The organism is Pandoraea bronchicola (genome assembly GCF_902459805.1).
In the GTDB taxonomy this organism is placed as follows: domain Bacteria; phylum Pseudomonadota; class Gammaproteobacteria; order Burkholderiales; family Burkholderiaceae; genus Pandoraea; species Pandoraea bronchicola.
Genome location: NZ_CABPST010000001.1, coordinates 739971 through 854584, shown reverse-complemented (window position 1 = coordinate 854584; position 114614 = coordinate 739971). Strand labels below are relative to the sequence as shown.

The window sequence follows — 114614 nt, the reverse complement described above, 5'->3', positions numbered from 1 at the left end:
AACACGGCGGCGATTGCGGCGGTCGGCTATGTGGCGCGTCCGCTGGGGAGTTGGCTCATCGGCCTGTATGCCGACCGGCGCGGCCGCAAGGCAGCGCTGACGGGATCGGTGCTCGCGATGAGTGTCGGTTCGATGATGATTGCGCTCACGCCTGGCTACGCGACCATCGGCATCTTCGCGCCCATGGTGTTGATCGCAGCGCGTTTGCTGCAAGGTCTCTCGATGGGCGGCGAGTACGGGACGAGCGCGACCTATCTGAGCGAAGTGGCACCGGAGCATCGCAAAGGCTTTTATCTCGGCTTTCTGCAAGTGAGCGTGGTCGCGGGGCAACTCGTTGCGCTCGGCCTGATGCTGCTCATGCAGCGCGTATTGCTCACCTCGGAGCAGATCGAGCACTGGGGATGGCGCATTCCGTTCGTGCTGGGCGGCGTGCTTGCGCTCTTCGCGCTGTACATGCGTCGCAACGTGACGGAGAGCGAGGCGTTTGTCGATAGCGTGAAGAAGCGCGAGACGTCGATTGCCCTCGAAGTCCTGGGGCACTGGCGTCAGATTCTGCTGGCTATCGGCATCACGATTGGCGGCACGGTCGCGTTCTATACCTTCACTGTCTACATGCAGAAGTTTCTGGTGAACTCGGTCGGCTTGTCGAAAGAGTCGTCGACCTTCATCTCCACGCTCGCCCTGTTGCTCTATATGCCATTGCAACCGCTATTCGGGTTGCTGTCGGACGTGATCGGCCGTCGCAAGGTGCTGATGATCTTCGGCGTGAGCACGACGCTGTTCTCCGTGCCGCTCTTCACGGCACTCAGCCACACGAAAGATCCGGTGGTGGCGTTCGCGCTGTCGTTCGCCGGACTGGTGATGCTCTCGGGCTTCACGTCGGTACACATGTTGGCGAAGACGGAGCTGTTCCCGCCGCGCATCCGTGCGTTGGCGGTCGGCTGCCCGTACGCGCTGACGACGGCGATCCTCGGCGGCACGACGGAGTTCGTGGCCTTGCGATTCAAGGCGAGCGGCCACGAATCGTATTTCTATTGGTACGTGACGATCTGCGCCGCGATCTCGCTCATCGTGTATCTGAAGATGCCGGAAACGCGCGGCCGCCGTTTCGACTGATTCGATTGATTCGATTGATTCGATTGATGCGCCGAAAGTTGCGTTGACTTTGCGCGGACGAGACGATACGATCAAGTCCTATTTCGAACGCCCTCCCGGTCCGCCGGGGGGGCGTTTCTTTTTGGTTTCCGGACACCGTGATCCGGTTTTCATTCACCAGAAAGGAACGACTCGAAATGACGACGCTTTCCTGCGCCACGCTGGGCTTCACGCCATTCGGCAACGGACCCGAACCCGTTCTCGTATTGCACGACTGGCTGGGCGGCCACGCGAACTACGACGCCCTCCTGCCGTATCTCGACGGTGCGGCATTCACCTATGTATTCGCCGATTTGCGCGGGTATGGACGCTCGCAGCATCTGCGTGGCGTCTACACCATCGACGAAATCGCGGCCGACTGTTTGGGCGTGGCCAACGCCTTGGGCTGGTCACGTTTTCATGTGATCGGTCATTCGATGACTGGCATGGCGACGCAACGCCTTGCGGCCAATGCAACGTCGCGCATCAAGAGCGCTGTGGCAGTGTGTCCGATATCGGCCGCGGGGAATCGTCTGCCTCCGGAGGCAGCAGCGTTCTTCGCACTGACGTGCGAGGACGACGATGCGTTTCGCCAGCTCGTGAAGTTCGTGACGGGCGGTGCGTCGGACGATTGGGTCGATGCGAAGCTGCGTCGAAACCGCGAGGATGTGGCGGTGGAGTGCCGTCGTCGCTACCTCGACATGATGACGACGGCGGATTTCGTTGACGACGTGCGCGGGCTGGCTACGCCGTGGTTAGTGGTCGTGGGAGACAACGACCCGGGCCTCGACGCCGAGGTAATGAAGCGGACCTTCCTCGCGTGGCATCCGAACGCACAGTTAGCCGAGATAACGGACTGCGGGCACTACCCGATGCAGACCCATGCCCCAGCTTTCGCGACGCTTATCGAAGCTTTCCTGAGCGCTCACGCGGTGTGAAAGGTCGCGCGACGACGGGCATGCGCGCATCGCTCCTGTCATCGTCGCGCACCTGAGTGCGCTATCGACTACATTTCGTCGACGGCCGTGCTGACCGAGGGTTGTCCGCCGTCTTGCTCCAGCGAGAAACGATTGCGCGTATCGACATAGAAGCTCGCGCCGAACCGCCCCACAGGAAAGTAGTTCTGCAACCTGACGCGCCAGTGCTGTGTGTCGATCAATTCATCGCGGGCATGCAGGCGCTCGACGCGTCCGATGAAGATGTGGCGGCTTGGTGTCTCCAGGGTTTCCCAAAGGTGGCATTCGAACGCCACCGGCGCTTCGGCGATGCGCGGCGGCGCGACGAGACGGCTCGGCACCGGTGTGAGTCCCGCGTGCGTCAGCTCGCTCTCGCTCGCGGGCAGCCGGTCGCCGCACGCGTGCATTCGCGCCGTCATCGCCTCGTCGGTGAGATGCACCACGTATTCGCGATTGCGCAGAATGTTGGCGGCGGTGTCTTTGAGCGAGTCGTCGTCGCGACGGTTGATCGAGAGCATCACGATCGGCGGTTCTTCACCGAGCATGTTGAACATCGAGAACGGTGCCGCGTTGATGGCGCCGCCCTCGTTGATCGTGGTCACGAGCGCAATCGGACGCGGCACGATCAGGCTCGCCATCAGTTTGTAGCGTTGATACGCCGTAATTTCCCGGAAGTCGATTTCCATGCGATGTCCTAGGTGGGCTGGCGGCGTTGGCGTTTGGCGGGAATCGCTGACGTCACGGCCGCTTCCGGCGACGCCACTTCCGGCAGGCCGAGCAGCGACGCGAGACTTTTCTGGCCGCGCATGCGGGTCGTCTCGATACGGCGCTCGAGTTCTTCAAGGTGTGACTGCATGCGCGCGATGGCCCCGGCCGCATCGCGCTGGGCGATGCACGCCACGATGGCCGCATGTTCGTCGTGTTCGCACGGGGCATAACCGGGCGGTTCATACAGCCCGACGATGAGCGAGCAACGCGAGATCAGTTCGCTGAGATAGCGCAGCAGCACCGCGTTGCCGGCCAGCGCAGCGACACGCAAGTGGAAGTCGCTCGCGAGGCGTGCCCACGACGGCTGGTCGAAGCGATGCATTGCTGCATGCTCGGCGTCGAGTTGGCGGCGGAGCATCACGAGATCGTCATCGGTGACGTTGGTGACGGCCAGTTCGACCAGGGCACGTTCCAACGCGCGCCGGGCCTCGAAGATCTCGCGCGTTTCCTCGGGCGTCGGTTCGGCGATGACGGCCCCCTTGTTGGGACGCAACGTGACGATGCCGTCATGCGCCAGACGCTCCAGCACGCGGCGCACGACCGCACGCCCCACATCGAAGAGCTGGCAAAGCTCCGGCTCCGGGAGTTTGGTGCCCGGCGTCAGACGATGCGCGAGCACGCCATCGACGATGGTGCGATAGATATGCGTCTCAATGCGGGTCTCTGCGCTTTGCTCGCTCAGGTCATGCGCGACAGGCGCGTGCAGCGAGAGCAAGCGGGATTCGGTGTCGTGCTCAGACGGGGTCGAGGCGGGCCGGGCGGATGGGCGAGCACCGCGTCGCGAAGGCGTGAGAGGCTTGTCGGCAGGCATAGTTGGCGACGGTAACAGGGTCGGAAGTGAGCAGTCGGGGCACGCCGGACAATGCAGATTGAGCGTCATATTGGACCTTACCCCATGATGGTGTCGGGCTGTGTCACGCTCACGGCCGCGACATGCGCCGCGATTTCCCCCGGCGTTGCGAGCCAGATTTCGCCCCGTCGTGCTGCGTCGGCGACAGGCGTGAGCGCGCGGCGCAGATGGCGAAGCCGATACGGTTGACCGACAAGATACGGGTGCAATGCAATCCCCATCACCAGCGGCTGCGCGCGCGTCGGATGTTCCGCCTGCGCGTACATCTCGTCGAACTGATCCGCAATCATGTCGGCGAACGCCGTGCCATCGAGCTGACGTCCCACGATCATTGGAATGTCGTTCACCTCCTGCGGATACGGCACCGACCATAACGTGCCGTGTGCCGTGCGCATGCGCACCGGCCGGTCGTCATGACACCAGTTCAGCGTGTAGCGATATCCCGTGCCTGCGAGCAGATCCGGTGTGTGATGTGTCTCCGATATCCAGGGCGACAGCCATCCCGTCGGCGCGTATCCCGCTTCCGCTGTCAGGCGCTCCCGGCAATGGGTGAGGAGATCGCGCTCATGCTCGAACTCGAAATCGCTCTGACGATGCGAATTCGTGTGGCCATGTCCGATCAGTTCGTCGCCGCGTGCCACAAAGGCGTGTACCAGCGCGGGGCAATGATCGAGCAGCGACGTATTGAGCACCACACCCGCGGGCATCGACAGATCGTCGAAGAGGTCGAGACAGCGCCACGCCCCCACACGATTGCCGTATTCGCGCCAACTGAAGTTGAGCACGTCCGGCTGCGGTGAGACCGGGCCGAGGTTGGCGCCCAGTCCTTCGCCGAATGCGAAGTGCTCCAGATTGAAGCCAAGGTAGACGGCCAGACGCGCCCCATTGGGCCAGCGATAGGTGTCGCGCGCCGTGATCGGCAGATAGTCGAATCGGTCATGGGTACGAGGCGCGCCGAAGCGGGCGTCGATGCTCGCGTAGTCGTCGCGTTTCGGGAGAGTCAGGGCAGAAGTCATCGGGTGTCGTCTTTGCCGTGCGTGGTCGCAAGGAGTGCTCAATGTCAGGGGCCATTCGTTCGTCGTTCGTTCGGGCGTCGTGAGCCGACTTGAAACATTTGCGCACCGCGGCTGTGCGGGCGCGTTCCGAGTTGGCGCAAAACGCATCGTCAACGAACGTCACAACCAATCGTTCGCAATTTCGATGCCAGATCGTGAACACACCACGATGCATATCGCGCTGGGTAACTCACGCGAAATGTGGACGATGTGGCACGCCTCTTGCGTACGGCGGGGACATGCTCGGGCAATGCCCGGCAACGGGACCGCGTTCGGTCCGCTCACGATTCGCTTCTGATGTTTCCTCACGGAGATTGCTCATGTCTGCATCTGTATGTTCCAACGCTGCCAGCGCCACGACGGCGGTATCGGCCTCACCCCGCAGGCGTTGGCTCAAGACCAGTGCGCTTGCGCTCGCGGCGGCGGGTATGACGTTCGTCAGTGTGTCGGGCTATGCGGCAGACACGATCAAGATCGGTCTCGTCACGGCGCTCTCGGGGCAGTCGGCCCGTGCCGGCGAGGCCCTGACGCGAGGCATGACGATTGCCATCGACGAGATCAATGCGAGCGGCGGCGTGCTCGGCGGGCGCAAGCTCGAGTTGGTGCGTCGCGACGACGAGGGCAACCCGGCCAAGGGTGTGCTTGCTGCACGTGAGCTGATTTACAAGGACAAAGTCGCGGTGCTGTTCGGCGGGCTCGACACGCCGGTGTCGATGGCCATCGTGCCCATCGCCAATCAGGAGAAGGTGCCGTTCATGGGGCCGTGGGCGGCGGGCACGCCGATTACTCGCAACGGCGCGCATCCGAACTATGTGTTTCGCGTATCGGCCGTTGACGAGATCGTCGACGGCGCCATGGTCGAGCATGCGCAGCAGACCTTCGGTGCAAAGAAGCTCGGTCTGATTCTCGTGAACAACCCGTGGGGCGAATCGAACGAGAAAGGCATTGTCGCCGCGCTGGCCGCGAAAGGCATGAAGCCTGCGGGTGTGGAGAAGTTCGAGGCCAATGACGTGGATATCACGCCGCAGCTCGGCCGCCTGAAGGCCGCAGGGGCTGACACGTTGCTGATGGTCGGCAACGTCGGACCGTCGGCGCAGGTGGTGAAGTCGCTCGATCGCATGGGCTGGAAGGTGCCCATTGTGTCGCACTGGGGCCCGGCGGGCGGACGTTTCACCGAGCTGGCCGGCGCCAACGCCAAGGCGGTGCATTTCGTGCAGACGTATAGCTTCTTCGGTGCGACGTCGCCGGTGAGCGCGCGTGTCGTTGCCGCACTCAAGGCGAAGTACGCCGACATCAAGGGAGTGGACGACATCACCCCGGCCGTTGGCGTAGCGAATGCCTACGACGCCATGCGCCTGACGGCACTCGCCATCGATAAGGCGGGTTCGACGAACGGCGATGCGATTCGCGGCGGCTACTACAAGATCGACCGCTACGAAGGGCTCATCAAGACGTATGTGAAGCCGTTCAGCGAACAGCAGCACGATGCCCTGTCCGCACAAGACTACGTGTGGGCGCAGTTCATCGACAACCGCATCGTTCCCGTGCCGGCAACGGGCGCGAAGGTCGCGGCGAAGTAAGTCACACGTCACTGGAATCGAGGGCCTGCCTTGCACCGGCGGCCCGAAGGACATCTCATGCAATGGATCTCGGCGCTCGTCGCCGGCCTGGGGCTCGGCAGTATGTACGGCCTCATGGCGCTCGGCTTTCATCTGACCTTTGCGGTAAGCGCGACGGTCAACTTCGCGCAGGGCAGCTCGATGATGCTGGGCGCAGTGCTCGCGTACACGTTCGCACAGACGCTCGGCTGGCCGATGCCGCTGGCGATCGTCGCTGCGCTCGCGCTGTGTGCCGTCTACGGCCTGGCGGTGGAGCGGCTCGCGGTGCAACCTTTCGTGCGGCGCGGGTCCAGTGCGTGGCTGATGGCGACCGTCGCGCTGGGTATCGTGCTCGATAACGTGGTCATGCTGACCTTCGGCACCGAGCCGCGCAGTCTGCCGTCGCCGCTGGCGCAAAGCGCTTTGCAGATTGGCGACGCGGGACTGGGCGTCTATCCGTTGCAACTGGTGATCCCGGTGGTCGGCCTCGCGCTCGCGGGTGTACTGCACTATGTGCTGCGACGCTCGCGCTGGGGCGTAGCCATGCTCGCCGTGGTGCAGAACCGCGACGCCGCGCGACTCATGGGCATCCCGATTCAACGCACCATCGCGGCCGCGTTTGCTGTCTCGACGCTGCTCGCGGGGGTGGCCGGCGTGCTGATCGCACCGTTGTTCAATGTGCAGGCCGACATGGGGACCGTGTTCGGCCTCAAAGCGTTTGCCGTGGCGATTCTCGGTGGGCTCTCCAGTGCGTGGGGGGTGATGATCGCCGGTCTGCTGTTCGGCGTGAGCGAAGCGATGATTACCGCGACGCTGGGGTCGAGCTACACGCAAATCATTACGTTCGGTCTGGTCATCGTGTTGCTGGCGATGCGTCCGGAAGGCATGTTCGGTCGCGCGGAGGTGCGTAAGGTATGAGCGATTCTCCTTTGCGGCTGGCGTCGCATGCTGCACAACCCGGGACGTCGGGCGTAACGCCTCAGCAAGCGCACGACGGCATTGCGCTCACGGCGATTCTCGCGGCGGCGCTGCTCGCGATGGCGGGTGCCGCATGCGTGGTGAACGGCTATTTCGTTGTGGTGATTGCCGGTGTTGCCTTGCTCGCGATCTGTGGTGTGGGCCTGAATCTTCTGCTTGGGCTGACAGGGCAGGTGTCGTTTGGCCACGTGGGCTTCTACGCCATTGGCGCGTATGCCGTGGCGATTCTGACGACACAGGCGGGTTGGCCGTTCTGGCCCGCCTGGCTCGCGGGCGGGGTGATGGCCGCGCTCACCGGCGGGCTGCTGGCGCTGCCCGCCTTACGTGTGCGCGGACCGGGTCTGGCGATGGTGACGATCGCCTTCGGTTTCATCGTCGAGCACGGCGCCGTGGAGTGGCGTGCATTGACCGGCGGACAGAATGGCCTGATGGGCGTGATGCCCCCGGGCATCTTCGGCGTTGCGGGAAGCGAGCGCGTGGTCGCTGTGGCGGCGCTCGCCGTGCTGGGCGTGGCGCTGCTGATCTATGCCCGCATCTCTCGCGGCGCGTGGGGGGCGGCCATGCGTGCAGTGCGCGATAGTGAGACGGCGGCGGCGTCGATCGGTGTCAATCCATTGATCGTCAAAGCGGTAGCGTTCGCATTCTCTGCGGCGCTTGCCGGATTGGCAGGCGGCTTGTTCGCACCGCTGCAAAGCATGGTGACGCCTGGCATGTTCTCGTTCCTTCAGTCGCTGCTGTTCGTGCTGGTCGTGATGATCGGCGGCGCGGGAACGATCGCCGGACCGCTTGTCGGCGCCGTCGTCGTCGGGTTGCTGCCTGAGCTGCTGGCGAGTCTCGAGAACCTGCGTCTGCTGTGTTTCGGCGTACTGCTGCTGGTGGTGTTGTGGGGGGCGCCCAACGGCGTGATCGGCGTGTTGGGAACGTGGTGGAAGTCGCGCCGCCGAGCTTCACCGGAGGACGTTCGTGCCGACGCGACGGCGCCGCTCACGCTACCGGTGCTCGCGCAAGGGCAGCGCAAGGGACTCGCGGCGCATGGCCTTGCCATGACGTTCGGCGGCGTGAAGGCGGTGGCCGATCTGTCGTTCGAATTGCCGGCCGCGCGGGTGACGAGTCTGATCGGCCCGAATGGCGCCGGGAAATCGACCGTGCTCAATATGCTCTCGGGCTTCTATCGTCCCCAAGCGGGCACGCGCACGCTCGGCGGCGACGCGCTCGCCGCGCGGGGCGCATGTGACAGCGCCCGGCATGGGGTCGCCCGCACCTATCAGACGTCGCAACTGTTTGGCGGGATGAGCGTGCTGGATAACGTAACGCTTGCACTGAGCGCGGGCCGCCTCGGGGGCTTGCTCGGTGTGGCTCGCATGCGCAGCAACGTGCACCGCGAAGCGGCAACGGCCTTGCTGCGCGCGTGCGGGTATCACGGCGATGTGGAACTGATGGCCGCCGATCTGGCGCACGTCGACCGCCGCCTGGTGGAGATCGCGCGGGCATTGGCGACACGGCCTGCGGTGCTGCTGCTCGACGAACCGGCTGCGGGACTGTCGACACAGGACAAGGCGCAGCTGGGCAAACTGCTGCGCGAGATCGCCGGCAGCGGCGTGGCGGTCGGACTCGTCGAGCACGATATGTCGCTGGTGATGGGCGTGTCCGATGGGATCGTTGTGATCGACGCGGGACGCTTTCTCGCGCAGGGATCCCCCACGGCCATTCGGCATGACGAGCGAGTGCGTCAGGCTTACCTCGGTGCGTCGACGGTGGACGCGAGCAAGCCGCCCGAGCGTGATGTCGCAGCGACGCCGGAAGTGCTGGGTGTCGGCAAGCTCACTACGGGATACGGCGCAGCACCGGTGCTGCATGACGTATCGATTCAAGTGCGCGAGGGCGAACTGGTCGCGCTGCTCGGCGCCAACGGGGCGGGCAAGTCGACGCTCATGCGCGCGCTTGCGGGCTTGCACCGCCCGGTCAGTGGCGGCATGACGTTCGACGGACGCGATCTGTCCCGGCTGGATGCCGCAAAGATTGCCGCGTTGGGCGTGGTGCTGGTGCCTGAGGGGCGGCAGGTATTCGCGGAACTGTCGGTACTGGACAATCTGCGGCTCGGGGCATTTCCGTGCGGACGTCTGCCGAGAGCGACGCTCGACGCGCGCATCGCCCAGATGTTCGCGCGCTACCCGCGTTTGCAGGAGCGGCAGCATCAGCGCGCCGGCCTGCTCTCCGGCGGCGAGCAGCAGATGCTCGCCATTGCACGTGCGCTGATGTCGGCCCCGCGCGTACTGTTGCTCGACGAACCGTCGCTGGGGCTGGCGCCGAAGGTCATTGCAGAGTTGTTTGCGTCGCTCGATGCTTTGCGGCGTGAATCGCTGTCGATGCTGCTCGTCGATCAGATGGCGGCGATGGCGCTGTCTATCGCGGATCGCGCCTACGTGCTGGAAGAAGGGCGCGTGAGCGTGAGTGGCGCCGCGAGCGAGCTGGCACGCGACGCGCGTCTGGCGGCGGCGTATCTCGGTGGGCAGCCTGGGGCAGGAGCGGCCGCATGACGGCGCGAGACGTGATCGATGCCGCACCGCCCGCACTCGCCCGCGGACGCGCCGGATTGGTCACCAGTCCGCATGCGCTGGCGAGTGCAGCGGGGCGTGACGTCCTGCAACAAGGCGGCAATGCCATCGAAGCGGCCATTACCATTGCGGCCATGCTGTGTGTGACGATGCCGCACTTCACAGGCCTTGGCGGCGACGGCTTCTGGTTGATGGCGGACGGTGCCGGTGTCGATGCGCCACCGCTCGCAATTTCCGGCATCGGGCAGGCAGTGAAGCACCTTCCTCGTGCGTTACTCGACGGCGGAGCAATTGCTGCGCGGGGGCCCGCCTCTGCGCTGACCACGGCAGCGACGGTCGCTGCATGGGAAGCGGCGTATCGCGTTAGCCGCGAAGCATGGGGCGGCACTTTGTCGTGGGCCTCCTTGCTCGCACCGGCCATCGCCGCCGCAGAGGCGGGTTTCCCGGTAAGCCGCTCGCAAGACTTCTGGTATGCCTATCGCGCGAACGAGATGGGCGATGCGGCGATGTGGCGCGGCTTCGCGTCGACGTTCCTGCCGAATGGGCGAGCGCCGGTGTCGGGTGAGCGGTTTCGGCAACCGGCGTTAGCTGACACCTTGCGGCGCCTGGCCAAGGGCGGCGCGCGTGAATTCTACGAAGGCGAGTTGGCCGCGCGTATGGCGCACGGCCTGCAAGCCGCCGGGTCGCCACTCACGCGAGACGATCTTGCCGCCACGCGGGTGCATGTGTCGCCCGCGCTGACAATGCCGTACGGCGATGGCGTGCTGGCGACGCTGCCGCCCCCGACGCAAGGCGTCACGACGCTGCAAATCATGGGGATACTCGCGCGGCTGGGACTGCGAGATTGCGCGCATGGCAGCGCGACGTATTACCACCGGCTTGTCGAAGCGGTGAAACAGGCATTCATCGATCGCGACCGCTATGTGGCGGACCCTGAATACGCCGATGTCCCGGTGGGCAGGCTGTTGTCAGCGGCGCATTTGCGCGCGGCCGCGTCGCGCATCGACGATCGCGTTGCGCTCGATTGGCCACACCGCTTTCGCGAGGGAGACACGGTGTACTTCGCTGCGACGGATGCTGCCGGTCGCGCCGTGAGCGTGTTGCAGACGATTTACTTCGACTGGGGAAGCGGCGTGATGGCGGGCGACACGGGCGTGCTTTGGCACAATCGTGGCGCGGCATTCCGTCCGGCGGGCAGCGCGCATCCCAATGCGTTGATGCCGGGCAAGCGACCGTTCCATACGCTCAATCCCGGCATGTATCTGGAGGGTGGACGCCCCCGGTTGCTTTACGGAACACAGGGGGCAGACGGTCAGCCGCAGACGCTATGCGCGTTGCTCACGCGACTGATCGACTATGGCATGGACCCCTACGAGGCGCTTTCGCAACCGCGCTTTCTGCTGGGCCGCACATTTTCCGACAGCCGGGACACTCTGAAGCTGGAGTGCGACGCGGGAGACGACGTGTTCGATGCATTGGCGCAGCGCGGCCATGCGTTGGCGGCGCTGCCGAGACACAGTCCGCTGGCGGGGCAGGCGGGTGTAATTTCGATGGGTGCGGACGGGCTGGCGACGGGGGCGCACGATCCGCGCAGCGATGGTGCTGCGTTAGCTGCCTAGCGGCTTGTCAGAGCGGGCCGTCGCTGCTGTCGAGGTCCGAGTCGGGTGACGGGGTTGCTTCGCCCCGGGTCGTCGCCCGTTTGTGCTTGACCTGATACGCGGTGATGACGAGGGTGGCGACCATATCGAGCGCGGGGCGCGTCTCTCCGCTGCGGTCGGTCCACACCTTCGGCGTGAGCGAGCCGGAGATCGACACGCTATCGCCGTCCTCGAGCGCCAGCAGTGCACTGCTGGCCGTCTCGCTGAACGCGATCACGTTGACGAAGATCGGCTCGCCGTCGCCGTCTCCGCCCGTTGCGCGAACTTTGGCCGTGACGAAGGGGTGTCCGTTTTGTCCAGTGCGCTGCGTTGCCTTGCCGTACATTTTGCCGCCGATCAGGCCGTCAATCATTGTCATTCTCCAAGGCGATTTCGCTAGGCGTCTCGCGCAATGCTGCGTCTATGATCGCTCCGGCGTCGCCGGTGCGAGTCTGATGCCGTCATGTTGCCCGATGTTATCGCGGGCGTCATGGCGGATTGCCGGAAAGCCGCGGAAAACAAAAAACCCGCGAAGCCGTGCGCTGTCGCGGGTTTCTGCATGTCGCCGGAACACTCCGGGATGAAACTTGGTGCCCAGGGCGGGACTCGAACCCGCACGCCTCTCGGCGCTACCCCCTCAAGATAGTGCGTCTACCAATTCCGCCACCTGGGCAAGGGAGCGCGATTGTAACGGGAAAATCGGATTTTGTGAATGTTTCCCGCACGCCGCGCACGCCCTGCCCCGCCTTCAGGCGGCCAGCCGCTGCGACGATCCCACCACCGACAGCGACGGCGCATGCGGCGCGCCAAAGCCGCGCGAATCGACGTGATGCCCTTCGCGCAGACGGAAGCGCGCCACCGTTTCAGCGAGCATGCGGGCCTGCTCGCTCAACATCGCCGACGCCGCGGCGGACTCTTCCACCAGCGCCGCATTCTGCTGTGTTGCCTGGTCCATCTCGGAGACCGAGCGGTCGATCTGGCTGATGCCCGCGCTCTGCTCGGTCATCGCCCCGTGGATCTCGCTCACCAGACGCTGCACGCGCGTGATCCCGTCGACGATTTCGGTCATTGTCGTGCCCGCAGCCTGCACACGTTCCGTGCCGCTCTTCACGTTTTGCACCGACGTTTCGATGAGCGCCTTGATCTCCTGCGCCGCGGCGGCGCTGCGCTGGGCCAGCGTACGCACTTCGCCTGCCACCACCGCAAAGCCGCGTCCCTGTTCGCCTGCACGCGCGGCTTCCACCGCTGCGTTGAGCGCCAGAATGTTGGTCTGGAACGCGATACCGTCGATTACGCCGATGATTTCCGTAATGCGTTCGGACGACTGCGTGATGGCCGCCATCGTGCCGACGGCATCGGTGACGACCTGACCGCCACGCGCGGCGGCGGCGCTCGCGTCGTTGGCCAGACGCGTCGCATGCTCGGCGGTGTCGGCCGTTTGCTTGACGCTGGACGTCAGCTCCGTGAGCGCAGACGACGTTTCCTGCAACGACCCTGCCGACGCCTCGGTGCGCTGCGACAGATCGCGGTTGCCCATCTCGATCTCGCTCGTGGCCGATGTCATCGACGACACCCCCGAACGCACATCCAGCATTACCGTACTGATCTTGTCGACGAACGCGTTGAACGACTTCGAGATCTGCGCCACTTCGTCGTGGCCGATGACATCCAGGCGCTGCGTCATGTCGCCGTCGCCCGAGCCGATGGTGTCCATCGCATCACGCACCGTCGACAGACGCTTGAACGCGCGCGACGTGAAGATCGACGCAATGACCAGCGAGATCAGCGTCAGCACGATCAGCGTGACGACCATTGCACCCAGAACATAAGCCAGCCCGGCCGTGGCTTCCGCGCGGTCGAGGGCGACCACCAGATACCAGTCCGTGCCGGGAATGCGCTTGGCCTTGAGTAGCTTGGGCGCGCCAGCGAGGTCCATGGCGACCGGTGCGGCGTCGTCTGCGGCCATGCCCGGCAGCGACTCGGCGGTGAGCGTGGCGGCCACGTCCGTCGACGGCTTGAGCGAGAACTTGTTGTCCGGGTGAGCAATCACCTGCCCGTCGCTCGCCACGACCAGCGCGAGGCTAGAGGGCGTGGGGTGTACCGCCTTGATGATGTCCTGCACGCCGGTGAGCGCCACGGCACCGCTGATCGCGCCGGTGGTCTGGCCGTCACGCACGAGCGGCGCGGTGAAGGCCACGTAGGGAATGCCCGTCGACGAATCGCCATACGGCTTGGTGACGGTCAGCTTGCCCGCCGCGACCGCGCTCTTGTACCACGGACGGGCGGTCGGATCGTAGTCCGCCGGTGTGGGGGCGGTGGAGAAAAACGTCTTGTCGGACCAGCCGATGCTCGTGATCGGGAAGTCGTTGGTCTTGCCCATGAGCTTGACCAACCCGGCCGGATCGCCCTTCTCGACGACCTGCGACGTTGCCACGACCGCCTGCGCCTTGTCGGCCGACCAACGCTCGATGGCGCTTGCATTGCCGTTGGCCACGGCCGAAAGCGTTTGGGCAATGCTCGACATCATGCTGTCACGCACGATCACGTAAGTCGTGATGCCAGAAAGAATCAGGGCCCCCACCACCGTCAGGCAGGCAATGAGCAGAATCCGGGTTCGCAACGAAGTGACTTTCATGGGCTTTCATCGTTAGGCCCGCAAGCGAGCCGTTGATTGGGGGGGAGCACCGCTCAGGCCACACTGCCGGTGCCATCGCATCGATACAATGCAGCGCTACTCTTTGCGCTTACGGCGCTTCGAGGCAGTAACTTTAATGAGCGCAGATCAATGCGGGTGTGCCGCACTTCAACGGCCGTGCTCACGGCCTTCGTCCCTTCGTCCCTTACTGCCCCTTTCCGGTCTCAGCCACACCGACGGGGTTCCATCCTATTGGCGTGACGCCCATCGCCACACCGGCACCATTGCGAGACTGACCCCGGCGGCGAGTCCCAACGCGGCGTACAGCCCTGCATTCCCTGGCGACACGGTCACGACGAGCGAGCCGAAGATGGCCACGCCAAGTGCCGCACCTGCCTGTCGCGCGGTGTTCAACACCGCCGCCGCCACGCCCGCCTGCGCCGGTGTGACCGTTTGCAGTGCCGGCGCTGTTGCGATCGGTGAAACGACGCCCGACGCTGCACCGATGGCCAACATCGGCAATACGGCGAACGCATATGGCACGTTGGCCGTGACGAACACGAGTCCGAACGCCCCGGCGGCGTAGGCGGTGAACGCCGAAAGCATCGGCAGCACCGAGCCGAAACGAGCGGCCATGCGTCCCGCCATCAGGCTACCGACGGCGACCATGACCGTCATAGGCAGTAACGCCATGCCCGTTTGTAACGCGCTGTATCCACGCGCCTGCTGAAAGTGAAGGCTTACGACGAACAACAGGCCGTAGAACACGAAAGCAGAGGCCATCGACGCCGCTGTCGAGCCGGCGAATACGCCGCTTCGGAAGAGTGGCAATGGCAGCATCGGACGGGCATGACGGGATTCGATACGTAGCAACGCAAGCCATGCGAGCGCCGACAAGACCGCCCCGCCAACGATCCACGGCGATGTCCAGCCGAGCGAATGACCCTCGATGAGCACACCGATCAGCGTGGCCAGGGCGACCATGCCAGCTATCAGGCCGGGAAGATCGACAGGGTTTGGGGAAGATTGCGCGGGCGCCGAGACGGCGATTTTCCATGCCATCGCCGTGCCTGCGAGACAGATCGGCACGTTCACGAAGAAGATGCTGCGCCAGCCGAACCCCTGGATAAGCACACCGCCAATGAGCGGCCCGGCCGCCAGTGCGACACCTCCCAGTCCAACCCACCGGCCGATGGCACGCGCCCGCTCGACAGGATTGGGCGTGGCCTGATGAATGAGTTTGAGCGAGCACGGCACGAGCAGTGCCGCGCCGATGCCTTGCACAGCGCGCGCTGCGATGAGTATCGGCGGCGAGAGCGCCAGAGCGCAGCCAAGCGAGGCCGTCATGAAAATCACGAGACCCGCAAGATAGCCCCGCTTTGCCCCCCATCGATCACCGAGGGTGCCGCCGGTGAGCAACAGACTCGCGAACATCAACGTGTACGCGCTGATGACCCATTGCAGACCGGTCATCTGCACATCGAAAGCGCGGGCCAGCGGCTCAAGTGCGACGTTGACGATCGACGTATCCAGCAGAACCACGACGTAGCTGATGCATGTCGCGTTCAGTATTCGTTTCGCGTTGGACGCATCGTGTTGTACGGCGTGGGTGCGCTCAAGAGATGGCGCTGCGCAGTCGGTATGCATCGATTTTCGGCCAGTGATGACAATGGCCGGAGTCTAGGCGCGAGTGAGGCGAGAATGTTTCGACGCGTGATGAACTATCGTAGGGCGTCGTGTAGCTTCGCCGGGTCATGAAGGCTTGCTCGGGGTGACGTGCCGGGCATCGTCGCTATCGTTGCCGCTCCCCCATGACGCGCGCGCAAAGCCAAACGGTGTTAGATGGCGCGGTGCTGCGTGAGGTCGGGGAAGCCGAGTGTCGTGGCGCGGCAGCCGTCTGCCAGTTCGTCGTCGTGTGTCGAAAAGAACACGCAGCGATCTCTGCCGAGGGTGGTGAACAGATCGATGAGTACCGCGCGCGACCCTGCATCGAGACCGCCGCTGGGCTCGTCGGCGAGGATGACGCTCGGCGTGCCGAACAGCGTCGCCGTCAGATAGAACTTGCGACGCGTGCCGAGCGACATCTGGTCGAAACGCTTCTCGCTGTGCGGCGTCAGACCAAAGCGCTCGGCCAGATCGAGTACGCGGGCGTCGACGGTCGAATGCGTTTCGATGGCGCGTTGCTCGAGAAAGCCGCGTCCGGTTTGCGACGGATCGGCGAGGCAGTCGAACGGCACCACGGCGAGCGAAGCCTTCGCCGCTGCTGGTGTCTCATGCATGGCGTGAGCATCGATCCAGACCTTGCCGCCCTCGGGGTCGGCCGTGCCCGCGAGTATGCCGAGCAGTGTGGTCTTACCGCCGCCGCCCTCGTCGCGCAAGGCGAAGCAACCACGCGCCGCGTGGAAACTCAGGTTCTCGAAGAGCGTGAAAGTGCCGAAGCGTCTGGTGAGGTTCTCGAAGCGGAGCATATCGGGGCGTGAGGGCTACTTCAGATAGGCCTTGATAACGTGAAGCACGGGCGCGAGCTCGGCTTCGCGATGCGCCTGTTCGGGTTCATTGACAAGGTGATCGACGAGGTGGCCTTCGATGACGGCGCCCATCAGGCCATTGACCGCGCCGCGAATGGCCGCGATTTGCTGGAGGATCTCGACGCAGTCGCCCTCCTCGTTCAGTTGGCGTTCCAAGGCCTGCGCCTGCCCTTGAATGCGACGCACGCGTGCCAACAACTTGCTCTTGTCTCGAATCGTGTGCACGGTCTGCCGCACTCCTGTCTGTGACGTCTCAACGGAACAAAAATGTTAACACGAATATACTGGGGGGTAGTATATTCCGGCTTCGACTTCCGACCTATCGGGTATTACCTCATGACCGAGTTCTCGACGCTTCTTCAGCAAGGCAACGCCTGGCTTTTTATCCCCAGCGCCATCTTGCTTGGCGCGTTGCATGGGCTGGAACCGGGGCATTCCAAGACGATGATGGCGGCGTTTATCGTTGCCATACGCGGCACGGTGGGACAGGCGGTGCTGCTCGGTCTGTCGGCGACGCTTTCTCACACTGCGGTCGTGTGGCTTGTCGCAATGGCCGGACTGTACTTCGGGCGCAACTGGGACGCCGAAGCCACAGAGCCCTACTTTCAACTGGCCTCGGGCGTGCTGATTCTGGCCGTCGCAGGATGGATGCTCTGGCGAACCTGGCGTGACAATACGCGTTCGCACGACCACGACCACGACCACGACCACGACCACGACCACGACCACGACCACGGCCACGACCACGCTCACGCTCACGCTCACGCTCACAGCCACGACCACAGCCACAGCCACGGTCACAACCACAGCCCTGCGCCACACGCCCACGCTCGTCTTGAATTAGCCGCCGACGGCTATCAGGACGCCCACGAGCGCGCGCACGCCCGTGGCATTCAGAAGCGATTTACAGGGCGTGATGTCACGACCGGCCAGATCGTCATGTTCGGCCTGACGGGCGGACTGGTGCCGTGCCCGGCGTCGATCACGGTCTTGCTGCTTTGTCTGCAACTGAAGCGTTTCGCTCTGGGCGCGGGGCTCGTGTTGTGTTTCAGCATTGGGCTCGCGATGACAATGGTGGCGTCCGGCACATTGGCGGCGCTCAGCGTGCGGCATGTGTCGCGCCGCTGGAGCGGCTTCGGCGACTTCGCACGCAAAGCGCCCTACATCTCCGGCGGCTTGATCGTTCTGGTCGGGTTATACGTCGGGTATCAAGGCGCGGCTCATCTTTTCTTCAAGACGTAATCCGAGAGGCGAAAACGATGTGCGGTGATGTGTCCGATTGCGGCGCGGGCTCACGCTCGTCGACTTCATGACGGAACACTATCGCCAGCCGTGAGCGATTGTCCGGCAGGGTTGCCGGTGCTGTGCAAGAATCGGCGCATCCGGCATTGATCCCGTGAGGTGTGCGTCATGACCGATTCCAAAGATGTTGCTCCCGACAGCACGGCAGCGCGCGTTGCGTTGTGGCGTGCGCTGCATTTAGAAGCCGACGCCTCGCCGCCTGTGCTGACCGACGACGTTGGGCTGAAGCTGCTTGAACCGCCGGACGACTGGCGTGAGCGCGGCGACATGAACCCGGTGTTCACACGACCGTTTCGCGCCTCCATCGTTGCCCGCGCGCGCTTCATCGAAGATCTCGTCATTGAGCAGATGCGGCACGGCGTTACCCAGTATGTGATTCTCGGCGCAGGGCTCGACAGCTTCGCGCAACGCCACCCCGAACTCGCCACATCGCTCACGATTTTCGAAGTCGACCGCCCCGGACCACAACGATGGAAGCACGACCGGCTCATTGCATTGGGTTACGGCGTGCAGGACTGGCTGCACTTCGTGCCGGTGGATTTCGAGGCCGGGCAATCGTGGCGCGACGCACTCATGCAGCATGGCTTCGACGCGGGCAAACCGGCGGTGTTCGTTTCCACAGGCGTGAGCATGTACCTGACGCGAGAGGCGAATGCTTCGACGTTGCGCGAGGTGTCGTCGTTCGCACCCGGCTCCACCCTGGCAATGACGTTCCTGTTGCCGCTGGAGATGGCCGATCCCGAAGTGCGCCCCGGTCTCGAGATGGCAGAAAAAGGGGCGCGCGCGAGCGGCACGCCGTTCATCAGCTTCTTCACACCTCACGACATGATGGCGTTCGCTCGGGAGAACGGCTTCCGGCAGGCAAAGCACGTATCGGCGGATGCACTGACCGAGCGCTATTTCGCGAACCGCGACGACGGCTTGCGGCCCCCGGCCAATGCCGAAGAACTGCTCATTGCGACGACGTAAGCCGTCACGCCGCCCCCCTCATCCTGGCGTGCGAAACGGGCGAGATCGCGATATGCTGTGCCGCTGAGTCCCGACAAAAAAACCACGGAGTAGCGGCATGACGTTGACCGAACTTCTCATCCCTACCTTGTCGCATCTGTTGCGCGGCTTGTCTGCGTGGCTCGACAAGGCGGCGGCATATGAAAAATCGAAGGGCAAGGACCCCGATGCGCTGATGACATTGCGTCTCGCGCCAGATATGTATCCGCTCGCCGCACAGGTGCGCTTCGTGAGCTATCAGGCGATGGAGCCCGCCTACCGGCTGCGCAGCGAGCCGATTCCGGAAGCCGTGCTCGCTGTGCAGCGCGATGGCTGGAATGCCGAACAGCGTCCTGGCACGTTTGCCGAGGCGAAGGCGTGTCTTGCCGACGCCATCGCGTTTCTCGACACGCTCCCCGGCAATGCGCTCGACGCAGGGGAGTACATCGACATCTCGCTCGAATTGCCCAACGGTGTGGTGTTCGACATGACCGGCGAGCAATACGCGCGCGACTGGTCGCTCGCGCAGTTCTACTTCCATACCAACACCGCATACGGCATTTTGCGTCAGCATGGCGTACCACTCGGCAAGGCCGACTACGTCGCGCATATGCTCGCGTACCTGCGCCCGGGAACTGCGCCGAAAGGCTGACCTCGACGTTACGCAACCGGCCGCCGATCACTCAGCCATCAGAAAGGGCGGGCCGAAACGCGTGGCGATGTGCTCCGTCGATTCGAACAGTTCGCGCAACACCTGACTGGTACACGTTGGTTGCACATAGAGATAGAACGCAACGTCGGGCAGACGCGGCAGGCCGTCCGCTTCCGAGAGCACGCGCATGTTGGCATCGAGTAACTCGGTGGTGCGGGCCGTGACGCCGAGGCCCGCGCTGATCGCCGCCTTGATGCCGGTGAGGGTCGGTGAGATGAAGCTGGTGCGCCACGCAATGCCTGCCGCGTTCAGACGTTCGATGGACAACCGCCGGAACAGGCTCAGTTCGTCGGCCATGACCAGCGGTACCGGGGCCGCCGCGTTGAAGATGAAGTCGTCCGCGCAGATCCACACCATCGGCGACGTACGCAGCTTGATCCCCGGAAAGCCTTCGTCGTAACGCGTCGAAATTGCCAGGTCCAGTTCCTTGTCGCGCAGCGCATCCATCAGGTGCGGGCTGCGTCCGACGTTGATCTCCAACTGCAACTCTGCCGAGAGCTTCGACAGACGCCGCAACATGCTCGGCAGAATCGAATCGGCCACATCGTGCGGTGAGCCGATGCGCAGTTTCTCCACTGGGCCGCGCGTGTGCATGACCTGCACCGCCTGATCGTTGAGCGCGAGGATCTTGTTCGCATAGGCGACAAGCCGCACGCCATCTGCCGTCATCGTCTTCTGCCGCCCCTGCTTTTCGAATAACGCACACCCCATTTCCTGCTCGAGCCGCTGCATCTGCTGCGTGATGGCGGACTGCGTGCGTCCGACGCGCGTGGCGGCTGCCGCAAAGGTTTCGTGCTGCGCAATCGCCACGAAGGTACGCAACAGATCGATGTCGAGATTTCGCATGGTCGTTCGGGCCGATACTTCAGAGACGTTAATGTTTCTGAGATAAAAATTAAATTGTTCTCAGGAATTTTGGTCGATAACCTGCCTGACACTCAAGCAATATTTATGTGACCGGGGCATAAAGGGTGGATCGCCGGCGATGACCGGTCCCCCGCTAATCGATTCGCCCTTCAGGTCGAACTCAAGGAGACTCAGGATCATGTGGCAACGACACATTGGCGCTGCGCTGTTCGCGACCCTCGCCATGACGGGCGTCGCGCACGCCGACCAACTGGCTGACATCAAGGCGCGCGGCACGCTCGTTTGCGGCACGCAAAACGCCAGCGAGCCGTATGCGTTCCCCGACGCCGCCACGCGCAAGATCGTCGGCTTCGATGTCGACGTGTGCAGCGCGATTGCCAAGGGGCTTGGCGTGAAGCTCGAACATCGCGCCCTGTCGACCGATGCCCGCATTCCCGAACTCAAGACGCGCCGCGTCGATGTGCTGGCCGCTGCCGTCGCATGGATGCCCGCCCGCGCTGCACAGGTCGACTTCAGCGATCAGTACTTCGTCGCGCCGATCCGGGTGCTGGTGCGTGCCGACTCGCCGTTGCAAACGCTCGATCAGCTCGCAGGCAAGAAGATTGCCGCGTCGGAGGGCTCCAGTTCGGCCGCCGTCTCGGTCACGCGTCTGCCCGATTCGAACCTGCTGACCTTCCATGACATTTCGTCCGCGTTTCTCGCGCTGCAACAAGGCAAGGTCGAAGGTCTGGTGGCGGGCCAACTGATTCTCGCGCGCTTCGCCAATGAGGCGGCAACCAAGGGTGGCCAGCAGTATCGACTGCTCACCAAGCCGGTCTTCGAAGAGCGCTGGGGCGTGGTGATGAACAAGAACGAGCCCGCGCTGCTTGCCGCCGTGAACAAGATTCTGGTCGACTACGACAAGTCGAATGGTCTGCAGGAGAGCTTCGACAAGTGGCTCGGCAACAAGTCGGTCTACAAGTTCACGCGCGACTACAAGGTCGAGCCGATCAAGGTGCAATAAGCCAGACGACGCGCAATGTTCGATCTCTCGTTTTTGCTCGAAGATGGCTACCTGAAACTGTTTCGCGACGGTGTGCTGACCACGCTTCGGCTGTTTGTGGTCTCGGGCCTGCTTTCCATCGTGGTGGGCATTACGCTCACCACGTTGCGCGCCCTGCCGGTCAAGCTCTTCAAGGGCTTCGTGATCGTTGTGGTGGAGTACCACCGCAACGTGCCCGTGCTGGTGCAGATCCTGGTGTGGTATTTCGGCGTGCCGCAACTGCTGCCAGAAGGCCTGCGCGATTGGATCAACGCCGGCAACACCGAGTTCTTCTTCGCGACGCTCGCGCTGTCGCTTAACGCCGGTGCGTTCATTTCGGAAGACTTGCGCTCGGGGCTGCGTGCGATTCCGCACACGCAGCAGGAAGCGGCGTGGTCCATCGGTCTGACGTATTTGCAGTCGTTTCGTTACGTCATCTTGCCGCAGGGCATTCGTGTGGCATTGCCCGCGCTGCTCAATCAGGCGTTGTTGCTCTTCAAGAACAGCTCGCTGGCGATGGCGATCGGCGTTCACGAATTGCTCTATCGCACGCGTCAGATCGATAACCTGACCTTCCGCACCTTCGATGTGTTTCTGGTGGCGACGATCCTCTATCTGATCGGCACGCTGGCTTTGATGGCGCTCTCCGAGCACTTCGCCAAACGCCGTACGGCGCCCTCGGGAGTCTGAGACGATGTACGAGATTCTGCATGACTATCTCGCGCTGTTCCTCGTCGGGAGCTGGCCCAACGGCCCGCTCGGCGGCGTGGCGATCACGCTCATCCTCTCGGCACTCGGGCTGGTGATTTCGTTCCCCATCTCGGTCGTGATCGGCATGGCGCAGGTCTCGCCGTGGCGCTGGATGCGGCGCGTGGCGGGGGTCTGGACCCGGCTGGTGCGCGGCATTCCGCTGCTGATGATCATCTTCTGGGCGTACTTCGCCGTGCCGCTGCTCGTGGGCGCCGAGGTGTCGGCATTCACCACGGCCGTGTGCGCGATCATCGTCTACGAGAGCGCCTTCCTGTCACAGATCGTACGCGCCGGTCTTGAGGGATTGCCGCGCGGGCAGATGGAGGCGGCGCGCTCGAACGGGCTGTCGTGGCTGCAAAGCATGCGTTACGTGCAACTGCCGCAGGCGCTCGCGAACATGCTGCCGTCGATCGTCAATCAGTTCGTGTCGATCATCAAGGCGACATCGCTGGCGTATGTGATCGGGGTGCCCGAGCTGACTTACTCGGCCGCGCAGGTCAATACGATCGTGCTGACCAAACCGCTGCAGACGTTCCTCGTGCTCGCAGCTTTCTATTTCGTGTTGTGTTTCGCCATTTCGCGCTTCGCTGGCTGGCTCGAGCGTCGCATCGCTCGTCAGCGCGCGGGGTTGGCATGAGCGCAGGATTCAAGAAGGAGAACGCGACCATGAGCATGCTCGCATTCGAGAATGTCGATAAATACTACGGTGAGCATCATGTCCTCAAGGGGATCGACGCCACCATCGGACGCGGCGAAGTCGTTGTCGTGTGCGGTCCGTCGGGCTCGGGAAAGTCGACGCTGATTCGCACGGTCACGCGACTCGAAGCCATTCAGAAGGGCCGCATCCTCTTCGAAGGCAAGGACGTCACTGCCCGCGACGTGAAGCTTAACCAGTTGCGCGCGCGCATCGGCTTCGTGTTCCAGAGCTTCAATCTTTTTCAGAACCTGTCGGTGCGTCAGAACCTGATTCTCGGGCCGACGAAAGTGCTGGGCATGTCGCGCGACGAAGCCGTTGCGCAGGCCGAGACGCTATTGACCAAGGTCGGTCTCGCCCACAAGATCGACGCCATGCCCGCGAACCTCTCGGGGGGGCAACAGCAGCGAGTGGCAATTGCGCGCGCGCTCGCCATGAAGCCGCCGCTCATGCTGTTCGACGAGCCGACGAGCGCACTCGATCCCGAGATGGTGCAGGAGGTTCTGCAAGTGATGCGCTCGCTCGCGGACGACGGCCTGACCATGATGATCGTCACGCACGAGATGGGATTCGCGCGCGATGTGTCGAGTCGCGTCTGGTTCATGGATCAGGGCGAATTACTCGAAGACTCACCGCCCGCAGCGTTCTTCAGTCAGCCGAAGCACGCGCGCGCGCAGCGTTTCCTGCAAGACGTGCTGCGTCCGTCGCCGATGATCAGCGTGCCACGCGACGCCGTGCCTGTCTGACCAGGACGGCATTACGACGACTCACACAAACACACGACAGCGCCCCGCCCGGGCACCTCGCAAAACAAAGTACCACGGAGAAGACTCTCATCATGTCCACGTCCACCGTTTCCGAACAACGTCAGACCGCCGTCAGCGAAGCGATCAACGCCATGAAGGCCGCATTGGCGGCCGAGGGCGAGACGCGCCCCGCGCTGGCCGCAGTACTCGACCAGGTCAAATCGCTCGCTGCGCGCACTGCGCTGTGGAGCGAGGCCGACTTCCCGCCGCCGACCGATGGCGAACTGCAAGCACGTTATCTGATTCAGGAAGACGCAGACAAGACCTACGCGCTGTATCTGAACGTCATGCGTCCGGGCAAGAAGATCACACCGCACAACCACACCACGTGGGCCTGCATCGCGGCTGTCGAGGGCGTGGAATACAACTACGTCTACCGTCGCACGGACGACGGCAAGACGCCCGGCGTCGGCACGCTTGAAGTGAGCGACACCGTCGTGGTCGATCCGGGCCACGGTATCGCGCTGGCGTCGGAAGACATTCACGCCGTCGAGATCAAGGGCGAAGCGCCGATTCGACATCTGCACATGTACGGCCGTGCGCTGGAGACGCTCACCGAGCGCATTACCTTCGATCTTGCCAAGGGCACGTATCAAGTGATGGATATCGGCGTAAAAACCCGCCGCTGATCTCGCAGTGACCGCTGGGAAATACCGGCGGCGAAACCCCTGACGGCGCGAAGGTGCTTCGCGCCACCCGCATCACATCGCCCCCAGCGGGCGGTGCGGGCCTGCTCATCCCTACGCTTTGGCAATGGCCGGGCGAAACCTGACAACGACGCAACGCTATGACCTCGTTCACTCCCCAATTTGTGCCGTCCGCCCGTCTCAAGGAATGGCTGCACGATGGCGCAGAGATCGCCGTGTTCGACGTGCGCGAGCACGGCCAGTACGGCGAGGCGCACCTCTTCTACGGCGTGACGCTGCCTTACAGCCGGCTTGAGATCGACATCGTGCGGCTGGCGCCGCGCCGTGATGCCCGCGTGGTGCTCTACGACACCGACGCGAGTGTTGCCGTGCAGGCAGCACAGCGTCTGGACGCACTCGGCTACACCGATGTGTACGTGCTCGAAGGCGGAACCGATGCCTGGCAACAGGCGGGCTTCGCCTTGTTTGCCGGGGTCAACGTGCCGTCGAAGACGTTCGGCGAACTGGTGGAGATGGCGTATCACACGCCGCGTGTCACGGCGCGCGAACTCGCAGCGATGCGCGAGCGCGGCGACGATCTGGTGATTCTCGACGGCCGCCCCGTGAGCGAGTACCTGAAGATGACGATTCCGTCGTCGATCTGCTGCCCGAATGGCGAACTGGGCTATCGCATTCTTGAGTTGGTGCCGAACCCCACGACGCCTATTGTCGTGAACTGCGCCGGACGCACGCGCAGCATCATCGGCGCGCAGACCCTCATCAACCTCGGCATTCCCAATCCGGTGATGGCGCTGGAGAACGGCACACAGGGCTGGTATCTGGAAGACCTGCCGCTGGAGCATGGCAGCACGCGACGCTATCCCGATGCGGTGACGCCATCGAGCCTCGCGCAGATGCGCGAAGCGAGTGGTGCGCTCGCCGAGCGTTTCGCGGTGCCGGAAGTCGATGCCGCCACGTTTTCGCAATGGGCATCGGACACGTCGCGCTCGTTGTTCCTTTGCGACGTGCGCACGCCGGAGGAATTCGCCGCCGGGTCGCTGCCGGGGGCGCAGCACACGCCGGGCGGTCAGTTGATTCAGGCGACGGACCAATACGTGGGCGTGCGGCATGCGCGAGTGGTGCTGTTCGATAACGACGGTGTGCGTGCGCCTATCGTCGCTAGCTGGTTGCGTCAGTTGGGACATGACGCCTACGTGTTGCGCGACGGACTTGCCAGTGGTGTTTCGCTGCCGGCACCTGCACCGGCCGTCGCCACGTCGCTGCCCGAGATCGACGCGACTGCCCTTGCTACCGCGCTGGCCGATGGCAGCGTCGCCGTTGTCGATGTGCGCCCGAGCATGAGCTACCGCCGCGAGCATGTCGCAGGCGCGCAGTGGGCGATTCGTCCTCATCTGCCGAAGCTGCCTGCGTCGCGTAACATCGTGCTCGTCGCAGATGAGCGCGGCGTCGCGGAACTGTTCGCGGCCGACTGGCGTCGTGCGAACGCAGGTGACGCGCGTACGTTCTCGATACTCGCTGGCGGCTTCAAGGCCTGGGCCGCTGCCGGTCACCCGGTCGAGAGCACACCCGATTTGCCACCCGACGCCGAATGCATCGATTACCTGTTCTTCGTGCATGACCGTCACGATGGCAACAAGGCGGCGGCGCGTCAGTATCTTGCCTGGGAAACGGGTCTGCTCGCGCAGCTCGACGAACAGGAGCGCGGTGCTTTCCGTATTGGTGAGTCCGCCGCCGCGAAGTAAGCTCTGACGCTGGCGTGCGCGGTCTCTTTCGCGCACGCCGCGGTACCTCTTCCAAATCGTTCGAATCGTAGCCACGCCCCCATCATGTCCCGACAATCGCCTCCCCAACGTCTCGCCACCCGCTTAGTCAAGGGCGGCACGCATACCGCTGTCGTCGGCGGCCGCGCGGTGAACCCGCCCGTGGTGCGCGCTTCCACCGTACTGTTCGACACGATGGAGGACATGAACGACGCTCGCCGCCGTCGTGGCACCGAGCGCATGTTCACCTACGGCGCACGCGGTAATCCGACCGGCTTCGCGTTGGAAGACGTCGTCGCAGCGCTGGAGGGCGGCTATCGTACGCGTCTCTTTCCGACGGGGCTCGCGGCGATCTCAATGGTGTTTCTCGCTTACGTGCGTCCCGGCGACCATGTGTTGATCTCGGACTGCGTGTATCAGCCGTTGCGTCACTTCGTAGAAACGTTTCTGAAACCGTGGGGCGTGCATGTCACCTACTTCCGTGCGGATGGCAGCAATGCCGGAGAGCACATGACAGCGCGCACCAAACTGATCTACGTGGAAGCGCCGGGCTCGCTCGTCTATGAGATGTGCGACATTCCGGCGCTCGCCGAGCTCGCGCATCGTCACGGCGCGTTGCTCGTGGCCGACAACACGTGGGGCTCGGGCGTGCAGTGCCGACCACTCATGCTGGGTGCCGACGTTTCGGTCATGGCCGCGACGAAATACCTGAGCGGCCACTCGGACGTCATGATGGGCACCGTGACCACGACGCAGGAAGTCTGGCAGACGCTCTCCACCATGGCTGATGCACAAGGCGTGGCAGTGAGCCCCGACGACGCGTACCTCGTGCTGCGCGGCACGCGCACGCTGGTGGCTCGCTTGCAGATGCATGAACGTCATGCGCTGGAAATCGCGCATTGGCTCGAAAGTCTTCCCGATGTTGCGCGCGTGTTTTGCCCAGCATTGCCGACGCATCCGGGCCACGCGTTGTGGCAACGCGATTGCATCGGTACGAACGGCCTGATCTCGTTCGAGTTTGCCAATGCCACGACGGCGCAAGCGGATGCGTTCGTCGACGCGCTCGAGTTGTTCGGCATCGGCGCGTCGTGGGGCGGCTTCGAGAGTCTGGCGACGGTGACGAACGTTGCCGGCACGCGAACGTGTGAGGATTGGACGTCGGCCGGGCCGATCGTGCGCCTGCATATCGGCCTGGAAGATCCGCAGGATCTGATCGAGGATATGGCGGCCGCGCTCGAGCAGGTTTTCGGGAAGTAATGCAGCGGGGTGTCCGGGCGTCGGGGTGTCAACGCATCAAGGCGCGGGGAGATTCGCGTCGATGAAACGGGTGATGGTCTCGACTACGCCCGGCGCGAGGGGCAACGAGGCATTGCCGTAGGTCTGGATGTTGGCTGCACGGTCGTCAGTGGTTACCGTCTTCAAGACGTGATTGGTGTCGGGCAGCAGTGCGAGTGTGGCGGAGGGTCGCGCGTGCTTGAGCCGTTGGGCATCGGACGCGGTGACCTGTAAATCGCGCTCGCCCTGCACGATCAGGACCGGCACCGGTACCTGTGCTATCAGCTTCGCGGGGTCTTGCGCGAACAAACTCATGAGAAAACCCTGCACCGCAGGGTCGAACAATGGTGAGAGCGGTGGCGGCAGCGTAGAAACGTCCACCCTCTGACCTTGCGTGAGCGAACGAATGGCGGTGTCGCCTGCGTCGGCAATGGCGGCGTTGGCTGGATTGGCATGAAGCTGTTCACTCAGCACGTCGCCGAGCGGACGTCCCCCTGTCGACACCAGAATCAGACCGCACAGCGATTCAGGATGACGCGCCGCCGTGGCGAGCGCGATCAACCCGCCTTCACTGTGTCCCAATAGCCAGACGCAACGCGTACCGGTCTTCGTGCGAATCGTGTCGATCCACGCTAGCGTGTCTTGCACGTAGTCGTCGACGGTAACGGCATTCGGATCGGCCACTGCCCCGGCGCTGCCGAACATCCCACGCTTGTCGATGCGCACGCTGCCGATGCCGTGTTGCGCGAGTCCGTCTGCGAGGCGCTGATAAGGCGCTGCGCGCACGCCGAGCGGATTATTGCCGTCACGGTTCGTGGGGCCGGAGCCAGGAATGATGAGGACGGTGGCGTGGCTGTCTGCCGGCGCTTCGAAGGTGCCCGCGAGCGGGCCTTGCAAGCCCTTCGGACCCGGTGCCTGAATCTGCGTCGACACGACGGCGGCCGCCACGGATGATGTCGCAACGACGGTGGCAAGGCTCAAGGCGAGCGGCAGGACGGATTTCCTCATTGGTGCGATGGCTGGGCGTCGGAATACGCCAGACGATATCACTCTCCTGAGGTGACGGCGCCGCCGTCAAGCGTCGTCAGGATGTGAAGCGCCGCGCGAATGCGCTCGTCCATCGGGTAGTTCTTGTTCGCCAGCAACACGATGCCCATTTGTTTTGACGGCACGAAGGCGACGTAGGCACCGAAACCGCTCGTCGATCCGGTCTTGTTGATCCAGACGACGGATGTTGGCGTCATGGGCGGTGAAAGTTCACGCGCGGGCGTCGGGTGATACGCCATGTGGTTCGAGTTGCCGTCGAGCAGCGCGTCGACGCCTACCGGATACGGATACTGTTCCCAGACCAGATCCTGCGTCATTGGCTTGTCGAAGAAGTAGCCGGTGTGCGTGGCGTGGATGGCCTGTTGCAGCGAGTTGTCGGGTATCGGATTGCCGAGGTTGGCTCGCACGAACCGCAGCAGGTCGCTCGCGGTGGTTTTTACGCCGTAGGCTTCCTGTTCGAACACACCCGGCGTGACGCGAATCGCCTTGCCATCTTTCCCATAGCCCCATGCGTAATTCGCCTTTTGATCGTCCGGCACGCGAATGAAGGTGTGCTTCATGTCGAGCGGCTTGAAGACATGTTCGGTGACGAGCGTCGAGAAGTCGCCGTGCATGGCGCGTGCGGTGATCCAGCCGAGCGCGCCGATGCTCACATTCGAATAAGTTCGCACGGTGCCGGTCGGTTGAGCCGGTTTCCACGTCTTGAAGTACTGGAGGATCTGTTCGGTGTTGTGGATGCCGTCGGGCACTTGAAGTGGCATGCCGCCGGTCGTGTGCGTGCCGAGATTCAGCAGCCTCACGTCGCCGAACGGCGTGCCTGCGAGTTCGGGCACGAAGCGGCTGGTTTTGTCGGTGAGCGACAGGGCGCCGGTGGTTTGCGCGTAGGCGGCGAGCGTTGCGGTGAACGTCTTGCTGACGGAGCCGATTTCAAAGAGCGTGTCAGGCGTGACGGGTTTCTTGGCGGCTTTGTCTGCCACGCCGTAGTCGAAGACGTAGGTGTGCCCGTCGAAGACGATGCCGACGGCCATGCCCGGAACGTTCTGGCGGGCCATGAGCGGGGTAATGGTTTTGTCGACGAGCGACTTGATTTGCGCCTGCAGGGGAGCGGCAGGCGCTGCGGCGTCGGGCTCGGCTGCGTAACTGCGCGCGCTGAATGCCATCCAACCAATGGCAGCCGTCGCCGCGAGCGCGGCACAAAGGGTGAGATAGGGTTTGATCATCGACGGTCGTCTCCGTAGTCTCCGTATGGGGGCTCAACGGGCGCACCAGGCACAGCGAGCGATTCGGTGTCACTGTGAAGGCGGCGAGCTATGTCCCGAAGCGTAATCGCAAATGGGTGCCTCCTTGCGACGGCGCAATGTAACCGACGTAACCGATGTAATGGATGCAACGCGGCGTGCATTGGGGGGTGTTACCAAAGCGCGGCGCCGCGTACTTCCGTCAATAGATTGCGACTGATGATTTCATGATCCGCCATTGGGCGGCGGGGACGCCAATCAACTGGTTGATGAATCGTGATCGCTTTCCGGAGATCTGGACGCGTCGTCCGATGCGGGCTATTTCATGCTCTGACGGTGGAATGCACAGCAAAATTCGGTCAGTCGGATCATCGACTTTCGCGAGGATGATTTGATTGCAACTCTTAGTCTTGCCTCGCTCGAAAGACTTCTCGGCGACCTTATAGGTTGCCAAGTACGAGACTCCAACCGTGTGAGCCCAGGTTCTTGCCCATGCATGTGCCCGCACAGTGGCCCGTCCATTCGCGGGCGAACGCGAATGGGGCCAGCGGTAGCGACGATGCGCCTTGAGCCCTGAGCGCCTCTGGCAGTGCTGCGGGGACGTCGAATATGAATGTGTCGATCCGAAAGCAGGGAGTCTCTCTCGGTAACTCGGACCAGTCCGAAGCCTGTTCGCGCGTTGATCGTTGCCTCACGCGCTTGTGCCTCTCGCTGTTGTTGAAGCTGCTGATCCTGCTCGGCACTTGCACGGGCGGCGGCGCTCTCGGCGGGGGTGGTTGCTGACGTTTGCTACGCCTGCGCCCCTGCTGCGAGAAGCGCGCAGGCCAGCAACACGGCCTTCGTTTTGATTATCGGCATCACAGGCTTGCATCGATTTCATGCTGCATCAGATGCGTGGCACATGACTCTCAGGGACGGCTCATCGACGAGCGATCATCGAAATCGAGCGAATTCAGCATCGACACAGAGACGCACGTGCATACCATGCATGTCGTGCGTGAAGGGACGTACGCTTTTTGGCGCCTATGCCGATAGCACAGGCGCGTGTGCGCCGGTATTCGCGTGGGGACCGACCGTCTTACAGCGCAGCTTCGAGTTCGCGACTCTCCGATTCGCGAACCACGCGAATGGCCTCGGCCGAGATCATCGCGTCGGCATTGAGCGGCGGCACGTCACCGAACAGCGGCCGGTAAACGAAGTCGCCCACGTCGATGGTCTCGCCGGTCAACGCGCAAACGCCCGGATGATGCGCGCGGCGGATGCGCCAGATCTGCGCGCCGTAGTTGCCGCCCGTGGCGTCGTTCCACGACACGGTGATCGTCAGCTCGCTGGAAATCTCAAGCACGCGGACGATGGGCGCGCGTCGCGTGTACGGAATCACCGGCTGGCACACGACGGGCTCGGCATCGAGCATCGCCACCGTATGCTGCCAGACACCCTGAGTGCGCAGGGCGCTGCGTGACGTGCGCGAGGCACGGGGGCTCGGGGCAGTGCCCGGGGCGCGGCTGTTGCCGCTTCGGTTGGGGCAATTCGTTCGGTCGCTTCGCATAGTCAGGCCAGCCGGATGCGCGGCCCGCGAAGGCCGCCGAGTTTTTCCGCGCCCAGCAGCACAGTGGCGCGGGCAAACCCGTGCAGTGCATGCTGATGACGTCGGTACAACATGGCGTGGCTCCACTGCGCAAACTGTCCGCGCACGATGCCACCTTTGAAAAAGCCGAATCGCCCAAGCGTGCCGAACGCGTTGTAGCCAGACAGCGACACCAACGCGCCAGGGTCGCGATAGGCGAACGGCGGGATTGCGCGGCCCTCGAGCCACGCGCCAAGATGACGGCCCAGATGCGCCGCCTGCTGTGTTGCCACCTGCGCCGTCGGAGGCAGCGCACTTTCCCCCTGCGCCGGCGTGAGCGATGCGCAGTCGCCGAGCGCGAAAATCCGCTCGTCCTGCGCGGTTTGCATCGTGTTGCGCACCACGATCTGGTTGGCATCGTTGGTCATGAGGCCACCGATGCCCTGCAGGAAGTCGGGGGCTTTCACCCCCGCCGCCCACACCAGCAGATCGCCCGGAATCAACTGACCGTCGTCGCGATAGAAGCCGTCGCGGTCCGCACACACGATGCGGGTGTCCGTCAGCACCCGGAAGCCCAAACGTTCAAGCCGCGCCTGCGATGCCTCGGATACGTCGCGGGGAAACGCACCAAGCACTCGCGGACCGCTCTCGACGAGCGTGAGTTTCAGGCGCTCGCCTATCTGCGGATCGCCGTAACCGGCGGCCAGCGCAAACGTGCGACTCAACTCCGCGGCAAGCTCCACCCCCGTGGCGCCACCACCCGCGATCACGACGCGCAACGCGTCGTCGTTCACGGCACTGCGTAACGCTTCGCAGCGCAGCGCCGCATTGAAAGCCTCGGCTTGCGGCTGACTGTCGATGAAATGGCAGACATCGCGCACCCCCGGCAGACGCGCATCGTCGGCTTGCGAACCGAGCGCTAGCACGAGGGCGTCGTACGGCACGCGGCGCTCGCCCAACAGGGGCGAGCCGTCGGGCGCTTCCATCTCCCCCAACACGATCTCCCGGCGCGAACGGTCCAGCCCGCACATGCGACCCGCCTGATACGTGAAGCCGTTGCTGCACGCATGGGCCAGATACGTCACCTGTGTATGCGTAACATCACGCGTGCCGGCTGCCACGGTGTGCAGCATCGGTTTCCAAAGATGGGTAGGATGGCTGTCGACCAGTGTCACGCGCGCAGCCCCGGCACGGCCGAGCGTTCGGCCCAGACGAGTTGCCAGCTTCAGGCCGGCGATACCGCCACCGACAATCACGATCCGGTTTGCGCAAGACATTTGGGGGGAAATGTCAAATTCAACAAGTGATGAATAAGCGCATAATAGCGACCGTGGCCCCGGCGTGTCAAATGGCAATTGTCTGGGCAGGCAGGCGCGTTCGGGTCGGGTAGACTTGGCGCATTGCTGTCGCGAATTCGACCACCCCATCGCTCAATGACTCCAAACAAAGCTGTCCCGCAAGCCGCTCCGCCCCGCAAACGCACACGTGGGCGTCCCACGTGCGACTGCACGCATGGGGCAGACGCGTTATTGCTCAACGCCCGGCGTATCTTTGCGCAACGCGGGTTCTATGCGAGCAGCGTGAGGCAGATCGCGGAGGCGTCCGGTGTCGATGCGGCGCTGATTTCGCACCACTTCGGTTCGAAGGAGGCGCTGTGGGTAGCGGTTGTCGATCAGATCGCCACGCTCACGCGCTCGCTCATCGAGCAGACCGATGCGCTGCAGCACTCGGCGCTGGGACCGGCCGAGCGCATCGAGCAGGCGGTGCGCGTGTTCGTGGAAGTGGTATTCGAGAACCCGGACGTCGGCATGTTCTTCTCGACAGCGGCAACTGAAGAAGGCGAGCGGCTCGACATCATCACGCAGCGGCTGGTGCGTCCGTATCGCGACGTAATGGTGCCGCTCGTGGCCGACTGGCTCGAGGCGCAGAAGCGTCCCGTGGAGGACGCTGACGTCATGTTCTTCATGCTCACGTCCGCCATCAGCAAGACGGTCTCTTATCGCCACATGATGGGGCCGTTCCTGCCGCCCGAAGGCATGGCCGATCTCAAGCGCACCGTGCTCGACTGCGCCATGGCGCTGATCCGGCAGTGATGCATCGATGAAGGGGGCGCAGGCCTCGTATAAGATAGCGGCACCCGGGCCGACTCCCGGCCCGCTTCTTTCTTACGGTGCCCCCCTATGTCGAACGAAATCAAACGTCTGCACACCAACGCTCGCATGAGCCAGATCGTGATCGCCAACGGCGTGGTGTATCTGGCCGGTCAGGTGCCGGATACGGCCAACGTGTCGGTCACGCAGCAGACCACCGAAATCCTCACCCGCATCGATTCGTTGCTCGCCGAAGCCGGTGTCAACAAGTCGCGTCTGCTGACCGCCAACATCTGGCTGTCAGACGCCAAGCACTTCGCCGAATTCAATGCCGTGTGGGACGCCTGGGTGCCCGAAGGCCACGCACCGACGCGTGCCTGCGTGCAGTCGCCGCTCATGCGTGCCGGCCTCGAAGTCGAGATTGCTGTCACCGCGCTGGCGTAATCGCGCGGCACAACATCGGGCTCACCGTCGCGCGCATCGCATGCCTCACGTGTGAGTCCCGCCGCATTCCCCACGCTTCCCACGCTTCTCACGCTATGAAGTCACGCCCATGACGTTCGACGCCCTCGTGCTCGGTGCCGGTATCGTTGGTGTGTCCGTCGCCGTGCATTTGCAGCGGCGCGGCATGTCGGTGGCGCTCGTCGACCGCAAGTCGCCGGGCAGCGAGACCTCGTTCGGCAATGCCGGGTTGATTCAACGCGAAGGTGTGTATCCGTACGCATTTCCGCGAGACGTCGGCACGCTGCTGCGTTATGCAAGCAACCGTTCGACCGACGTGCGTTATCACCCGTCGGCGATGGCGACGATCGTGCCCTTCCTTGCGCGCTACTGGTACCACTCCGCTCCGAAGCGGCACACGGAGATCGCGCGGCACTACAGCACACTCATCGCACATTGCGTGACGGAGCATCGCGAACTCATCGCGGCGTCCGGGGCGGGGGATCTGCTGCGCGAGGGCGGATGGGTCAAGGTCTTCCGCACCGCTGCGGCGATGGATGCCGCGCAGCGCGATGCCGAGCGGTGGCGCGAAGAGTACGACGTGCCGTTCGAGCGGCTGGACGCGTCCCGCCTGCGCAACGACGAACCGTCTCTCACGCACACGCTGGTGGGGGGATTGCGCTACACCGCATCGGATTCCGTGAGCGATCCGGGCGCGCTGGTGGCGGCCTATGCGCGTTACTTCGAATCGCTGGGCGGACGCTTATTCAACGGCGATGCCACGACATTGCAGCCGCAATGGTCGGTGCAGACGCAGGCGGGGCGAGTCGAGGCGCGACGCGCTGTCGTCGCACTTGGCCCGTGGGCCGATAATGTGACGGCGGCGCTAGGCTACCGTTTGCCGCTCGCGGTCAAACGCGGCTATCACATGCATTACCGCGCGCAGCCGGGCGCCCGGCTGAATCAACCGGTGCTCGATGCCGAACATGGCTTTCTCATCACACCCATGACGCGCGGCATTCGGCTCACCACCGGTGTGGAGCTCGGCCTTCGCGACACGCCGCCTACGCCGGTGCAACTCGCTGCCGTCGAGCCCCTCGCGCGCGCGACGTTCCCGCTCGGCGAGCGAGTGGATGCTGCGCCGTGGCTCGGCCGGCGTCCGTGCACGCCGGACATGATGCCGATTATCGGCCCGGCGCCTCGTCATCGCGGTTTGTGGTTTGCGTTCGGGCACGCGCACCACGGCCTGACGCTAGGCCCGGTGACGGGCCGCCTCGTCGCCGAGATGATGACGGGCGAGACGCCGGTCGTCGATCCTGAGCCGTTCAGCGTGCTGCGCTTCTGAGTTGCCCAGCGGCGGCTGCACCGCTATTGCGGCATCTCTTCCGATGAATCGGTGCTCGGCGCACGTGCGGCGTCGCCATTTGCGCCGGAGCCTGCGTTCGTATCGTCACCGCCGATCACACTGATCTCGAACAACGGCTTGCCCGCGAGCGACCGTACTCCCGGATCTTCCGGATAGGTCTTGAGCAGCGGCAGAATGACCGCGCCGCCGATGACGTTGCGACGGCTGTTATCCGCAGGCGACAGACCCCACACATTCTGATACGTCATCGGCACACTCTCGCCGTCGCGCTGCGCATTGCCCAGATACAGCATGATGTGTCCGTTGATATGAATCAGCGTCATCAGCGCACGGCCCCGCTCGGTCAGCGTGCGCAGTCGCGTGTCGATATCGGCGGCGCGCAGATCGGTGCGTTTGCCGGCGCGTAGCTGGTCCGACGAATGACGGGGCAGCCACACGCCGAAGGGCGCGAAGAGACTACGCGTTTCGGCGGAACAGTCGTTGTAGAACAGCGTATTGCCCCAGCCATAGGGGCGCCCGATCTGCTGCTTCATCACCTGCGCCATGTGACGCGGCGTCAGCGCCCACGGCATCGGCACAATGGCCGATGTGTCCAGCGTAGCGGTGAGGATCTGCGCCCGGCGCTGAATATCGGCCACAGGGAACATCGCCATCTGACGCCCGTCGCGCAATCGTATCAACGGCAGCACCGTGCCGATCGGCGCGAAAGTCCGGTAGACGGGTGTAGCGGTGCCGGGTGACGTATCGGCCAGCACGGCGTCGGCACGCACGATGGCACCGAGGCTGCGCTGTGCGGCGTCACGCCACGTCGCGACGAAACGCTCGTCGACCGACGCTACCGAGCGGGCATCCACCCAACCGATCAGATCGGGCGAATAGACAAGCAGCCATGCGCCATCGGCGCTGCGGGCGAGGGTGTACACGGGCGTGCCGGGCCGCAGTGCCGAGTCTTGCAGTGCATCGAACGGGTAGCCTTCACCCGCCTCACGGAAATCGTAGAACGCCGGATCGTAAGTGGGAAGCTGGCGCACGAGCGCGTTGTCGACCGTGATGCCTCGACGGCGCGGATCATATTGCCCCCCGGCGTTGTCGGCATCGAGCTGCGCCAGCGCCATGTTGGCTTCGATCGCGCGACTCCACGCCGCCGTGTGCGGCTGGAAGTTCTCGCCATAGGTCTTGCGCACGCCGGGCGCGCCGTTGTCGAAACGCCCGACGCGGCGGCTCTGGGAATCGGCGATCTGTTGCGCACCCGCAGCAGTGAGCAGCGATGTCGAGAGCCATGTGCCGTTCCACGGCGAGGGGTCGCGCGGCGCAGTGCCGAAGTAGCGCGCACGAAACGCGTCGAAGCGGCGGTCTTGTTCTTGTGCGGAAAGCAGTGGCTGATCGTAGCCGGGGGCGTCAGGCCGAATCCAGTGATCGACGTCCTGATCGTAATGCTCGATGGGGAAGCGGCTGACGTTGTAGCGTGTGCTCGCCGCGGTTGCCGTGGACGTCGGCGACGTCGGCGATGTCGCGGGGGCATGTGGTGCGCCCGCACAGGCGGCGAGCATGGCGAGCGGCAGGAGCGTCGCGAAGAAGACGGCGCGTCGGCGCAAACTGCCCGGCGTGCAGCCCGGCGGGACGTGTGAGGTGGCGCGCAGGATCGCGCTGCGCGCCGCAAGGATTGCACCCATGTCGTGCGAAAGAGAGCCTGGATTCCGCCATGCTACTCCATCGATCGGGGTGCAATCCCGCGCGTTCGAAGACCACGAACGCCTCGCGTCTTGCCGGCGCGATTTACCAGCGCGCCGTCACGCTGCCGAGCACCGTGCGGCCCGTGCCGTAGTAGCACTGCACCGTGGTGTTGCAGCCCGCCACGTAGGTGCGATCGAACAGATTGGTCGCGTTGAGCTGCAAACGCCAGCGCCAGCCGATGTCGGCGTGCAGCGAGGCGTCGACGAGCGTCACACCGGGCACTGAGAACGAGTTGGCGCTGTCGCCTGCCGTCTGGCCCAGATAGCGCACGCCTGCACCCGCGCCCAGCTTCACGTCGCCCACGTTGCCGAAGTGGTAGTCGGCCCAGATCGACGCCATGTTGCGCGGCACGCCATACGGGCGTTTACCCAGATCGGCGTTGTTGCTGCGTGTCACTTCTACGTCCTGATACGTGTAGCTCGCCACCAGGTTGAGTCTCGACGTCAGGCTCATCCGCGCTTCGAGTTCGGCGCCGCGCGAGCGCACTTCGCCTGTCTGGATCGTGTTGCGCGTGTTCGCCGGGTCGGCGGTCGAGACGTTTTGCTGCGTCAGGTTGAACAGCGACGCGGTGAAGATCGCGTTGGTATTCACCGGCTGGTACTTGATGCCGATCTCATATTGCTGACCCGTGGTGGGCTGGAGCGGGTCGCCCGCGAGGTTGGTCGAGAGCGTCGGCAGGAACGACGTCGAATAGCTGAAGTACGGCGACAGCCCGATGGCCGATTCGTACAGCAGTCCGGCGCGCCACGTGAACTTGTTCGGCGTCTGCTTGACCGACGTCTTGTTGATGTTGTTCCCGGTCGTCGACCACGTGAAGTCTTCACGCCCGCCCAGCGTGAGATACCAGCGATCCCAACGCATCTGGTCCTGCAGGTACAGACCGAGCTGCGTTTGCGTCTGGTCGGTGCTGGTCGTCGGATTGGCGGGCAGCACACCCTTCACGCCATAGACCGGTGCGTAAAGGTCGAGCGATGGCGCAGTGCCTGTCCACACGCGGTTCAGGAAGCGTTGCGTCTGGAAGTCGACACCGCCGACCACCTTGTGCGCGACAGGACCGGTCTTCGTGTCGTATTGCACGTTGTTGTCGAGCTGCCAGCCGTTCAGAATCGGCGCGGCCTGATAGGCGGTGCGTTGCAGCGTGCGTTGGTCGGCCAGCAGTGCCGTGCCATAGATCGATTTGTAGTCGAGATCCATGTGCGTGAAGCGCGCCGTCGAACGCAATTGCAGTGCGTCGTTCACACGATGCTCGAAGCGGTAGCCGGTGGCGACTTGCGTTTTGCGATAACGGTCGAATGCCGGGTCGCCGGTGAGCAGGTCGCGATCGATGCGGCCCCAGCGCGAGGGGTTCACCATGCCGAGCGCCGGACCGTAGCTGACCGACGAGCCCATGCTGTCCTGCATGTAGTTGAAGAACCAGGTGAAGCTCGTTTGCGCATTCGGGCGCCATGTGATTGACGGCTGGATCATGATGCGGTCGTCACTCACGTTGTCCGTTTGCGCGTTCGAGAGGCGGCCAAGACCCGTGATGCGGTACAGCAGCGTGCCGTCTTCGTTGGCCGGACCGGTCATGTCTACGCGCAACTGGCGGCGATCGAACGTGCCGTAGTCGACGCCGATCTCGCGATACGGCTCGGTGCTCGGCGCCTTGCTCACGAGATTGACGAGACCGCCGAGGTTCCCCGCGCCATAGAGGATGGAGCTGGGGCCACGCAGCACTTCCACTCGCTCGAGGGTGTACGGATCGACGCGAATGGCGGCGTAGCTGCCCGGGCGGTTGGCGATTTGCGGCACGCGCAGGCCGTCCCAATAGACGTCGGCGTTGAAGCCCCGAATGTAGAACCAGTCGGCGCGGGTGTCGCTGCCGTACGGGTCGGCGTTCACCCCGGCGGCGTACTTGAGCGCGTCGGTCACGGTCTGCACGGCCTGATCGTTCATCTGGTCGCGCGGAATCACACTGATGGATTGCGACGTCGTCATGATCGACGTGTCCGACTTGGTCGCCGTGTCGCTGCGTTGGGCGACGTAGCCGACAACCGGGCCGCGCGCGACGTCGCGCTCGGCGCGTGCATTCACATTCGTTTGAGGCAGCACGACGGCGGCCCCGGCGGCCCCGGCGGCACTCCCCACGCCGGTGTTCGGGCCGGGCGCGACGATGTAGCCGCCGTTCGGTTGGCCAGACGCTTGCAGACCGGTGCCTTCGATCAGGATCGCCAGCGCGAGCGACGGCGTGTACGTGCCCGAAACGCCGGCGGTGCGCTTGTCGGCGATCTGGGCGGCGTCGTACGAAATCATCAGCCCGGTCTGCTGGGCGAACGCGACGAGGCCCTGTTGCAGCGAACCTGCCGGAATGTGCAGCGACTGCGCGGCGCGCGCCGCGGCAGCCGGGGTGGCGCCGCCATTGGCGGCGGACTGGGCGTGGGCGCTCACGGCCGTCAGGGCGGTCAGGGTGAAGAGCGCGCTGGCGGCCAGCGTGACAGCCCGGCGGGCGGTGGCGATCTCGGTGCCAACGAGCGTGCGCTTGGGTGCGGCACGCGCAGACGTGCGGCTGACGTGAGAAGACATGACGGCGGATTCCTTTCCTGGGAGCATCGAAACATCAAAATGGGCGTTCCTGTCTATGCCCCGCGAGATTCGAAAACCCCTCATCCGACGCAAGAAAATTTTTTGGGTGGTTGCCTCAGGTGTGCGGACGATCGCCGCCGACCGCCTGGTACGTTCGCTCGCGCCCAGGGACGTCGCTGGTGGCCGAACCGGGCTGAACGCGCACGAACCAACGCGTGTAACGCCGCACGTCAACGGGCAATGCACGCGAGAGCATGTCGAGTACGCGGTCGGTGTCGTCGACCGGATAGATGCCCGACACGCGCAGGCCAGCTACCTCCGGCGCATAGCCGAGATGGCCGCGACGGTAGCGTCCGAGTTCGGTGAGGAAGTCGCCGAGCGGCATGGCGTGGACGACGAGCATGCCTTGCGTCCACGCGGCGGCGGCGTTGGCGGCGCCGGTGTCCTCGAAGCGCGAGCGCAGCGTGGTGGCGTCGAAGGTCGCGCCTTGTCCTGCCGTCAGCACGGTTGCCGCGTTCGTTGCCTTCGCGGGCACGATGCGCACGGCGCCTTCGAGCACCGTGACGGTGGCGCTGTCGTCATGCTGGCGCACGGCGAAACGAGTACCGAGCGCCTGCAGACTGCCCTGAGCGGTGTCGACAAAGAACGGGCGATGGCCGTGATCGGCATCGGCGCCGGTCGTGATGGCGATCTCGCCGCGCACCAGTCGCAAGCGGCGGGTGTCCTGCGAGAGGCTGATGTCGACGGCCGAGTCCGTATTCAGTGAAAGCGTCGTGCCATCCGCGAGTTGAACGGTGCGGCGCTCGCCGACGCCCGTGTTCACGTCGGCACGCCAGGCGCGGACGGCGTTGGAGTCGCCGGCGGACCAGACCGCCCCAGCCACGCCAGCAAAGACGATGAGACTGAGCGCGCGCCGCCGTCCCGGATTCCCCCGCGCACGCACGAGCGTGTTGTGCGCGACGAGGGGCGGGAGGGTGCGCAGATGCGCGCCGAAGTCGACCAGACGCTGCCACGCGAGCGCGTGGCGGGTATCGGCGTCGTGCCAGCGCTGCCATGCGGCGTGTGTGGTGGCGCGCGCGTCGGCGTCGGCGCCGGGGGCATCGTGCGCTTGCAGACGGACGAACCATTCGGTGGCCGCGAGCGTGACCGACTCCGGTAGCGTTGCCGACGCCGATGAAGGACCGCCTGCGCGGTGCAGGTCATGCGTATCGGTGCTCATGCGGTGGGGTCCCCGAAGCAGCAGGCGTGCAGGGCCTTGACGATGTGGCGTTGCACGGTGGCGATGGAAAGGCCGACGGCGTCGGCGATGTCGCGCTGTGCGAGGCCGTCGAGTTGCGACATCAGGAAGACACGGCGAACGATCGGCGGCAGGCCGTCGAGGCGCCGGTCGATGTCGATGAGTGTCTGGAGCAGGATCGCGCGGGTTTCGGGATCGGGCGCAACGGCCTCGGGTTGTGCGGCGAGCACGTCGAGGTAAGCGGCCTCGATCTTGCGATGGCGGTGCAGATTGGCAACCAGCCCCTGGGCGACGACGGTGAGAAACGCCCGGGGTTCGCGCGGGCAGACGGGAGCGTCTTTGCTGAGCAGGCGCACGAAGGTGTCGTGGGCAAGGTCGGCGGCGTCGCCGTGATTGCCGAGCTTTCGGTGCAGCCAGTTGCGCAGCCAGCCATGATGATCGTGATAGAGCGTGGCTACGCCGGACGCGTCGGCGCGCGCGGCGTTTTTCCGTCCCCCATTGTCGTCACGCATCATGGTCTTGGCTCGGTCGCGTGAGCACGCCACCTTCGCTGATCTAGCAGCTTTTTGGGTTAATGATAATCATTCGCATCATATCATGAGCGTATCGGGCGGTGACGGATAGGAAACAAATCGGATTGGCTAACGGCATCCGGATTAGGAACACCGGCAATGGGGGGATCGATTGTGCTGTACAAATATACAGTACAATCGCAGCGTGCCGGGCGAAGCGCGGATGCTGCCAGCGACTGTCGTATCGGCCTGATAAAGTAGTTCCCCCGAGGCGCGCACGCGCGCTGCCAGACGTCACGCTGTTCATTGTCAATCAAGCGGCCCTGATACCAAGTGGACAAGTCATCCCCAAAATCCGACCCGTCGGCCAGCCACGCCATTCGCATTCGTGGCGCTCGCCAGCACAACCTCAAGAACCTCGACGTCGATCTCCAGACCGGTGAGATGACGGTGGTGACCGGTCCGTCCGGTTCCGGCAAGTCGAGTCTCGTCTTCGACACGCTGTTTGCCGAAGGCCAGCGCCGCTACGTCGAGACCTTCAGTGCGTACGCCCGCCAGTTCCTCGACCGCATGGATCGTCCGCAGGTCGACCATGTGGAAGGCGTGCCGCCGGCCATCGCCATCGACCAGACCAATCCCGTGCGCAGTTCTCGCTCGACGGTCGGCACGATGACGGAACTCAACGATCACCTCAAGCTGCTGTTCGCCCGTGCGGCGGCGCTGTTCGATCGCGAGACGGCGCAGCCGGTGCGTCACGACACGCCCGAGACGATCTACGCCGACCTGATGGCACGCACCGTGCAAGGCGATCCGCGTCTGGTCGTCACCTTCCCGGTCGAACTGCCGGGCAGCGTGACGGCCGATGAAGTCGAGCAATGGCTGTCGGCTTCCGGCTACACGCGCGTGCAGGCCGAGCGCGAAGTTGCAACGGCGGACGGGACCCGCAAGGTGCTCGATGTCGTCGCCGACCGGTTCCGCTTGCAGAACACCGAAAAGGTGCGCGCGATGGAGGCCATCGAGTCGTCGCTCAAGCGCGGTCGCGGACGGGTGAATGTCTACGTGCTGGCGGAAGCCGGCGAGCCCGACATCTGGCGCTACTCGCAGGATCTGCACTGCCCCGACAGCGATCTGCATTACGCCGACCCGCAGCCGGCGCTTTTCTCGTTCAACTCCGCCTATGGCGCGTGCGAGGCCTGCCGTGGTTTCGGCCGCGTGATCGGCGTTGACCTGGGGCTGGTGATCCCCGACGAGCGCAAGACGCTGCGCGGCGGCGCGATCAAGACCATCCAGACGCCCGCGTGGAAAGAGATTCAGGACGACCTGCTCGAGTACGCCGGCAAGGCCGGCATTCCGCGCGACACGCCCTGGTCGAAACTCTCGCCCGAGCATCGCGAGTGGGTCATCGAAGGCGATGCCGACTGGAAAGGCGAGTGGAACAAGCAGTGGTATGGCATTCGCCGCTTCTTCGGCTATCTGGAGTCGAAGGCGTACAAGATGCACATCCGTGTGCTGCTTTCGAAGTACCGCAGCTACACGACTTGTGAGACGTGCGGCGGCGCTCGTCTGAAGACGGAAGGCCTGCTGTGGCGTCTCGGTTCAAAGGAGAATGCCGACGCGGTGCTGCCGCCCGAACAGCGCTTCATGCCGCGCGGGGTGTCGTGGTCGCGCGCGCAGCTCGAAGCGCTGCCGGGCCTCACCATGCACGATCTGATGCTGATGCCGATTTCGCGCGTGCGTCAGTTCTTCGACTCACTCACCCTGCCGTCGAGCCTGCTCGACGACGCGCTCAAGCTGTTGCAGGAGGAAGTCGGCACGCGGCTGAAGTATCTGTGTGACGTCGGCATTGGCTACCTCACGCTCGACCGCCAGAGCCGTACGCTCTCGGGCGGCGAAGTGCAGCGTATCAATCTGACGACCGCGCTCGGCACGTCGCTCGTCAACACGCTCTTCGTGCTGGACGAGCCGAGTATCGGCCTGCATCCGCGCGACATGGACCGTATCGTCGCGGCAATGCATCGTCTGCGAGACGCGGGCAATACGCTCGTGGTGGTCGAGCACGACCCGGCGGTGATGCTTGCCGCCGACCGTGTCATCGACATGGGACCGGGGCCGGGCGAGCGCGGCGGTCAGATCGTCTTTGATGGCACGCCCGAGGAAGTGCGTCACGCCGACACGCTGACCGGCAATTATCTTGGCGGACGCAAGCATGTGGCGAACGCGTCGAATTGGCGCGCGCGTGCGGTCGATGCCGACACGCCGCGTCTGAGGCTGAGTGGCGTTCGCGAGCACAACCTCAAGCACGTCGATGTCGAGATTCCGCTCGGCCGCCTCGTGTGCGTGACCGGGGTATCCGGTTCCGGCAAATCGACGCTGGTGCAGGACGTTCTCAATCCGGCGCTGGCGCGTCACTTCGGCGACCCGACCGAAGCCCCGGGCGCACACGACGAACTCGTCGGTGCCGAACAATTGTCGGGCGTCGTGTTCGTCGATCAGTCTCCCATCGGCAAGACGGCGCGCTCGAACCCGGCCAGCTACGTCGGCGCGTTCGACGAGATTCGCAAACTGTTCGCGGCCGAGCCGGTGGCGCTGCAACGCGGCTACACCGCCAGCACGTTCAGTTTCAACTCCGGCAACGGGCGCTGCCCGACGTGTGGCGGCTCGGGCTTCGAACACGTGGAGATGCAGTTCCTGAGCGACGTCTATCTGCGCTGCCCGGACTGCGACGGCAAGCGCTACCGCGCCGAAGTCCTCGAGGTGAAGATTCAGCGCGCCGTGCCAGGCGAGGCGATGCGCGAATTGAGCGTGTCGGACGTGCTCGAGCTGACGGTCAACGAGGCCGTCAAGCTGTTCTCGTCGGATCGTGATGTGCTGCGTGTGTTGCAGCCCATCGTGGACGTCGGCCTCGAATATGTGAAGCTCGGTCAGCCGGTGCCGACGCTCTCGGGCGGCGAAGCCCAGCGTCTGAAGCTGGCGGGTTTCCTCGCGGAGGCCGCACAGAAGAAGACCGCGAGCGGGCAGAAGGTTGCGCATCGCGGCCGTCTCTTCATTTTCGACGAGCCAACGACAGGGCTGCACTTCGACGACATCGCCAAGCTCATGCGGGCGTTCGGCAAGTTGCTCGACGGCGGTAACTCGCTGCTCGTCATCGAACACAACCTCGATGTGGTGCGCGCGGCCGACTGGATCATCGACCTCGGGCCGGAGGGCGGCGAAGGCGGTGGCGAAGTGCTGTGCGCGGGCACGCTCGCGCAGGTGGTGGCGTGTGAGGGCTCGCATACCGGACGTGCCTTGGCTGACTATGAGCGCACGGTGGTCGCGCCCGGACAATCCGTAGCGGCGTCCAACCCTGCTGGCGAACCGGGCATGCCGCTGCAAACGGCATTGCGTGCAGCGCGTGCGCATCGCAAGCCCGCCGGTGGCGACGACATTCGTATCGTCAATGCACGGGAGCACAACCTCAAGTCGCTCGACGTTGCCATTCCGCGCGGCAAGTTCAGTGTGATTACCGGTGTTTCAGGTTCGGGCAAATCGACGCTCGCGTTCGACATTCTCTTCAATGAAGGTCAGCGCCGTTATCTCGAATCGCTCAACGCTTATGCGCGGTCCATCGTGCAGCCGGCGGGGCGTCCGGAAGTGGACGCCGTGTATGGCATTCCGCCGACCGTCGCCATCGAACAGCGTCTGTCGCGCGGCGGGCGCAAGAGTACCGTCGCAACGACGACGGAAGTCTGGCACTTCCTGCGCCTGCTGTACGTCAAGCTCGGTATTCAGCACTGCATTCATGACGGCGCCCCCGTCACGGCGCAGAGTCCGGATTCCATCGTCGCGCAACTGATGCGCGACCGTCGCGGCCAGCACGTGGGTTTGCTCGCACCGCTGGTGGTGGGCCGCAAGGGGATCTACACAGATCTGGCGAAGTGGGCCAAGGCGCGTGGGCATTCGCATCTGCGTGTCGACGGCGTTTTCCTGCCAGTTGATCCGTGGCCGAAGCTCGACCGCTTCCGTGAGCACACCATCGAACTGCCGGTGGGCGACGTGGTGATCGCCCCCGAGAACGAGGCGCTGTTGCGCACGTTGCTGGCGGCGGCGCTCGAGTTGGGCAAGGGGGTCATGCATTTGCTCGCACCGCTCGACGGACTCGGCGACTCCATGAGCCATGAGCAGCCGGGCGAAGGTGTCGGCGAGATCGAGGTGTTCTCGGTCAAGCGCGCGTGTCCGGTGTGCGGCACGAGCTATCCGGATCTCGATCCGCGCATGTTCTCGTTCAATAGCAAGCATGGCTGGTGCTCGACGTGCGTGGGCACGGGCCTTGCGCTCACACGTGAGCAACGCGAAGCGTTCGACGACACCGTGCTCAATCAGGACAACCGGGGGCGTGAGCATTCACTGCCATCGGAGGAACAGGAGCCGGAAGACGTGGGCGACCAACCGTGTCCGGATTGTCACGGTGCGCGACTCAATACCGTCGCACGCGCCGTGACGTTCGACGAACACGCGATTTCCGACGTTGCCCAGTGGACTGTGAGCGATGTGCGCCAATGGGTTGAGCAACTCGAGCTGCACGGTCGAGACGCGAGCATCGCGCGCGATCTGGTCAGCGAAATTCAGGGGCGTCTGGCGTTTCTGGAGGAAGTCGGGCTCGGCTACCTCACGCTGGATCGCGCGGCGCCGACCCTCTCGGGCGGCGAGTCGCAGCGCATTCGTCTGGCGGCGCAACTGGGCAGTAACCTGCAAGGCGTTTGCTATGTACTCGATGAACCGACGATCGGCTTGCATCCGCGCGACAACGGCATTCTGCTTGGCGCGTTGCGCAAGTTGGGTGATCAGGGCAACACGTTGGTCGTCGTCGAGCACGATGAGGATACGATTCGTCGCGCAGATCACATCATCGATATCGGTCCGGGCGCCGGCAAGCGCGGTGGCACGCTTGTCGCGCAGGGTAGCGTGGCCGATCTGGCCGCGCATCCCGAGTCGCTGACCGGCAAGTTTCTGGCGCATCCGCTGCAGCATCCGATTCAACCGCGCCGCGAGGTGATCGCACCCGCCAAGGGGGGCGAAGCGGTGCCGCCCAACTGGCTGACGGTTCACGAAGCGACGCTTCACAACCTGAAGCGCGTGACGGCGTCGTTGCCGTTGTCGCGGCTCACGGCGATTACCGGCGTCTCGGGATCGGGCAAATCGACGCTCGCGCGCGACGTCCTGATGACGAACCTGCTCGACGCCGTGGGACGCTCGGTGCTGTCGTCTCCGGCCGAGCGGCGCGCCCGCAAGGGCACGGTGCGCCACGCCGTGAAGGCCGATGGCAAACCGCGTGCGAAGTCGGAGGCGCCTGCCGAGCCGCGCCGTCCGGTGGTGCACGCGTGGCATGGCTGCGAGTCGGTGACCGGCTGGGAGACGATCGATCGTGTGCTCGAAGTCGATCAGACACCCATCGGCAAGACACCGCGCTCGTGTCCGGCCACCTATATCGGTTTCTGGGACACGATTCGACGGCTGTTCGCCGACACGCTCGAAGCGCGTGCTCGCGGTTACGCGGCGTCGCGATTCTCGTTCAATACGGGAGACGGCCGTTGTCCGGCATGCGAAGGCCAAGGCGTGCGAACCATCGGCATGAGCTTCCTCGCCGACGTGAAGGTGCTTTGCGACGTCTGTCACGGTCAGCGCTTCAATGCCGAGACGCTTGCCGTCACCTGGCGCGGCAAGAGCATTGGCGATGTGCTGACGATGGAAGTGGACGAAGCCGTCGAGTTCTTCGCGTCGATGCCGAGCATTGCCCATCCGCTGCAACTGATGCAGGACGTCGGGCTGGGCTATCTCACGCTGGGTCAGCCGTCGCCGACGTTGTCGGGTGGCGAAGCACAGCGCATCAAGCTGGTGACCGAGTTGACCAAGGTGCGCGACGACATCACGCGTCGCGGGCAGAAGTCGCCGCACACGCTGTACGTGCTCGACGAACCGACGGTTGGTCTCCACATGGCCGATGTCGCGCGACTCATCAATGTGCTGCACCGGCTGGTGAACGGCGGACATACCGTTGTCGTGATCGAGCACAACCTCGATGTGATTGCCGAAGCCGACTGGATCGTCGACATGGGGCCGGAAGGCGGCAAGGGCGGCGGGACGGTGGTGGCGACGACGTCGCCCGATGCGCTGACGAAGATCGCGGCGAGCCACACCGGCGCTGCGCTCAAGCCCGTACTCGCGCACACGGTAACCCCGGGCGTACCGGCAACGAAGCCGCAGGAAGCTGCCACAGCGAAGTAGCGGTCGAGTTCACCGGTTACGTTGACGCTCGGTTCGCGCAGTTTGCGGGCCATACGCGGGACGCCTGATGGCGTCCCGTTTTCATTGGGGTGCGCGAATTATCGTATACGGATTAGTATATTTTTCGCTCTCTTCTCTTCTCTCTCGCGGTTCTGCCGAGAACATCCAGAGCCTCAGCCAGAAACGTTGGCGTACACGCAACGCCCCGTCGCGCCCTGATTATTTCATTAATTGAAATTAAAAATAGACAAATGTCGACTTTATTGCATTTGTCGATGGCAATAAACTGCAACTGTCGACGATGAATTGAACATCGCCGCGTTTCAAACAGACAGGAGAAAACATCATGAAGCGCACACTTATTACCTCTGCCCTCGTTTCCGCCATGTTGGCAGTGTCCGCCGGTTCGGCCTTTGCCAGCGACGCTTTCGATGGTCCGTCGGAATTTTCGTGGGTTCCGCAAACGAGCGTGGTGACCCACGCACAGGTTCGTGAAGCCCTGGTGCAAGCCGAGCAAGCCGGTCTGCTGCAATAACACGATTCGGTCTATCCGGCGTCGGTCGCCAAGGTTGGCGGTGCAACTGCGGTCGCGACCTCGAATTCGGTCAGCAAGATCGCTCAAGCCGGCAATACGTACTTCGGCAGCTAATCCCACCTGCCAATCGCTGCACTTGCTTTATTGCCCGTGAGCCGGCGCCGGTACTGCGCATTGCGACTCCGGGTAGCAGTCTCCGATGACAAATCGGCCGCATTTCTGGCGGCCGATTTCGTTTTGTGCGCCGACTTTGCATGCATCACGGACTGTGGACAAGCCTGTCGATAACCTTGTGAGCAAGCTGTGATATCCCTGTGGGCAACCCTGTGGATAGCAAGGGGATGGCCAGTGGAAAGCCGGGGGAAAAGTCCCCCTTTCCATGGGGATAACCGGTGAGTATCCCGTGGATATGTGGTGGATATGTTCTGCATACCCTGGGGAAAATCCAGTGGATTTCTTGTGGAAATCTTCGGTTTTTCTGTGATTAAGCTGTGGATTTCCAGTGGGCAAGTTTCATCGTGCCGGATGGAAACGACCGCCAGACGGGCACTTCCACCGGCGACAGCGAATAGGTTGGCGAATTCGCCGGGAATTCACGTTCCGAAAGCGTTCGCAAGAAATGCCGTGACGCGCGCGATGGCGTCGTCTCGTGCTTCCGGCTGGGTGCCGGTGATCGGCACGACGTGGGTGCGCGGGTTGGTGAATTCCGGGCGATTTCGCACAGGCAGGTTGGGGTAGTCGAAGTCGTGAACGGCCCCCGGGTAGATATGGAACGTGACCGGTGCGCCTTGAGCGGTCACGTCGCGCACGAAGGCGTCGCAGGGGGCTGCCTTTGTCCAGACATCGTCGGCACCGGTGAGGAGCAGCAGCGGGATACGCGTCGACCAGCCGGCACCCTGCGCGGCCGCGTTGCACCAGCCGGGATAGAACGCGATGGCGGCTACGAAATCCGGCCCCGGGCGGGTGCCCGGTACCCGCCCGGGACTCTTGGGGCCGATGGAGAACAGGACCGTGCCGCCGCCGTGTGACCAGCCCATCAGCGCGATGCGATCCGGCCGGATGCCCGGCAAACGCTGTAGATAGCGTAACGCCCCGTAGGCGTCACGCGGGCGCTCTACCGAAGGCCGCACCGGTCCGCCTTTGGCGCACTCGCTGGGCTGTGCGCGCGAAGTGAAGCTATCCACCGCCAGCACCGCGTAGCCCTGCGCATTCAGCCGCTGCGCCCAGTCGAGTTCCCGGCTGTCGATCTTGCCCTTGCGCGTGAACATCCCGTTGCAGCCATGCATGAAGACAACGGCAGGCGTGGGGCCGCTGGCGTTGGCCGCACGAAACAAGTAAGCGTCGATCATGACGGGCGCGCCGCTGCTGTCTGCGTCCCATGAGGGGATGCTCACCTTTTCCTGTGCGAACGCAGTGCCAGACCATCCTGATGAGATACAGGCGAGCGCGACGGCGAGCCGTGAAAAGACGCATCGCGCCAATCGGAAGGCGACGCGGCGCATGCGATGGGTACGGCCTGTAAGACTCATGAAGCGGACTGACATGGCAATGCGTCTCCCGGAAGGCCCTGCGCTGGCGTGTGCGAACGAGTATAGCCAGCGGGTGATGCGTCAGATAGCGCGGCCGTCGCGCGCCATATTACGAAAGGTTTCGGGCCGTGCGCCGCTAAGCATCTGCCAAACCGAGATAAGCCAGGATCATGCCTCCGTTTAGAATGCCATTGGAGACCTAATAAAATCGTTCCGCCAAGGAACGCCTTGCTTATCCGGAGACATTCGACATGACCGACAAGACCGACGCAGCATCGCAAGCCCCGCAATGGCGTCTCGAGACGCTGGCCGTTCACGGCGGCTACCGGCCCGATCCGACAACGCGCGCCGTGGCGGTGCCGATCTACCAGACGGTCGCCTACGCCTTCGACGACACGCAGCACGGGGCCGATCTGTTCGACCTCAAGGTGCCGGGCAACATCTACACGCGCATCATGAACCCCACGCAGGACGTGCTCGAGCAGCGCGTCGCGGCGCTCGAGGGCGGTGTGGCGGCGCTGGCGCTCGCGTCCGGCCAGGCGGCTGTCACTTACGCCATTCAGACGATCGCCGAGGCCGGTGACAACATCGTCGCCGCCAGCACGCTTTACGGTGGCACCTACAACCTGCTGGCGCACACGCTGCCACTCTCGGGCATCACCACGCGCTTCGCCGATCCGCGCGAACCCGAGTCGTTCGAACCGCTCATCGACGCGAACACCAAAGCCATCTTCGCGGAGTCGGTCGGCAATCCGCTGGGCAACATCACCGATATCGCGAAGCTGGCAGAGATTGCGCACCGTCATGGCATTCCGCTCATCATCGACAATACGGTGCCGTCGCCCTATTTGCTGCGCCCGTTCGAGCATGGGGCGGACATCGTCGTGCATTCGCTGACAAAGTACCTCGGGGGCCACGGCACGAGCCTGGGCGGCGCCATCGTCGACTCCGGCAAATTTCCGTGGGCCGATCACAAGGTGCGCTTCAAGCGCCTGAACGAGCCCGACGTGAGCTACCACGGCGTGGTGTACACGGAAGCGTTCGGTCCCGCGGCTTACATCGGACGCGCCCGCGTGGTGCCGCTGCGCAATACCGGCGCGGCCATCTCGCCGTTTAACGCGTTCCAGATTCTGCAAGGTATCGAAACGCTGGCCCTGCGACTCGACCGCATCACCGAGAACGCGCTGAAGGTCGCGCAGTTTCTCAAGACGCATCCGAAGGTGGAGTGGGTGAATTACGCGGGGCTGCCGGAGCACCCGGATCACGCTCTCGTGGAGCGCTATCTGTCGGGGCGCGGCCCGGGCATTCTGACCTTCGGTGTGAAGGGCGGCCGCGCGGCCGGTGCGGCATTTCAGGACGCGCTGCAACTCTTCACGCGTCTGGTCAACATCGGTGACGCAAAGTCGCTTGCCACGCACCCGGCGTCAACCACGCACCGTCAGCTCTCGCCGGAAGAACTGCGCAAGGCGGGCGTAAGCGAAGAGACGGTGCGTCTGTCGATCGGCATCGAGCACATCGACGATCTGCTTGCGGATCTCGATCAGGCGCTGGGCCGTCTGGCGCGCTGATTACCCGGCGGATTCAACATCTCATTTCCTGCCAACTCTGTCGGAGTATCATGCGCGGCAGCCGGTTGAGGGCAGGCAACCGGCGCCGGCGTCATGTGACTGTCACAAAATTGTCACGAACACGGCGTACTGTCCTTGCCCATTTCTCAAGGATTACGCATGGATTATCTGCAGGTACTCGTGCTCGCAATTGTGCAGGGCGTGGCGGAATTGCTTCCCGTGTCGAGCTCGGCACACGTCATCATGGCCGAGAAGCTCATGGGGCTCGATCCGTCGGCACCCGAGATGACGTTGTTGCTGGTCATGCTGCACACCGGCACAATGCTCGCCGTCATCGTCTATTTCTGGAAGTCGTGGCGAGAGCGCTATTTCTCGTCGAAATACGACTTCGTTCACAACGCCAAGCAGGTGATCATTGCGACGGCTTTCACCGGCGTGATCGGGCTGGCGCTGATGTTCTTCATCGAGAAGGTGTTGATGCGCGGCACCCAGCATTCCGAGATCGAGCATCTGTTCGGCAATCTGTACATCATCTCGGCGGGCCTGGCGATGGCCGGCATTCTGATCCTGATCTCGGGCGCCCGGCGTGCGCCGATGGGCGACCGTCCGATGCGTGGCGCCGACTCCGCATGGATCGGCGCCGTGCAAGGCATTTGCCTGCCCTTCCGCGGCTTTTCGCGCTCGGGCTCGACCATCTCGACGGGAATGCTGCGCGGCCTCGATAAGGTTCGCGTCGAAGAGTTCAGCTTCGCGCTGGCCGTAGTGCTTACGCCGCCGGTGATCGTGAAGGAGGCTTACCGTCTGTACAAGTCAGGGGGCGCGCAAACGTTCTCGGGCCACTTCATGACGGTGCTCACGCCGAGTCTCGTCGGCATGGTGTTCAGTTTCCTCGCCGGTCTGGTGGCGCTGCGCTGGCTGTCGCGCTGGCTCGAACATGGCCGCTGGTATCTGTTCGGCATCTACTGTCTCGTGGCGTCGGCCGTCGTGCTGGCGTCGAGCCAGTACCTGTAAAGCGATGCACCTCGAGGGCGGCCCGGACGGTGCTGCCCTCGCCATGCGTCGCGTACTGCGGGGCATCACACCAAACCCGCGACGACCTCCAGAAACGCCGCGATCGCGCGCGACTCGCGCCGTTCCGCCAGACACACGACAACGGTTGTGGTCTCCACGCGGGCGTCGCTGATCGATACCGTCGCGAGCCGCTCGTCGGGCGTGTGCTCACGCGCCGACACCGCCGCAATCCCCAGCCCCAGAATGACTGCCTCGCGAATCGCTTCGCGGCTGCCGATCTCCATCGCGACGTTCGGTGTCACCCCGGCTTCCCGCAATGCGACTTCGAGCGCGTGACGCGTGGTCGATCCCGGCTCGCGCATGAGCATCGGCGCGTCGGCCAGCGCCGCGAGTTTCACGCTGCGGCGTTGCGCGAACGGATGCGCGCGCGGCACCAGCAGCACGACCGGATGCGTGCGATACGGCACGACATGCAGCCGCGCGTCGTCGTAATAGCGCGCCAGCACCGCCACGTCGGTGCGATATGCCAGCAGGCTGTCGATCATCTCTTCCGAATTGCCCGGCCGCATCGAAATGCGCATGCCGGGGTAGCGCGGTTGAAATGCCGCCACGATCTCCATCGCGTGATGCGGCCCGACGGCACCCAGACGCAACTCGCCTGTGCGCAGCCCGCCATGCTCCTTGAGCAGACCGATGGCCTCGGCCTCGTCGGAGAAGATGCGCAGGCTCACGGCGTACAGCGCTTTGCCGGTCGGCGTGAGCGTTAATCCGCGGCCGTGCCGGTAGAACAGCTCGACGCCGTAGGTCTCCTCCAGCGCCCGGATTTGCGTCGTCATCGTGGGCTGACTCACATGCAACGCCTGCGCGGCGCGCGTCACGCTGCCGTGTCGCGCCACCGCATGGAACGAACGCAATTGGGTAATCCGCATCGATGACGCTCCCGGGACGAGATATAGGTTTTATCAATACATTAACGAAAAAATGTGAATTGGAAGTATAGGACGGTGCTCACCATAATCCTGCTCAATCTTCATCAATGGATCGCATCGCCTGCGGGCGCGGCGGCATCGTCCTTACCATGACAGCACGTTCACGTTTTCATAATCCGGTCGACGTTCACTTCGGCGCGGGCGCCCTCGCCCGCTTGCCCGAGCTGGTCGGTAACCGCCGCGCGGTGCTTGTCACCATGCCCGAAGCGCGCGCGCTCGGCATGACGGGACAGATCGAAGCCCTTCTCGGGCAACGTCTCGCCGGGGTGGTCGATCAGGTCAGTCCGAATCCGGATGTTCGCGAACTCGCCCCGATGTACGGGGACTTCTGGCGGCGGTACGGTCAGTGCGAAGTGATCGTGGCGTTGGGGGGCGGCAGCGCGCTCGACACCGCCAAGCTGCTGATGGTCGCGGGTGCCGACGACCGCTTCGCAGCGCTTGTCGACGCGCTCGATGCGGGCGTGACCTTCCGGCCCGCGCGTGCCAAGCGCCTCATCACGGTGCCCACGACCGCTGGCACCGGCAGCGAAGTCACGCCGTGGGCGACGCTGTGGGACCGCCATGTCAAGCGCAAGAAGTACTCGCTGCATCTGCCAGAGACGTGGCCGGAGGCGGCCATCGTCGATCCGCGTCTGACGCGTTCGCTGCCGCGCGCCGTCACGTTGCAGAGCGGTCTGGACGCCCTTTCGCATGCGCTGGAGGCGATCTGGAACATCAACGCCAATCCGATCTCCGACACCTTCGCGGTAAGCGCCGCGCGCGACATGATGCGCGTGCTGCCGCAGCTCATGACGTCGCTCGACGACGAGGCGCTGCGCAGTCAGGCGGCGCTCGCTGCGCTGCAAGCGGGCATGGCGTTCTCGAACACGAAGACCGCGCTGGCGCATTCGATTTCGTATGACATGACGATTCGCCACGGCTTGCCGCACGGCATTGCGTGCTCGTTCACGTTGCCGGCGGTGATGCGGCTGGCCATCGGCCGCCAAGCCGAGCGCGACGCAGTGCTGGCGCGGGTGTTCGACGGCGATATCGCCAGTGCGCCGGACATGCTCACGGCGTTCCTGAATGGCCTGGGCGTCGCCACCGAGTTTTCGGCGTACGGCGTGACCGAGTCCGAATCGAGTGCCATGATCGCCGCCGCGCTCGATGGTCCGCGCGGGCGCAACTTCATTGGCGCAGTGGCCTGATCAACGGGCCGCCGCTGTGATCGCGTGCGTGCGTTTGCGCACAGGCGCGTTTTCAAGTCTTACCCGCAGTCTCCGCAGCGCCCATCACAAAAACAGCCGCGTGACGAACGCGCGGCACCGAGACAGCCAGGAGACAGACGCCTGGCGCAGACCGGCGCGTCGCAGCGCCCCGTTCGTCGCGGCAATGCTGCTCGAATATGGCGGTCGTCGGCCGTAGTGGATCGCGGTCTATGTGCTGAGGGGGATGCCTGTTCGCAGCCTGCGCGTCGGCGATGAGGCGGACCTGCTGAGGGCGACGCCAGGGGAAGGCGGGTATCGCCGGAAGGAAGTGAGAAGTCGGATGGGATGTCCCGCAAGCCGGGAGCGTGGCAGGCCGGTGGATCGCTCCCCGGCTTGCCGCTTTTTTTGCGAAGTCTTATTGACCGAAGTAGATGGATCCGGCGCGATTCACACGGCCCGGAACTTCATACACCGGAGCGACCGTCGACGTTTGCGCTGCGGCGGCCACCGGGCCCGGCTGGGCTTGCGACTGCACCTGAACCTGCGCTTGTTGCTGGGGTTGCTGCGGCGCGGCGGCCGGCTGCGAATTCCCGGCGGCGCTAGCGGCACCTGCGGTGAGGCATGCGGCAACGAAGGCCGAAGCAATCAGAACCTGTTTCATTTTCATTTCTCCTGTCAGGCGAGACGTCCACCGTGGGCGTCGTCATGCCCGCCAATCTACGCTCGTGCGCAAAGGAGAAAAACGCGATCCCGAGGAAGGGCGCATTGCTGAAAACGAAATAATAGAGCGCCAAAACGCCGATTCGTCGAAAAATCCAACCAGTCCCGAACGAACCGGTGACATTCCGAACGAATCCGTTGACCGGTGTGACCGTATCAGCGACGCGTCACACGGGCCTGCTGACGGCGCGTACGGGCGGCGCGGCTGCGCAGATACGAAGCCGTGAGTAGCGAAGCGCTCGCCAGCAGAAGGAAAGAACCGAGGGCAGCCATGGCATTGCTCCTATACGAACCGGCGTCGTTCGCGGTGCGGCGCACCTTTCGAATCACGATGCCGGCTGATGTCATCATGTTGTCACTCTACTGCTGACGCACTTTGCAATAAACCCCATCCGACCCAACACGCTATTGCGCGCAGCGGCATTTCCTGTCGAATCGCTGCCCGGTGGGCGTCATTCCTGTGCCATTCACCTGATTTATCGGCAATAAACGATTGATTCTTAATAGATTTTTCGAATCGGACGATCGGTTGCGTTTTGTGGACGCTCAGTTGCGAAAAAACCACGGGTTTTCCCTAAGATTCATCCATGCCAACGCGACGGACACCGCAACGCAGCAAAACGAAGTGCCTCGTGACATCTTTGCTGCCGATGCCCCGAACGCTAGCTGATGAAGCCGTTATCAACTAATGACAGGAGTCTCACCATGAACACCCGTATGCTTGCCGCCGTTGTCGCCGCCGCCTCGTTCGTCTCGGCTTCCGCTTTCGCTGACGCTCGTTACGACAATAATGTTTCCGACTTGCAAGTGGCCGCCCAAAGCCAGCTCACTCGCGCCGAAGTGCGCAGCGAACTGACGCAGGCCAGCGCCCGCGGTCAACTGAATCAGGTCGAAACCGGCACGCCGCTCGTCGCGGCCACGCAAGCGCAAAAGGCTGCGCCGGCCGATTCGCTGACGCGCGCCGATGTGCGTGCCCAACTCACCGACCGTAACCTGCTCGATCAGGACAACCGCTCGTAAGTTGCGCTGACGCATCGACCCCAAGCGATGCGACGCTGCCGGCCTGCCCAGGCCGGCTTTTTTTATGGGCGCGTGAGCGGCGCCATTGCCGGGTAGCCATCGGAAAAAAAGCCGCCCGAAGGCGGCTGAAGGTCGGGTGAGACCAAGGAAAAGCGGGGTTGCGGCAGCGTCACACCGCCAGCGTCCGGGTTAGCGCGTTGCGCGCGGCATCGAATGCCACCGCGAAGCTGCGGCGCCATGCGCGACGTGTACTGTCGTCGATCCATGCACCATCGAGACCGTTGTGCATGAAGGTGCACAAGTCGTCGAGCGAGAAGCCGAGGTGGCTGTACATCAGCTCCCACGCCTGCGCCGGATTGACCTTGTGCAGCGTCGGATCGTCGGTGTTCGGGTGAATCTTCAGGCCGAGACCGGGCATGCGGCGAATCGGGTGATCCTCCGCCCATCGGTCCGGTGTGAGCGTGCGCAGGTAATACGAGTTGGTTGGCACCACCGTGAAGACGATGCCGCGCTGCGCACACTCGTGCGCGAAGTCCGGTGCATCGACGATGGTGTAGCCGTGATCGATACGGTCGCACTTGAGCAATTCGACGGCCGTCTCGACGTTCGTCCACGGCATACCGAATTCGCCCGCGTGCGCCGTCGTCTTGAATCCCGCCAGACGCGCGTTGCGATATGCCTTCCAGAACAACTCGGGCGGCCGGTCGTTTTCCCGGTAGTCGATGCCGATGCCGATCACTTCATCGGCACGATGCTCGCGCATCCACTCCACCATTTCGACGGCTTCGCGCGGATCGACTTCACGGTCGATGCTTGGCACGAGACGGCCGACGATGCCGTGGTCGCGCTCGGCATCGCGAATGGCGGCGACGATGGCATCCTGCGCGCTCGCGTAAGGAATGCCGGACGTGCGCACGGTGCCCGTCGGGTTCCAGAAGAACTCGCTATAGCGCACGTTGTGAGCCGCGGCGTCGGCCAGATATTCGTAGGCAATGCGATGCAGATCGTCCGGCGCGGTCAGCAGATGTTCGTCGAGCGCGCGCAGCACACGCAAGACGCCGACGGGCTTTTCGCCGCGCGTGTAAAAGGCGTCGATCTCGACGCGGGCAAGCGGTGCGTTCGACTTCTGCGCGAGCGCAACGAACGTCTCGTGACGCACCGCGCCCAGCAAGTGGCAATGCAATTCAACTTTCGGCATCGCATGAAAGAACGTGCGATGCGCCTCCTGAATCTGCACGCCGGTGCGTGCGGCGGGAACAAAGCCCGGTGTCTCGGTCATAACGTCTAGTCTTATCTTGAATTCACCGGCAGATGGGGATCTGCCGGGCGGACGATGCGCCGGTCAATGGCGCCCGACCACCGTCCAGAAGTAATACGCCAGCGGAAGTGCCAGTACGTACAGCCCCCACGGCAGCTCCTTGAAGCGGCCCATCAGTGCCTTGACCAGCACGTAGCACAGCAGACCGCCCGCAATACCGGTGCCGAAGCTATTCGAGAGCAGCGTGAGCAGCACCATTGCCAACACGGGGAACGCGTCGCTGAAGTCGTCGAACGGCACATGACGGATCGTGCTGAACATCGACAGTCCGATGAGGATCAGCGCAGGCGCGGTGGCCTCCTTGGGAATCGCCAGTGCCACCGGCACGAAGAAGCACACCAGCGCGAACATCAGAGCGGCGGCAATCGACGTGAGGCCGGTGCGGCCCCCGGCTTCGACCCCCGCAGCCGACTCGACCAGCGCCGTCAGCGCCGGAATACCCAGCAGCGCACCACCGGTTGCGGCAATCGAATCGACGAGGAACGGGCGGTTGATGTTCTCCATGTTGCCGTGCTCGTCGAGCAGGCCGGCCTTGCCGCCAACGGCCAGCGTGGTGCCCAGCGTCGAGAAGAACTCGGCGGCGAAGAACGCAAACAGATACGGCAGCGCCGCAATCGTGAGTGCGCTGTGCAGATCGAGCTGGAAGGCCACCGGCGCAATGCTGTGCGGCAGCGAGACGAACGACTCGGGCACCTTGGTCACGCCGAGCGGCACACCGGCCAGCGCGGCCACCAGAATCGACCAGAGGATGGCGCCCGGCACCTTGCGGCCTTGCAGCAGCACGGCGGTGCCCAGACCGATCAGCGCGACGATCGTACCCGGCTTGCTGAAGTCGCCCAGCGCAAACGCGTTGGTCTTGGCGTTGGCCACGACCATCCCCGCATTGCGCACTCCGAGCACAGCGATGAACAGGCCGATGGAAGCGCCCAGACCGAGCTTGATGGCCGTCGGAATCAGTCGCGCCACAACGCTGCGGGCGCCAACGAGGGTCAGCAGCAGGAACAGCACGCCGGACAGGAAAGCGATGGCGATGCCCGTCTGCCAGGCCACATGCTCGGTGGCGGCCAGCGTGACGCCCACGATGACCGACCCGCCGATGCCCGGGCCCACAACGAACGGCAGGTTCGCGTAGAAGCCCATCAATACCGAGAACAGCACGAAGACCAACATGACGGCCGTGGTGGCCGCGCCGCGATCCATGCCGCCCGTGGCGAGCAGCGACGGGATCACGACGAGCAGATAGGCGGCGGCGAGGAACGTGGTGATGCCGGCCAGCACCTCGGTGCGCACGCTCGAGCCGCGCTTGGCGATGGCGAAGCGGCGCTCGAGCCAGCCGCCCGGGACGGTGCCAGTGTGGCCCGGAATCGTCGCGCAAGCCGTCGGGCGCGCCGTGTCGCGCTCAGGAGTAGAAGTCTGCATAAGCCAAGAATAGTGGGTCTTTGCGTGGCACTTTACGTGCGCGCGACTATAAATAAAAAATGAAATTACTTATGATTCAATAATTCGAATCTATTCTTCGTGAAGGCCGTGGATTCCCGGCGTGTCCGGCGTTTCCTGCGGTCTCGCGGTACCGCTGTCCTGCCGTCACGTCAGGACACCACAACAGGAGCGCGCCATGGCGACTTCGTCACGACGTACCGATAACACTGTGGCCAGTCCGGGCGAGCCAAAGGCATCGAAGGCTGCCGCATCGGGTTCGCCGAATGCCGGCGTGCCGCAGGTCCCGCCCTTGCCGGCCCTCACGCTGCGTCAGGTGCAGTACTTCGTGGCGCTGGCGCATTCGCGCAGCTTCACGCAGGCGGCGCAGGCGCTCTCGGTCACGCAACCGGCCCTTACGGCGGCGATCCGTCAGATCGAATTTCTGCTCGGCGGCAGGCTGTTCGAGCGCTCGGCGCATCGTCTGACGCTGACCGAAGCGGGCACCACCATCCTGCCGCTGGCCGAACGTCTGCTCAACGCCGCACGCGGAACGTTCGACGACATGTCGAGCACCTTCGCGCTGCAAGCGCAGACGGTGCGCATCGGCTTCATCCCGTCTGTCGCGGCGCGTCTGCTGCCGGTGCTCGGCACGCTGCGCGAGGCGTATCCGAACGTGCGCTTCGCGCTGTCCGATCTGCCGAACAGCGAACTCGTTGCCGCCCTCGCGCGCGGCGAAATCGACCTCGGCGTCGGGGTTCGCGACGATGCCGACGAGGCCGGTCATGCGGCCGGTGCCGACGGCTTTCGTTGCGACGACCTGTTCGACGACGAGATCGTGCTCGTGGCGCGTCGTGACGATTCGCTCGCCTCGGAGGCCTCCGTCACGTGGGCGCAGCTCACCGAGCGCGACCTCGCGGTATTCGTACGCGGTAACGTCAGCGATTCCCTGCAGCGCACGGGGGGCTCGCAGAATCTGCGGCTCGAACCGAAGTACCGCATGGAGTACACCGAGCCCCTTTACGCGCTGGTGCGCAGCGGACTCGCCCTGGCGATCCTGCCCAGGCTCTACACCTTGCATCTGCACGACCCGGTGCTCGTTGCACTCGACGTCACGGCACCGCGTGTGACGCGCACCGTGGCGCTGATGTCGCTCGAAGGCAAGGAACGCGGCCCGCAGGTCAGCGCCTGTCGCGACTGGATCGCGAAGCATCTCGCGATGTAATCGCCCGCGCACGGCCGTCACGCAAAAAACGCGGCGGCCGTTCCGGGCCACCGCGTTGTTCGCGCGCAGACGTTTTTTTCTCTGCCGCTTACGGCAAACGCGCGATGCGCTCGAGCAAGGTGTCGTAGAAACGATCGGCGTCGACGTCGGTGATCCAGGTGGCATTCACGGCGCGCTTCGAGCGGCCGTTCCAGTCCACGACCGTCTCGCCCAGCGTGAGCTGGCCTGTCGTTTCCACGGCAACGTTCACACGGCGGCCGCCGAACATCGTCGGGTCGACCAGATAGCCGATGGTGCACGGGTCGTACATTGGCGCGGATTCCACACCGCGACGTCCCTTCTGATAGGCCACTTCCGCCGCAAGAATGTCCGCTACGATCGGGCCGCAACGATTCTTCAGTGCGCGGAACGGGGCGATGCGCGCCGGTGTGATCGGCGCCTTCACGCACACGTCGCGCGGCAACACGGTTACCGGCACGCCGGCGCCGAGCACGATGCTCGCGGCTTCCGGATCGACATAGATGTTGAATTCGGCCGACGGCGTGATGTTGCCGCGCTCGAACCAAGCCCCCCCCATCAACACGATTTCACGCAGGGCCTTGGCGCCTTGCGGTGCGGCGGTCAGTGCGGTGGCGATGTTGGTCAGCGGGCCGAGCGCCACGAGCGTCACGCTGCCCGGCGCGGCGGCGCGCAGGGTGTCGATCAGATACGTCACGGCGTGCTGCGGGGCGAGCGGGCCACGCGGCTCGTGCAGCGTCACACCGTCGAGACCGGTGCGGCCATGCACGTTCGCGGCGGTGATCAACTCGCGCATGAGCGGCTTCGGGCACCCGGCGTAGACCGGCAGCGTCTTGGTTTTGTCTGCCCAGTCGCGCACGATGCGGGCGTTGCGCTCGGTCAGACTCAGCGGCACGTTGCCGCCCACGGCGGTGAGCGCCTTGAGGTCGATCTGGTCGTGGGCGCCCAGCGCGAAGAGGATCGCGATGGCGTCGTCCTGCCCCGGATCGCAGTCGATGATGACAGTGCGGCGCGACACGCCATCGACCGCCAGACGGGCGGCGCCTTCGGTCGACGTGAGTTCCGCGAAGGCGCTGCCGGCACCGGTCGCACCCAGCGTGGCCAGCGATGCGGCGAGCGACGTGCGCAGGAAGCTGCGACGGTTGCGTTGACGCGTTGCGTCCGCGTCGCTCGGTGAGTTCAGTTCGTGCAGATCGGCCATGATGTCGAACTTGCTATGCATTGAGGGAGACAGCGCGTTTCGGTCGCGCTGGTCGTATCTGCGTGTGTCAGAACGTGTGACGCATGCCCAGCGTCACGGCCATCTGGCGCTTCGTGCTCGAGGCTGCGTAGCCGAAGAGCTGTGCGTATTGCGCATCGCCGGCGGCTTGCTGGGCGTTGAGCGTGAGCGCGACGTCCGTGCGCTTCGACAGCCAGTAGTCGGCCTGCAGGTTCACCTGATGCCATTGCGGACGCGTGTTGATCACATCGTACTTGCCCGACGTGAAACCGTACGCCGCGCCGAGCACGAGGGCCGGGGTGACGTTGTAGTTGAGCGTCAGGTTGTAGTTCTGCAGATGCAGATGCGAAGCGTCGAGGTAGGTGTAGCGCACGTCCGAGAACATCGCGCCGATGAGGGCCGGGCCCCAGCGATAGAAGCCGCCTGTGGCGAAGATACGTTGCTGGTTCGCGAAGACGTTCGCACGCGTGGCGCTCTTCGAGAAGATCAGCAGCGGGCTGGCGTAGTCGTTGGCGATGGCGCCGTCGTTGTTCGTGCCGCTGTACGGATTGTTGTACTGCGCGTAGGCCGCATTCCAGTCGAAATCGGCGTACTTGTAGCCGAGGCCGACGCTGTAGGCGTTGTTGTTGCGAAAGCCGGTGGCCGAGTTCGAGAAGCCGTATTGCGCCGTGCCGTGGAAGCCGCCGACCGTCGGGCTCACCCACTTCACCGAGTTCTGCATACGGATATCGTTGTACCCGTTGTCGTTGTCGCCAATGTTCACGCCGTTGCTCGAAATGATGATCGGGCCCACGTAATCGTGGATGGTGTCGTACTGACGACCCAGCGTGACCGTACCCCAGGTGTTGTCCGACAGACCGACGAACGACTGACGGCCAAAGGCGCGGCCGTTCTGCGCACCCGTGCCGTTCACGATGCTGAAGCCGGCTTCGAGCGTGAAGATGGCCTTGGTGCCGTTACCGAGATCTTCCGAACCACGGAAGCCCCAGCGCGGATTCTGGTTGGTGCCCGAGAGCGCCTGCCACGTCTTGTTGCCGCCCTGATTACTCACGTAGCCCACGCCGCCCGAAATCAGGCCGTAAATGGTGACGTTGCTTTGCGCATGCGCGGTGGTGGCGGCAAGGCTCATAGCGGCGCATGCGCCGGCGAGGCCCAGACGGGCCAGAATCGTGGTCTTCATGAGATGTGGCGTTCTCTAAGGTATTCGGGAAGCATCTGCGCGCTCGCGAGAGATGGCGCGGCTGGGACCGAACTATAGGGAACAGGGTTGTATAAATATAATTTTGATTTTTTATATATCGATAAATTTAATCGATATTAGCGGGGAGGCCGCGTGGCGTCTCGGGAAGCGGAATGTCGAATGGGCGTTGCGGCGCGTCGCCGGCGTTGCGCCGGGCAGGCGCCGGTCTGAGAGGCGGCGTCTGCGGGGCTGCCGGAAGGGGGGCTCAGTGGGGTCGTGCGAGCAATACCGGTGCTTGCGCGATCAGGTACAGCACGGCGCCGATCAGCCCGCCGACGAGGGTGCCGTTGATACGGATGTACTGGAGATCCTGCCCCACGCTCAGGCGGATCTGCTGGGACAGATGCTCCGCGTTCCAGCCATGCACCGTCGCGCGGATATGCGCCGTCACGAAGTCGGCGAAGCCGGGTGCCATGCGCTCGGCGGCATCCAGCAATTGCGCGTCGAGCGCCTTTCGCAACGACTCGCTTCGCGCCAGTTCCTGACCAATCCACGCTGCTGCGTCAGTGATCCTGGCGCCGATCACCGAATCGTCGTGCGCGAGGTCGCGCTTCACCCAGTTTCGCCACTCGTTCCACAGGCCGCCGACATAGGCATTGAGCGCGGTGTCGCCTTTGAGCTGTGTCTTGAACGTGTCGAGCTTCGCCTGGAATTCGGCATCGTGCTTGAGTCGCTCGATCAGTCCCGCCACCGCACGATCGAACGCCTGACGGAGTTGATGCGATTCGTCGGCCTCCATCTGCGCGAGCAGACGTGTGACGGCTGCCGCGATCATGTCCGACCCCTTGTTGCCGAGCCACTCGGAGGGCAACACTTTTTCCTTCTTCGGATGATCGGTCTTGAGCCATTCGACGATGCGTGCCGAGATGAATTCGCGCGTCTGCGGCTCATTAAGGAGTTCGACGAGATAGTCGAGCGTCTCGTCGAGCAGCGCCTGGTGGCGGCCGTCGCGCGTGAGCGTGTCGAGAATGGCGGCCGCCGATTGCGACAGGTCCAGCCGGTCGATCATGGTGTCGAGCGCGCGGCGGATGAAGGCCTGCACGTTGCGCTCGTCCATTACGTCGAGCACACCGCCGGCCACTTTCACCAGCACCGCGCTCAGTTGACGTGTGTTCTCGTGCGAGCCGAGCCAGTGCGAAACGGCATCCGCCGGATTCTGTTGTTGTATGAGGCGGACGACCGAAGGCGTGTCGAGAAACTTCTCGCGCACGAAGCGCGCGAGACCGTCACCGAGGGCGTCTTTCTTGCGGATCAGAATGTTCGTATGCCGCGCCAGACCGGGGATCGGAATGCGCCGGAACAGGGCTTCGACCGCAAACCAGTCGGCCAGTCCGCCGACCATCGCGGCTTCGGCCGCTGCGCGAATCCAGCCGGTGACGAAGTGCTCCGGCATGAAGAGCGTGGCGATGAAGATCGCCAGCGCTACCAGCAGGAAGGACAGGGCACGCCGTTCGGCGCGTTGCAGGGCGATGGCGGGATCCATGCGCGGGGCTGGCTCCTGAAAATACAAAGACGCCCGACAGGTTACCCCGTCGGGCGTCTGCTGATAAGTCTCGTGTGTTCTGACCTATCGGCGGGCGATCACCTCAGGCGATTACCCGCGTTGCTTTGCCTTCAGTTCGAGACGGTACTTGTGCAGCAGCGGCTCGGTGTAGCCGTTGGGCTGCGTCAGGCCTTCGAACACCAGCGCGCTTGCGGCCTTGAACGCCAGCGAGTCGTCGAAGTTCGGCGCCATCGGACGATACTGCTTGTCGCCCGCATTCTGCTTGTCGACCACGGCGGCCATGCGCTTCAGCGTCTCTTCGACCTGCTCGCGCGTGATGACGCCATGACGCAGCCAGTTCGCCAGATGCTGGCTCGAAATACGCAGCGTGGCGCGATCTTCCATCAGGCCGACGTCGTTGATGTCCGGCACCTTCGAGCAGCCCACACCCTGATCGATCCAGCGAACGACGTAGCCCAGAATGCCTTGCGCGTTGTTCTCGATTTCCTTGCGGATCTCGTCAGCGCTCCACTCGGCCTTGGCCACGACGGGCACGGTCAGCAGGCCCGTGAGCAGCGCGTCGCGTTCCTTCGCGTAGTCGATCTTCTCGAGGGCTTGCTGGACTGCCTGCACATCGACCATGTGGTAATGCAGGGCGTGCAGCGTGGCGGCGGTCGGCGACGGCACCCAGGCGGTGTTCGCGCCGGCTTTCGGATGCGCGATCTTCTGCTCGAGCATGGCGTGCATCAGATCCGGCATGGCCCACATGCCCTTGCCGATCTGCGCGCGGCCACGCAGGCCGGCGGCCAGACCCACGAGCACGTTGCTCTTTTCATAGGCCGTGATCCATGCCGACGACTTCATGTCGCCCTTGCGCATCATCGGACCGGCTTCCATCGCGGTGTGCATTTCGTCACCCGTGCGATCCAGGAAGCCCGTGTTGATGAACGCGACGCGCGACGCCGCAGCGGCGATACAGGCCGAGAGGTTCACGCTGGTGCGGCGCTCCTCGTCCATGATGCCCATCTTGAGGGTGTTGCGCGGCAGGCTGTACAGGTCTTCGATACGGCTGAAGAGTTCGTCGGCGAAGGCCACTTCGGCCGGGCCGTGCATCTTCGGCTTGACGATGTAGATCGAGCCGGTGCGCGAGTTCAGTTGATGTTTGCGGTCGTGCAGCGAAGCGAGCACGGTGACGACGCCGTCGAGAATGCCTTCCGGAATCTCGCGGCCCTCGCGATCGGTGATCGCCGGGTTGGTCATCAGATGGCCGACGTTGCGGATGAACAGCAGCGAGCGGCCATGCAGCTTCACGGGCTTGCCGTCGGCGCCGGTGTACTCGCGGTCGGCATTCAGGCGGCGCGTGAAGGTCTTGCCGCCCTTCGCGACCTCTTCGGTCAGCGTGCCCTGCATCAGGCCGAGCCAGTTGCGGTACAGGTCGACCTTGTCGTCGGCGTCCACGGCGGCAACCGAGTCTTCGCAGTCGATGATGGTCGTCACGGCGGCTTCGACGAGCACGTCCTTGATATGGGCGGCGTCGGTCTTGCCGATCGGGTGAGTGGCGTCGAACTGGATCTCGAAATGCAGGCCGTTGTGCTTGAGCAGCACGGCCGTCGGGGCAGCCGCGTCGCCCTGATAGCCGATGAACTGCGCCGGCGTCGCCAGCGCGGTCTTGCCGCCCTTGGTCGTGATTACGAGCTTGCCGTTCTCGACGCTGTAGCCGGTAGCGTCCTTGTGCGAGCCGTCAGCCAGCGGGGCGGCCTGATCGAGGAAGCCGCGCGCGAAGGCGATCACAAGTTCGCCGCGCTTCGGGTTGTAGCCGGTGCCCTTCTCGGCGCCGCCCGTCTCGGGGATGGCGTCAGTGCCATAGAGGGCGTCATACAGGCTGCCCCAGCGCGCGTTCGCGGCATTCAGGGCGTAGCGTGCATTCGAGAGCGGCACGACGAGCTGCGGGCCGGCCTGTTCGGCGATTTCATAGTCGACGTTGGCCGTGGTGGCCGTCACCCCGGCGGGCGCGGGCAGCAGATAGCCGATCTTTTCGAGGAAGGCGCGGTAGGCGGCGGTGTCGGCGATCGGGCCCGGGTTGGCGCGATGCCAGCCGTCCAGTTCGCCTTGCAGGCGGTCGCGCTCGGCGAGCAGTGCGCGGTTCTTCGGGGCGAGGTCATGGACGATGGCGTCGAAGCCTTTCCAGAACGCATCCACATCGACGCCGGTGCCCGGCAGGGCTTCCTTTTCGATGAACGCGATCAGATTGTCTGCGACCTTCAGGCCGCCACGCTGGGAAGTGGAAGTCATGATGCTGTACTCGAGTTTGAAAACCAGGTTGACGCGATTTCGTCCAGGCGCCTGACGCTCACACCGGCACGTATCTCGCCGGAAGATCTTCAGCAGGGCAGACGATAAGGGGCAGTCTTATATAAGAGTCTGAGTGTAATCCTTCTCCGGGCGCTCGGAAACCCGGGATTTCGAGTCGCGACACCCCCGTAGCTTATAGGTGGCATAAGGATTGTCGTATGACGACGGCACCATGAGGCTTTGCGCCCGGTACTCGCCCGGTACTCGTTTTCCCACGTGCGGTTGCAGCATTCGGTATGACGTTTCACTTCATGAGAAATGAGCGCGTTGCCATGCGAAAGGGCAATGCCGGCGACGGACAGGGGGAAGGCGTCGGACTAGGCGACAGGTACACTCATCGTCTGCATCGAACGCGCGCCGTGCGCCGGAAGCGGGCCGTCCCCCCGAAAACATCTGCCCAGGAGGCATGAGTCGTGAAACAGATCTTGATGATGAGCAGCTCCCGCAAGGGCAACCTGGGCTTTCTGGCGCACGCCGACGATCAGGTGCATGCGGTGCTCAGGGATCGCGTGAAAAGCGTCTTGTTCGTGCCCTACGCCGGCGGCATTACGTTCAGCTATGACGAGTACGAAGCGCGCGTGAAGCCGACGTTCGATCGGCTGGGCTATGTGCTCGAATCGATTCACCATCATAAGGACGCCCGCGCGGCCGTCGAGCAGGCGCAAGCCGTAGTGGTGGGCGGCGGCAACACGTTCGCTCTGCTCGATCGCCTGTACAACGCAGGCATCGTGGGCTTGCTGCGCGAACGAGTGAATGCGGGCATGCCGTATGTGGGGTGGAGCGCCGGGGCGAACGTCGTCTGCCCGACCATCCGCACGACCAATGACATGCCCATCGTCGAGCCGCCGACGCTCAAGGCGCTCAACCTGATCCCGTTTCAGGTGAATCCGCACTTCATCAGCGGTAAGCCGGCGGGGCACAACGGGGAGTCGCGCGAGGAGCGTCTGGCCGAGTATCTGGCGATCAATCCCGACGAAAGCGTCGTCGCCATTCCCGAAGGGACGGCACTCCACGTGCAGGGCGAGAACGCTACGGTGCTCGGCGAGTTCGACGCGTTGCACTTCAGGCAAGGCGGCGCCATCGACAAGATCGCGACGGGCAGCACGTTTGCGCTGGCGTCGATCTGATCGGCGCGGCCGCGATGCCGTCACGCGTGTGTCGGCGAATTCAGCGCGAGATAGTCATCCGTAAATTCTGAAATCTGATTTTTCGCACCGGATCGCGTTCTGCCGGCCTGTTTTCGCTGGCAGAATGCGAGGTCAAATTCGGTGCGCGCTTCCCCCTCGGAGCGTGATGGGTGTTGACGGAAAATGGGGGCACCCTCTTCCGTCATCGGGATGTTGATGGGGGGGATGATGGTGCGCATGTATGCGGATCTTGAGCTGTCGGGGGACCAGAAGCGCCGTATCAAAGCATTGTGCGAGCGAAATAACTACCGCGGATTTGTCTCCATCGTTTCCGATTACGTCTGGATTATCGTCATATCGACAATCCCATGTGATCGCGCATCACTCACGATTGGGCGACGCCGTTCATGATCCGGATTTCCGGGAATTGAAAGACGCAGGCGTATACGAGATCCCTCCAGGCCCCGGCTTCTTTCGACGATTCGTTTTGGGCGCGATATGCGGCCGATTGACGGTTCGATACATCAAATCCCTGCTTCAGAGTCGCTTAGACGGCACGTTCGCCGAATGGGATGACCGATGGGGCGGAATCTTTTCATCGGACCGCAATAGACGCGTGTCCTTTATCAACTTCGTGAGAACGCCCCCAACGCCCTGACGGCGCGACTCAAGTCCAGATTCACTCCACATCGGATATGCGTTTTTCCCATCGCATGAGCTACGGGCCAGAGCGCTGTGCGCTGATCGCCGCGCTCCTGAACGGCACAATCGGCGTGTTGACGCGGACCGGATTCGATCAAGGGGCGACCCCCGCGCAGATCGCCTTCTGGAAGTGCTTCGGCGCGTTCTTGTTAGTCTGCGGACTCTGTGCCTGTCGAGCGCAACTCATGACGCAAACCGTCAGCCTCGGCAGGCGCTGGCCCCAGTTTGCCTGTCTCTCGTTTTTGGGGATCTTCGGCCTCTATTACTTCGAGACGAAGGCGTTCGCCGAAGCGTCAATCCCGTTGGTTTCCTTTCTGACGTATGCCGCGGGTGGCGCCACGATCGCGTTGTCCGGCCTGTTTCTCAGGGAGAAAGTCACGCGTCAGAAGGTGGTTGCCTTCGCCGCGATCGTCATGGGCGTGGGCCTGATGAGTCTGTTCGAGCATGGCGTCACCGGGAGTTTGGCGGGTATTGCCTTGGCTTTGGCCGGCGGCTGCGGCTATGCATTGTTCATCTTCCTCTCCAAGTGGTTCGGGATCGGCTCGGGATTACCTCAGCTCGTCTGGCTATTCGGGTTCGGAAGTGTCTTTCTGCTGGTGCCGCTTGCGCACGAAGGGTTCGCGGTACCTGACGGTTTCGCATGGATGACGCTATGCGCGCTTGTCCTGCTACCGACGATTGGCGGCTTCTACTTCACAACGCGAGCGGTGGAGACAGGGCAGGCGAGCAAAGTGCAGATCATCGAGACCAGCGATCCGCTATTTGCCACAGGCTTTGGATTCGCACTTTTTGGCGACCGGCTAAGTCATGCCGGAATGCTTGGCGCGGCCTGTATCGCGGCAGGACTCTTGATTGCGGTCCGGCGAAGGTCTGATCGATGAGGTGACGGAGCATCCGGCCGGCGACCAGACGAAAACGCCGCCCAGGCGTGAGCCTCGGGCGGCGGTCTGCACTTACCCACTTTCCGGGAGGGGCAGCGTCTGCTGTCCCGCTTGCCGTCAGTGTCGATGAGGCATCAGGCGTCGTCGTCGAGCCACGGCACTTCGACGTCGGTCAGGAAAGCGACCATCGCGAGCGGACGCGCTTCGTGGCGGCCCATCTTGCCGTCGGCGCGGTGCCACACCACCTGGAACGTCTCCGGATGCTTGTCGGCGATCAACTGCACGGTGCGCAGTTCTTCTTCGTCAGCTTCGTCGATGGGGCCGTCGAACGACAGAACGAGTGCCTGCGGCCACACTCCGCCTTCCGGGTCGTAGACTTTGTCGCCGTTAGGCACGTCTACCACCGCTTCGACGCCGATCGTCGCCGACGCTGCCACGATCATCTCGCCAAGCGCACGCAGCAGCGCAGTCGCACGGGCAGAGTTGATCTGGCGCATGGCGAGATCGCCGCGCGTCAGGGCTTGTTCCAGCTTGGGATCGGTTTTTTGTTTGGACATGCGGTTCCTCGGTAAAACGTTAGCCACCACGCAGCGGCCGTGCCATGTCACTGCGACACCGACGTCATACGTGGGGTTCCGATGCTACCACCGTCGCGCACGCCGGGGCGCATTACAATGCGGGTTTTCGTCATTTACGCTTTCCCGCACGCCACCGTTTTCCGGCCTGCGCTGCCCCGGAGCCCCGCTGTCATGGATTCGCCCAAGCCCGCCAAATCAGATCAACCCCTGCAAAACGCCGCGTCGGGGGCGAGCGACGTCTATCTGCGCCTGCTCAGTGAAACCGCCAAGATCGACTGGAAGGATCTGGAGTCGTTTTTCGCGCGCGGCGTGTTGCTGTACGTCGCCCCCGGTGTCGACCTCGTGTCGGTCGCCGAGGCAGTCGCCAACGACGATAAGGACACCGTGTCTCAATGGCTCTCGTCGGGCATGGTGCAACGCATGCAAGCCAACCACGCCACCGATTTCGCCGAGCGCACGCCGGAGCTTTGGGCCGTCGTTGTCGCCCCCTGGGTGCTGGTGCAGGAGCGTGGCATCGTCGCCTGACGACGTCACGTTGCCGCTGTCGCCGGTCAGTCCCGGCACATCCTGATGACGCGCGGTTATTCCGTCACGCCTGCCTCGACGAGGCGTCGCGTGCAATCTTCCAGCAAATCCTGCGCCACCACCGACGCGTACGCATAATCCGCGTCGAGCGATTCCATCATTTCATGTGCGGTATACAGGCCGGCTTCGCGAGAGAGCGTGCCGGCCAGCTCGCGCGCGAAATCGTCGCTCAGCGTCGAGAGCAGACGCCGTTCCTCCAGCGGCAATTGCAGCTTCGAGCGCGATAGCCACATCTGCGCGAGTGTGGCGCCCTGCTTGTCCGTCATCCATTGCCCATGCTCGTAGAACGCCGACAGACGCTCGGCTGTCAGCGCGAACAACAGCGCGCGGCGGGTGTTGAAATTCAGACGAATCGGCGTGGCTTCCGGCATGACGGCAACCGCAGTAAGCGGACAAAATCGGGATCAAGGGGGCAAAGGTATCACGCGAAGAGCCGCAGCAGCGCATTGCGCGCATGTCGTATCAGATCGGTTTCTTCGGCGCGTCCGGGCAGCAGGTGGAATTCCGCGCGGGGCAGCGGCGGCAGACCGAGTGATGGTGGGCACACGATGAGGTCGGGGGTGAGCGCCGATTCGTTCAGGCAGGAGATTCCCAGGCCTGCGCCGAGCGCCAGTTGCATGCCGGCCACGCCTGCCGCCGAGTGAGAGACGCGATACGGCACTTTGTGCCGCTCGAGCACGGCGAGCACGAGACTCTGCAGCGCGCACGACGGCGGCAGCGTCACCAGCGGCAGCGGCTCACCGACAGGCTCGGCCAGCGTCGACGACATCGCCCACACGAGACGCTCGCGGCGCACCAGCGTGCCGGGCGTTCGATAGCCCAATGCTCTGGCCCCTTTGCCAACATCCTCATTCATCAGCCGTAACGCCAACCCGACGTCGAAGTGTTCGCCGGTCAGCGCGGTGCGCTCGATCTGCGCGCTTTGCATGGCACTCACATGCAAGCGCAAGCGCGGATACAGGCTGGTGAACCGCTTGAGCACACGGCCAACGTCGTGCGGACGGTAATAGTCCGTGATGGCGATGCGTAACTCGCCATCGAGCAGCACGCCTTGCAGATCTTCGAAGGCTGCCTCGGACAGCGCCGCGATCTGCCGTGCATAAGCCAGCAGCCGCGTGCCGGCAGGGGTCGGGCGCATGCCTTTGCGCGAACGCACGAGCAACGGCTGTCCGGCGCGCTCTTCGAGCTTCTTGAGCTGTTCGCTGACGGTCGATTGCGACAGGAATATCTGCTCCGCCGCCGCCGAAATACTGCCGGCGTCGTGAATGGCGATAAAGGTACGCAACTGCGTGAGATCGAAGGCGCGGGCGTTCATGGCGACTCTCGGGAGGGGATCGCGCTGGCGGCGCGGACGACACACCGCCACATCCGGACTGAATCCTCACTTAATCCGGAAAACACGATATAAGTCATCGAATTTTCCCGCTTTTCCGATGGATTGTCTATCCGTACGATGCGGAGCGTGGTGTTCCTATCCTTGGTTGGGTGCGAGACGGGATGCCGCGACCTCTCCCCTCTGAGACGCGTGCCTGCGGGCCGCGCACCGTGTCACATATGAATGAACGTCTGTGTACTGTCCCTGCTACTGCCCATCAGGCGCCGCCAGTGCTGGCGGTGTCGCATGCATCGCCCGTGACTCACGGGCTCGACCGTCACCATCGCTGGAAGGTGTTGGGGGTCGGCGTGGCGGCCAACTGCAGCTTTGCCGCCGCGATGGGCGGCATTCCCGCCACCGCCGTGCAGATGCGCCACGCCTACGCGCTGGCCAACGGTGATCTCGGCGTTGTGCTCGGCATGATCGGCCTGGGCATCGCCATTTCCGAATTGCCGTGGGGCATGCTCACCGACCGCTGGGGCGACCGGCGCGTGCTGCTCGTGGGACTGCTGGTGACCGCGGCGGCGCTCGTCGGCCTGGCGTTGTGGGGCGTGCCGACGAAGCATTTCGTGCCGTCGATGCCGATGCTGGCCGCGGGGATGTTGGCCATCGGCGTGCTCGGTGGCAGCGTGAACGGATCGAGCGGGCGTGCGGTCATGCGGTGGTTTCACGACAGCGAGCGCGGTCTCGCGATGAGTGTCCGGCAGTGCGCCGTGCCGCTGGGGGGCGGCATCGGCGCGCTGGTGTTGCCGGGGACGGCACTGCATTTCGGCTTCGGCGCGGTGTATTTTGGATTGGCGCTCGCGAGTGTCGCCGCAGCGTTCATGGCGTGGTTGTGGCTGCTTGAGCCGCCGGAGGAGCCGCATGAAACCGCGAGTACGGTAGCCCGTGCATCGAGCGCCACGGGCGGGCACCCGGCCGTGAGCTACACCCCATTGCGCGACGCCCGTCTGCTGAGCACCGCACTCGGTATGGCCGTCCTCGCGATGCCGCAGATCGCCGTGCTGACGTTTGGCACGGTGTTTCTGCATGACGTTGCCCATGCGAGCGTGGCGACGATTTCGCTCACGCTGGGGGCGGTGCAGACGGGCGCGGCGATCACCCGTGTGTGGAGCGGGCGCTATACGGATAAGCGTCGTAATCGTCCGGCGTATCTGCGAGTGTGCACGATTGTCGTCGGCATAGTGTTCGCGTTGCTGGCGCTGCTCGTGGCGGTGCTCGCGCATCGTCCCGAGTGGCTGGCGCACGGCACGCCGTGGATGATCGCGCTGCTGATCGCAGGGGGTGTCGTGGCGTCGGCGTGGCATGGCGTCGCGTTCACGGAACTGGCGACGCTTGCCGGTGCCTCGCGCGCTGGGACGGCGCTCGGCATTGGCAACACAGGCGTCTTCCTCACGATGTTTCTCACGCCGCTGACAATCCCGTTGTTGCTGTCGATTGGCGGCTGGGGGCTGGTGTGGGCGGGCGGCCTGCTGTGCGCCGCGCTGGCGTGGCCGCTCTTTGTCTGGTCGCATCGTGGCCGCTCACGGGCCTAAGCATTGTCGAAAGGCATAAAAGCCGTTATCGGGAATAGAAATGGCTGAGGCATGGTGAGTTGTGTGGCGTATTCGCCGGCCGCGACGGCGCGAGCGCGTTAGCGCGTTAGCGCTCGAGCCAGCGTCCGGCGCATGTGTGTTCGGCCGATAACTGTTTCCACGAAGACCCGCTTTGGGACTGCGCACGGCATTACCACGCGCAGCTTTTCTGGTGACGCCCATATTCATCGTCCGCAGGGGGCGCCGAGGGCATCGCGAATGGGCATCTTGAGCGCAGTGGCGAGAGGCCCCATGATGAGCATCGATTCATACGTGTGAAATTTTGAAATGCTCACCGAGGAAGCGATGACATGAGAGATCTGCCGCCTACAGCCACTTTGCGCGCTTTTGAGGTCGCGACACGACACGCAACGTTTACCGCCGCGTCAGAAGAGCTGCATATCACCCAAAGTGCCGTCAGTCATCAGCTAAAGCACCTCGAAGACCTGTGGGGGTTGCAGCTCTTTGAGCGAGGCAGGTCATTGCGTCTGACACCGGCAGGCGCTGCCCTCGCGCCGATCGTGCGCGAGTTTTTCATGAGTCTGGGGGCAACGCTCGCCGATCTGAGAGAGGAAAAGGGCCGAGTGAGGCTCAGAGTCAGTACGACCTATTCCTTCGCCCTGAAGTGGCTGCTTCCCCGACTGCCGAGTTTGTCCCGGCAGCACCCGGAAATTCTGGTCACACTCGAAAGCACCGACACCGCCATCAATTTTTCGAGCACGGAACCGGACGTTGCGATCCGTTTCGGTAGTGGGAATTACCCGGCGCTGCATTCGGACTTCATGTTCAGGGAACAGATTTTTCCGGTGGCCAGTCCCGAGCTTCTGAACCGCTTCGGCGTACCACGCGAACCTGCCGAACTATTACGCTACCCGCTGCTCACGCGTGATGGTTCCGATCTAGTGCCGAAATGGTCACTTTGGTTTCAACAAGTCGGTGTGGCGATTTCCGCGCTCAAGGAAAACGTCAGATTTGCCGACACCAACATGACGATTGAAGCGGCGCTGTTGGGGCAGGGAATTGCACTGGCGAGAAGCGGACACGTCGAAGCCGAAATCGGCGATGGCAGTCTGGTACGGCTTTTCGATGTGCCTTTCCCTTCTCCCGTGGCCTACTACTTTGTCTGCCCGAAGGGTGTCGAGTCGCAGCCCCACATTGTCAACTTTCGCCACTGGTTGCTGGCGGAGTCAGGGAAGGCTCAGCAAAGCTACCGGTAATCCATGAGGATTGACTCATCATGCAATGAGGAGACTTCGCTTAACCAAGGGGCTCGCGATGCTTAGTATGGCGTATGCCTTTTCACCTCGTTCTCTTTGTGCTGATGGCTGCCCTTCTGCACGCCAGTTGGAATGCGATGCTGCGTGGCGGGGTCGACCGACTTTGGTCGATGACGATCATGTGTGTGGCCGTTGCGATCGCCAGCACGATAATCGCCCTGTTCCTGAAGCCGCCAGCCTCGGCCAGTTGGGGGTATGCCGCACTTTCTGCGGTGCTGCACGTTGGCTATAACCTGCTGCTTGTCAGGAGCTATCGTGCAGGAGAACTCGGGCAGACCTACCCGATCGCACGAGGCTCCTCTCCCGCAATGATTGTCGTTGCGGCATCGGCCTTCGCTGGCGAGAGAATCGGAGGAGACGCCTTGCTCGGCGTTGCGCTAGTGTCGGGCGGCATTGTTTTCCTGGCCTTCAACGGGCGCGGGCTTGCCGTAACCAGCCTGCCGTATGCCTTGGCAACCGGCGGTTTCATTGCTGCCTATAGCGTGGCAGACGGCATCGGCGTGCGCCTGTCCGGCGCCCCCATGGCCTATACGGTCTGGATGTGCGCCTTGTGGGGCATCTTGATGCCAGCCGTATACATCGGGCTGCGCGGTGCAGGCAGTTTGCTGGCCATCCGGCCCGGGTTCGCCCAGGCATTTGTCGGCGGGCTGGTCTCTCTTTTGGCCTATGGAATTGTCATCTACGCCATGGCTGGCGCTCCCATGGGGGCGGTATCGGCGCTGCGCGAAACCAGCGTGCTTTTTGCAGCGTTGATTGGGTATTGCTTCCTTGGCGAAGCGTTGACCGTTCGAAAGATGCTGGCGTGCACGGTGATTGCCATCGGGGCGGCGATCATCGGCTGACGCCCACATTGATGAGCGCTGCGTGGTCGCGTGGCCGCACGGCCGGAATGACAAGACAACAGGAGAACCATCACGGTGTCTGAAAATCCATCCATCGCTATCCTGGGCCCGGGGGCCATTGGAACGACCGTCGCTGCTGCTTTGCATGCGGTTGGACGCACGCCCGCGCTATACGGCCGCACGGCGCATGAGCACTTGGCGCTGCATATCGATGGCGATTGCATTGTGGTTCCGGGGCCGGTGCGGATTGATCCGGTCGAGATCAGGGAGACATTTGATTTGGTGTTCGTCGCGGTAAAGTCGACACAGGTGGCGGTGGCGGCCCCCTTGCTTTCGGCACTGTGTGACGCAACGACGGTGGTTTGCGTGCTGCAAAACGGGCTTGAGCAGACGGCACTCGTTGCACCGCATTTGCATGGGGGACCCGTGTTGCCCTCGGTAGTCTGGTTTCCCGCGCAACGCGAACCGGATGCCTCAGTATGGCTGCGTGGCAAAGCGCGACTCACGTTGCCTGACGCGCCGGGGTCCCGCCTGGTGCTCGAGGCTTTGCAGGGAACATGGTGCTCGGTCGACGTCGTGACAGATTTCACATCCGTCGCCTGGCGAAAGCTCCTGCAGAACGCCGTAGCAGGTTTGATGGTGCTGACAAATCGTCGCGCAGGCATGTTCTCCCGAAGCGACATCTCCGAGCTGGCGCTCGCCTATCTGCGGGAGTGTCTAGCGGTGGCTCGTGCGGATGGTGCGATCCTGGGCGACGAAGTCGCGCAAGCGATTGTGGATCAATTTGCCGATTCTCCGCCCGACTTGGGCACGTCGATCCTCGCCGACCGGCAAGCCGGGCGCCCGCTTGAATGGGACAGCCGTAACGGGGTGGTGCAGCGATATGCGCGTGCTCGCGGCATACCTACGCCAATCAGCGATCTGATCGTGCCACTGCTGGCGGCGGCCAGTGACGGGCCGGGTTAAGTGGCTGTGCCGGGCAAGTCAGGCGATCGCCTATCGCCCCCGGGGCACATTGCCGGGTGCGTTTATGTGTGAGCGACCAGGGGTAGCGACCGTTGGCATCGGTGCGACCCCTCACTCGCCATCCGCACACGCCGGTCAGAAGCTCGGGGGCTTCAGGGCAGATGAACATGGGTCACGAGAAAGTCGAGAAATGCGCGCACGCGCGCGGGCAAGTGACCGCCCTGCCCGACATACACCGCGTGTACCGGCTCCAGATCGCCCGGGTTGTAGTCGTCTAGTACGGTGACGAGCCGTCCCTCGCGCAGATCGGCATCGACGTGATAGCGCGAGTGACGGGCGAGACCCAGCCCTTCGAGCGCGAGCTTGCGCATGGTTTCGCCGTCGCCCACCGTCATGTTGCCGATCTGCGGATAGTGCGTAATGCCGCCAGCCCCGTCGAGAAACGGCCAACCCTGCACCTGACGGTCGAAATTGAAGGCCATGACGTTGTGATGAATCAGGTCGGCTGGCGAGCGCAGCGGGCCGTTGCGCGCGAGATACGCGGGCGATGCGACGACGTGCATGCGACTCTCCCCCAGCTTGCGGGCCACCAACCGCGAGTCACGCAGCGGCCCCGCGCGCACGGCGACGTCGGCGCGCTGCTCCAGCAGGTCGACGACCGTGTCGGTGAGTGTCAGGTCGAGCCGGATCTCCGGGTACTTCGCCAGAAATGCCGGGATGACGGGCAGCAGGTAGATCGAGCCGATCGGCACGCTGGAATTCACGCGCAGCAGGCCACGCGGCACCGCGCCGGCGGCTGCCTCGCGCTCGGCCGCTTCGATGTCGGCCAGCACGCGCAACGCACGTTCGTGGAACGACGTGCCCTCGGGCGTGAGTTGCAGACGGCGCGTCGAACGGTTGAACAGGCGCGTGCCCAGCCGCGACTCGAGCCGGGCGATCAGCTTGCTTACCGCAGACGGCGTCATATGCAACGTGCGCGCCGCCGCAGAGAAGCCGCCAAGCGCCACGACGCGAGCGAAAACTTCCATATCGCCTGAGCGATTGACGTCCTGACGACCCATTGGATGTCCCCCTGATCTTTGCTGCGGCTGGCTTTGCGCAGTGTTGTGACATCAAGTCACAAATCATTTTCCTTCGCGCAGTCTATTTCATCAATGCGAGGGCGTCTATATTCCGCACATCGGCTCACGGCTGTCGCCTCGGCGGCGTGACCTTTCCCTATATTCAGACAGGAGTTTTCTGTGCCCATCGCCCTCTACGCCCTGACCGCCGGTGCCTTCGGCATTGGCGTGACGGAGTTTGTCATCATGGGTCTGCTGCTCAACGTCGGCGCCGATTTCGGTGTCTCGATCGCGGCCGCCGGCCTGCTTATCTCCGGTTACGCGCTGGGCGTCGTCGTGGGCGCCCCGGTCATGACGACCGCGACCGCCCGCTGGCCGCGCAAGACTGTGTTGCTGGTGCTCATGGCGATCTTCACCATCGGCAACGCCGCCTGTGCGCTGGCGCCGAGCTATGGGGCGCTGATGGCGGCGCGCGTGCTGACATCGTTTGCCCACGGCACGTTCTTCGGTGTCGGCTCGGTCGTCGCGACCGGCCTGGTGCCGCGTGAGCGCCGCGCGTCGGCCATCGCCGTGATGTTCACAGGGCTGACCGTCGCCAACATTCTCGGCGTGCCGTTCGGTACCTGGCTGGGCCAGCATTTCGGCTGGCGCGCCAGCTTCTGGGCGGTGACGGTGATCGGTGCGCTCGCGTTCCTCGTGATTGCCTGGTTTGTGCCGAAGATCGCAGCGCCGAAGGATGCAGGCGACTGGCGTGCCGATCTGCGTGCGCTGGCGCGTCGTCCGGTGCTGCTCGGTTTGCTCACGACGGTGCTTGGCTGGGTCGGCGTATTCGGCGTGTTTACCTACATTGCGCCGCTGCTCACGGAAGTCACCGGCTTTGCCGAAGGCGCTGTCTCGCCGATCCTGCTGATCTTCGGCGGCGGCCTGGTGATCGGCAATCTGCTCGGCGGCAAGCTCGCGGATCGTCGCGTCGTGCCGACCGTGCTGGGCAGCTTGCTGGCGCTCTCCGTCGTTCTCGGACTGATGACGTTTGCCCTGCACTCACACTGGCTGGCCATCGTGTTCGTGGCCCTGCTCGGCGCGGCGGCGTTTGCCACGGTCGCACCGCTGCAATTGTGGGTGATGGAGAAAGCCTCGGGGGCGGGGGCAAGCCTTGCGTCGAGCTTCAACATTGCCGCGTTCAACCTCGGCAACGCTATTGGCGCCTGGCTCGGGGGCTTCGTCATCGACCACGGCCCGGGTCTGGCGGCGGTGCCCTGGGTGGCCGCGCTCGTGCCACTGGCCGGGGTGGGTGTGGCGCTGCTGAGCCTGCGTCTGGATCGCCGCGACGCCAGGCAGCAAATCGCGCCGAACTGCGAAACACCGGCGCTGTAACGTGCCCGAGGGTCTGACGCTGGTGCGTCAGGCCATCACCCCCACGATGACACTGACGGCCGCGAATGCGGCCGTTGCCCCAACGCCCACCGTCAGTCCGCGAGCCGTCAGCGTGTCGTGCGGCATGACGGCGGCGAGCCGGCTGCCGCCCGGCAGCGCCAGAATGACTTCGGCTTGCCCGGCGTCATCGGTGATGGCGTCTACCGTGCCCGAAAGCCGGTTGGCCGTTGGCAGTCCGGCGAGATCTGCGCCGCGCGCGATCTCGATCCACGGCGCCTTGATGAGCGCGAACGCATCGCCACCGATGGCGAGCCCCAACGTCTGCGTGCTGTGATGGGTGAGCGACGCCGTAATCGCCTCACCGCCGGGCAAGGTCAGCGTGACCTCGTCGTTCACACCGCAGTGTCGAATGTTGGCGATCGTGCCGTGCAACTGATTGCGGGCACTCGTTTGCAGACCGAGTCGAGCGATAACGGGCCACTGCTCGTCGAAATGCTCCAGATCGTTGGCCACGCGCGCGAGAAACTGCCGCTGCGCCACTTCCACCGCCCGAAACGCTGCGACGAGCTTCGCGCCGCGGGCGGTAAGGCGTGTGCCGCCACCGCCGCGCCCGCCCGTGCTGCGTGCCACCAGCGGCTCGCCGGCGAGTTGGTTCATCGCATCCACGGCATCCCACGCGGCCTTGTAACTCATGCCCGCGGCCTTCGCCGCTGCGGTAATCGATCCGTGGGTGGCAATCTGTTCGAGCAGCGCGATCCGGGCCTGGCCGCCGAGCGACGAGTTGCCGCGATGCAGCCAAAGCGATCCGCTCACTTGCAGGGCATCATCCATTTCGTTGCGTAAAACCCCATCGGGCGTTGAAGAAGGTTCGGAAACCATAACGATTCTTTTGATCAAACTCAGCAGGTGGCCGCATTGTAGAGGGCGGGCGAACCAGCGAGAACCGGCGCTGGACGGGGAAGTGTTGCGGCGCACCAACGAAGCGCGCTTTGGACGTGAATTTGGGGGACGAAAGGGGGACGTTCCTCCTCTACATTGAATTTCGCCGCATGCCCCCCCAGTGCCGGTTGGTATCGTTTCAGGCTGAGTTTCGGGCTGAAGTTCAGGTTTGACGCGGACTGACCGGGAATGCGACGTTTGCCGAAGTGCCCACTCACCTGACACAACAGAATCGGGGTGAAATGATGCGCGTCAGGAATATCAAGGAAACGGTTGACGGGGCTCGATACTATCGTCTGGTTCGCACGCTGCCCAACGGCAAGCGACATCAGATGCAAATCTCTTTCTCCGCAGGTGAAATGCGCTTCCGAAGTTTCGTTGCACAGCGATTGTGGTTGCTGCGCGCCGAAATGAGGGCCAGCACGCGGGCGGCCGCTACGCCCGCACCACGCAGCAATATGCCTCAGTTGGTCTTCTGACCTCATCGCAGCGTCGTCGGATAAAACGCCTGGCCGGTCGTGTTGGCCGGCCAGGCGTTTTCGTCGTGCGTTGGGCGTACCGTCGTCAACCCGCCTTGTGCTGCGTGAGCGGCGTGACGTTCGCAGACGTCTGCTTCACTGTCGTGAGCCCCGCGCCCGCGTGGGCAATCGCAAACTGCACCAGTTCGTCGAACGAGATCGGCCGCGCGAAAAGATACCCCTGCGCATAGGTGACATTGCGCTCGCGCAGATAAGTCGCCTGCATTTCACTCTCGACACCTTCCGCCACGATCGTCATCCCCATTCGTTCAGCCAATTCGATGATGGAGTCACAGATATTGCGTGTCACCACATCGTCTTCGGTGACGGGCAGGAACTCCTTGTCGATCTTCAAATAGTTGAAGTCGTAGCGCTTCAGGTAGCCGATGGAGTTGTTCTCGGCACCGAAGTCGTCCAGTGCCGTTTCGATGCCGCGCCGCTGGAGTTCGGCCATGACGGCGCGTGCAGCCGCTGAGTCGCGGATCACATAACGTTCGGTGATCTCGGCGATGAGCGGATAGGTATCGTTGAGCGAGCCATAAAGCCGCTCGATATCCTGCACGATCGTGTTGTCCCGCAAGTGCCGTTCGGCAAGATTGATCGCGACATGAAAACCTTGCGGCAACTCGCCTTTCGCCACGTCATTGCGAATCAGTTTCAGCAATGAACGAGTGAGTTCGATAATCAGACCGTTGCCTTCCGCGATAGGGATGAAGGCGTCGGGCCGGACCAGGCCGGCCACCGGATGATGCCAGCGCACCAGCGCCTCGGCACCGGAGCAACGCCCCGTGGCCAGCTCCATGACGGGCTGGTAGTAGACCTTGAATTCGTTGCGTTTGATGCCCAGGGCGATCTGTCGTCGCATGAACTGCGCCGGGCTGAGATGGCGGAAAGTCAGAATGCCCAACAAGACCGCGATGACGGTGCCGAACGAAAGATAGATGGGCGCGTAATTCGCAATCAGCCAGCGGGTCAAGGACGGACTGCCCGCGAGTGACGTCGTAAAGAGCTCCGATGCGAGCGTGATTTGCGCGCCACGCGTAGCGACGCTGGCGGATTCGAGCGTTGACGCCTCGGAAGTCAGCGACAGCTTCCCGATGGTCATCGCTGTCCATTCGAGGTCACTGTTTTTCACGCTATGCAAAGACTCGGAGAGGTATACCCCGTCGATGAATCCCAGCACGCCATCCGTCGCGGAGGTGGGCACGAATATCGCTAACGCAGGCGAGTCACGGACATACGGCGTGCTGGCCACGAAAATGGCACGCGTTCCCGTAAGCAGCGGCACCAACTCGTTCGGCAGCGGCATATCGATGGCCTCGTCCGAGCGCAGGACCGACGAGCAATACATCTTTCCGTGAGACACGAGCCAGATGGACCGGAAGTACGGCGTGAGCGTGCCTTCGGCCTGAAGCGCACTGCTGACCTCATTGCAGTTGCGTCCTACCCAGGCGGTGGCGCCCTGAAGGGTGGTGTCGGCACGGTCGACAATGCGCTCAAGCGCATCGCGCTGACGTGTGGCCTCCTCTTGCAAAATGGCTTGCGACGCATTGACGACGCGTAACCAACCGAGAAGGAGAACGACAAGAAATGTGGCCGTCACCACAAGCCCGGTCACCAGCCACTGCACGACTCTGGAGTGTTGAATCATGTTCTGCCGCCAACCATGGAAGGAGTAGGGCCCTTGCGTGTGCGTGGTGTTGCATGGCACAACTCGCCAATCGACTCTACACGAATCCCTGACGGCGACCAACGCCCGATAAACCCGCACAAACCCTTGTGAACGCGGGCTTGGCGGCTCGACGGTGGTATATCAGGGGCCCGATCCAAGACCACCTGCCGAGCGCTTCTTGTCGTTTTCTACTACGCATGCAGCGGTGGGCTGGGATGGCGGAATCGCGACAAAACTTGGCGTAACGACGATTTACGCATGCTCTACACTTCACTCATTAAATTTCTGGCAAGAAATGGGATAAATCCCAACTTTCATGCATATCTGCACGAAACCTGCCAGAAAGTCTGCGTTTCCAAAGCCTTTGACGTAAATCCTCCATCCATGTCGAGTCAACCTGCAACGTCCCTTCCCGGCGCTTCCTCGCCGGCAGCGCAGGGCACCGCGTTCCGCGTGCTGTCTGCGATCAGCTTCTCCCATTTGCTCAACGACATGATTCAGTCGTTGATCCTGGCCATCTACCCGCTGCTCAAGGCGAGCTTTGACCTGAGCTTCGGCCAGGTCGGTCTGATCACGCTGACGTATCAGATCACGGCGTCGCTGCTGCAACCGGTCGTGGGCCTATACACCGACAAGCATCCGAAGCCGTATTCGCTGCCGGTCGGCATGGGTTTCACGCTGGTGGGCCTGCTGCTGCTGGCGGTTGCGCCGAACTTCGGCGTGCTGCTGGTCGCGGCAGCGCTCGTCGGCATGGGCTCGTCGGTGTTCCATCCGGAGTCGTCACGGGTGGCGCGTATGGCCTCGGGCGGACGCCACGGTATGGCGCAATCGTTCTTCCAGGTGGGGGGCAACGTCGGTTCGTCGCTCGGCCCGCTACTCGCCGCGCTGATCATTGCGCCGCATGGCCGTGGCAGCGTGGCGTGGTTTTCCGTGGCGGCGCTCGTGGCGATCGTCGTGCTGTTCCAGGTGAGCCGCTGGTACGCCGCGCAACGCGCAGCGAGCAAGGGCAAGCCGGCGGCGCGCCGTGGCGGTCATGCGCATCTGTCGCGCGGCAAGGTGTTGTTTGCCATCGGCATTCTGCTGGTGCTGATCTTCTCGAAGTACTTCTATCTCGCGAGCATCAGCAGCTACTTCACGTTCTATCTGATCAGCAAGTTCCATGTGTCGGTGCAAAGCGCACAGGTGCATCTGTTCGTGTTCCTGTTCGCAGTGGCCGCGGGCACGATGATCGGCGGTCCGCTGGGCGACAAGATCGGCCGAAAGTATGTGATCTGGGGGGCGATCCTGGGGGCCGCGCCCTTCACGCTGATGCTGCCGTACGCCAACCTGTTCTGGACGGGCATTCTGACGGTCGCGATCGGCTTGATCCTCGCCTCGGCGTTTTCGGCGATTCTCGTCTATGCGCAAGAGCTGATTCCGGGCAAGGTCGGTACCGTATCGGGACTGTTCTTCGGCTTTGCGTTCGGGATGGGGGGCGTGGGGGCCGCCGTGCTGGGGCAACTTGCCGACTCGACGAGCATCGACTTCGTCTACCACGTATGCGCCTATCTGCCGCTGCTGGGCATCGTGACGATTCTGTTGCCGGACGTCGAAGGCAAGAAGAGGGTGGCGGCCTGAGGTCGCTGTCTGCGGGATTCGCCGGTGCCCGCGCACCGCTGACATCAAGAAAAACGCCGGCCCGAGATTTCGGGACCGGCGTTTTTTGTCGGTGGACGAGATGCGGCGGGGTGATTAGGGCGTGGCGCGCTTTTGCAGTTCCCAGCCGCCGGCGTCGCCCTTCTTGCAGGCGGGTAGCCTGAGTGTGACTTCCTGCCCCTTTGCGACGAGCAGCACAATCAGGTCGCGGCAAGTCCCGGTGTCGTCCTTCTGGGTGTTGGTCGGCGTGAGCTGCGCAGCGATTGCCACCGGGTTGCGTGTGCCCTTGTTGCTCCAGTCGACGGTTTCGTTGTCCTGCTTGGTGGACAGCACATTGTCGGCGGCTTTCGCGAGCGATTCGTTGTCGGCCTTTTTCATATAGGCCAGCGGCGAGTTGCTCATGAACATGAGATTGGAGGCGGCATACGCGGGGGCGGTCATGCCCGCACCGATGGCGAGCGCCGTGCCAAGCGCGACCCGGCGGGCACGCGACAAATAAGTATTCGACATTCGGAGTCCTTGAGATTGCCGACAGGGGGCGGGGCCTGCGTGAGCCTGCGTCAGGTCTTGCGTCGACGGTCCGGCTGCAGGAAGCACGTCGATCATAAAAGAATCCGGGAGCGGCGTCATCCCGGGCGAGTCACTGGCGACCGGCGGCACGCACAACGCCGGCGACTTCCATGAGCGCGGTTTGCAGCGCGGCGTCGCTTGCCGGGGACCCCAGGGCCACGCGGATCGCCGCTGGCGCCACCTGCGCCGGTGCCGCGAATGCATCGACGGGTGTCACGGCAATACCGCGCGTTTGCAGGGCGGCCACGACGTCGTCGCAGCGCATTGGCGCGGGCACGGGGAGCAGCCTGTGAAACGCCCCTTCGTATCCCGTCGAGCCAAGACCTGCGAAGCAGACTTGCGCGATCGCCTGTCGCCGCCGAGCCAGCGCCCGTTTGCGCGTGATCCAGAGATCGATGGTGCCGTCGTCCAGCCAGCGCGACGCCAGTTGCGCCATCAACGGCGCGGCGCTCCAGACACTCGCCCGCATCGCGGCGTGTACGCGCGGCAGCAGCGCGGGCGGCGCCATCAGATAGGCGATGCGCAGCCCCGGTGCCGCTGGCTTGGACAGACTGCAAACCTCGAAGGTGCGCTCCGGCGCAAGCCGACGAAGCGGGGGCGGCGCGTCGGCGACCAGAAAGCCGTAAGCGCTGTCTTCCACTAGCAGCAGATCGTGACGCCGCGCCACTTCCACCAGCGCCAGCCGTTGCGCGAGCGGCATCACACTGCCCAGCGGGTTATGCAGCGTCGGCATCGTGTAGACCACGCGCAGACGTCCCGCATGCGTGCGACAGGCCGTCTCGAGTGCAGACGGATCGAGCCCGCCGGCCGTCATCGGCACCGCAACGAGCGGAATGTCACGCATGGCCGCGAGCGCCTTCCAGCCGGGATACGTCAGCGCTTCGACCGCCACAGGCTCCCCAGAGCGGCACAACGCCAGCTGCAGGACATCGAGCGCGTGCTGGCCGCCCGCGCAGACGACCAGTGTATCGGGCGAGACGGCGGCGCCATCGCGCCGCGATAGCCATTGCGCCGCCGCGCGCCGGTCGGACGGATGCCCGTCGTGCGGCGCGTGGGCCAGCAATGTGCGCAGGTCGCCGCCAGACGCCGTCTCTCGCAACGCCTGACGAAACGCATCGGCCTGCTCGGGCAGCACCGGATAGTTGAACGCCAGATCGACACTCCCGAGCGCACCGGGCGCCGGCGCCCACTGCGCGAATGCGGCGGCCGCGCCCACGGCGGGCGAGCGCACGAAGGTGCCGCGCCCGACTTCACCGACGGCGAGGCCCCGTCGCGCGAGTTCGGCGTAGACACGGGTGACCGTGGAGGTTGCGAGTCCGTGAGCATCGGCGTAATCGCGCTGTGGCGGCAGACGCGTGCCCGAGGCCAGATCGCCAGACACGATGGCTTGGGTGAGGCGCTCGACATGATCGAGATAGCGGGCGGGAGCGGCCATTCAGGAGGAGGGAAATTGATCTCAGGACAATTCAATAATTGCACCGGATTGACGCACTGACAATACTGAAGACTGTGGTTCGCCCTTACGCGCGAATTCCTCGTCTCTCTTCCAATCGTTCACTGCATGCCTCGTCCCGCCTCCCATAGCGACGCCGCGAATCGCCTGTCGCATCGAGTCACGCCCCGCTGGGCGGTGCCATTGCTTGCACTTCAGCTTTTCCTTGTGACGTTTGCGGTCAATCTGCAAGCACCGCTGGTGCCGTACTACGCGGCGGCGAGCGGTTCCGGTGCGGGCGCGCAGGCGCTCGCCTTCGCGTGTTACGTCGGCGCGCTCGTGCCAACGCTGCTGTTCCTTGCGGGATTGTCCGATCGGGTGGGGCGTCGTTTGCCGTTGGCCATCGCGCTGTTGCTCGGTGTGGCGGGCACATGGCTGACGTTGCGCTGGCCGGCGCTCGTCGGGCTCGGCGGTGCGCGGGCGTGCTACGGCGTGGCGACGGGACTCGTCGCGGGCAGCGGCACGGCGTTCATGACGGAGCTCTATGGCGATCGAGACGACGCCGCAGCGCGCGGCGCAGCGCTTGTCGCGGCGGCGACATCGCTGGGCTTCGGTGCGGGTGCGCTTTTCACCGGGGTTTGCCTTGTCGTGGCGCCGTCGGTGCTGCCGCCGATAAGCCTGTGGGCCTACCCGCCGATGGCCTTCGTGGCTGCGCTGGCGGTGGCGGCGCTGCCTGCGCCTGCGCGCCGCCCGGACGTGCCGTGGTTGCGTTGGCCGGTACTCGCGCCCGGCACGGTGCCGCTGGGGGTGGCGATACTTCTCGCGTGGGCGGCCGTGGGGGTGGTCATCGGTGTTGTCCCGGCAGCGCTGGCCGCGCATGGACATGCCGCCTGGGCAGGATTTGCGGCGTTCTTCGTCATCTCCACGGGGTTGCTGTTTCAACCGGCCGCGCGACGTATGGCGCCGGTGCGAGCCGTGCGTATCGGCCTTGTGCTCGTGCCGCTCGGCTTCGTTGTGCTGGCGCTGGGGGTGACGTACGCGAATCTGTACGCATTGCTCGCCGGTGCAGCCATTGCAAGTTCTGCCTGCTATGGCTTCACGTATCTGGGCGGGCTGGCGGCGGTCAATGCGGCGGTCGCGCCTGCGTTGCGTGCGCGTGCGGCGGCCGGCTATTTCCTGTTCGCGTACTTCGGCTTTTCGGTGCCCGTGGTGACGAGCGGGTGGCTCGCCGACCACTTCGGCATGCCCATTGCGCTGGCGTTGTTCACTGCGGCGTTGATCGCGGGCAGCGTCGCGCTTGCGCTGACGTTGCGTCGCGAGACGGTGTCACTCAGGCATCCCGCTTGACACGCCCGCGGCTGCCCGCGCCCCCGGCCGGACTGACGTACGCGCCGGTGCCGTGCAACTGGTCTTCGGCCAGTTCCAGCGCGCGCACCGCGCCGCGCCCCTTGCGGGCGAGCAGCATTTCCACGAGCGTCTCCACCACGGCGATCCCTGCCGTGATCGACGGGAAGAACGACGGGCTTTCGTGGGAGAAGAGCACCGTCACGTCGGCGTCGAGAGCGAGCGGCGAGACCGTGGAATCCGTGAGCGCCAGCACGCGGGCGCCTGCGGCTCGTGCCGCGCGCGCGACGATCAGCGCTTCGTTCGAATACGGGGCAAAGCTGATGACGACGACCACGTCGCGTGCCGAGAGCGCGCGCAATTCCATCTCCAGCGTGCCCGCTTCACCGCGAATCAGGTGTACCGTCGGCCGGAACAGACGATAGACGTACTGAAACGTGAACGCGATGGGAAAGCACGCGCGAAAGCCTGCCACATGCACGGTACCTGCGTTGGCGAGCAGATCGACGGCAGCGCCGAGCGACGCGCTCGCGCCCGCTTCGGTCAGGTCGAGGTTGTTGTGCTGCACGCGGAACATCTCGGGCACCATGCGCGCAGCATCACCCTCACGAATTACCTGACGTGCGCGGCTCGCATACGGCTGCGGCCCAAGCCGGATCGATTCGAGAAACAGTTCACGCAAGCCGTGCCAACCGTCGAAACCGAGATGCTGCGCGAGCCGCACGAACGTCGCCGGTTGCACGCCGGCCTCGGCGGCAATCGCGCGCATGGAACTGATTGGCACGCGCTGCGGATGATCGAGCAGGAAACGCGCGCCTGCCTGAAATTGCGGGCTGAGCTGGGGGTAGCGCTCACGCAACTGCGTGTTGAGTTGTTCGAGCGTCTGCGGCAGCGCTGTGGCTTCTGTCATTAGGGGATGGCAACACGGCGACGAAATAATGTAACGATTGTTGCATGAAATGCCCCGGCCGCGCACGCGCTTTCCCCGAGGCATGTGAACTGCGACGACACATCGAGTGTGGTAAGGGGACTGCGCGAAGTGTTGCGATGGCAAATTGCATGAAACATATGTTGCAAACCGTGGGCGATGCGCCTACACTGAGCGACATTGTTCGCGTGTCGGGGGCCGGGGGTCATAGCGCGACGCGTCATCTTTTTCGTCAGGGGTTCAGGCATGACTCACGTGTTTCACCGCAATCCGCGCCAGACGTTGCCCGTCGCGGTCGGCGGTCAGGGAATCGAGCTGATCGACAGCACCGGCAAGCACTATCTCGACGCCTGCGGCGGCGCGGCGGTCTCGTGCCTTGGGCACGGCCACCCGCGTGTGATCGAGGCGATGCAGCAGCAGGCGGCGCAGTTGGCGTATGCGCACACGTCGTTTTTCACGACGGAGGTCGCCGAGCATCTGGCCGACACGCTGGCGGCGAGCGCGCCCGGCGATCTGAATCACGTGTACTTCGTCAGCGGCGGGTCTGAGGGTGTGGAGGCGGCGCTCAAGCTGGCGCGCCAATACTTCGTCGAGATCGGACAGCCGCAGCGTCAGTACTTCATAGCGCGCCGTCAGAGCTACCACGGCAACACGCTCGGCGCGCTGGCCATCGGCGGCAACGCGTGGCGACGTGAGCCGTTCCTGCCGTTGCTGGTGCCGGCGCACCACGTCTCGCCGTGTTTCGCCTACCGCGAGCGGTTCGACGGCGAAAGCGATGCGGCTTACGTGCAGCGTCTGGCCGACGAACTCGAGGCCAAGATCCTCGAGCTTGGCGGCGACACGGTGATTGCGTTCGTGGCGGAGACCGTCGTGGGCGCCACGGCCGGCGCAGTGCCGCCGGTGGGCGACTACTTCAAGCGCATTCGCGCGGTGTGCGACAAGTACGGGGTGTTGCTGCTGCTCGACGAAGTGATGTCGGGCATGGGGCGCACGGGCTACCTGTTTGCCTGTGAAGAAGACGGCGTGGTGCCGGACATTCTGGTCATTGCGAAGGGGCTGGGCGCGGGGTATCAGCCGATCGGCGCGATGCTGTGCTCCGACAAGATTTTCGATGCCGTGGTCGGCGGGTCGGGCTTCTTCCAGCACGGCCACACCTATCTGGGCCACGCGATGGCTTGCGCGGCAGCGCTGGCCGTGCAACGCACGATTGCCGAGGAGCATCTGCTGGAGAATGTGAAGGCACGCGGCGAGCAACTGCGTGCTCGTCTGCGCGAGGTCTTCGCCGAACATCCGAACGTTGGTGACGTGCGCGGCCGGGGGCTTTTCGTCGGTGTCGAATTCGTGGCCGACCGTGCAACCAAACAGACGCTCCCGACCGGCGACAAGACGCATGCGCGTCTGAAGGCCGCTGCCAAGGCGCGTGGCCTGCTGATCTATCCGATGGGCGGCACGGTCGATGGCGTGCACGGCGATCATGCGTTGATCGCGCCGCCGTTCATCTGCCGGCCCGAGGACATCGATCGCATCGTCGAACGGCTGGCGCTGGCGGTGGCCGACGTCACCGGCGTGACGGCCGGAGGTGCCGCATGACGCGAGCCTTCGCGCTGGCCGTGGCGCCCAACGGCGCGCGTCGCACGCACGCCGACCATCGGGCGCTGCCCATGACGCCGGAGGAACTCGGCGCGTGCGCGAAAGCGTGTCTGGACGCCGGCGCGGCAATGATTCACTTGCATGTGCGCAAAGCCGACGGCACGCACAGTCTCGAAGTGCCGGACTACACGGCCGGGATCGCGGCGGTGCAGCGAGCCGTCGGCCGCGAACTCGTGCTGCAGGTGACGACCGAGGCGGTCGGCATCTACACGCCTGAGCAGCAGATCGCGACCGTACATGCGCTGCATCCCGAAGCGATTTCGGTGGCATTGCGCGAAGTGTCGCCCGACGCGGTGCATGCCCCGGCGGCTGAGGCATTCTTCACGTGGCTCTGGCAGGAGCACATCACCGCGCAATACATCCTGTACGACACCGAGGACGTGGCGCACTACTGGCGTTTGCGCGCGAGCGGGGCAATCCGTCCGGGCCGCCATTGGGTGCTGTTCGTGTTGGGCCGATACAGCAAGGGGCAGTTGTCGTCGCCCTCGGATCTGCTGCCGTTTCTCTCGGCCTGGCAGGCCGGCGCACAGGGGACGGGGGAGGCTGCTGGCGAAACACCGTGGGCGATGTGCGCCTTTGGCCCGCGCGAGGCAGAGTGCGCGCTGGCGGCCGTGTTGCAGGGCGGCCACGCTCGCATCGGTTTCGAAAACAATCTTTACCTGCCGGATGGCCGTGTTTCACCGGATAACGCGGCGTCGCTCGGCGCGCTGACGGCCGCCGCGGCGCCGCTCGCGCTCGCCCCCATGACCGCCGGCGCCTTGCGCGAACTCACTCGCTGAGTGGGCGTCCCGGCCCCGTTGGTGTCGGCCGGGTCGCCGAAATCAGAAATAAGCCCAAATACCTGGCCTGACCGGCGTTGCCCGGCCGGGCCGCTGTAATAGAATCGGCGTAACCTCAAAAAGGCCCGCGTCGCCCTTCCCCGGCACCGGGCATGCACAACGAACGGGAGCGCGGCGTGAAACACTGGTCGATCCGACATCGCATTCTGGCCAGTTTTGGCCTGATCCTCGCCTTGATGGCCCTCATGGCGGGCGTGGCCTACACGCGGCTGATTGCCATCGAGCAGGAGGCGCACAGCGTGGAGACCGATTCCACGCCGGGCTTGTACTACAGCACGATGCTGCGCGGCGCATGGTTCGAGAGCTACCAGTTGCTCCAGCAGGTCGTGGCGATCGACGATAACGACAAGACGCGCTCGCTCGATCTCGACGCCCTTCGCGCGGCCGATACCAAGATCGATGGCTGGATCAAGGACTACGGCACGACCGTCAACCGCTCCGTCGACCGGATGCAGTACGACGAAGTGCGCGGTGTGCGGCAGCAATACGGCCGCATCAGCAATCAGGTGCTCAAGCTGGTGGCCGACGGCCAGATGCCCGCCGCGCGCGCGATGCTCTCGGATCAGCTTTTCCCCGAATGGGGGCGCGGGCGTTCAGCGATTCAGCGTCTGGTCGACACCAACAAGACCTTTGCGGACGAGTCGACCCACAACATCGCCGAGGCGGTGGCGGCGGCCAAGGCGATGCTGCTCATCACGCTGGCCGTGGCGCTCGCGTGCGCAGTGCTGTGTGGCTGGCTGCTGTTCCGCGCGATCAGCGTGCCGCTCGCGAGCGTGATGCAGATTCTGGAGGTCATGCGTTCGGGCGATCTGACCAAGCGTCTCGATCTGGCGCGCCGTGACGAATTCGGCGCACTGGAGTCCGGCTTCAACCGGATGACGGATGAATTGACGGGGCTCGTCGGGCAGGCGCAGAAGTCGGCGTTGCAGGTAACGACGTCGGTGACCGAGATCGCCGCCACGTCGCGCCAGCAGCAGGCCACTGCCTCGGAGACGGCGGCGACCACGACGGAGATCGGTGCAACGTCGCGCGAGATCTTCGCCACGTCGCGCGATCTGGCGCGCACCATGACCGAAGTCGCCGGGGTGGCAGACCATGCCGCGTCACTCGCGGGCACCGGCCACGTTGGCCTCACGCGCATGGAAGACGCCATGCGCCATGTGATGGAAGCTGCGGGGTCGGTCAACGGCAAGCTGGGCATCCTCAACGAGAAGGCGGGCAACATCAATCAGGTTGTCACCACGATCACGAAGGTGGCGGACCAGACCAACCTGCTCTCGCTCAACGCGGCCATCGAGGCCGAGAAGGCAGGCGAGTATGGGCGCGGCTTTGCGGTGGTGGCTACTGAAATCCGGCGTCTGGCCGATCAGACGGCGGTGGCCACCTACGACATCGAACAGATGATCAAGGAGATCCAGTCGGCGGTGTCGGCCGGTGTCATGGGCATGGACAAGTTCTCAGAGGAAGTGCGGCGCGGCATGGACGAGATGCGTCAGGTCGGCGATCAGCTCGCGCAGATCATTGCGCAGGTGCAGACGCTGCCACCGCGCTTTCAGGTCGTCAACGAGGGCATGCAGGCGCAGGCCACCGGTGCCGAGCAGATCAATCAGGCGCTGGTGCAGCTCTCCGAGGCGGCTCAACAGACGGCCGAGTCGCTGCAACAGTCGAGTCAGGCCATCGAAGAACTCAATCACGTCGCCAACGGCCTCAAGAGCGGCGTGTCGCGCTTCAAGGTGCAGACGCTGCCGGCCTCGGGGCCGGTGTAACGTCAGTCTCCAACGCCTTCTTCGTCATTCGCGGACATCGCCATGTTGTTCCTGCGTTTCGCCATCGCGACCGATCATTACGTCATCGACGCCAGTCATGTGGCTGAGGTGCTGCCGTGGCTTGCGCTCAAGCGCCTGCCCGCCGCCCCCGCCTGGGTGGCGGGGGCGTTCAGCTATCGCGGCGAATCCGTGCCCGTTATCGATCTGACGCGCCTCGCTACCGGCGAGCTCGCGCCGGCGCGCCGGTCCACGCGTCTGGTGATTGTCCACTACCCGGCGCCCGGGCCCGATGCGCGTCGCCTCGGCGTACTCGTCGAGCGCGCGACCGATACGCTGCGGGCCGAGGCTTCAGCGTTCAAGACTAGCGGCGTCGAGCTGCCGGAAGGCCGCTATCTGGGCCCGGTGCTCGACACCGAAGACGGGCTCGTGCAGTGGGTGAGAGTCGATCAGTTGCTGACCGACGAGGCGCGCGCGCTGCTGTTCGACGCCGCGCGCGACGCCTTGACCGAGGTGCCGGAGGTGGCGTCATGAGTCACGTGCGAGACATCGAACGCCTGCTGCGCGACACGATGGGTCTCGATGCGCAAACGCTTGGCGCGAATGCCATCGAGCGCGCTGTGCGAGCCCGGCTCGCCGTGCTCTCGCCCGAACTGCACGACGCGCCCTCGTATTCGCTGTACTGGCAACGCCTGCAGCAATCGCCGCAGGAGCTTCAGGCGCTGATCGAAGCGGTGGTGGTGCCAGAGACTTGGTTCTTCCGTCACCGCGAGGCATTCACGGCGCTCGCGCAAATGGCGCTCGACGAACGTGCCGCCCGACGCGCAACGGTACGCGAGACGCAGGCATTGCGACTGCTGAGTGTGCCATGTGCCACGGGTGAAGAGCCGTACTCGATCGCCATGACGATGTTGGACGCGGGCTTCGGCCCGGGTGAGTTCACCGTCGACGCGCTCGACATCAGCGAACGCGCGCTCGCCGTGGCCCGCGACGGGATATACGGTCGCAATTCGTTTCGCGGGCCGCCCGCTTCGATGCAGTTTCGCGAGCACTACTTCACTCAGGAAGACGACCACTATCGCATCGTCGATGCGCTTCGCACGCAGGTGCGATGGCATTCGGGCAATCTGTTCGATGCGTCGCTCGCCGACCGGCTGGGCACGTTCGATTTCGTGTTCTTTCGCAACGTCCTGATCTACTTTGACCGCGACGGCCAGCGTCGCGCGATTGCCGCGCTCGAGCGTCTCATGCGCATGGGCGCGACACTCTTCGCCGGACCGGCCGAAGGGGGCACGCTGACCAGCAACGGTATGACGTCGACCGGACACGTGCAGGCGTTTTCGTTCCGCGTGACGGGGCCGGTGAGCGACGTAGCACCGTTGCCTGCTGCCGCATCGCGTGTGGCGGGAACGTTGGCGCCGTTCAGCCCGGCACCACCGGTGAGTGCCGTCGATGCGGCGGCGCAGCGGCGCACGCAGGCGACGCATGTTGCGCATGCCAGCCCGGTGCGGGCGTTTTCGCCGTTGCCCGCCAGGCCGTGCGCGACCCCGCCGGTGGCGCCACCCGACAACGCCACCACGGTCGACATTCGCAAACAACTCGAACAGGCGCGCGTCGCCGCCGACGCAGGCGACTTCGTACATGCCGTGGCGTTGTGTCGTAATGTGCTCGCGACGGATCGCGCCAACGCACAGGCGGAATATCTGCTCGGGCTGGTCGACGACGCCCGGGGCGACGCGCAGGGAGCGCTCGTTCACTACCGTCGTGCGCTGTATCTCGATCCGGGACATTACGAAGCCCTCGTGCATTGCGCCGCACAGCTCGAGGCGCGCGGCGACACCGCAGGGGCCAAACGCCTGCTGGAACGTGCCGCACGCGCCGAGCGCGCGGCGCATACGGGGGCCGCTGAACCCCATGACCACGCGCATCGCGACGGGACCCGACATCGATGACAAATCGCGAAATCGCGCGTGAGGCGGGTCTCGTATCCGGCGAGCGCAACCCGAATCCCAGGTTGAACGCCGACCCCCATACGTTGCACCGGCAGGCGGCCGAGTTGCTTGACCGGTTGCCGGTCGTGCCCGCCGACCCGGCACCCTGGCGTGCCGTTCCCGGCGAGGAAGAGACTGCGCGCGGGCCGTCGCTGCTGTTGTTCCGTCTGGCCGACGAATGGCTGGCGCTACCCGCCTCGACCATCGAAGAAGTGGCGCCGATGCGTGCCTGGCATTCGGTGCCGGGGCATCGTCAGCGCGCACTGCTTGGGCTGGTCAACTTGCGTGGCGCGCTCGTGCCATGCCTGTCATTAGGCGAATTGCTCGGCGTGCAGCCGGCACCGCAAACCCAGCCCTCACCTCTGAATACCTTGCGCACAAGCACGTCGCGGCTGCTTGCGCTGCGTCACGGCCACCATCTGAGCGCGTTTCCCGTGACGGAAGTTCACGGCACCGTGGCCCCGGCCAAAACCGCCATGGGATTGGTGCCTGCGACGACGCTCGGCGCGACCGACGGATTCGCCGTTGCGGTATTGCATTGGCGGGAGCATGTCGTCGGCGTACTCGATCCGTTGCGCGTGGGTGCGGCGTTCGACCGGAGTCTCGCATGAGCGGCGATCTGAGCAACGCCACATTGCTCGACCTGTTCCGCATGGAGACGGAAACACAGGCACAAGTGCTCGGCGATGGGCTGCTGGCGCTCGAGCGAGCGCCTGCCGACGCGGCGCGTCTCGAAGCCTGCATGCGCGCAGCGCACTCGCTCAAGGGGGCGGCACGTATCGTTGGCGTGGAGGCTGGCGTCTCGCTCGCGCATGTGCTTGAAGACGCCTTCGTTGCGGCGCAACGTGGTGCGCTGTTGCTCGACGTGGCAATCATCGATCGCCTGCTGCAGGGCGTGGACTTGCTCATGCGGCTGGCGCATCCGCCGGGCCGCGACGCGGGCTGGGCGCAGGGGGCGGGCAAAGCCGAGATTGACGCCTTCGTGACGGCCCTCACCGAACACCTCGCAACGTTGACGGGCGGCGCGGGGCAGGACGCTGCCACGTCACCTGAACCGGCGGCATTCGATTACGCCAGTTATGGCGTCGAGACAGCGCAGCCACCTGCGGTGCCCGAGCCGGCACCCGTCGCGGCACAGGGACTGCCGCTCGCACCCGACTGGCACGACACCCGCGACGCCCCCGACACGCCCGACACGCCCGACACGCCCCTCGGCCACGACACGCGAGAAGACGACGAAGGCAAAGACCACGCCTCACGTGCGCTGCGTGTGTCGGCCGACAGCCTGAACCGGCTGCTCCAGCTATCGAGCGAGGCGCTGGTGGCCTCGCGTTGGTCGCAGCCGTTTGCCCAATCGCTGCAACGGCTCAAACGTCATCAACACGAAGCGGGCGAAGCGCTCGATCGAGTGAGTTCGGCGCTCGCGCAGGCGGCGGACCGTTCTGACGAAGATCGCCAACAGCTGCTCGCCGCGCTGGCCGATCTGCGACGCGCCCTCGGTGTGGGTGGATCGTTGCTGGCCGAACAGATCCATGAGCTGGACCAGTTTGACCGGCGCTCGACGCAACTGTCGCAGCGGCTATATGACGAAGCGCTCGCATGCCGCATGCGTCCGCTCGACGACCGGCTGGGTGGATTCGCGCGCATGGTGCGCGATCTGGGCCGCTCGCTCGGCAAACCGGCACGACTGGAAATTCGCGGCGCGCACACGCAAGTCGATCGCGACATTCTCGATCAGCTCGAAGCGCCGCTGGGCCATTTGCTGCGCAATGCCGTCGACCATGGGTTGGAGAGCCCGGCCGAGCGCGCGGCGGCAGGCAAACCCGCCGAGGGCGTCATCACACTCAGCGCGCGGCACAGCGCGGGCCTGCTGCTCGTGAGCGTGGCCGACGACGGCGCGGGCATCGATCTCGAGCGCGTGCGGCGAGCGGTCATCGCGCGCGGACTGGTCACGCAAGACACCGCTCGGCGGCTCGACGACAACGAACTGCTCGAGTTTCTGATGCTGCCCGGCTTTACGCTGCGCGATACGGTGACGGACATCTCGGGACGCGGCGTCGGACTCGATGCCGTGCGGGCGATGGTGGCGCAGGTGCGTGGCACCGTGCGTATCGAGCACGCCACGGGGCGCGGCACCAAGTTCATCCTGCAACTGCCGCTGACGCTTTCGGTGGTGCGCAGCTTGCTGGTCGAAATCGGCGGCGAGCCTTACGCGCTGCCGCTGGCGAGCCTCTCACGCACGCTGGCGCTCCCGCAGGAACACATCGACATGCTCGAAGGCCGCCCGCACTTCACGCTCGACGGCAAACAGATCGGGCTCGTGAGTGCGCAGCAGGTGCTGTGCGGCAGCGAGCCGGTTGCGGTGGCCGGGGATCAGCCGGTGGTTGTGTTCGGTGAGGGCGACGCGCGCTATGGGCTGGCCGTCGATAAATTCCTTGGCGAGCGCATGCTTGTCGTGCAACCGCTGGATACGCGGCTGGGCAAGGTGCCCAACATCGCCGCCGGTGCACTCGCGGAAGACGGCTCGCCGCTCCTCATCATCGATACGGCCGATCTGGTGCGCTCGATTGCGAAGGCCGTGGAGATGGGTTCGCTCGAACGGCTGCCGATGCGCGCCGCACAGGCGAGCGGCCGCGGCCGCAAGCGCGTGCTGGTTGTCGACGATTCCCTGACCGTGCGCGAACTCGAACGCAAACTGCTCGCCGCGCGCGGCTACGATGTCAGCGTTGCCGTCGACGGCATGGATGGCTGGAATGCCGTGCGCAGCGAAACGTTCGACATGGTGATTACCGATGTCGACATGCCGCGCCTGGACGGCATCGAACTGGTCACGCTCATCAAGCGCGATGCGCGCACCGCCGATTTGCCGGTCATGATCGTGTCATACAAGGATCGCGAGGAAGATCGCCAGCGCGGACTCGACGCCGGCGCGGATTATTACCTTGCGAAAGGCAGCTTCCATGACGACGCGCTGCTGCGTGCCGTGGTGGATCTCATTGGGGAGCCGGGGGCATGAAAATCGGGATCGTGAACGATTCGATCATCGCTGTCGAAGCGCTGCGCCGTACGCTCGCGCAACGCCCGGGACTCGACGTGGCCTGGGTCGCGTACGACGGCGCTCAGGCCGTGGCGATGTGCGCGCCCGTTCCGCCGGATCTCGTGCTGATGGATCTCGTCATGCCGGTGATGGACGGCGTGGCCGCCACGCGCGAGATCATGCGCCGCACGCCCTGCCCGATTCTGATTGTGACGTCGGACGTCGGCCATCACGCTAGCCTCGTTTTCGATGCGATGGGGGCCGGTGCCGTCGATGCGGTCGACACGCCGGTACTCGGGGTGTCGGACCTGGCGCGTCCGGCGTCGTCGCTGCTCGCGAAGATTGAGGCCGTGGCCGCCCAACAGGCCGAGGCCCGCGTGCCGCAACCTGCCGTCTCCCCCATCGTCGCGGCGAATACTGACGCACTGGTCGCCATTGGCGCGTCCGCCGGCGGGCCGGCCGCGCTGGCGACGCTGCTGGGACGTCTGCCCGCGAACTTCGCGGCGGGTGTGATCGTCGTACAACATGTGGACGATGCGTTCGCCCCCGGCATGGCGACCTGGCTCGATCAGCAGACACCGCTTACCGTGCGTCTGGCGCAGGCGGGCGAGCGTCCGGCGGCGGGGGTGGTGTTGCTTGCGGGCGGCAACCGGCATCTGCGTGTCGAGGCGAGCGGCCGATGTTCGTATTCCGACGAACCGAAGGAGGCCGTGTACCGGCCGTCGATCGATGTCTTCCTGCGAAGCGTGGCCGAGAACTGGCGTGCGCGCGCAGTGGGCGTGCTGCTCACGGGCATGGGGCGAGACGGCGCGGCCGGGCTCGGCGCCATGCGCGCGCAGGGCTTTATCACGATCGCACAGGATCGGGCGACGAGCGCCGTATACGGCATGCCCAAGGCGGCAGCCGAAGCCGGCGCGGCGTCGGAGATTCTGGCGCTACCGACCATTGCGCCCCAATTGGTGGCCCTATTTGGCACTGTATGACAGGACGTAAATCATGACGACGACCCCACGCCAGCCGATCACGGCGGCGCAAATGACCGGTGCCGAGAGCAGCCTGAACGATTCGTCGGCGATGGTATTGCTCGTCGACGATCAGGCAATGGTTGGCGAAGCGATCCGCCGGGCGCTGGCCGGCGAAGCGAATATCGACTTCCACTACTGCTCGAATCCCGAAGACGCGCTGCGCGTGGCGGAACAGACACGTCCGACCGTGATCCTGCAGGATCTCGTGATGCCGGGCACCGACGGTCTGTCGCTGGTGCGGCAGTATCGTGCCAGTCCGCTCACGCGCGACATTCCGATCATCGTGCTCTCGACGAAAGAGGAATCGACGATCAAGCGCGAAGCCTTCTCGGCCGGGGCGAACGATTATCTGGTCAAGCTGCCCGATACCATCGAGCTGGTGGCCCGCATTCGTTATCACTCGCGCTCGTATATGAATCTGCTTCAACGCGACGAGGCCTACCGCGCGCTGCGCGAGAGTCAGCAGCAGTTGCTGGAAACGAATCTGGAGTTGCAGCGGCTCACGCACTCCGACGGCCTCACGGGGCTGGCGAACCGCCGCTATTTCGACGAGTACTTCGGTGCGGAATGGCGTCGCGCGTTGCGGGAGCAGCGCGAGATGGCGTTGCTGATGATCGACGTCGACAACTTCAAGATCTATAACGATACCTACGGCCACATCGCTGGCGACGACGTGCTGCGCCGCGTCGCCAGCACGATCGCCGATGCGGCGTCGCGTCCGGCCGATCTTGCGGCGCGCTTCGGCGGCGAGGAGTTCGTGATGGTGCTGCCGAACACGTCGGCCAGCGGCGCGGCAGTCATCGCAGAGAAGGTGCGCGCTCAGATCGACGCGATGGCGATTCCGCACGTGGGCTCGGCCAACGGCCGCCACGTGACGATCAGCCTCGGGGGCGCCGCGTTGGTGCCGCGCACCCACATGGCGTCGACCTCGCTCATCGAGTCGGCGGATCTGGCGCTCTATCGCGCCAAACAACAGGGCAAGAATCGCGTGGAGATGCAGCCGGGCGCTTCCTGAGCCTGAGGAGGGAACATGACCTTCGAGCTGTTCTATTGGCCGGGCCTGCAAGGGCGCGGCGAGTTTGTCCGCCTCGCCTTCGAGGCCACCGGCACGCCCTACGTGGAGATCGTGCAGGGCGACGGGCCCGGTCAGGGCATGGACGGCCTGCTGCACACGATGGACGATCCCGCGTGCATGCACCCACCCTATGCCCCGCCTTTCCTGCGCGTAGGCGACGAACTGATCGGGCAGACGGCGAACATTCTGGCGTATCTCGGACCGCTGCTCGGCCTCGTGGGCGAGTCACCGCGCGCGCGCCGTTGGGTCAACCAGTTGCAGCTCACGCTTGCCGATCTCGTTGCCGAAGTGCATGACGCTCATCATCCCATCGCGGGCCGTCTGTACTACAGCAATCAACGGGCGGAAGCGCGCAAGCGCACGGCGGAACTGATCGATTATCGTCTGCCGAAATTCTTCGGTTACTTCGAGCGCGTGCTGGCGAACAATCCGCTGACGGGCGGCTGGCTTGCCGAAGGCGCGATGTCTTATGCCGACCTCTCGCTGTTTCAGGTCATCGAAGGGTTGCGCTACGCGTTTCCGCGCGCAATGTCCGGGTTTGCCAAGGCGTTTCCACGCTGTCAGGCGGTGCGTGACGCCGTGGCGAGAGAGCCGCTGATCGCGGCCTATCTGACGTCGTCGCGACGCGTCCCGTTCAACACCACGGGCATCTTCCGCCACTACAAGGCGCTTGATCGCGCGTCGCCGTTCTGACGCGGCCGCCGGGTCACTCCGGCAGCGTCGTGTCGCCCGCGTTGAGCGGGCGCTGCATGAGTACGGTGTCGACCCAGCGGCCGAACTTGAAGCCGACTGACTTGAGCACGCCCGCCTGGACGAAACCGCACGCGGCATGCAGACCCAGCGACGCGGCGTTGCCGCTGTCGCCCACATTCGCAATCAACTGGCACCACGGACCGCCTTCGCAGCGCGCAATGAGCGCGAGCAGCAGCGTGCGGCCCACGCCCTGTCCTGTCGCATCGGCGGCGATATACACGGAGTCTTCGAGCGTGAAGCGGTAGGCCGAACGCGGCCGGTAGTGTGTGGCATACGCATAGCCGAGCAGCTTGCCGTCGCGTTCGGCGACGAGGTACGGCAGTCCGGCGTCGAGCACCTTCGCGCAACGCGCGCGCATCTCGCTCACCTCGGGCGGCACCTCCTCGAACGACGCCGAACCGGTGCGCACATGATGGGCGTAGATGGCCGTGATGGCCGGCAGATCGTCGTCGCGCACGGGACGCACCGTGCAGGTATGACGCGCCAGTTCGGTGCCGGCGTGTTGCGGCGTGCCGGGTGCGCTGGAATGAGAGGAGCGAAAGGAGGACGACGACATACGAACCGAGCAGAACATTGGATTTCACAACGCACCGGTGTTCCGGTCCGTGACTGTCAGTAGTTTGCGCTTCGTCTTTCCCTAAGAAAAGCTGGTGCTGGTTATAAATTGCATAAGCATTACTTTGAGATGCTCACGCGCCGCGCGCGCTTTCCTCACCGGCGGCAGGCGGGGCGCTGCCTGCCGGCTGGCGCGCGTCGCCGACAGCCAGGTCCGGCGCGGCATTCATGGCGTCGAGCCGATGACGCACGAAGCCGATGTGTTCGCGCAGCACGTAGAACTGGTCGGCGTAGGCGAGCGGAATCTTCAGGCGGTTGACGGCGGCTTCGATCGCGTCGAGCCGCTGGCGCAGGCTACGGTATTCGGTGTGCGCGTCATCGGCCAGCGCTTCGCGCTCCAGTGCGATGAGCGCCCCGTACCAGCGGTACAGCCGCGATTTCACCCGCCAGCTATACAGCGACGGTACCAGCCGGAACGCTGGAATCAGCACAACGATGATCGGCACGAGCAGCACGACGATACGGTCGGCGAGGCTCGCAATCCAGAACGGCAGATGCCGGTACAGGAAGCCTTTGCCCGACTGGTAGTAGCGTGCGGCGTCGTCGGAGATCGGGAATTCGTGGACCTGAGCCGACGGGAATTCCCCGGCACGCTGCAACAGATTGGCCTTGCCGTGCACCTCCTTCGCAGCTTCGATCAGCAAGTCGGACAACGCAGGGTGCAGGCTGTCGCGCGCCACAAGTTCGACGGTCGGGCTGATGACGTGCACGGGCTGCGCCGGGAGGTTGCGCCCGAGGTCGAAGACACCACGCGGCAACGTGAGCTGATTCAGATAGGTGAAGCGGCGCGTGTACGCGTCTGCTTGCGCAAAGTCCATCAGATGTACGCCTGCGGTACGGATCAACTTGCCCATCGTCGGGCCGGTGGCGGTGTCGCCAGTGAGCATGGCGGCGTCGACACGGCCGTCGATGAGCGCTTGCGCGGCCTCCTGCCCGTCGTAGGCCGTGAGCGTGGTGGCGCCGCCGGGCTCGATGCCGTTGGCCTTGAGCAGCGTGAGCGACAGCGCGCGTGCGCCGCTGCCTTCGCGGCCGATGGCGATGCGTTTGCCCGCCAGGTCGGATAGCTTGGTGACGCGCGTGCCCCGGTAGAACACGGAGATCGGCGCGTAGAACATACTGCCGAGCGAGACGAGGCCATCCACATCGAGGCCCTGCGATACGCCGCCCTGCACCAACCCGAGGTCGACGTCCTGCTTCTCGTCGGCGAGGCGCTCGATGTTCTGGCGCGAGCCTTCGGAAGTGAGGACGTTGAGCGTGATCCCGTCGCGCGCGAGGATCGTCTTGTATCGTTGCGCGGCGGTCCAGAACGAGCTGCCTTCCGGGCCGGCGCTCAGGGTCACGGTGCGCGGCGGCGCAGGCTTCACGAGCCATACGGCGAGCCAGACGGCCGCAATCGAGACGAGCACGACAGGGCCGAAGGAGACGGCGAGATCGCGCCAGGAAATCGCGACGAAGCGCGCGCGGAGTCGCCGGTGGGCGGGTTGGTTCGAGTCGGTTGTCATCTAACAGGCAGGAATATCCAACACCCGGCCGATAATACGCCATCTGCGGTGATGAGCTTTGCCGCGCGGGCAAATCAGCGGTGGGCGAGGCTTTGGGCGAGTTGTTTCCAGAGATGGTCGGCCGCGGGCGACAGTCGGCGTCCCACGCGCGTCATCATCTGGCTGGAAAAGCCGGTCGCAATCGGATGGTCGATGGGGATGGCCACCAGTTCGCCGAGTTCGATGCCGCGCCGTGCAGTGATCGCCGACATGAAGGCCACGCCAAGGCCTGCCGCCGCGAGCGTCTGCGCGGTGTTGAACAGATCGACACGGTAGGCGGGGGTCACGTTCAGACGTGCGGTATCGAGCACCGAGTGGACGAAGTGCTGCACGCCGTGCGCTTCGGTCATGAAGATGAGCCGCTCGTGCGCCAGCTCCGAGGGGGGCACGCTCGCCATTTTCGCGAAGCGATGCGTGGGCGCGACCACGGCGCATAGCGCTTTCGCTGCAAAGGGATGAATGCGCATGGCGGGATCGTCGGCGGAGCGTGCGCACAGACCGATATCCACCACATCGTCGCGTACGAGCGAGAGCACCGCGGGCGTTGGGCCGGAGCGGATTTCGACGAGGATGTCCGGGTAGCTCATCGAGAAGCGCTGCAACGCCTGCGCAATCAGGCGGCCGATGAAGCCCTCCCCGACACCGATGGCGACCCTGCCTCGCTTCAGATGCCGGTACTCTTCCAGCCGCGCCGACAGATCGCGCTGACGCCGTTGGCCGTCGCGGTAATAGTCGATGAGCACCTGCCCGATTTCGGTAACGCTCACGTTGCGCCCGCGCCGCTCGATCAGCGGAAAACGCAGACGCCGCTCGAGTGCCGCGATCTGCCGGCTGACCACGGACGGATTCACGCCCAGCGCTTCTGCGGCCATGCGCACGCCGCCCGTCGCGGCAATCTCGGCGAGGTATTTGAGCGGACGCTCGCCAATGTCGTCCATCCACGACTCGTTTGTCATGTTTGCTTCACCGTTACTTTCGCGCGAATACGTCGGTTGGGCCTGGCATTGGCTCAGTGGCCGCCACCGGGGCATCGAATGACCGGGAGATCTCGTCAAGTCATTGAATCAACGCGGGTTTTAGTCACGGATGCCGACATCTTCCGGGCGTGGACGCACGTTCTATTGTTGACTTGAGAGCAACATTTTGACGTGGTTTGCGTCATGGGTGGGGAATTTCGTCGGTGCAATACTCCGCGTTATTCAAAAAAAGAGGAGCCCCCGATGAGCGAGATTCGCTATTGCGAAGTCGGCGATTTGGCCGATGCGCGCGAGCAATTGGCCGACATTCGTCACCATATCCACCAACACCCCGAGCTGTCCTATGAGGAGGTCGACACGTCGCGTTACGTGGCGCAGAAGCTCGAGAGCTGGGGCTATCAGGTCACGCGTAACGTTGGCGGTCACGGCGTTGTGGCCTCGCTCACCGTGGGCACCAGTGCTCGCATCGTGGGCGTGCGCGCCGACATGGACGCGCTGCCGATTCATGAGCAGACCGGTCTGGCCTACGCCAGCGTGCACGACGGCAAGATGCACGCTTGCGGCCACGATGGCCACACGACCGTGCTGCTCGGCGCCGCCCAGCATCTTGCGAAGACGCGCAATTTCGACGGCACCGTCCATCTGATTTTCCAGCCTGCGGAAGAAGCCGGTTCGAACAGCGGTGCCGAGCAGATGATTGCAGACGGCCTGTTCGAGCGCTTCCCGTGCGAGGCGATCTTCGGCCTGCACAATCATCCGGGCGTGGCGACGGGGACGTTCGGTTTCCGTGCCGGTCCGCTGATGGCCGCGTGCGACACCGTCAAGATTCGTATTCACGGCCGTGGCGGCCATGCGGCACGGCCGCATCTGGCCATCGATCCGGTGGTGATCGGCAGCAGCCTCGTGATGGCGCTGCAATCCGTGGTGGCGCGCAACATTGACCCGACCGAAGCCGCCGTGGTGACTGTCGGCACCTTCCACGCCGGTTTCGCACCGAACGTGATTCCCGAAGACGCCACGATGGAAATGAGCGTGCGCTCGTTCTCCCCGAAGGTGCGCGCCACACTCGAAGCGCGTATCCGTGCGCTGGTGAAGTCGCATACGGAAGGCTACGGCGCGAGCGCCGACATCGAGTACATCCGTGGCTATCCGGTGCTCGTGAACAGCGAGGCGGAAACGGAATTCGCACGCAGCGTGGCCGAAGAGCTGGTCGGTGCCGAGCACATCATCTCGCCGTTCCCGCCGATTGCGGGCAGCGAGGACTTCGCCTACTACCTGCAGAAGGTGCCGGGCTGCTTCATTCGCCTGGGTAACGGCGAAGGCAAGCCGATGCTGCACAACGCCAAGTACGACTTCAACGACGACAATCTGACCATCGGTGCCGCGTTCTGGACGCGTCTGGTCGAACGCTTTCTTAGCAAGGATCGTGCATGAGCATCGCAACGCAATCGTTCCCGGCTGACGGCGTACAGCCGTCGCAAATGAGCCCCTCGCAACAGCGCAAGATCGTTTTCGCTGCGGTCATCGGCAATCTGCTGGAATTCTTCGACTTCACGGTCTACAGCTATTTCGCGCTGACCATCGGCAAACAGTTCTTCCCGGCGGATGACCCCATCACGTCGTCGCTGCTCGCGTTCGCCGTGTTCGCGGTGGGTTTCGTGATGCGCCCGCTCGGCGGCATCGTGATCGGCCGCTACGCGGACCGTGCCGGCCGCAAGCCGGCGCTCACGCTCACCATCGGCCTGATGGCACTTGGCTCGGTGGCCATCGGTCTCGCACCGACCTATGCGCAGATCGGTCTGGCGGCACCGCTGCTGATCGTTGCGGCGCGCTTGCTGCAAGGCTTCGCGCAAGGCGGCGAGTTCGGCGCGGCTACGGCCACGCTGCTGGAAATGGGGGGCGCGAAGAGCCGCGGCTTCCGTGCGAGCTGGCAGTTGGCGAGCCAGGGCGCGGCTGCCCTGCTCGGCTCGGGTCTGGCGGCAAGCCTCGGCTTCCTGCTCTCGGACGACACCATGCATAGCTGGGGCTGGCGTATCCCGTTCCTGCTGGGCACGTTGATTGCACCGGTCGGTATCTACCTGCGCCGTCACATTCAGGAAGAGCCGCCGAAGCCGAAGACCGTTGCCGGTCGCGACGATCCCAAGCATGGCGTGTACGTGCGCAACTGGTTCCTCACGATCTTCTCGATCATGGGGATGTCGGTGTCGACGTACGTGATGATGTACTACATGCCGACGTACTGCATTCAGTACCTCGGGCTGCCGCCGAAGATGTCGATGCTCGCAGGCGTTGCCGCCAGCACGATCTCGCTGGTGATGTGCCCGATCTATGGTGCGCTGTCGGACAAGATGGGCCGCCGCAAGCCGCTCACGATCATCGGCCGCGTGGGACTCATCGTGCTGCTGTATCCGGCGTTCTGGATCATGACGCACTTCCCGTCGCTGCCGGTCGTGCTCGCCGCACTGATCGTGCTGATGCTCTGCTACACGATGGGTTCGGCGCCGGCCTATGCCCTGATGCCGGAGAACTTCCCGAAGCATCTGCGTGCGGGCTACATGTCGAGCGCGTATGCAATTGCGGTGTCGGTGTTCGGCGGTACGGCGCAGCTCGTGGCGGGTTGGCTGATTCGCGTGACCGGCAACAAGATGGCGCCGGCCTGGTACATGATCGTCTGCGTGATCATCTCGCTCATCGCCGTGTCGATGTTCGAAGAAACCGGCAACAAGGCCCTCGACGAGTAAGCGCTCGCTGAAGTCGGGTGATGCCGAAAAGGCGGCGACGGATTCCGTCGCCGCCTTTTTTCGTTATGAACGCACGAATGTCGCGTCGCGATCGAGCGGATACACCGGACGGTTCACGCGCGAGAACGGGAACAGCCCGTAATTCGAACTCGTCACGCCGTCGCTGTCGCATTCGACGAGCCCTGCCGAGATCGGCACGAACACCGGGCGGCAATACATGCGCGACTTGAGCAGCAGGAAACGTTCGCTGCGCGGATCGAGACCAACGCATGTGAATACGCCGTGATCCCACGGCTCGTGCGTGCGCTCCGTCACCACAATGCGTGCCGCGCCGGTGTCGAACAGCACCGTGCGCCCCATGTGGCAGCGCTGGCCGGTGTACGTCGGCCCGGTCACGATATATTCGCCGTCGCTGATCTTGCGCACGATGCCGGTGAGGACCGGCGGCGTTTTGGTGATGCCCAACTGCGACAACGGCCGTTTGTTGCCGATTGCGAGCGTGACCTCGGCGCCCTCGCCTGCGGCGATCAGCGTTGCCACCGCTTCCGGGTCGCACAGCGGTCCGACGCCGATGCCTGTGAGTCCGCCCGCGAGCGCAGCTTCCAGCACGTCCATCGTGTCGCAGGTGCCGCCCGACATGCAGTTGTCGCTGTGATCGAGCAGCAGCACCGGCTTGCCGGCACCTTCGGCCAAGCGCTTCGCTTCGGCAATCGATTCGGCGAGCGGTGCGCTGCGATAGACGAAGCCGTCGCGTTCATCCCACGCTTGTGCGGCAATTCGATCCGCGACGGCCTGCGCACGTGCCACGCCCGCCTCGCCGTCATCCGCCGTTACCACGACGCTGATGCACGGCGCCGGAATGTCCGCGAGCGAGAAACCCGAGAACACCGACACGGCCGGAATGCCCTCCTCGGCTTCGGCGCGGCGTGCGGCGTCCAGCGCGCGCTTCATCGCGCCGCCGTGACTGGTGCTGCGCAGCGAGTGCACCATCAGCGGCGGCTGTCGCCACACCACCGTGGGGCGGCGCTTGCCCGCGAGCATGTCGAAGAGAAGGCGTCCAGCGTGCTCGCCGGTCTCGTACATATCGACGTGCGGATACGTCTTGAAGCCGACGACGATATCGGCATTCGTCACGATCTTCGGCGTGACGTTCGCATGGAGGTCGAGCGCCACGGCAATCGGTGTGCCGGGCGCCGCCGCGCGCACGCGCTCGAGCAGATCGCCTTCGCCGTCGTCGCTGTTTTCGGCGACCATCGCGCCGTGAAGATCGAGCAGAATCGCATCGACGCCGCTCGCCGCTGCCACGATCCGCTGGCAAAGCGCGTCATAGGCGCTCGCCGCTACGGGACCGCTCGGGTTAGCCCCGGCGGACACGGGCGTCACCATCTCGGCGCCCGCAGCTTCGGCCAGATCGATGAACGCTGCCATTGCCGTGCGCATGCCCTTGTTGTCGCGATAGGCCGCTTCGTCGTAAGTCGGCCCGTGATTGCCGAACGCTTCGAGCGGCGTGGGTACCGGCGAGAACGTGTTCGTCTCGTGATTCACCCGCGCGATCATGACTTTCATGCGGCACCCCCAGCGCGTTGCAGCATCGCCTGCAACAGCACGTTACAACCGGCTTCGAGGTGTGCCGGATCGGCATCCTCGATTTCGTTGTGGCTGATACCGTCCTTGCACGGCACGAAGATCATTGCCGTCGGGGCCACACGCGCGAGATACACCGCATCGTGCCCTGCACCGCTGATCGCATCCATCGACGACAGGCCGAGCGCTTTCGCGCCGTCGCGAATCGCCTCGACGAGTTCCGGCGCAAAAGGTTGCGGCGGGAAATACACGACCTGTTCGATGGCGACGTCGATACCCTTCGTGCTCAACGCCGTGCACTCGGCGCGCAGCTTGGCGTTCAGGGCGTCGAGCGTGGCGTCGTCGGCGGCGCGCAGATCGACAGAGAGCTTCACGCGACCCGGAATGACGTTGCGTGAGTTCGGATAGTTGTCGACCCAGCCGACCGTGCCCCGTGCGTGAGGTGCGTGCTCGCACGCGATGCGGTTCACCGCCTGAATCAACTGCGCGGCGGTGAGCAGGGCGTCGCGGCGCAATTCCATCGGCGTGGGGCCCGCATGTGCCTCCATGCCGGTGACGGTCACGTCGTACCAGCGTTGCCCGAGCGCGCCCTGCACCACGCCGATGGTTTTCCCATGGGCTTCGAGCACCGGGCCTTGTTCGATGTGGGCTTCGAAGTAGGCCCCGACGGCGCCTGTCTCACCAACCGCAGATTCCTCGCCGGCGTAGCCGATGGCGCGCAACGCGTCGGCGACGCTCACCCCGTCGCGATCTTTCTGCGCGAGCGCGTGATCGAGCGTGAAGGCACCGGCGTACACACCGGAGCCCATCATGACGGGGACGAAGCGCGACCCCTCTTCGTTGGTCCACACGGCAACTTCGAGCGGGGCCTGCGTCACGATGCCGTTGTCGTTGAGGGTGCGCAGCACTTCCAGTCCGGCGAGCACACCGTAGTTGCCGTCGAATTTGCCACCGGTCGGCTGGGTATCGATGTGGCTGCCGGTCATGACGGGCGGCAGCGCATCGTTACGCCCCGCGCGGCGCGCGAAGATGTTGCCGATGGCGTCGATACGCACCGTGCAGCCGATCTCCTTTGCCCACGTCACGAACAGATCGCGACCCTGCCGGTCGAGATCGGTCAGCGCCAGGCGGCAGACGCCGCCCTTCGCGGTCGCGCCGATTTGCGCGAGTTGCATGAGGCTGTCCCACAGGCGCGCGCCGTCGACGCGCACTGCGGCAGCCGGTTGATCGAGACGTTCCATGTTCACAAGTCCTTCAGGGCGTGCGCCGCGCGGGTCACGGACGACGCATACATTGGCGAACGGCGCGCTCGCCTAGCGGCTTGACGACGCGCGCCGGGGGAATGAGGGATGCGCGGCTCACGCCACGCCCACGCCGAGGTAACGGTCCTTGACGACCTCGTCGGCGAGAAACGCGGCGTTGTCCGCGCCATACACGATCACGCCTTGCTCGACGATGTAATGCCGGTCGGCAAGCTGCGTGCAGACTTCCAGATTCTGTTCCACGAGCAGAATGGCCACGCCCGCCTGCTTGATGAGCTTCAACTGCGCCACGATCTCTTCGACGATCACCGGTGCAAGACCTTCGACCGGCTCGTCGAGCATGAGCAGGCGTGGATGATTCATCAGCGCGCGTCCGATCGCCAGCATCTGTTGTTCGCCGCCGGACAGCTGCGCGCCACCATTCTTGCGGCGCTCCTGCAGACGCGGAAAGATGCGGTAGATGTCGGCGAGCTGCCACGGCGAATCGCGTCGCGCACCGAGTTTGAGGTTCTCTTCCACGGTGAGCAGCTTGAAGATGCCGCGATGCTCGGGCACGAAACACACGCCGCGCGCCGCGATGCGGTGAGCGGGTTGTCCGGCGACGGGCTTGCCCAGAAACGAGATGCTGCCCGCTTTGGGCGTCACCACGCCTGCAATGGTTTTGAGCGTGGTCGACTTGCCCGCGCCGTTGCGGCCCAGCAGCGTGACGAGTTCGCCGTCGCCAACGTTTAGCGTCACGCCTTGCAGAATGTGGCTCTTGCCGTAATAGCTGTGAATGCCTGCGACGTCGAGAATCATGCGCGGCCTCCGGTAATCATGTTGCCGAGATAGGCGGCGCGCACGCGGTCGTCGGCACGGATCGCGTCGGGTTTGCCTTCGACCAGCACGCGGCCCTGCTGCATGACGGTGATCGTGTCGGAGATGTCCATCACGATGTTCATGTTGTGCTCGATGAGCACCACGGTGTGATCGTCGCGCAGGCCACGGATGAGCTGCTTCATGTCGTCGAGGTCGTCGATGCCCATGCCGGACGTCGGCTCGTCGAGAAAGATCGCCTTGGGACGCGCCGCCAGTGCCATGCCGACCTCCAGGCGCCGCTGCTGCCCGTGCGAGAGCGCGCCCGCAGCGGTGTCGGCGTGGCGCGTGAGGGCGAGCCGCGTGAGCACGTCGTCGACGACGGCGGCGCAGGCACGCGGGCCATCCGCCTTGCGCCAGCACGAGAGCGCATGGCGTGGCGTGACGCCCAGCGCGGCCAGCCGCAGGTTCTCGCGCACCGGCAGGTTCTGGAACAGCGCCGTCACCTGAAACGAACGGGCGATGCCGCGCTGCACACGCCGGTAATCGGCTTCGGTCGTGACGTCGTGACCGTCGAACACGATGCGCCCGCCCGACACCGGCACCGTGCCGGTGAGCATGTGGAACAACGTGGTCTTGCCTGCACCGTTCGGACCGATGACGGAATGCACCGTGCGCGGGGCCACACGCAAATCCACCCCATGCAGCGCCGTGAACTTGCCGTAGCGTTTGACGACGCCGCTGGCTTCGATAAGCACGTTAGGCGCTTCGCTCATGTCGCATCTCCCTGCGTATCCAGTTTGCCGCTGGCGTCGCCGCGTTTGCCGGTGATGCGGTACCACAGCGATTCCCCCACGCCCCACAGACCCCGATGCATGAACAGACTCACGGCGATGAGCAGCAGGCCGAGCAACAGCAGCCAGCGCGGCCATAGCGTGGAGAGCCAGTCGGCGGCGAGCACGTAGAACGCCGCACCCAGTACCGAGGCGAACAAATTGCCCGTGCCGCCGATCACCGTCATCACGAGGATCATTTCACTCGTGTGGTATTCGATGTTGGACAGCGGTGCGATGCCCGTCATCAGCGCATGCAGCGCGCCCGCGAGCGCCGTGACGGCGCCTGAGATGGCGAACGCCACGAGCTTGAACGTCTTCACGTGATAGCCGATGGCGGCCGCACGGGTCTCGTTGTCTCGAATGGCGAGCAGCGTGCGGCCGAACACCGAATCCGCCACGCGCAACAACACCGCGAAGACGATCAGGAAGACGACGGCGACGAAGGTGTAGTACTGCCACGGCGTCTCGAGCGGAATCAGCGTCTTGCCGCCGAGCGTCAGCGACTTGCGCGGGATGTCGAGCAGTCCGTTGTCGCCGCCGGTCCAGTCGGTTGCGGTGTACGCGAGGAAGTAGAACATCTGCGCGCACGCCAGCGTGAGCATCACGAAGTAAGTGCCCTTCTGCCGGATCGCAAAGCTGCCGACGACAGCCGCGATGACCGCGCCCAGCACGATCGAGGCGACGACCGCGAGCGGCATGGGCAATGCGGTGCGCGTGAGCATGATGCCCGCCGTGTAGCTGCCCAGCCCGAAGAAAATACCCTGACCGAACGACAGCAGGCCGGTGTAGCCGAGCAGCAGATTGCAGCCGAGCACGGCGAGCGCATAGACGAGCACCTCGGTCGCGAGCGTGCCTGACGACAGCGTGACCGGCAGGATCAGTGTGACGGCGGCAGCGAGCAGCCAAAAACGGTAACGTACCAGCATCATCCTCTCCCGAGCAGGCCGTGCGGACGCATCAGCAGCACGGCTGCCATCGCCACGTAAATCATCAGTCGTGCGCCTTCCGGCCAGATCGTGCTCATCAGACTCTGCACGATGCCGATCACGAGACCGCCCACGAGCGCCCCGGCGAAACTGCCCATGCCACCGATGACGACCACCACGAAGGCGATGCCGAGCGCTTCGATGCCCATGAACGGCTCGACGCCGCGCACCGGCGCGGCCAACACACCGGCCAGCGCAGCAGTGCCCGCGCCAAGCGCGAAGGCGAGGCTGAACACACGGAACACGTTGATGCCGAGCAACGACACCATCTCGGACGATTCGCTTCCCGCGCGCACCGCGCTACCGAGGCGTGTGCCTTCGAGCAGCCACCAGAGAACGGCGGCGAAGACGGCGGTGAAGCCGATGAGAAAGAGCCGGTACTTCGGATAGATGAAGCTGCCCCACATCACGACACCGTCGAGCACCTCGGGTACGGCGACGTTATCGCCGAGCGGGCCCCAGACGATGATGACCAGTTCCTGCACGACCAGCGCGAGGCCCACCGTGACGAGGATGTGGAATTCGTGCGCTTTCTCGTAAATGCGCGAGAGCAGCACCTTTTCGGCGATCCACGCGAGCGCGCCGACGACGATCGGACAGAGAATCAGCGCGAGCCAGAACGACAGGCCCCATTGCAGCGCTTGATAGCAGAAATAGGCGCCCAGCAGATAGAAGGCGCCGTGCGCGAAGTTCACGAAGCGCAACAGACCGAAGATGATCGATAACCCGACGGCGAGCAGGAAGTACAGCATCCCGATCCCGACGCCATTGATGACTTGCAGCAGATAGACGTTCATGCGCGTCCCGGAGAGCTTGAGTGGACGTGGAGCACCGTGTGCTGCCGGGCTTTCGCCGTGCAGCACAGACGACACCTGCGGGGACGGCAAGGCGTCCCCGCGAGCGAGACTTCAGACAGCGCTTGTGCCGCGCGGCGTCGTCAAGCCATCTTGCACTCGGTCTTGTCGAGCGGCAGGAACGATTTCCCGGCGCTGACAATGTCGGCATAGTCGTCGGCGTTTCTCATCTTCGACTTGGCCTTGCCCTTGAGCAGATAGTAATTCTTGAGGACCTGATGGTCGCCCTTGCGGATTTCTTCCGGCCCCGTGAGACCGTCGTATTTCATGCCTTCCATTGCGGCGATGACGGCTTTCGGGTCGGCGCTGCCTGCCTTGATCATGCCGTCGAGCATGAGCTTCGTGCAGATGTACGAGCCCGCGAGGCTGTAGTTCGGGTTCTGCTTGAAGCGATCCTGCGTGCGCTTGACGAGATCGAGGTTCAGCGGTGCGGCCACGGCGTGCCAGTATTGCGCGCCGAAGTACACGCCGTCGCACAGATCGGCACCGAGCGTCTCGAACTGCTCCAGCCCCGAGGCCCATGCCATCAGAATCGTGCAGTTCTTCTTCATGCCGAAGCTCACCGCCTGACGCAGCGTGTCGGACGATTGCGAACCGAAGTTCAGGATCAGGAGCACGTCGGGCTTGGCGGCAGCCGCATTCGTGAGATAGCCCGAGAATTCCTTCTCCGTGAGCGAGTGATAGCTATTGCCGACGTGCTCGATGCCCTTCTCCTTGAAGATGTTCTTTGCGGCAGTGAGCAGGCCTTCGCCGAACACGTATTGCGGCGTGATCGTATACCAGCGCTTGGCCTTGGGCATCGATTCGATCAACGGGCGAACCGTCTGCTCGATGGCGCCGAAGGTCGGCACCGACCAGCGGAAGGTGGCGCTGTTGCAGTCCTTGCCCGTGATTTCATCGGCGCCGGCCGTGGTGATGAAGATGCCGCCGGCTTTCTCGGCTTCCTTGCCCATTGCCAGCGCCTCGGACGACAGAATGCCGCCGGCGAAGAAGCGCGCCCCCTTCTGTTGCGCGATCTCCTGTACGCGGCGGATGGCCGTGGCGGGTTTGCCCTCTGTGTCGAGGGTGGTGTAGGCGAGCGGGCGGCCCAGCACTTTGCCGTACTGCTCGACGATGAGCTTCATGCCGAGATCGGCGAATTTGCCATTGGCGGCGAACGGACCCGACATCGGCACCGGACACGCCAACTGAATGGCCCCGGTACTTTGCGCGAACACGTCGCGAGCGGTGAATAGGGAGCCAGGCAGAGACGCCGCAGCGGCGAGCTTCAACAGTTCACGACGATTCAATTGGGTCTCCAGCAAAGAGAGCAATCGTTCATGGGGTGCAAACGTGCAGCGCGTCACACGCTGGCCGGCCAGTGACCTGAGAAATTCGAACTGAGTCAGAGACCTGACAGCAACGACTTGCAACGTCCGGGGCCTTATCCCTATCCGTCATATTTATAATGATAAATAGGATGGATTTGATCGTAGGTATAATGCTTTGGAGTGTCAATCGGAAAAAATTCCGAGGTGGCACAGTCCGAAATTCGTATGAACAGACCCCTTAGAGGCGCTACATGGCATTGGATGCGCAAATGGTGCGAGAGCCGTTGGAAATCAAACAGCAAAAACGCGGCGATCTCGTTGCCGAAGCCATCAAGCGTCTGATCACCGAGGGCAATCTGCTGCCCGGCGATCGTCTGCCGCGCGAAGTCGAGCTGCAGCAGATGTTCGGGGTGTCGAAAAGCACCATTCGCGAAGCGCTCAAGTCGCTCGAAGTGCAGGGGCTCATCAAGGTGAGCACCGGGCCGTCGGGGGGCGGCATGGTGGTGGAGGTGCCGCTCGAGCGCACGTTCCAGCTCATGCAGAACTATCTCTTTTTCAAGGAAGTGAGCATCGACGACATCTATACGGTGCGTCAGTTGCTCGAGCCGGAGCTGGCGGCGGGGGCCGTGCCGCATCTGACCGAGGCCGATTTCGAAGCGCTGGAACACAACATGGCGTGTTGCAGCCCGGCGTCGCATGACCGGCGTGAATTGCTGCGTCAGCGTCAGGCCGATGTGGACTTTCACGACATTCTCGCGGCCGCGAATCCCAACAGTTTTCTGCGTTTCACTTGCGAACTCGTCAACGAGATGATTCGCCAGTTGATCGTGTTCGGCAACGAGACGCCGCGCCGGGAGCACGAGAAGTTCGGTACGGCGAACGTCAACATCCACCGCGAGATTACCGACGCGGCGCGCGCAGGCGACGCGCAGCGCGTGCGCGAACTCATGCATTTCCACATGCAGGAGGCGCGCACCTATATCAAGCGGATGAACGGAAAGCTGCGCGGCCGTCTGATTCTCGATTCGGATATCGTCGACATGCAACAGCGCGTGCGCTCGCAACTTGGGGCGGGTGCGCCTCAGATGCCGCGTCGCAAATCTGCGGCGGTGAAGGCGCCGCCTGACGCCGGCGTCGCACCGCGCAAGCGTGCGACACGCAAGATGGCGGGTGAGGGGAACGTGGCGTCGAAGCCGG

At 64.3% G+C, this 114614-nt stretch carries 98 protein-coding genes and 1 tRNA gene (2 of these 99 cut by a window edge); 49 read left to right on the top strand and 50 right to left on the bottom strand.

Translation table 11 applies throughout. The annotated features are described in order from the left end of the window. Together PBR20603_RS03835 and PBR20603_RS03830 are read left to right on the top strand one after the other, a co-directional pair. Window positions 1–1116, top strand: partial view of an MFS transporter gene (locus PBR20603_RS03835; protein ID WP_246174357.1) — the 3' portion only. It extends 219 nt beyond the left edge of the window; only the last 1116 of its 1335 coding nucleotides appear in the window; its start codon lies off the left edge, out of view; the stop codon is at window positions 1114–1116. A 176-nt stretch (window positions 1117–1292) separates the two neighbouring features. Next, window positions 1293–2072, top strand: a complete 780-nt coding sequence (locus PBR20603_RS03830) for an alpha/beta fold hydrolase (protein WP_150558173.1) — start codon at window positions 1293–1295, stop codon at window positions 2070–2072. A gap of 68 nt (window positions 2073–2140) precedes the next feature. Here PBR20603_RS03830 and PBR20603_RS03825 read toward each other — a convergent pair whose 3' ends face one another. From PBR20603_RS03825 to PBR20603_RS03815, 3 genes are all read right to left on the bottom strand, one after another. Continuing rightward, complete coding sequence (locus PBR20603_RS03825) at window positions 2141–2776, bottom strand: flavin reductase family protein (protein WP_150558172.1); 636 nt, start codon at window positions 2774–2776, stop codon at window positions 2141–2143. Between the two features lie 8 nt (window positions 2777–2784). Then, window positions 2785–3573, bottom strand: a complete 789-nt coding sequence (locus PBR20603_RS03820) for a GntR family transcriptional regulator (RefSeq protein WP_246174356.1) — start codon at window positions 3571–3573, stop codon at window positions 2785–2787. A gap of 173 nt (window positions 3574–3746) precedes the next feature. Then, window positions 3747–4724 (bottom strand): polysaccharide deacetylase family protein, encoded by a 978-nt coding sequence (locus PBR20603_RS03815; protein WP_150558170.1) that lies wholly within the window; start codon window positions 4722–4724, stop codon window positions 3747–3749. Window positions 4725–5191: 467 nt separating this feature from the next. Here PBR20603_RS03815 and PBR20603_RS03810 point away from each other — a divergent pair, with 467 nt between their 5' ends. Genes PBR20603_RS03810 through PBR20603_RS03795 form a run of 4 tightly spaced genes read left to right on the top strand, consistent with a single transcriptional unit; the run spans window position 5192 to window position 11513 of the window. Beyond that, on the top strand, window positions 5192–6343 hold the full coding sequence (locus tag PBR20603_RS03810) for an ABC transporter substrate-binding protein (protein ID WP_150558328.1): 1152 nt from the start codon (window positions 5192–5194) through the stop codon (window positions 6341–6343). Between the two features lie 57 nt (window positions 6344–6400). Continuing rightward, entirely contained in the window at window positions 6401–7279 is an 879-nt protein-coding gene (locus PBR20603_RS03805) for a branched-chain amino acid ABC transporter permease (protein ID WP_150558169.1), read from the top strand. Beyond that, window positions 7276–9876 (top strand): branched-chain amino acid ABC transporter ATP-binding protein/permease, encoded by a 2601-nt coding sequence (locus PBR20603_RS03800; protein ID WP_150558168.1) that lies wholly within the window; start codon window positions 7276–7278, stop codon window positions 9874–9876. The genes PBR20603_RS03805 and PBR20603_RS03800 overlap by 4 nt, the downstream gene beginning before the upstream one ends. Next, a complete protein-coding gene (locus tag PBR20603_RS03795; protein WP_150558167.1) occupies window positions 9873–11513 on the top strand; it encodes a gamma-glutamyltransferase family protein in 1641 nt (546 codons plus the stop codon). The genes PBR20603_RS03800 and PBR20603_RS03795 overlap by 4 nt, the downstream gene beginning before the upstream one ends. 7 nt (window positions 11514–11520) lie before the next feature. Here the strand turns inward: PBR20603_RS03795 and PBR20603_RS03790 are convergent, their stop codons facing one another. The 6 genes from PBR20603_RS03790 to PBR20603_RS03765 form a co-directional block, all read right to left on the bottom strand. Then, window positions 11521–11904, bottom strand: coding sequence for a single-stranded DNA-binding protein (locus PBR20603_RS03790; protein ID WP_150558166.1), 384 nt, complete (start codon window positions 11902–11904; stop codon window positions 11521–11523). Between the two features lie 215 nt (window positions 11905–12119). After that, window positions 12120–12204: transfer RNA gene (locus tag PBR20603_RS03785), tRNA-Leu, on the bottom strand. Between the two features lie 75 nt (window positions 12205–12279). Beyond that, on the bottom strand, window positions 12280–14166 hold the full coding sequence (locus PBR20603_RS03780) for a methyl-accepting chemotaxis protein (protein WP_150558165.1): 1887 nt from the start codon (window positions 14164–14166) through the stop codon (window positions 12280–12282). Window positions 14167–14415: 249 nt separating this feature from the next. Then, window positions 14416–15813, bottom strand: coding sequence for an MFS transporter (locus tag PBR20603_RS03775; RefSeq protein ID WP_150558164.1), 1398 nt, complete (start codon window positions 15811–15813; stop codon window positions 14416–14418). A gap of 191 nt (window positions 15814–16004) precedes the next feature. Next, window positions 16005–16634, bottom strand: coding sequence for an ABC transporter ATP-binding protein (locus PBR20603_RS03770; RefSeq protein ID WP_150558163.1), 630 nt, complete (start codon window positions 16632–16634; stop codon window positions 16005–16007). Between the two features lie 15 nt (window positions 16635–16649). After that, entirely contained in the window at window positions 16650–16919 is a 270-nt protein-coding gene (locus PBR20603_RS03765; RefSeq protein WP_150558162.1) for a metal/formaldehyde-sensitive transcriptional repressor, read from the bottom strand. A gap of 111 nt (window positions 16920–17030) precedes the next feature. On the opposite strand from PBR20603_RS03765, the gene PBR20603_RS03760 reads away from it, so the two are divergent. From PBR20603_RS03760 to PBR20603_RS03750, 3 genes are all read left to right on the top strand, one after another. Then, window positions 17031–17936, top strand: coding sequence for a nickel/cobalt efflux protein RcnA (locus PBR20603_RS03760; RefSeq protein ID WP_150558161.1), 906 nt, complete (start codon window positions 17031–17033; stop codon window positions 17934–17936). 168 nt (window positions 17937–18104) lie between these two features. Then, entirely contained in the window at window positions 18105–18965 is an 861-nt protein-coding gene (locus PBR20603_RS03755) for a class I SAM-dependent methyltransferase (RefSeq protein WP_150558160.1), read from the top strand. Between the two features lie 97 nt (window positions 18966–19062). After that, window positions 19063–19635 (top strand): DUF1993 domain-containing protein, encoded by a 573-nt coding sequence (locus tag PBR20603_RS03750; RefSeq protein ID WP_150558159.1) that lies wholly within the window; start codon window positions 19063–19065, stop codon window positions 19633–19635. Between the two features lie 27 nt (window positions 19636–19662). Here the strand turns inward: PBR20603_RS03750 and PBR20603_RS03745 are convergent, their stop codons facing one another. Beyond that, window positions 19663–20541 carry a LysR substrate-binding domain-containing protein gene (locus tag PBR20603_RS03745; protein ID WP_150558158.1) on the bottom strand — a complete coding sequence of 293 codons (879 nt, stop codon included), beginning with the start codon at window positions 20539–20541 and terminating at the stop codon, window positions 19663–19665. Window positions 20542–20740: 199 nt separating this feature from the next. Here PBR20603_RS03745 and PBR20603_RS03740 point away from each other — a divergent pair, with 199 nt between their 5' ends. The 7 genes from PBR20603_RS03740 to metC all read left to right on the top strand — a co-directional run bounded on the left by PBR20603_RS03740 (window position 20741) and on the right by metC (window position 27497). After that, the gene (locus PBR20603_RS03740; RefSeq protein ID WP_150558157.1) at window positions 20741–21565 is read left to right on the top strand and encodes a transporter substrate-binding domain-containing protein; all 825 of its coding nucleotides are present in this window, start codon (window positions 20741–20743) and stop codon (window positions 21563–21565) included. Between the two features lie 15 nt (window positions 21566–21580). Next, window positions 21581–22273, top strand: a complete 693-nt coding sequence (locus PBR20603_RS03735; RefSeq protein ID WP_150558156.1) for an amino acid ABC transporter permease — start codon at window positions 21581–21583, stop codon at window positions 22271–22273. 4 nt (window positions 22274–22277) lie between these two features. Then, complete coding sequence (locus PBR20603_RS03730; protein ID WP_010806775.1) at window positions 22278–22970, top strand: amino acid ABC transporter permease; 693 nt, start codon at window positions 22278–22280, stop codon at window positions 22968–22970. A gap of 35 nt (window positions 22971–23005) precedes the next feature. Further along, window positions 23006–23773 (top strand): amino acid ABC transporter ATP-binding protein, encoded by a 768-nt coding sequence (locus PBR20603_RS03725; RefSeq protein WP_150558327.1) that lies wholly within the window; start codon window positions 23006–23008, stop codon window positions 23771–23773. A 92-nt stretch (window positions 23774–23865) separates the two neighbouring features. Beyond that, a complete protein-coding gene (locus tag PBR20603_RS03720) occupies window positions 23866–24462 on the top strand; it encodes a cysteine dioxygenase family protein (protein WP_150558155.1) in 597 nt (198 codons plus the stop codon). Between the two features lie 158 nt (window positions 24463–24620). Continuing rightward, entirely contained in the window at window positions 24621–26222 is a 1602-nt protein-coding gene (locus PBR20603_RS03715) for a rhodanese-like domain-containing protein (RefSeq protein WP_150558154.1), read from the top strand. Between the two features lie 84 nt (window positions 26223–26306). Further along, entirely contained in the window at window positions 26307–27497 is a 1191-nt protein-coding gene (gene metC / locus PBR20603_RS03710; RefSeq protein ID WP_150558153.1) for a cystathionine beta-lyase, read from the top strand. A gap of 36 nt (window positions 27498–27533) precedes the next feature. Here the strand turns inward: metC and PBR20603_RS03705 are convergent, their stop codons facing one another. The 5 genes from PBR20603_RS03705 to PBR20603_RS03685 all read right to left on the bottom strand — a co-directional run bounded on the left by PBR20603_RS03705 (window position 27534) and on the right by PBR20603_RS03685 (window position 32644). Beyond that, window positions 27534–28523 (bottom strand): alpha/beta hydrolase, encoded by a 990-nt coding sequence (locus PBR20603_RS03705; protein WP_150558152.1) that lies wholly within the window; start codon window positions 28521–28523, stop codon window positions 27534–27536. 38 nt (window positions 28524–28561) lie between these two features. Further along, window positions 28562–29782 (bottom strand): PNC family class C beta-lactamase, encoded by a 1221-nt coding sequence (gene blaPNC / locus PBR20603_RS03700; protein WP_150558151.1) that lies wholly within the window; start codon window positions 29780–29782, stop codon window positions 28562–28564. A gap of 220 nt (window positions 29783–30002) precedes the next feature. After that, a complete protein-coding gene (locus PBR20603_RS24045; protein ID WP_174977762.1) occupies window positions 30003–30254 on the bottom strand; it encodes a hypothetical protein in 252 nt (83 codons plus the stop codon). Window positions 30255–30878: 624 nt separating this feature from the next. Further along, window positions 30879–31349 (bottom strand): DUF3331 domain-containing protein, encoded by a 471-nt coding sequence (locus PBR20603_RS03690; RefSeq protein WP_150558150.1) that lies wholly within the window; start codon window positions 31347–31349, stop codon window positions 30879–30881. A 2-nt stretch (window positions 31350–31351) separates the two neighbouring features. After that, window positions 31352–32644 carry an NAD(P)/FAD-dependent oxidoreductase gene (locus tag PBR20603_RS03685; RefSeq protein WP_150558149.1) on the bottom strand — a complete coding sequence of 431 codons (1293 nt, stop codon included), beginning with the start codon at window positions 32642–32644 and terminating at the stop codon, window positions 31352–31354. 156 nt (window positions 32645–32800) lie between these two features. Here PBR20603_RS03685 and PBR20603_RS03680 point away from each other — a divergent pair, with 156 nt between their 5' ends. The 3 genes from PBR20603_RS03680 to PBR20603_RS03670 all read left to right on the top strand — a co-directional run bounded on the left by PBR20603_RS03680 (window position 32801) and on the right by PBR20603_RS03670 (window position 35243). Then, a complete protein-coding gene (locus PBR20603_RS03680; RefSeq protein ID WP_150558148.1) occupies window positions 32801–33460 on the top strand; it encodes a TetR/AcrR family transcriptional regulator in 660 nt (219 codons plus the stop codon). Between the two features lie 87 nt (window positions 33461–33547). Beyond that, complete coding sequence (locus PBR20603_RS03675; protein WP_039394400.1) at window positions 33548–33901, top strand: RidA family protein; 354 nt, start codon at window positions 33548–33550, stop codon at window positions 33899–33901. A gap of 109 nt (window positions 33902–34010) precedes the next feature. After that, on the top strand, window positions 34011–35243 hold the full coding sequence (locus PBR20603_RS03670) for an NAD(P)/FAD-dependent oxidoreductase (RefSeq protein WP_150558147.1): 1233 nt from the start codon (window positions 34011–34013) through the stop codon (window positions 35241–35243). Between the two features lie 23 nt (window positions 35244–35266). On the opposite strand, the gene PBR20603_RS03665 is transcribed toward PBR20603_RS03670, so the two are convergent. From PBR20603_RS03665 to PBR20603_RS03650, 4 genes are all read right to left on the bottom strand, one after another. Then, window positions 35267–36937, bottom strand: a complete 1671-nt coding sequence (locus tag PBR20603_RS03665) for an SH3 domain-containing C40 family peptidase (protein ID WP_150558146.1) — start codon at window positions 36935–36937, stop codon at window positions 35267–35269. A 103-nt stretch (window positions 36938–37040) separates the two neighbouring features. Then, window positions 37041–39560, bottom strand: coding sequence for a TonB-dependent siderophore receptor (locus PBR20603_RS03660; RefSeq protein ID WP_174977761.1), 2520 nt, complete (start codon window positions 39558–39560; stop codon window positions 37041–37043). 115 nt (window positions 39561–39675) lie between these two features. Then, window positions 39676–40779 carry a FecR domain-containing protein gene (locus PBR20603_RS03655; RefSeq protein ID WP_150558144.1) on the bottom strand — a complete coding sequence of 368 codons (1104 nt, stop codon included), beginning with the start codon at window positions 40777–40779 and terminating at the stop codon, window positions 39676–39678. Next, complete coding sequence (locus PBR20603_RS03650; RefSeq protein WP_150558326.1) at window positions 40776–41309, bottom strand: sigma-70 family RNA polymerase sigma factor; 534 nt, start codon at window positions 41307–41309, stop codon at window positions 40776–40778. The genes PBR20603_RS03655 and PBR20603_RS03650 overlap by 4 nt, the downstream gene beginning before the upstream one ends. 333 nt (window positions 41310–41642) lie before the next feature. Between PBR20603_RS03650 and uvrA the strand changes: the two genes are divergently transcribed. Next, window positions 41643–47573 carry an excinuclease ABC subunit UvrA gene (gene uvrA / locus PBR20603_RS03645; RefSeq protein ID WP_150558143.1) on the top strand — a complete coding sequence of 1977 codons (5931 nt, stop codon included), beginning with the start codon at window positions 41643–41645 and terminating at the stop codon, window positions 47571–47573. A gap of 346 nt (window positions 47574–47919) precedes the next feature. Beyond that, window positions 47920–48108 carry a DUF4148 domain-containing protein gene (locus PBR20603_RS03640; RefSeq protein WP_150558142.1) on the top strand — a complete coding sequence of 63 codons (189 nt, stop codon included), beginning with the start codon at window positions 47920–47922 and terminating at the stop codon, window positions 48106–48108. A 593-nt stretch (window positions 48109–48701) separates the two neighbouring features. Here PBR20603_RS03640 and PBR20603_RS03635 read toward each other — a convergent pair. Continuing rightward, window positions 48702–49652 carry a dienelactone hydrolase family protein gene (locus tag PBR20603_RS03635; RefSeq protein ID WP_150558141.1) on the bottom strand — a complete coding sequence of 317 codons (951 nt, stop codon included), beginning with the start codon at window positions 49650–49652 and terminating at the stop codon, window positions 48702–48704. Window positions 49653–49888: 236 nt separating this feature from the next. Here PBR20603_RS03635 and PBR20603_RS03630 point away from each other — a divergent pair, with 236 nt between their 5' ends. Both PBR20603_RS03630 and PBR20603_RS03625 read left to right on the top strand, forming a co-directional pair. After that, window positions 49889–51205 carry an O-acetylhomoserine aminocarboxypropyltransferase/cysteine synthase family protein gene (locus PBR20603_RS03630; protein WP_150558140.1) on the top strand — a complete coding sequence of 439 codons (1317 nt, stop codon included), beginning with the start codon at window positions 49889–49891 and terminating at the stop codon, window positions 51203–51205. 159 nt (window positions 51206–51364) lie between these two features. After that, on the top strand, window positions 51365–52216 hold the full coding sequence (locus PBR20603_RS03625; protein ID WP_150558139.1) for an undecaprenyl-diphosphate phosphatase: 852 nt from the start codon (window positions 51365–51367) through the stop codon (window positions 52214–52216). Between the two features lie 65 nt (window positions 52217–52281). Here PBR20603_RS03625 and PBR20603_RS03620 read toward each other — a convergent pair whose 3' ends face one another. Continuing rightward, window positions 52282–53145, bottom strand: a complete 864-nt coding sequence (locus PBR20603_RS03620; protein WP_150558138.1) for a LysR substrate-binding domain-containing protein — start codon at window positions 53143–53145, stop codon at window positions 52282–52284. A gap of 149 nt (window positions 53146–53294) precedes the next feature. On the opposite strand from PBR20603_RS03620, the gene psrA reads away from it, so the two are divergent. Next, on the top strand, window positions 53295–54392 hold the full coding sequence (psrA, locus tag PBR20603_RS03615; RefSeq protein ID WP_150558137.1) for an iron-containing alcohol dehydrogenase PsrA: 1098 nt from the start codon (window positions 53295–53297) through the stop codon (window positions 54390–54392). Between the two features lie 415 nt (window positions 54393–54807). On the opposite strand, the gene PBR20603_RS03610 is transcribed toward psrA, so the two are convergent. Further along, window positions 54808–55053 (bottom strand): hypothetical protein, encoded by a 246-nt coding sequence (locus PBR20603_RS03610; RefSeq protein ID WP_150558136.1) that lies wholly within the window; start codon window positions 55051–55053, stop codon window positions 54808–54810. A 215-nt stretch (window positions 55054–55268) separates the two neighbouring features. Next, a complete protein-coding gene (locus PBR20603_RS03605) occupies window positions 55269–55463 on the bottom strand; it encodes a hypothetical protein (protein WP_150558135.1) in 195 nt (64 codons plus the stop codon). Between the two features lie 354 nt (window positions 55464–55817). Here PBR20603_RS03605 and PBR20603_RS03600 point away from each other — a divergent pair, with 354 nt between their 5' ends. Continuing rightward, window positions 55818–56132: a DUF4148 domain-containing protein gene (locus PBR20603_RS03600; RefSeq protein WP_174977760.1), complete on the top strand. Its 315-nt coding sequence runs from the start codon at window positions 55818–55820 to the stop codon at window positions 56130–56132. A 169-nt stretch (window positions 56133–56301) separates the two neighbouring features. On the opposite strand, the gene PBR20603_RS03595 is transcribed toward PBR20603_RS03600, so the two are convergent. Beyond that, window positions 56302–57411: an adenosine deaminase family protein gene (locus PBR20603_RS03595; protein WP_150558133.1), complete on the bottom strand. Its 1110-nt coding sequence runs from the start codon at window positions 57409–57411 to the stop codon at window positions 56302–56304. A 63-nt stretch (window positions 57412–57474) separates the two neighbouring features. After that, the gene (locus tag PBR20603_RS03590; protein WP_150558132.1) at window positions 57475–58869 is read right to left on the bottom strand and encodes an NCS2 family permease; all 1395 of its coding nucleotides are present in this window, start codon (window positions 58867–58869) and stop codon (window positions 57475–57477) included. 196 nt (window positions 58870–59065) lie between these two features. Here PBR20603_RS03590 and PBR20603_RS03585 point away from each other — a divergent pair, with 196 nt between their 5' ends. Next, window positions 59066–60091, top strand: coding sequence for a LysR family transcriptional regulator (locus PBR20603_RS03585; RefSeq protein WP_150558131.1), 1026 nt, complete (start codon window positions 59066–59068; stop codon window positions 60089–60091). Window positions 60092–60179: 88 nt separating this feature from the next. Here PBR20603_RS03585 and PBR20603_RS03580 read toward each other — a convergent pair whose 3' ends face one another. From PBR20603_RS03580 to PBR20603_RS03565, 4 genes are all read right to left on the bottom strand, one after another. Next, window positions 60180–61310, bottom strand: a complete 1131-nt coding sequence (locus PBR20603_RS03580) for a nucleoside hydrolase (protein ID WP_150558325.1) — start codon at window positions 61308–61310, stop codon at window positions 60180–60182. 67 nt (window positions 61311–61377) lie between these two features. Next, window positions 61378–62508, bottom strand: coding sequence for a porin (locus PBR20603_RS03575; protein ID WP_150558130.1), 1131 nt, complete (start codon window positions 62506–62508; stop codon window positions 61378–61380). 265 nt (window positions 62509–62773) lie between these two features. After that, window positions 62774–64051 (bottom strand): DUF445 domain-containing protein, encoded by a 1278-nt coding sequence (locus PBR20603_RS03570; RefSeq protein ID WP_150558129.1) that lies wholly within the window; start codon window positions 64049–64051, stop codon window positions 62774–62776. Window positions 64052–64162: 111 nt separating this feature from the next. Further along, a complete protein-coding gene (locus PBR20603_RS03565) occupies window positions 64163–66343 on the bottom strand; it encodes a malate synthase G (protein WP_150558128.1) in 2181 nt (726 codons plus the stop codon). Window positions 66344–66816: 473 nt separating this feature from the next. Here PBR20603_RS03565 and pepE point away from each other — a divergent pair, with 473 nt between their 5' ends. Continuing rightward, window positions 66817–67530 carry a dipeptidase PepE gene (gene pepE / locus PBR20603_RS03560; RefSeq protein WP_150558127.1) on the top strand — a complete coding sequence of 238 codons (714 nt, stop codon included), beginning with the start codon at window positions 66817–66819 and terminating at the stop codon, window positions 67528–67530. A 20-nt stretch (window positions 67531–67550) separates the two neighbouring features. On the opposite strand, the gene PBR20603_RS03555 is transcribed toward pepE, so the two are convergent. Then, window positions 67551–67769 carry a hypothetical protein gene (locus PBR20603_RS03555; protein ID WP_150558126.1) on the bottom strand — a complete coding sequence of 73 codons (219 nt, stop codon included), beginning with the start codon at window positions 67767–67769 and terminating at the stop codon, window positions 67551–67553. A gap of 456 nt (window positions 67770–68225) precedes the next feature. Here PBR20603_RS03555 and PBR20603_RS03550 point away from each other — a divergent pair, with 456 nt between their 5' ends. Further along, window positions 68226–69113 carry a DMT family transporter gene (locus tag PBR20603_RS03550; protein WP_150558125.1) on the top strand — a complete coding sequence of 296 codons (888 nt, stop codon included), beginning with the start codon at window positions 68226–68228 and terminating at the stop codon, window positions 69111–69113. A 134-nt stretch (window positions 69114–69247) separates the two neighbouring features. Here the strand turns inward: PBR20603_RS03550 and PBR20603_RS03545 are convergent, their stop codons facing one another. Further along, entirely contained in the window at window positions 69248–69670 is a 423-nt protein-coding gene (locus tag PBR20603_RS03545; protein WP_150558124.1) for a hypothetical protein, read from the bottom strand. A 192-nt stretch (window positions 69671–69862) separates the two neighbouring features. Between PBR20603_RS03545 and PBR20603_RS03540 the strand changes: the two genes are divergently transcribed. Continuing rightward, window positions 69863–70216, top strand: a complete 354-nt coding sequence (locus tag PBR20603_RS03540) for a DUF2288 domain-containing protein (RefSeq protein WP_150558123.1) — start codon at window positions 69863–69865, stop codon at window positions 70214–70216. Window positions 70217–70272: 56 nt separating this feature from the next. Here the strand turns inward: PBR20603_RS03540 and PBR20603_RS03535 are convergent, their stop codons facing one another. Both PBR20603_RS03535 and PBR20603_RS03530 read right to left on the bottom strand, forming a co-directional pair. Beyond that, window positions 70273–70647 carry a hypothetical protein gene (locus PBR20603_RS03535; protein ID WP_150558122.1) on the bottom strand — a complete coding sequence of 125 codons (375 nt, stop codon included), beginning with the start codon at window positions 70645–70647 and terminating at the stop codon, window positions 70273–70275. 50 nt (window positions 70648–70697) lie between these two features. Continuing rightward, window positions 70698–71591: a LysR family transcriptional regulator gene (locus PBR20603_RS03530; protein ID WP_150558121.1), complete on the bottom strand. Its 894-nt coding sequence runs from the start codon at window positions 71589–71591 to the stop codon at window positions 70698–70700. A gap of 239 nt (window positions 71592–71830) precedes the next feature. On the opposite strand from PBR20603_RS03530, the gene PBR20603_RS03525 reads away from it, so the two are divergent. The 4 genes from PBR20603_RS03525 to PBR20603_RS03510 all read left to right on the top strand — a co-directional run bounded on the left by PBR20603_RS03525 (window position 71831) and on the right by PBR20603_RS03510 (window position 76310). Beyond that, a complete protein-coding gene (locus tag PBR20603_RS03525; RefSeq protein ID WP_150558120.1) occupies window positions 71831–73186 on the top strand; it encodes an MFS transporter in 1356 nt (451 codons plus the stop codon). 350 nt (window positions 73187–73536) lie between these two features. Further along, the gene (gene gcvA / locus PBR20603_RS03520) at window positions 73537–74442 is read left to right on the top strand and encodes a transcriptional regulator GcvA (RefSeq protein ID WP_150558119.1); all 906 of its coding nucleotides are present in this window, start codon (window positions 73537–73539) and stop codon (window positions 74440–74442) included. A gap of 74 nt (window positions 74443–74516) precedes the next feature. Beyond that, entirely contained in the window at window positions 74517–75344 is an 828-nt protein-coding gene (locus PBR20603_RS03515) for a DMT family transporter (protein WP_150558118.1), read from the top strand. Window positions 75345–75413: 69 nt separating this feature from the next. Next, on the top strand, window positions 75414–76310 hold the full coding sequence (locus PBR20603_RS03510) for an oxidoreductase (protein WP_150558117.1): 897 nt from the start codon (window positions 75414–75416) through the stop codon (window positions 76308–76310). A 152-nt stretch (window positions 76311–76462) separates the two neighbouring features. Here PBR20603_RS03510 and PBR20603_RS03505 read toward each other — a convergent pair whose 3' ends face one another. Then, window positions 76463–77371, bottom strand: coding sequence for a LysR family transcriptional regulator (locus PBR20603_RS03505; protein WP_150558116.1), 909 nt, complete (start codon window positions 77369–77371; stop codon window positions 76463–76465). 180 nt (window positions 77372–77551) lie between these two features. Between PBR20603_RS03505 and PBR20603_RS03500 the strand changes: the two genes are divergently transcribed. Next, a complete protein-coding gene (locus tag PBR20603_RS03500) occupies window positions 77552–78745 on the top strand; it encodes an MFS transporter (RefSeq protein ID WP_150558115.1) in 1194 nt (397 codons plus the stop codon). Window positions 78746–78772: 27 nt separating this feature from the next. Here the strand turns inward: PBR20603_RS03500 and PBR20603_RS03495 are convergent, their stop codons facing one another. The 3 genes from PBR20603_RS03495 to PBR20603_RS03485 all read right to left on the bottom strand — a co-directional run bounded on the left by PBR20603_RS03495 (window position 78773) and on the right by PBR20603_RS03485 (window position 81853). Then, window positions 78773–79576, bottom strand: a complete 804-nt coding sequence (locus PBR20603_RS03495; protein WP_246174352.1) for a TOBE domain-containing protein — start codon at window positions 79574–79576, stop codon at window positions 78773–78775. Window positions 79577–79644: 68 nt separating this feature from the next. Continuing rightward, the gene (locus PBR20603_RS03490; protein ID WP_150558113.1) at window positions 79645–80169 is read right to left on the bottom strand and encodes a hypothetical protein; all 525 of its coding nucleotides are present in this window, start codon (window positions 80167–80169) and stop codon (window positions 79645–79647) included. Between the two features lie 79 nt (window positions 80170–80248). Continuing rightward, the gene (locus tag PBR20603_RS03485) at window positions 80249–81853 is read right to left on the bottom strand and encodes an EAL domain-containing protein (RefSeq protein WP_150558112.1); all 1605 of its coding nucleotides are present in this window, start codon (window positions 81851–81853) and stop codon (window positions 80249–80251) included. Window positions 81854–82258: 405 nt separating this feature from the next. On the opposite strand from PBR20603_RS03485, the gene PBR20603_RS03480 reads away from it, so the two are divergent. After that, a complete protein-coding gene (locus tag PBR20603_RS03480) occupies window positions 82259–83491 on the top strand; it encodes an MFS transporter (protein ID WP_150558111.1) in 1233 nt (410 codons plus the stop codon). 114 nt (window positions 83492–83605) lie between these two features. Here PBR20603_RS03480 and PBR20603_RS03475 read toward each other — a convergent pair whose 3' ends face one another. Together PBR20603_RS03475 and PBR20603_RS03470 are read right to left on the bottom strand one after the other, a co-directional pair. Next, window positions 83606–84019 (bottom strand): hypothetical protein, encoded by a 414-nt coding sequence (locus PBR20603_RS03475; protein ID WP_150558110.1) that lies wholly within the window; start codon window positions 84017–84019, stop codon window positions 83606–83608. A gap of 130 nt (window positions 84020–84149) precedes the next feature. Then, entirely contained in the window at window positions 84150–85514 is a 1365-nt protein-coding gene (locus PBR20603_RS03470; protein ID WP_150558109.1) for an aminotransferase-like domain-containing protein, read from the bottom strand. 126 nt (window positions 85515–85640) lie between these two features. Between PBR20603_RS03470 and PBR20603_RS03465 the strand changes: the two genes are divergently transcribed. Further along, window positions 85641–86858 (top strand): MFS transporter, encoded by a 1218-nt coding sequence (locus PBR20603_RS03465; protein WP_150558108.1) that lies wholly within the window; start codon window positions 85641–85643, stop codon window positions 86856–86858. Here PBR20603_RS03465 and PBR20603_RS03460 read toward each other — a convergent pair. Next, window positions 86842–87765: a MurR/RpiR family transcriptional regulator gene (locus PBR20603_RS03460; protein ID WP_150558107.1), complete on the bottom strand. Its 924-nt coding sequence runs from the start codon at window positions 87763–87765 to the stop codon at window positions 86842–86844. The two genes, PBR20603_RS03465 and PBR20603_RS03460, sit on opposite strands and share 17 nt — an antisense overlap. Window positions 87766–88029: 264 nt before the next feature. Between PBR20603_RS03460 and PBR20603_RS03455 the strand changes: the two genes are divergently transcribed. The 10 genes from PBR20603_RS03455 to PBR20603_RS03410 all read left to right on the top strand — a co-directional run bounded on the left by PBR20603_RS03455 (window position 88030) and on the right by PBR20603_RS03410 (window position 99856). Beyond that, the gene (locus tag PBR20603_RS03455) at window positions 88030–89373 is read left to right on the top strand and encodes an aspartate aminotransferase family protein (RefSeq protein WP_150558106.1); all 1344 of its coding nucleotides are present in this window, start codon (window positions 88030–88032) and stop codon (window positions 89371–89373) included. Further along, window positions 89370–90212 carry a beta-keto acid cleavage family enzyme gene (locus PBR20603_RS03450; RefSeq protein WP_150558105.1) on the top strand — a complete coding sequence of 281 codons (843 nt, stop codon included), beginning with the start codon at window positions 89370–89372 and terminating at the stop codon, window positions 90210–90212. The genes PBR20603_RS03455 and PBR20603_RS03450 overlap by 4 nt, the downstream gene beginning before the upstream one ends. A gap of 152 nt (window positions 90213–90364) precedes the next feature. Beyond that, a complete protein-coding gene (locus PBR20603_RS03445) occupies window positions 90365–92038 on the top strand; it encodes a methyl-accepting chemotaxis protein (protein WP_281355975.1) in 1674 nt (557 codons plus the stop codon). A gap of 42 nt (window positions 92039–92080) precedes the next feature. Further along, window positions 92081–92569 (top strand): chemotaxis protein CheW, encoded by a 489-nt coding sequence (locus PBR20603_RS03440; RefSeq protein WP_150558104.1) that lies wholly within the window; start codon window positions 92081–92083, stop codon window positions 92567–92569. After that, window positions 92566–93987: a CheR family methyltransferase gene (locus PBR20603_RS03435; RefSeq protein WP_150558103.1), complete on the top strand. Its 1422-nt coding sequence runs from the start codon at window positions 92566–92568 to the stop codon at window positions 93985–93987. The genes PBR20603_RS03440 and PBR20603_RS03435 overlap by 4 nt, the downstream gene beginning before the upstream one ends. Further along, on the top strand, window positions 93984–94637 hold the full coding sequence (locus PBR20603_RS03430; protein ID WP_150558102.1) for a chemotaxis protein CheW: 654 nt from the start codon (window positions 93984–93986) through the stop codon (window positions 94635–94637). The genes PBR20603_RS03435 and PBR20603_RS03430 overlap by 4 nt, the downstream gene beginning before the upstream one ends. Then, the gene (locus PBR20603_RS03425) at window positions 94634–97042 is read left to right on the top strand and encodes a hybrid sensor histidine kinase/response regulator (RefSeq protein ID WP_150558101.1); all 2409 of its coding nucleotides are present in this window, start codon (window positions 94634–94636) and stop codon (window positions 97040–97042) included. Before PBR20603_RS03430 ends, PBR20603_RS03425 begins: the two co-directional genes overlap by 4 nt. Further along, window positions 97039–98046, top strand: coding sequence for a chemotaxis response regulator protein-glutamate methylesterase (gene cheB / locus PBR20603_RS03420; RefSeq protein WP_150558100.1), 1008 nt, complete (start codon window positions 97039–97041; stop codon window positions 98044–98046). The genes PBR20603_RS03425 and cheB overlap by 4 nt, the downstream gene beginning before the upstream one ends. A 52-nt stretch (window positions 98047–98098) precedes the next feature. Next, complete coding sequence (locus tag PBR20603_RS03415) at window positions 98099–99103, top strand: diguanylate cyclase (protein WP_217425938.1); 1005 nt, start codon at window positions 98099–98101, stop codon at window positions 99101–99103. Between the two features lie 15 nt (window positions 99104–99118). Further along, window positions 99119–99856, top strand: a complete 738-nt coding sequence (locus PBR20603_RS03410) for a glutathione S-transferase (RefSeq protein ID WP_150558099.1) — start codon at window positions 99119–99121, stop codon at window positions 99854–99856. A gap of 13 nt (window positions 99857–99869) precedes the next feature. Here the strand turns inward: PBR20603_RS03410 and PBR20603_RS03405 are convergent, their stop codons facing one another. The 3 genes from PBR20603_RS03405 to PBR20603_RS03395 form a co-directional block, all read right to left on the bottom strand. Further along, window positions 99870–100472 (bottom strand): GNAT family N-acetyltransferase, encoded by a 603-nt coding sequence (locus tag PBR20603_RS03405; RefSeq protein ID WP_150558098.1) that lies wholly within the window; start codon window positions 100470–100472, stop codon window positions 99870–99872. 133 nt (window positions 100473–100605) lie between these two features. Next, the gene (locus PBR20603_RS03400; protein ID WP_150558097.1) at window positions 100606–102033 is read right to left on the bottom strand and encodes a TAXI family TRAP transporter solute-binding subunit; all 1428 of its coding nucleotides are present in this window, start codon (window positions 102031–102033) and stop codon (window positions 100606–100608) included. A 74-nt stretch (window positions 102034–102107) separates the two neighbouring features. Then, complete coding sequence (locus tag PBR20603_RS03395) at window positions 102108–103028, bottom strand: LysR family transcriptional regulator (RefSeq protein WP_150558096.1); 921 nt, start codon at window positions 103026–103028, stop codon at window positions 102108–102110. Window positions 103029–103292: 264 nt separating this feature from the next. On the opposite strand from PBR20603_RS03395, the gene PBR20603_RS03390 reads away from it, so the two are divergent. Both PBR20603_RS03390 and PBR20603_RS03385 read left to right on the top strand, forming a co-directional pair. Then, the gene (locus PBR20603_RS03390; RefSeq protein ID WP_150558095.1) at window positions 103293–104483 is read left to right on the top strand and encodes a M20 aminoacylase family protein; all 1191 of its coding nucleotides are present in this window, start codon (window positions 103293–103295) and stop codon (window positions 104481–104483) included. A gap of 47 nt (window positions 104484–104530) precedes the next feature. After that, window positions 104531–105790 carry an MFS transporter gene (locus PBR20603_RS03385; RefSeq protein ID WP_425495786.1) on the top strand — a complete coding sequence of 420 codons (1260 nt, stop codon included), beginning with the start codon at window positions 104531–104533 and terminating at the stop codon, window positions 105788–105790. 63 nt (window positions 105791–105853) lie between these two features. Here PBR20603_RS03385 and PBR20603_RS03380 read toward each other — a convergent pair whose 3' ends face one another. The 7 genes from PBR20603_RS03380 to PBR20603_RS03350 form a co-directional block, all read right to left on the bottom strand. After that, the gene (locus PBR20603_RS03380; protein WP_150558093.1) at window positions 105854–107356 is read right to left on the bottom strand and encodes a M81 family metallopeptidase; all 1503 of its coding nucleotides are present in this window, start codon (window positions 107354–107356) and stop codon (window positions 105854–105856) included. Then, entirely contained in the window at window positions 107353–108615 is a 1263-nt protein-coding gene (locus PBR20603_RS03375) for a Zn-dependent hydrolase (RefSeq protein ID WP_150558092.1), read from the bottom strand. The genes PBR20603_RS03380 and PBR20603_RS03375 overlap by 4 nt, the downstream gene beginning before the upstream one ends. Window positions 108616–108732: 117 nt before the next feature. Beyond that, a complete protein-coding gene (locus PBR20603_RS03370) occupies window positions 108733–109434 on the bottom strand; it encodes an ABC transporter ATP-binding protein (RefSeq protein WP_150558091.1) in 702 nt (233 codons plus the stop codon). Beyond that, a complete protein-coding gene (locus tag PBR20603_RS03365; protein WP_150558090.1) occupies window positions 109431–110207 on the bottom strand; it encodes an ABC transporter ATP-binding protein in 777 nt (258 codons plus the stop codon). The genes PBR20603_RS03370 and PBR20603_RS03365 overlap by 4 nt, the downstream gene beginning before the upstream one ends. After that, window positions 110204–111193 carry a branched-chain amino acid ABC transporter permease gene (locus PBR20603_RS03360; protein ID WP_150558322.1) on the bottom strand — a complete coding sequence of 330 codons (990 nt, stop codon included), beginning with the start codon at window positions 111191–111193 and terminating at the stop codon, window positions 110204–110206. The genes PBR20603_RS03365 and PBR20603_RS03360 overlap by 4 nt, the downstream gene beginning before the upstream one ends. Further along, window positions 111193–112050 carry a branched-chain amino acid ABC transporter permease gene (locus PBR20603_RS03355; RefSeq protein ID WP_150558089.1) on the bottom strand — a complete coding sequence of 286 codons (858 nt, stop codon included), beginning with the start codon at window positions 112048–112050 and terminating at the stop codon, window positions 111193–111195. The genes PBR20603_RS03360 and PBR20603_RS03355 overlap by 1 nt, the downstream gene beginning before the upstream one ends. 140 nt (window positions 112051–112190) lie before the next feature. Then, complete coding sequence (locus PBR20603_RS03350; protein ID WP_150558088.1) at window positions 112191–113396, bottom strand: ABC transporter substrate-binding protein; 1206 nt, start codon at window positions 113394–113396, stop codon at window positions 112191–112193. A 272-nt stretch (window positions 113397–113668) separates the two neighbouring features. On the opposite strand from PBR20603_RS03350, the gene PBR20603_RS03345 reads away from it, so the two are divergent. Further along, window positions 113669–114614 carry the 5' portion of a FadR/GntR family transcriptional regulator gene (locus tag PBR20603_RS03345; RefSeq protein WP_174977759.1) on the top strand. It continues 95 nt past the right edge of the window, so the window shows 946 of its 1041 coding nt (coding positions 1–946); the start codon lies at window positions 113669–113671; the stop codon falls past the right edge of the window.

Excerpts from the sequence above, each read along its gene's own strand:
- PBR20603_RS03405 (WP_150558098.1), bottom strand. The coding sequence starts at position 100,472 with ATGTCGTCGTCCTCCTTTCGCTCCTCTCATTCCAGCGCACCCGGCACG.
- PBR20603_RS03620 (WP_150558138.1), bottom strand. The coding sequence starts at position 53,145 with ATGCGGATTACCCAATTGCGTTCGTTCCATGCGGTGGCGCGACACGGC.
- PBR20603_RS03570 (WP_150558129.1), bottom strand. The coding sequence starts at position 64,051 with ATGGATCCCGCCATCGCCCTGCAACGCGCCGAACGGCGTGCCCTGTCC.
- PBR20603_RS03465 (WP_150558108.1), top strand. The coding sequence starts at position 85,641 with ATGCCTCGTCCCGCCTCCCATAGCGACGCCGCGAATCGCCTGTCGCAT.
- PBR20603_RS03790 (WP_150558166.1), bottom strand. The coding sequence starts at position 11,904 with ATGATTGACGGCCTGATCGGCGGCAAAATGTACGGCAAGGCAACGCAG.
- PBR20603_RS03590 (WP_150558132.1), bottom strand. The coding sequence starts at position 58,869 with ATGCAGACTTCTACTCCTGAGCGCGACACGGCGCGCCCGACGGCTTGC.
- PBR20603_RS03595 (WP_150558133.1), bottom strand. The coding sequence starts at position 57,411 with ATGACCGAGACACCGGGCTTTGTTCCCGCCGCACGCACCGGCGTGCAG.
- PBR20603_RS03685 (WP_150558149.1), bottom strand. The coding sequence starts at position 32,644 with ATGTCTTGCGCAAACCGGATCGTGATTGTCGGTGGCGGTATCGCCGGC.
- PBR20603_RS03715 (WP_150558154.1), top strand. The coding sequence starts at position 24,621 with ATGACCTCGTTCACTCCCCAATTTGTGCCGTCCGCCCGTCTCAAGGAA.
- PBR20603_RS03485 (WP_150558112.1), bottom strand. The coding sequence starts at position 81,853 with ATGATTCAACACTCCAGAGTCGTGCAGTGGCTGGTGACCGGGCTTGTG.
- PBR20603_RS03770 (WP_150558163.1), bottom strand. The coding sequence starts at position 16,634 with ATGCTCCGCTTCGAGAACCTCACCAGACGCTTCGGCACTTTCACGCTC.
- PBR20603_RS03385 (WP_425495786.1), top strand. The coding sequence starts at position 104,531 with ATGAGCCCCTCGCAACAGCGCAAGATCGTTTTCGCTGCGGTCATCGGC.
- psrA (WP_150558137.1), top strand. The coding sequence starts at position 53,295 with ATGACAGCACGTTCACGTTTTCATAATCCGGTCGACGTTCACTTCGGC.
- gcvA (WP_150558119.1), top strand. The coding sequence starts at position 73,537 with ATGAGAGATCTGCCGCCTACAGCCACTTTGCGCGCTTTTGAGGTCGCG.
- PBR20603_RS03660 (WP_174977761.1), bottom strand. The coding sequence starts at position 39,560 with ATGTCTTCTCACGTCAGCCGCACGTCTGCGCGTGCCGCACCCAAGCGC.
- PBR20603_RS03565 (WP_150558128.1), bottom strand. The coding sequence starts at position 66,343 with ATGACTTCCACTTCCCAGCGTGGCGGCCTGAAGGTCGCAGACAATCTG.
- PBR20603_RS03605 (WP_150558135.1), bottom strand. The coding sequence starts at position 55,463 with ATGATGACATCAGCCGGCATCGTGATTCGAAAGGTGCGCCGCACCGCG.
- PBR20603_RS03490 (WP_150558113.1), bottom strand. The coding sequence starts at position 80,169 with ATGAGGTCAGAAGACCAACTGAGGCATATTGCTGCGTGGTGCGGGCGT.
- PBR20603_RS03775 (WP_150558164.1), bottom strand. The coding sequence starts at position 15,813 with ATGCATACCGACTGCGCAGCGCCATCTCTTGAGCGCACCCACGCCGTA.
- metC (WP_150558153.1), top strand. The coding sequence starts at position 26,307 with ATGTCCCGACAATCGCCTCCCCAACGTCTCGCCACCCGCTTAGTCAAG.
- PBR20603_RS03825 (WP_150558172.1), bottom strand. The coding sequence starts at position 2,776 with ATGGAAATCGACTTCCGGGAAATTACGGCGTATCAACGCTACAAACTG.
- PBR20603_RS03505 (WP_150558116.1), bottom strand. The coding sequence starts at position 77,371 with ATGGGTCGTCAGGACGTCAATCGCTCAGGCGATATGGAAGTTTTCGCT.
- PBR20603_RS03675 (WP_039394400.1), top strand. The coding sequence starts at position 33,548 with ATGTCGAACGAAATCAAACGTCTGCACACCAACGCTCGCATGAGCCAG.
- PBR20603_RS03360 (WP_150558322.1), bottom strand. The coding sequence starts at position 111,193 with ATGCTGGTACGTTACCGTTTTTGGCTGCTCGCTGCCGCCGTCACACTG.
- PBR20603_RS03665 (WP_150558146.1), bottom strand. The coding sequence starts at position 36,937 with ATGGGTGCAATCCTTGCGGCGCGCAGCGCGATCCTGCGCGCCACCTCA.
- PBR20603_RS03630 (WP_150558140.1), top strand. The coding sequence starts at position 49,889 with ATGACCGACAAGACCGACGCAGCATCGCAAGCCCCGCAATGGCGTCTC.
- PBR20603_RS03525 (WP_150558120.1), top strand. The coding sequence starts at position 71,831 with ATGAATGAACGTCTGTGTACTGTCCCTGCTACTGCCCATCAGGCGCCG.
- PBR20603_RS03730 (WP_010806775.1), top strand. The coding sequence starts at position 22,278 with ATGTACGAGATTCTGCATGACTATCTCGCGCTGTTCCTCGTCGGGAGC.
- PBR20603_RS03445 (WP_281355975.1), top strand. The coding sequence starts at position 90,365 with ATGCACAACGAACGGGAGCGCGGCGTGAAACACTGGTCGATCCGACAT.
- blaPNC (WP_150558151.1), bottom strand. The coding sequence starts at position 29,782 with ATGATCAAACCCTATCTCACCCTTTGTGCCGCGCTCGCGGCGACGGCT.
- PBR20603_RS03725 (WP_150558327.1), top strand. The coding sequence starts at position 23,006 with ATGCTCGCATTCGAGAATGTCGATAAATACTACGGTGAGCATCATGTC.
- PBR20603_RS03640 (WP_150558142.1), top strand. The coding sequence starts at position 47,920 with ATGAAGCGCACACTTATTACCTCTGCCCTCGTTTCCGCCATGTTGGCA.
- PBR20603_RS03745 (WP_150558158.1), bottom strand. The coding sequence starts at position 20,541 with ATGCGAAATCTCGACATCGATCTGTTGCGTACCTTCGTGGCGATTGCG.
- PBR20603_RS03410 (WP_150558099.1), top strand. The coding sequence starts at position 99,119 with ATGACCTTCGAGCTGTTCTATTGGCCGGGCCTGCAAGGGCGCGGCGAG.
- PBR20603_RS03470 (WP_150558109.1), bottom strand. The coding sequence starts at position 85,514 with ATGGCCGCTCCCGCCCGCTATCTCGATCATGTCGAGCGCCTCACCCAA.
- PBR20603_RS03535 (WP_150558122.1), bottom strand. The coding sequence starts at position 70,647 with ATGCCGGAAGCCACGCCGATTCGTCTGAATTTCAACACCCGCCGCGCG.
- PBR20603_RS03755 (WP_150558160.1), top strand. The coding sequence starts at position 18,105 with ATGACCGATTCCAAAGATGTTGCTCCCGACAGCACGGCAGCGCGCGTT.
- PBR20603_RS03515 (WP_150558118.1), top strand. The coding sequence starts at position 74,517 with ATGCCTTTTCACCTCGTTCTCTTTGTGCTGATGGCTGCCCTTCTGCAC.
- PBR20603_RS03530 (WP_150558121.1), bottom strand. The coding sequence starts at position 71,591 with ATGAACGCCCGCGCCTTCGATCTCACGCAGTTGCGTACCTTTATCGCC.
- PBR20603_RS03425 (WP_150558101.1), top strand. The coding sequence starts at position 94,634 with ATGAGCGGCGATCTGAGCAACGCCACATTGCTCGACCTGTTCCGCATG.
- PBR20603_RS03430 (WP_150558102.1), top strand. The coding sequence starts at position 93,984 with ATGACAAATCGCGAAATCGCGCGTGAGGCGGGTCTCGTATCCGGCGAG.
- PBR20603_RS03450 (WP_150558105.1), top strand. The coding sequence starts at position 89,370 with ATGACGCGAGCCTTCGCGCTGGCCGTGGCGCCCAACGGCGCGCGTCGC.
- PBR20603_RS03390 (WP_150558095.1), top strand. The coding sequence starts at position 103,293 with ATGAGCGAGATTCGCTATTGCGAAGTCGGCGATTTGGCCGATGCGCGC.
- PBR20603_RS03650 (WP_150558326.1), bottom strand. The coding sequence starts at position 41,309 with ATGCGTGACGACAATGGGGGACGGAAAAACGCCGCGCGCGCCGACGCG.
- PBR20603_RS03495 (WP_246174352.1), bottom strand. The coding sequence starts at position 79,576 with ATGGATGATGCCCTGCAAGTGAGCGGATCGCTTTGGCTGCATCGCGGC.
- PBR20603_RS03690 (WP_150558150.1), bottom strand. The coding sequence starts at position 31,349 with ATGCGAAGCGACCGAACGAATTGCCCCAACCGAAGCGGCAACAGCCGC.
- PBR20603_RS03415 (WP_217425938.1), top strand. The coding sequence starts at position 98,099 with ATGACCGGTGCCGAGAGCAGCCTGAACGATTCGTCGGCGATGGTATTG.
- PBR20603_RS03795 (WP_150558167.1), top strand. The coding sequence starts at position 9,873 with ATGACGGCGCGAGACGTGATCGATGCCGCACCGCCCGCACTCGCCCGC.
- PBR20603_RS03815 (WP_150558170.1), bottom strand. The coding sequence starts at position 4,724 with ATGACTTCTGCCCTGACTCTCCCGAAACGCGACGACTACGCGAGCATC.
- PBR20603_RS03740 (WP_150558157.1), top strand. The coding sequence starts at position 20,741 with ATGTGGCAACGACACATTGGCGCTGCGCTGTTCGCGACCCTCGCCATG.
- PBR20603_RS03735 (WP_150558156.1), top strand. The coding sequence starts at position 21,581 with ATGTTCGATCTCTCGTTTTTGCTCGAAGATGGCTACCTGAAACTGTTT.
- PBR20603_RS03455 (WP_150558106.1), top strand. The coding sequence starts at position 88,030 with ATGACTCACGTGTTTCACCGCAATCCGCGCCAGACGTTGCCCGTCGCG.
- PBR20603_RS03655 (WP_150558144.1), bottom strand. The coding sequence starts at position 40,779 with ATGAGCACCGATACGCATGACCTGCACCGCGCAGGCGGTCCTTCATCG.
- PBR20603_RS03550 (WP_150558125.1), top strand. The coding sequence starts at position 68,226 with ATGCGTTTTTCCCATCGCATGAGCTACGGGCCAGAGCGCTGTGCGCTG.
- PBR20603_RS03480 (WP_150558111.1), top strand. The coding sequence starts at position 82,259 with ATGTCGAGTCAACCTGCAACGTCCCTTCCCGGCGCTTCCTCGCCGGCA.
- PBR20603_RS03585 (WP_150558131.1), top strand. The coding sequence starts at position 59,066 with ATGGCGACTTCGTCACGACGTACCGATAACACTGTGGCCAGTCCGGGC.
- PBR20603_RS03760 (WP_150558161.1), top strand. The coding sequence starts at position 17,031 with ATGACCGAGTTCTCGACGCTTCTTCAGCAAGGCAACGCCTGGCTTTTT.
- PBR20603_RS03810 (WP_150558328.1), top strand. The coding sequence starts at position 5,192 with ATGACGTTCGTCAGTGTGTCGGGCTATGCGGCAGACACGATCAAGATC.
- PBR20603_RS03780 (WP_150558165.1), bottom strand. The coding sequence starts at position 14,166 with ATGAAAGTCACTTCGTTGCGAACCCGGATTCTGCTCATTGCCTGCCTG.
- PBR20603_RS03380 (WP_150558093.1), bottom strand. The coding sequence starts at position 107,356 with ATGAAAGTCATGATCGCGCGGGTGAATCACGAGACGAACACGTTCTCG.
- PBR20603_RS03370 (WP_150558091.1), bottom strand. The coding sequence starts at position 109,434 with ATGATTCTCGACGTCGCAGGCATTCACAGCTATTACGGCAAGAGCCAC.
- PBR20603_RS03355 (WP_150558089.1), bottom strand. The coding sequence starts at position 112,050 with ATGAACGTCTATCTGCTGCAAGTCATCAATGGCGTCGGGATCGGGATG.
- PBR20603_RS03805 (WP_150558169.1), top strand. The coding sequence starts at position 6,401 with ATGCAATGGATCTCGGCGCTCGTCGCCGGCCTGGGGCTCGGCAGTATG.
- PBR20603_RS03400 (WP_150558097.1), bottom strand. The coding sequence starts at position 102,033 with ATGACAACCGACTCGAACCAACCCGCCCACCGGCGACTCCGCGCGCGC.
- PBR20603_RS03610 (WP_150558136.1), bottom strand. The coding sequence starts at position 55,053 with ATGAAACAGGTTCTGATTGCTTCGGCCTTCGTTGCCGCATGCCTCACC.
- PBR20603_RS03705 (WP_150558152.1), bottom strand. The coding sequence starts at position 28,523 with ATGAGGAAATCCGTCCTGCCGCTCGCCTTGAGCCTTGCCACCGTCGTT.
- PBR20603_RS03625 (WP_150558139.1), top strand. The coding sequence starts at position 51,365 with ATGGATTATCTGCAGGTACTCGTGCTCGCAATTGTGCAGGGCGTGGCG.
- PBR20603_RS03540 (WP_150558123.1), top strand. The coding sequence starts at position 69,863 with ATGGATTCGCCCAAGCCCGCCAAATCAGATCAACCCCTGCAAAACGCC.
- PBR20603_RS03395 (WP_150558096.1), bottom strand. The coding sequence starts at position 103,028 with ATGACAAACGAGTCGTGGATGGACGACATTGGCGAGCGTCCGCTCAAA.
- PBR20603_RS03545 (WP_150558124.1), bottom strand. The coding sequence starts at position 69,670 with ATGTCCAAACAAAAAACCGATCCCAAGCTGGAACAAGCCCTGACGCGC.
- PBR20603_RS03580 (WP_150558325.1), bottom strand. The coding sequence starts at position 61,310 with ATGGCCGATCTGCACGAACTGAACTCACCGAGCGACGCGGACGCAACG.
- PBR20603_RS03720 (WP_150558155.1), top strand. The coding sequence starts at position 23,866 with ATGTCCACGTCCACCGTTTCCGAACAACGTCAGACCGCCGTCAGCGAA.
- PBR20603_RS03365 (WP_150558090.1), bottom strand. The coding sequence starts at position 110,207 with ATGAGCGAAGCGCCTAACGTGCTTATCGAAGCCAGCGGCGTCGTCAAA.
- PBR20603_RS03555 (WP_150558126.1), bottom strand. The coding sequence starts at position 67,769 with ATGCGCACCATCATCCCCCCCATCAACATCCCGATGACGGAAGAGGGT.
- PBR20603_RS03750 (WP_150558159.1), top strand. The coding sequence starts at position 19,063 with ATGACGTTGACCGAACTTCTCATCCCTACCTTGTCGCATCTGTTGCGC.
- PBR20603_RS03575 (WP_150558130.1), bottom strand. The coding sequence starts at position 62,508 with ATGAAGACCACGATTCTGGCCCGTCTGGGCCTCGCCGGCGCATGCGCC.
- PBR20603_RS03440 (WP_150558104.1), top strand. The coding sequence starts at position 92,081 with ATGTTGTTCCTGCGTTTCGCCATCGCGACCGATCATTACGTCATCGAC.
- PBR20603_RS03680 (WP_150558148.1), top strand. The coding sequence starts at position 32,801 with ATGACTCCAAACAAAGCTGTCCCGCAAGCCGCTCCGCCCCGCAAACGC.
- PBR20603_RS03475 (WP_150558110.1), bottom strand. The coding sequence starts at position 84,019 with ATGTCGAATACTTATTTGTCGCGTGCCCGCCGGGTCGCGCTTGGCACG.
- cheB (WP_150558100.1), top strand. The coding sequence starts at position 97,039 with ATGAAAATCGGGATCGTGAACGATTCGATCATCGCTGTCGAAGCGCTG.
- PBR20603_RS03830 (WP_150558173.1), top strand. The coding sequence starts at position 1,293 with ATGACGACGCTTTCCTGCGCCACGCTGGGCTTCACGCCATTCGGCAAC.
- PBR20603_RS03435 (WP_150558103.1), top strand. The coding sequence starts at position 92,566 with ATGAGTCACGTGCGAGACATCGAACGCCTGCTGCGCGACACGATGGGT.
- PBR20603_RS03460 (WP_150558107.1), bottom strand. The coding sequence starts at position 87,765 with ATGACAGAAGCCACAGCGCTGCCGCAGACGCTCGAACAACTCAACACG.
- PBR20603_RS03635 (WP_150558141.1), bottom strand. The coding sequence starts at position 49,652 with ATGTCAGTCCGCTTCATGAGTCTTACAGGCCGTACCCATCGCATGCGC.
- PBR20603_RS03670 (WP_150558147.1), top strand. The coding sequence starts at position 34,011 with ATGACGTTCGACGCCCTCGTGCTCGGTGCCGGTATCGTTGGTGTGTCC.
- PBR20603_RS03600 (WP_174977760.1), top strand. The coding sequence starts at position 55,818 with ATGAACACCCGTATGCTTGCCGCCGTTGTCGCCGCCGCCTCGTTCGTC.
- PBR20603_RS03800 (WP_150558168.1), top strand. The coding sequence starts at position 7,276 with ATGAGCGATTCTCCTTTGCGGCTGGCGTCGCATGCTGCACAACCCGGG.
- PBR20603_RS03375 (WP_150558092.1), bottom strand. The coding sequence starts at position 108,615 with ATGGAACGTCTCGATCAACCGGCTGCCGCAGTGCGCGTCGACGGCGCG.